The sequence below is a fragment of the Actinoplanes sp. KI2 genome, from assembly GCF_025630775.1.
Lineage (GTDB): Bacteria > Actinomycetota > Actinomycetes > Mycobacteriales > Micromonosporaceae > Actinoplanes.
In genome coordinates this window covers 55,249-167,165 of sequence record NZ_JAOSZE010000009.1, presented here as the reverse complement: position 1 = coordinate 167,165, position 111,917 = coordinate 55,249, and the positions used below count along the sequence as shown (strand labels likewise).

Here is a 111,917-nt window from a genome sequence, read left to right as displayed (position 1 = left end):
GCGCCACCTCGAGCGCGCCCTGCAGATCTGGCCCCGGGTGGCCGACGCGGCCGAGCGCACCGGCATGGACTGGTCGCAGGTCGGCGTGCTGGCGGCCGAGGCGGCCTGGAGCACCGGCGAGCTCGGCCGGGCGCTGTCCATCATGGACGAGGTGCGGGCCGTGACCGTCCCCGCGGCCGACCCGGTGGGCAACGCGCGGCTGGTCGAGCGGCGCGCGGTCGTGTTGCAGACCCTGGGCCGCAACGAGGAGGCCGCCGCGTCGCTGCAGGAGGCGCTCGCCCTGCTGCCGGCCCGGCCGGTGACCGGCACCCACGCCGAGGTGCTGGCCTCGCTGGCCGGCTCGCTGGTCCGCATCGGCGACGAGCGCCGCGCCGCCGAGGTCGCCCGCACCGCGGTGCACACCGCCGCCGCGGTCGGCGCCACGGCGCAGCAGGCCGACGCGTTGATCACGCTGGGCTCCGCCGCGAGCTACCTCGACGACCCGCCGGCCGGGTTGGCGGCGCTGCGCGAGGGCCTGGCCCTGGCCGAGCGCCACGAGCGATACGGCGTGGCGTTGCGGGGCTACATCAACCTCTCGGACGCCCTCGAGATGCTGGGCCGGCACGCCGAGGCCGTCGCGGCGGCGACCGCCGGGATCGAGCTGGCCGTCCGCGTCGGGCACGGCCGCTCGCACGGCGCCATGCTGGTCGGCAACCTGGCGGAACCGCTGATCCGGCTGGGCCGCTGGCGCGAGGCCCTCGACCTGATCACCGAGGCGCTGGCCGACGAGCCGAGCGGCGTCTTCGCCAGCACGCTGCTGCTGTTGCGGGGCGAACTGCACCTGTGGCAGGGCGACCTCGACGCGGCCGAGCGGGACGTCCGCGCGGCGCGGCACCAGCTCGGGGCCGGTACCGACGTGCAGTTCACCGCGCCGATGGTGTTCATCGAGGCGGCGCTGGCGCATGCCCGGGGTGACCTGGCCGATGCGGGCCGGCTCATCCGCGCCGAGCTGGACCGGCCCGACACCGGGTTCGGCGTCCGCTACGCGTGGCCGCTGCTCTGGCTCGGGATGCGCGTCGAGGCCGACCTCGCCGCCGCCGGGGCCGATCCCGCCGCCGGGGCCGATCCCGCCGCCGGGGCCGACCTCGGTGCCGCTGCAAGAGCCGCCTCGGCCGAGCTGCACCGGCTGGCCGCGACCACGCCCGCCGGCACCGCGCCGGCACTGGCCTACCGGGCCATGTTCGGCGCCGAGGAGGCCCGCACGGTGGTCGCGTGGGAGGCTGCGGTCTCGGCGACGCGCGCGGCCACCGAGGCGTACCCCCTGTGCTACTGCCTTTACCGGCTCGCCGAGGCGCGGGCCGGCACCGCGCCCGATGCGACGCTCAAGGCGACCGTCACCGAGGGCATCGCCCTGGCCGACGACCTCGCCGCCGCGACCGGCGACGAGATCCGCGTCGTGGCGCGCCGTGCCCGGCTGCGCCTCGAACCCACCGCCGCCGGTCCCGGCCGGTCGCCGCAGCCGGAGCCGGACCCCCGCTGCCGGCTCACCGACCGGGAACGGGAAGTCATCGCCCTGGTGGCCGAGGGCAACTCGAACGGCGAGATCGCCACAGCGCTGTACATCAGCCCCAAGACGGCCAGCGTCCACGTCTCCAACATCCTGGCCAAGCTGGGCGTCTCCACCCGCACCGAGGCGGCCACCGTCGCGCACCGGATCGGCATTCTGAGCTAGCTCAAGTGCGGTGCGCGGCGTCCGATTGGGCCGACATGCGAGATGCCGGGGCGATCGGGGTGCTGGCGCCGTTCGTCGGCGGCACCTACTACGGCAGCCTCACGGGCGGCGTCGGAGCGGCCGCCCAGTCGTACGGCCGGCGGCTCATCGCGATCCAGACGCTGGACGCGGCCGCCGATCTGGTGGTCAGCGGCGGTGACCCGGCGTTCGACGCGGCCGTCGCGTGGGACCACGTCAGCGGCTTCGTCGCGCTGGCCGACGCGGTCCGCCCCGAGTACCTGGCCCGGCTGGCCCGGGCCGGCAAGCCGGTGATCCTGGTCGGCAACACCGTCGACGGGCTCGGGTTGCCCACCGTGCTGCCGGACAACGGCGCCGGGATCCGGGACGTGGTCACCCATCTTGTCCGCGAGCACGGCTGCCGCCGGATCGCCTTCACCGGGAACCTCGCGGCCACCGACATCCGGGAGCGCTACGACGCGTACGTCGAGATCCTCGACGCCTACGGCCTGGAGCCCGGGGTGTTCCTGCCGGCGCTGAACAACGTCGAGAGCGGCGTCTCCTGGGACGCCGCGGATCTGCTGCGCCACGGACGGCCCGACGCGCTGATCACGGCGACCGACCGGAACGCGTTCGCCGCGCTGCGGGTGCTCACGGCCGCCGGGATGCGCTGCCCGGACGACATCCTGCTGACCGGCTTCGACAATCTCGACGAGGCCAGCCTGCTCCGCCCCGAACTGGCCACCGTCCGCCAGCCGCTGGAGGCGATGAGCCACCGCGCCGTCGACCTGCTGATCGATCGGCTGGCCGGGAAGGACGTGCCGCCGGGCCCGTACCTGCTGCCCACCCGGTTCGTGCCGCGCAGCTCGTGCGGGTGCACGAGCTTCGCCGAGCGGCTGCCGGACCTGGCCGAGCAGGACGGACTGCGGCGTCTCGGCCGGCGCCTGGCCGGGGTGCTGCCGGCCGCCGAGGCCGATGCCGCCGCGCGGGACGTCCGGGCCGCCGAGGACGCGGCCGCGGCGACCGCCGGCGCCCTGCTGGCCATGGCCGCCGGCGACTCCTCCCGGATCGCCCTCGCGGCGAACGAGCTGCAGAACCTGCTGGCCGCCAGCCCGACCCTGGAGACGCTGCGGGTGATCTCCCGGGCGGTCCAGGAGTACGCGGACGGCCTGCCCGCCGGCGAGGTGCCGGACACCACCCGGGTCGGTCACGGCGTCCAGGCCATCATGATGTCCCTCGGGCGGACGCACAGCCATGTCCAGCTCGCCGACAAGCTGCATCTGCGCTCGATGATCAGCATCAACTACACGCTCGGCATGGCCCTGCTGCACCGGCGCGACGTGGATCCCCGGGACCCCTCGTGGCTCGGGCTGACGCCCGCGACGGCCGGCTCGATCGCGCTTCGCCGGCCGGACGGCGAGCTGGTTCGCACGCCGGGCTGGCGCCGGCACCCCGGCCCGGCGATCCCGGCCGGACCGACCGCGATCGCGGCGTTCCCGCCGGTGGAGCTGCTCGACGCGGCCGAGCCCGGGGAGACGGTGTTCGTCGTCCGCGCCAAGGTCGGCGACAGTGACCGCGGCTGGCTGGCCCTGGTCGACATGGTGGAGAACCGGGTCGAGGACGGGCGGGAGATGGTCAACCAGTGCGCCGCGCTGCTGACCGTCGGCCTCGACCTGCGCGACCAGGAGGAGCAGCTGCTGCGCGAGGCGCAGTCGGACCGGCTCACCGGCCTGCCCAACCGGCCGTCCTTCGTCGCCGCACTGGAGAACCGGCTCGCCGGCGAGCGGCCGGCGGTCGTGCTCTTCCTCGATCTCGACGGGTTCAAGCACGTCAACGACTCGCTGGGCCACCACACCGGCGACCGCCTGCTCGTCGGCGTCGCCGACCGGCTGCGGGACTGCCTGCGTGCCGGGGACCTGGCCGCGCGGTTCGGCGGCGACGAGTTCCTGGTCCTCCTCGACGACGTCGCGCCCGGCCCGGAGCTGGACGAGCGGGTCGGCCGCATCCATGACGCGATCTGCGCGCCCTACGTTCTCGGCGAGCGGGTGGTCCGGGTCGGCGTGAGCATCGGCAGCGCCCCGTGCGTCGCCGGCGCCACCGCCCAGGACCTCCTGCAGGAGGCCGACCTCTCGATGTACGACGTCAAGGCCGCCCGGCGAGCTGCCGCCGCCTGACGCCCGCTGAGCGAACACTCTTCCCGCCTTCGGCGAACAACGGGTGTGATGCTTCTGCGGAGACGATTCAGACGGGTCCGGTGGTGACGGTGACGCAGCCGAGCGTGGCGGGTCTGCTCACCGACGCCCACCTCATCGAACAATCTCGGGGGACGCCCGAGCACTTCACGGCGATCTTCGATCGGCACTACAGGAACATCTACGCGTACGTGGCGCGGCGGCTCGGGCCGGATCTGGCCGAGGACGTGGCGTCCGAGACCTTCCTCACCGCCTTCGACCGCCGGCACGGCTACGACCTCGATCGTGGCGACGCGCGGCCGTGGTTGTTCGGGATCGCCTCGAACCTGGTGGCCCGGCACGTCCGGGCGGAGTCAAGGCGGTATCGGGCACTTGCGCGGGCGAGCGGCCAGGAATCGGGGGCGGCCGACGGTCACGCGGACGCGGTCGCCGGTCGGCTCGACGCGGCGGCTGTCCGGGGACGGCTCGCCGAGGCATTGCGGCTGCTGCCGGAGCCGGTGCGGGCCGTCCTGCTGCTGGTGGCCTGGGCCGGGCTCAGTCAGCAGGAAGCGGCGGAGGCCCTGGGCATTCCGGCCGGCACGGCCCGGTCCCGGTTGCACCGGGCACGACAGGAGATGCGGAAGGCGCTCGGCGCCGAGATCGAGATGGGGGAATGATGGACGAGATCAGCATCCTGCGGGAGACCTTCGACCCCGACGCGGCGCCGTCGCCGGCCGCGCAGCAGCGCGCCCGGGTGGCGTTGCAGCACCGCATCACCCCACCGCGACGGGCTCAGCGCAGGTGGTTCCCGATCGCGGTCGGTGTCGCCACCGCGACGGCCGTCGCGGCGGCCCTCGTGACGATCAAACCGAACGCGGCAGCGCCGCCGTCACCGGGGGCGGGGCCGGCCTCGCGGTTGGCGTCCGTGCCGTACCTCCGCCCGGTCAGTGCCGCCCAGATCCTGGAGAACGCGGCCTGGTCGGTCGAGCAGGAGAAGTGGGTCGACCCGAGACCGGACCAGTTCATGTACGTCGACACGCTGGAGATGCGCAATCCGCCGGCGTACGAGTCGAAGAAGCCGAACGGCGCCCTGGTGCCGGGCCAGGCGAAGTACCGCGACGTGCAGGTGTGGAACCGCATCGACGGACAGGTGCAGGCGTCGATGAAGAACGGCAAGCTCGCGGTGCACCGGCAGGGCGACGGCGGCGGCCAGTGGGGCTTCGTTCCGTGGTCGCAGATCGTCAAGCTGACCTCGCCGGAGAAGGTGGCCTACTACCTCGAGCATCCCGAGGGCGGTGTCATGGCGGATCCCGAGGCGCTGGCCGGTCAGTACGTGCTGCCGCCGAACGTCAAGGCGGCGATCTACCGCTATCTCGCCCAGCAGCCGGGCATGAAAGTCAACCCCGACGCGGTCAACCTCGACGGGCATCCGGCGATCGGCCTGGGCCGGGTCGAGGAGGGTTACCTGTCGCAGGAGCTGCTCTTCGACAAGCAGACGTACGCGTTGATCGGCGAACGCCTGATCGCGGTGACCGACCACGTCAACCGCGGCGACGACGGAACCTCGTACACGCACAAGGGCGACCTGTTCCGGCAGGTGATCTACCGCAAGATGATCATCGTGGATCGCCCGGGAGACCTTTCCTGAGCGGGTGACGCGGGTGCCCCGGCCGGTCTATGGTCCCTACCGTCGTCAGCAGCGAAAGGACGGGCGATGGCGGAGATCCCGGCCATCCGGACCGAGGCGCTGGTCAAGCGCTACGGTCGCGGAGGCACCACCGCGTTGAAGGGCCTGGACCTCGCCGTCGCCGCCGGCGAGGTCTTCGGCTTCCTCGGCCCCAACGGAGCCGGCAAGAGCACCACGATTCGCATCCTGCTGGATCTGATCCGCCCCACCTCGGGCACCGTGCGCGTGCTGGGCGTCGATCCGCGCTCCTCCGCCGACCTGCGCGCGAAGATCGGCTACCTGGCCGGCGACTTCGTGGCCGCAGGCCGGCAGACCGGCCGGGAGTTGCTGACGTATCTGGGCAGCCTGCGCGGCGGCGTGCCGGCCCAGCGCATCGACCAGCTGGCGGCCGCATGGGACCTCGACCTGAGCAAACGGATCGGCAGCCTGTCCAAGGGAAACCGGCAGAAGCTCGGCGTCCTGCAGGCCTTCATGCACCGGCCACCGCTGCTCATCCTCGACGAGCCGACCAGCGGGCTCGATCCCTTCCTGCAGCAGCAGTTCGTCGCGCTGGTTCAGGAGGCGGCCGGCGAGGGGCAGACCGTCTTCATGTCCTCGCACGTGCTGAGCGAGGTGCAGCAGACCTGCGACCGGGTCGGCATCATCCGGGCGGGCTCGCTGGTCGCCGTCGAGCACATCGACGACTTGCGCAAGCGGGCGCTACACAAGATCGAGGTGCACTTCGCCGACGACGTCCCGGCGCTCGACGTGGCCGGTGTGTCCGATGTGGTCATCGACGGGAAAGTGTTGCGCTGCAAGCTTTCCGGTGACGCCGACGCGCTGGTGAAGGCCTTGGCCCGGCACCACGTGGTCGATCTGATCAGCGAGGAGCCCGAGCTCGAGGAGCTCTTCTTCACCTACTACCGGGGGGAGGACGCGTGATGCGCGTCTTCGGGAAGGCGATGCGCGACAACCGTCGCGCGTGGATCGGCTGGACCGTGGCGCTGGCCGCGGTCGCCGCGATGTACGCGTCGTTCTACCCCAGCATCAACAACCCGGCGATGGCCGACGCCCTGAACTCGTTCCCGCAGTCCATCAAGCAGGCGTTCCACATGGAGGACTACACCAAGCCCGAGAACTACTTCGCGGTCAGCGTGTTCGGCCTGCTGGTGCCGATCCTGGTCGCGGTTTTCGCCATCTCCGCGGGGGTCAAGGCGATCGCCGGGGACGAGGAGGCGGGCACGCTGGATCTGGTCCAGGCCCAGCCGGTGAGCCGCGTCTCGCTGGCGTTGCAGCGGTTCCTGGCCATCACGGTGGCCCTGGCCGTGATCGCCGCCGTCATGTGCGCCGTGGTCATCGCGCTGCGTGGCCCGGGCCGGTTCACGGCGCTCGCACCCGGCCGCCTGTTCGCGATCTGCCTGCAGCTTGCCCTGTTCGGGCTGCTGTTCGCCGGGCTCGCCTACGGTGTCGGCGCGTGGACCGGGCGTCGGGCGTACGCGACCGCGGTGGGTGCCGTCGTCGCGGTGCTCGGCTATCTCGGCGACTCCTTCTTCACGCAGATCGACAGCCTGAAGTGGACCGAGAAGTTCTCCCCGTTCAATTGGTACCTGGGCGGCGAGCCGCTCAAGAACGGCGTGCAGTGGGGCCACGCCGGGCTGCTGCTCGGGTTCGCCGTCCTGTTCGTCGCCGCGGGCACGTGGCGCTTCAACCACCGCGACATCGGCGTTTGAACCGCGGGCGGTGACGACGCTCACAACCGCTGCGGCAGAAGGGGACCACTTGTCGATGGGCGTTGTGCGACGATGTGCGCCGCTGTTGACCATTCCTTCCCCCGGAGCGTCATGCGCCTCTCCCGCCGTACCCTCGCCGCAGTGGCCGTCACCGCGGTGGCCGCCGCCGGCACCGCCTTCGCGCTGTCGGCGGTGAACGCCGCGTCCGCCGACACCACCTCCGACGCCGCTCTGGTCGCCACGCTCGACCAGGTGTTCGCCGACTCGCGCCTGGCCGGCTCGACCACGGGCATGCAGGTACGCGACGGCGCCACCGGCGCGGTCATCTATTCGCACAACGCCGATCAGCGGGTCATTCCGGCGTCCAACGAGAAGCTGATGACCTCGGCGGCGGCGCTCGAGGTGCTCGGCACGGGCTACCGGTTCCACACCCTGGCCCGCTACTCCGGCAAGCGCAGCGGCTCGACCGTCACCGGCAACCTCTACCTGCGCGGGCAGGGCGACCCGACGATGACGTACGCCCAGTTCGACGCGCTGGCCACCGCGGTCGCCAAGGCGGGCGTCAAGAAGGTCACCGGCAGCCTGGTCGCCGACGACTCGTGGTTCGACCACACGCCGCTCGGCCTGGACTGGTCGTGGCAGGACGAGGCGTACTTCGACAACGCGCCGATCTCGGCGCTGACCGTGGCCGCCGACACCAACTACGACACCGGCGCCCTCGCCATCGTCGACAAGCCCGGCTCGGCGGCGGGCAAGGCCGGCGTGCTGTCGGTGTCGCCGGCCAACTCGGTCGTCACCATCGTCAACCACACCGTCACCGGCAAGCAGGGCTCGGCCGACACGGTCACCGCGACCCGGCCGCACGGCAGCAACACGATCACGGTGAGCGGCTCCACCCCGCTGAAGCCGACCGCCACCCACACCACCATGGTCGCGGTGCCGGATCCGACCAGGCTGGCGATCGGCGTCTTCCGCGACGCGCTCAAGCGACACGGTGTCACGATCACCGGCTCGACCACCACGGGGACGACGCCGAGCACGGCGACGACGCTCTCCGACCACGCCTCGATCACGCTCGGCCAGCTGCTGCCCTCGTTCCTCAAGCTTTCCAACAACGGGCACGCCGAACTGCTCACCAAGGCGATGGGCCGGGCCAAGACGCCCGGATCGGCGGGCAGCTGGTCCACCGGGCTCGCCGCGTCCACCGCCGCGCTCAAGCAGCTCGGCGTCGACACCACCAAGATCACTATGGGTGACGGCTCCGGGCTCAGCCGCCGCGACTGGCTGACCACGAACCAGATCGCCACGCTGCTCAACGCCGCCCAGCACCGTCCGTGGTTCGCCACCTGGTATGCGGCGCTGCCGATCGCCGGCGACCCCAACCCGATGGTCGGCGGGACGCTGCGCAGCCGGATGGTCGGCACCCCGGCGGCGGGGAACCTGCACGGCAAGACCGGCACCCTGACCGGCGTCAACGCGCTGTCCGGCTACGTCAAGGACAAAGCCGGCCGTACGCTGGTCTTCTCCTCGGTGTCCAACTCCGCGCCGGCCGGCGTCGCCGACATCCTGGACCGGGCCGCGGTGGCGCTGGCCAACTCGGGCGCCGCTCAGTCGGCCAACCTGATGAAGAAGGAGCTGGGCACCATCCAGGTCAAGCCGCACGTGGTCACCCGCGACGGCGAAGAGGTCGAGTGCTCCTGGGTGCCCAACGCCTGTTGACGGGGCCGGTCAGGCTTCGTTCATCGGCGGGCGGAATGCCATCGCCGGGTCCACGGCGCCACCGGCGAGCAGGGTCTCGCCGGTGGCGCGCAGGGCAAGCAGTGCGGCGCCCAGCGGCCCCGGTCCGAAGCTCACCCGGGCGACGCCGAGGGCCGCCAGCTCCGCCACGGACGGACCGCCCGGTGCGGCGAACGCGTTGACGGGAGCGGCCACCCGCGACACGAACTGCTCGAGAACGGCGACGTCCCGGATCCGGATCGGGAAGACGCAGTCGGCGCCCGCGTCCAGATACGCCCGGCCGCGGGCCACCGCGCGGTCGATCTGCTCCGGCGTCGCGACGGGCATGTCCACCCGGGCGTTCACGACTATCGGGACGCCCTCGGCCTCGGCGGCGTTCCGCGCGGCCTCGATCCGGGCGGCCGCCTCGGCGACCGGCCGATCCCGGTCCTCGAGGTTGCAGCCGGCGATCCCGGCGCCGATCGCCCGAGCGATGGTCTCGCCGACCTCGGCCGGGTTCGCGCCGTAGCCGGACTCCAGGTCGGCGGTGACCGGCAGGTCGACGCCCGCCGCGATCCGGCCGACGGCGGCAAGCATGTCGGCGCGCGTGAGCCGCTCGTGATCGGGAACGCCGAGCGAGGCCGCGACCGACCAGCTCGCGGTGGCGATCGCCCGGCATCCGGGCAGACCGGCCATCGTCCGGGCGCTCGCGACGTCCCACACGTTGACCAGGACGAGAATCTCCGGCTCGTGATGCAGCCGGCGGAGCAGCTGGGCCTTCCCACTGGGATCAATCATCACTTCCGACCCTAGACCGTCCGGTCGATGCCCTATTTGCCGCATAAAGGGTGACCAAACGGATGATGTGGTGGGTGAAAAGTCCGTCTTAACTATGCGCAGCGGTTCACCAGAGCCGCCGGGAAGCGATGATCTGCCGGACGACATGGTCGCCCTCGGTCCGGCAGGGAGCAAGAGGCGAAACCGACCCCGAAGGATTTCGGCCGGTTTCCGGCCGACGCCCTCGAGGAGCACGGACATGAAGCTCACCTACCGCAAGCCGGTATCGGCAATCGGCCTCGCCGTCGCCACCCCCTTCGCGAAATGGACCGCCCCGAGCCCCGGCTCCGGCGCGGCCGCGCAGTCGAGCTGACCGTGCCGCAGTCCGGCCAGAAGCCGGACGCGGGCAAGAGATCTCACGACCCTTGCCCCTGCGTGTCCTCGGTGACCGCATGACTTCATCCGGATCGAGCCGCAACGGCATCGAGGCGTACGGGACAGCAAGCCAGGCCCGACGCTCCGGATGGACGGACTTCCCCTCGATCGCCCGGCCGGCAACTCGCTGACCTGGCACTTCCCCGATTCGAGCCGGTCCGTTACGCACCACCTCACGCACCGAACGCCGGTCGCCCACCCGGGCGGCGGGCACCGCACGTCCTTTTTCTGCCGCCCCGGCGGCGACCCCTAGAGAAAGCAGAACATCATGCTTCGTCAGCGTCTGCAGGCCGCCCGCAAGAACGACGAGGGCTTCACCCTCATCGAGCTCCTGATCGTCGTCGTGGTCATCGGCCTGCTGGCCGGCATCACCATCTTCGGCGTCGACGCCTTCAAGAACGACGGCAAGCACGCGGTCTGCGTCTCGGACAAGAAGAACGTCGAGATCGCAATCCAGGCCTACTACGCCAAGAACAACTTCAAGTACCCGACCGCCATGAACCAGCTTTACCCGACCTACCTCAAGTCGCAGCCGTCCTCGACCGTCACCTTCACCGACGCCGACACCGCGCCCGTCGTGGCGGACTGCCCCGCCGCGTAAATCGCTGCCCGGCCGGGGCGGGACGAAGTTTGTCCGCCCCGGCCGTTCCTCTTGCCTGTTCGTCCACATTCGGAGGTTCTCGTGTACTTGTCCGGGATCGGTGGCCGCGCCGATGCGCTCCTCGACGTCCTCTGGCAGTCGCGCGGCAGCGACCTGCTGCTGACCGCCGGCATGCAGCCGCAGATCCGCGTCGACGGGCAACTGCGCCCGGTGACCGAGGCCCCGGTGCTGACCGGCGCGGACACCGAGGAGCTGCTCGCCGAGCTGCTCACCCAGGAGCAGGCCGCCGAGCGGACGGACAACCACGAGTACGACTTCTCCTTCACCTGGCGCGACAACGCCCGGATCCGCGGCAACGCGTTCCGGCAGCGCGGCGAGACCGCGATCGCGCTCCGGATGATCCCCGCCCAGATCCCGAGCATGGCCCAGCTTGGCTTGCCGCCGGTGCTCGGTACCTTCGCGCGCCAGCACCAGGGTCTCGTCCTGGTCACCGGCCCGACCGGCTCGGGCAAGTCGACCACCCTGGCCTCGGTGATCAACCAGATCAACTACGACCGGGCATGCCACATCGTCACGATCGAGGACCCGATCGAGTACCTGCACGAGCACCGCCGCTCGATGGTGAGCCAGCGCGAGGTCGGCACCGACACCAAGTCGTTCTCCGACGCGCTGCGGGCCGCCCTCCGCGAGGACCCCGACGTCCTGCTGGTCGGCGAGATGCGGGACCTGGAGTCGATCCAGTTCGCCCTCACCCTGGCCGAGACCGGCCACCTCGTCTTCGCCACCCTGCACACGAACGACACCAGCCAGGCGCTGGCCCGCATCATCGACGTCTTCCCGGCGCACCAGCAGGCCCAGATCCGGGTCCAGCTGGCCGCCGCCCTGACCGGCATCGTCTACCAGCGACTCGTCCCGCGCCTCAACGGTGGCATGGTCGCCGCGTACGAGGTGCTGGTCGCCGACACCGCGGTGCGCAACCTGATCAAGGAAGGCAAGCAGCACCAGCTGCGCAACGCGCTGGTCAGCGGCCAGCGCGAGGGCATGCAGACGCTGGAGCAGTCGCTCTCCACCCTGCTGCAGAACGGCATCATCAGCTACGAGGACGCGGTCGCCCGCAGCCTCTACCCGCGCGACATCGAGGCTCGTCCCCGCGTCCGGATCGGTGCCGGCTCATGAAGCTGCGCAACCGGGCCGAGCAGACGGCCGCCGAACCCCGCGACACCGTCGCGGTACTTCCCGCGCCGGTCCGGCCCGCCGACCTGGCGATCGAGAACGGCGGCAAGCGCCTCGGGGAGTTGCTGGTCCACGCGGGTCTGGCCAAGCGCGAGGACGTGCTGGCCGCACTGGACGCCGCGCAGCGCGGCACCGGCAAGCGCCTGGGCCAGCTGCTGGTCGAGAGCGGCGCGGTCAGCGATCGCAACGTCGCCCGCGCGATCGCTCACCAGCACGGCCTCCCCGTCATCGACCTGCGCCAGGTCACCCCGGAGGAGTCCGCCGTCGCGTTGCTGGACGAGGCCACCGCCCGGGAGTTGCTCGCCATCCCCGTTGCCCTGCGGGACGACGAGGTCACGGTCGCGGTCGCGTTGCCGTCCGAGGCGGTCGGCAAGGCGCTCGTCCGGGCGACCGGCAAGGTCGTCACGCTCCGGGTCGCGCCGCAGACCGAGATCGTGCGCGCGATCGGCAACGGCTACCGCGCGCTGAGCGGCGTCGGCGTACACATCAAGGCCTTCGAAGCCCGCGAGATCGGCCGCCGCGACGTCGCCCGCGCCGCCTCGCCGGCCGCGCACGAGGACGCGCCGGTGGTCCAGGTCGTCCAGATGATCCTCACGCAGGCGCTGCGCGACCGGGCCTCGGACGTGCACATCGAACCGCAGGGCGAGCGCCTCCGGGTGCGGTTCCGCATCGACGGCGCCCTGCACGACATGCTCGACCTGCCCGGCTCGATGGGTGCCGCGCTGGTCAGCCGCATCAAGATCCTCGGCGGCATGAACATCGTCGAGCGCCGCCGGCCGCAGGACGGCCAGATCAGCACGGAGGTCGAGGGCACCCCGGTCGACATCCGGGTGTCGACGACCGCGGTGGTGGGCGGCGAGAAGGTCGTGATGCGGCTGCTCGACAAGAGCCGCCCGCTCTACGAGCTCGCCAAGCTCGGCATGAGCCAGCAGATGACCGCCCGGTACTCGACGCTGCTGCGCGCCCCGTACGGGATGGTGATCTGCGCCGGCCCGACCGGCAGCGGCAAGACCACCACGCTGTACGGCTCGCTGAACGAGATCAACAGCCCCGAGCGCAACATCATGACGATCGAGGACCCGGTCGAGTACACGTTCCCGTCGATCAATCAGATCCAGATCAACGAGGCGGCCGGGCTCACCTTTGCCGACGGCCTGCGGTCGATCCTCCGGCAGGACCCGGACGTGATCCTGGTCGGTGAGATCCGCGACGTGGAGACCGCCCGGATCGCCGTCCAGTCCGCGCTGACCGGGCACTTCGTGCTCTCCTCGCTGCACGCCACCGACACCGTCTCGGCCCTGCACCGGCTGCTCGACATGGGCATCGAGCACTTCCTCGTGGCCTCCTCGGTCACCGCTGTGATCGCCCAGCGCCTCGTCCGCCGGATCTGCCGGCACTGCACCGAGCGGTACCAGCCCTCGCAGCAGGAGCTGGCGCTGCTCGCGGCGATCGGCGGCCGGCCTCCTCAGGGCGGCTTCATCCGCGGGGCGGGCTGCAATTTCTGCGCGCACACCGGCTATCTGGACCGGGTCGGCGTCTACGAGATGATGCCGGTCACCGAGGCCATCCGCGCCCACATCCTGGCCCGCGCGGGGCACGACGAGATCCGCGAGACCGCCCGTAAGGAAGGCCTGCGCACCCTCCAGGAGGAGGCGGCGCGGCTGGTGGCGGACGGTGTGACCACGCCCGCCGAGATCCTCCGCTCGATCTACGTACCGGGGAGCTGACCGATGAAATTCACCTATACCGCGGTGCGCCCGGACGGCCACGAGGTCACCGGCGTGCACAAGGCCGACTCCCGGGAAGCCGCCGAGCTGGCGCTCTACGAGCGGGACCTGCGCGGCGTCCGGCTGGCCGAGAAGAAGAGCGCGCTGCAGCTGGAGCTGACCTCGCCGCGCGTCAAGCGGGAGGAGGTCATGCACCTGTCCCGGCAGCTCGGCGCGTTCATCGCGGCCGGCCTGACCATCGTCGACGCGGTGCACACCCTCGGCGCCGAGGCGAGCAACTCGGCGATCCGCAAGATGATGGCCGGGGTCGAGGAGGGACTGCGCCGCGGCGAGACGCTCTCCGACTGCTTCGACCAGCATCCGAAGGTCTTCCCGGAGTTCTACCGTGGCATCCTGCGGTCGGCGGAGCTGACCGGGCAGCTCGACATCGTCCTGGCCCAGCTGGCGCGCTACCTCGAACGCGACCTGGAGGCTCGGCGCCGGATCACGTCGGCCATGATCTACCCGATCATGATCGCCGTCATGTCGGTGGTCACGGTCGTCATCCTGGCCGGCTTCGTGCTGCCGCGCTTCAAGACCTTCTTCGCCGACCTGGACGCCAAGCTCCCGCTGCCGACCCGGATGATGCTGGCCGCCACCGACTTCGTCACCCAGTGGTGGTGGGCGCTGCTCGCCGTTGCCGTGGGCCTGGCTCTGGCGATCTTCGTCGCGCTGCGGACCGACTCGGGGCGCCATGCCCTGGAGCGTGTTTTCCTCCGCGTCCCCGTGCTCGGAAGCACCATCCAGTTCACCCTGGTGGAACGGTTCTGCCGGATCTTCGCCTCGATGGTTGGCGCCGGCGTCCCGCTGCCGTCCGCCCTGTATGTCTCTACCTCCTCGCTGAACAACCTGGTCTTCGTCCGGGCGCTCACCCGGGTGAGCGAACGGGTTCTCCAGGGTGAGGGCCTGGCTGGCCCGCTCTCCGCCACCGGTCTGTTCCCCGGCACCGCGGCCCGGATGATCCGCGTCGGCGAGGAGACCGGCACCCTGGACGCGCAGCTCGAGGTGACCGCCAAGTACTACGAGGGCGAGCTGGATTACAAGATCAAGAAGCTCACGGCCCTCTTTGAGCCAGTGATGATCATCGTAATGGGCGGTATTGTGGGCTTTGTCGCGGTCGCGCTGGTCTCCGCGATGTACGGCATCTTCAATCAGGTCCACGTCTGATGCGGGCCGCCGGAGGCCGCTCGGACAGTGGCGAGACCTTGATCGAACTGGTCGTCGCGATCGCCATCATGTCGACCGCCGTGGTGGCCGTGCTGGGCTGCCTGGTCACCGGCATCATGGTCTCCGACATCCACCGCAAGCAGACCACCGCCGGCGTGACCCTGCGCAACTTCGCCGAGGCGATCAGCCGTACGGTCGATGCCGGGGGATACCCGGCCGGGTGTGCCGCTCTCACCCCGAGCTTCACCCCGCCGGCGGGCTATTCCGCGTCGATCGCGAAGGTCGGCTACTGGACGGGCTCGGCGTGGTCGAGCAGTTGCTCGACGGACAAGGGTCTGCGGCAGCTCGACCTCCAGGTCGCGAGCAGCGACTCGCGGGCGGTCGAGCGACTCGTCATCGTGGTGCGCAAGCCGTGCGGACTGGCGGATGCGCTATGCGGCTGACCTCCAGGGCCGCGCGGGACGACGCCGGCTTCACCCTCATCGAGCTGCTGCTCGTGGTCGTCATCACGGCGATCGTCGTGGTCCCGCTGGGCGATGCGTTGATCCTGTACTTCCGGAACACCGATGCCACCTCCGCCCGGATGACGCTGTCCCGGGAAGCCCAGATCAGCGCCGCCTATGTGGCCCGCGACGTGACCGCGGTCGGCCTGCGGGACCTCTCGGCGACCGGTCCCGGCGGGACCATTCCGTTCAAGGCCTCGATCCAGCTGAACGCGGCCTTCGACGCCGATGGCCAGGTCTGTGGCACCACCGCGACGCCGGCCGCGAAGGTGCGGCTGCTGGCCGACGACTGGGACACCTCGGTCAGCCCGGCCATCCGCAACACCCGGATCGTGGCGTACTACCTCGCGCCGGCCGGCGCGACGAGCGAGCTGCACCGGCTGTTCTGCACCAACGGCGCCACCACCGACATCGTGGTCGCGCACAACGTCGACCCGTCGACGTTCTCCGTGTCCTGCGCGGCCCCCACGACCTGCGACGGCACCTCGGTGCCGCAGACAGTGACCCTCGCGTTCTCGGTCACGGTGCCGGGCGCGGACCCCTACCCGATCACGCTGACCGGCCACCGGAGGCAACAGTGAAACGCCGACCCGACGACGAGGGCGCGGTGCTGATCCTCGTCCTGATCGTGATCTCGGTCGTCGCGGTGGTGCTGGGCGCGCTGCTGACCTACGCCGACACCAGCCTGCGCACCACGATCAACCTGCGCGACCAGGCCTCGGCCGGCGCGGACGCCGACGGTGCCGTGCAGGCCGCGATCAACAACCTCCGCAACGGCACGTCGACCGCGAGCGGGAACTGCTTCGGGTCGTCGAACACCCTGACGCTGCCGTCCTTCGAGGGCACCACCTCGGCGGCCGTGAAGTGCAGCTCCGACCCGTCGACGGCGGTGCGGATCCAGTGCCCGTCGCTGTCCAACTGCAACCGGCCCGGCAACGCGATCCTGACGCTCGGGACCGCGCCGGGCGAGGACGGCCTGAAGATCACGCAGCCGAACAGCGCCACCTCCACCTTCCGGGTGCACGGCGGCATCTACTCGAACTCGACGATCAACGTGACCAGCGGATCGGTGACGGCCAGCAGCGGTGTCTACGCCAAGGGCGCCTGCATCGGCACGATCCAGAGCACGCCGCCGCCGCAGTGCTCGTCGAGCGCGGCCAACCCGCTCGGCGACGACCCCGGATACGCACCGAAGATCACCACCGCCCCGGCACTCCAGCCGCTGCCGGCCTGCACCACCAAGAACTCGGTCGTGAAGTTCAGCCCCGGCTACTACGACGACGCGGCGAAGCTCTCCGACATGATGACCAACAGCAGCAAGTGCTCCGGAAGCCTGTGGTGGTTCCAGCCGGGCACGTACTACTTCGACTTCCACAACTCCGGCACGAACAACAATCCGCTGCTCGACTACGGCAGCAACGTCTGGACGATCAACGACGGCACGCTGGTGGCCGGTGTGCCGACCGGCACCCTGTCCGCCTCGACGGCAATCCCAGGCGCCTGCATCAACCCGATCGACAACCCCAATGCCAGTGGCGTGCAGTTCATCTTCGGCGGCGACAGCCAGATGGTGGTCAAGGCCGGTCAGGCGGAGATCTGCGGCGGTTGGAACACCGACAGCGGCGCCATCGACCCGACGAAGCCGCCGGTCGCCGTCTACGGCCTGACCTCCGGAACCGAGTCGACCACCACCAAGACGCTGGCCGTGACCAGCGTGCCGGCCGCCGACGACTACAAGACCGCCACGGTGGCCGACCTTGGTGCCATCGGCGGCACCGCGGCCGGCTACAAGAGCACGAACGGCCAGCTGAGCGGCAAGCTCACGGTCGGCGTCACGCCGACGACGGCCATTCCGGTGGGGTCCATTCTCAAGAGCGCGACCGTGCGCGTGGTCCACCACCACGAGGACACGGCCAACGCCGACAGCCTCAAGGTCACCCTCACCCCGACCGGCGGAACGGCCGCCGCGACCACCCTGATCCCGGGGGAGAAGGGCGGCAGCAGCTGGTACACCGACACGACGCCGGTGGCCCTCACCACGGCCGTCAACGGCCTGGCCGGCTTGATCTACGCCGGCACCTTCACCGGCGCCCAGATCGAGGTCACCAGCACCGTCGGCGACAAGAACGACACCGAGTCCATCGATGCCATCCAGCTGGATCTGTCCTATGTGACCCCGGCCCTGCGCGCCGAGACCGGCTGCGTGACCACCGGCCTGAACGCCGGTGGGTGCTCGGTCATCACCACCACGAACAGCCCCGGCAGCCAGTTCTACGTGCAGGGCACCACGTACACGCCCAAGGCCGCCCTCGACATCAGCCTGAACAACCTCTCCGAGCAGGTCTTCCGCTTCGGCGTGATCAGCCGTTCCCTGCAGATCAAGCAGACCGGCAGCTTCGCCTACATCGGCCCGGTCATCGAGGTCCCCGACGACGCCCCCGGCTTCGCCTACGCCGTCTACCTCACCGCGTACGTCTGCCCCGGCTCCGCCACCTGCTCCACGACCGGCAGCCCCAGCCTCCGGGCCAAGGTGGCGATCGTCGACGCGAACCCGTCCGCGCCGGTCGCCGGCAAACGCCAGATAGCCATCCTGAACTGGACCCCGACCGGCTAGCAGAATTTGTCGCTCGCTCTGTAACCGGAGCCGGTCGTCAGGCGTGTAACCCCTGAGCGGCCGGCCCACCGGGCGCAACGGGGGAGGGAGAGGGCACCGTGGTCGCAGTGCGCCATGATCGCGAGGTGGATGCCGGCCGGCCGCCCGACCTGGACTTCGACGGCTTCTACGCCGCTCACTTCCAGTCGCTGACGATCCAGCTGTACGCGTACACCGGTGATCTGCCCGGCGCTCAGGACCTGGTGCAGGAGGCGTTCTGCCGCGCCCTGGCCCGGTGGAAGCGGGTGGCCGCGCTGGACGATCCGCTGGGCTGGGTGCGCCGGGTCGCGTGGAATCTGGCGGTCAGTCAGTGGCGCCGCGCCCGTACGGCTGCCCTCTTCCTTCGTAAGCACCGGATGGAGGACGTTCCTGCCCCGGGCCCGGACCGGGTCGCGCTGGCCGGCGCGCTCGCGACCCTGCCCGCCCAGCATCGTCGGGTGGTCATCCTGCACTACCTCGCCGATCAGTCGGTGCGGGACATCGCGGACCAGGTCGGCGTGCCCGAGGGGACCGTCAAGGCGTGGCTGCACCGCGGCCGCGCGGCGCTGGCCGCTCGCCTCGCCGAGAAGGAGGACGACAGATGACCAACTTCGATCACGATCCGCTGACCGCCGCGTTCGACGAGTTCCGCAACCAGGCGGCTCCCCTGGTGAAGCCGGTCGGTGCCGACCGTACCCGGGAAGTCATGCGCACCCGCAACCGCAACCGCACCATCACGATCGCGGCGTTGGCCGCCCTGGTCGTCGCCATCCCGCTGATGGCCGACGCGGTGTTGACCGGCGATCCGCACGGCCCTCCGGCGAACTCGTCGGTCGCCCCGGACCCCTCCGCCTCCGGGGAGCCCTACTTCATCGGACCGGGCGAGAGCACCCACCCGTCGACGACGGCTCCGGCCGGCGGCATCACCGAGGCGGCGCTCTACTCCGCCACGCTCAACCTGCCCGCGTGGGCGGCCGAGATGGGCAATGTGAAATGCCCGACTGGCCCGGTTCGGCTCCGGAACGGCGACACTCAGTCCGACGGCGTCGCTCTGTGGATCGCCGGGGTCGCCTACGCCGACGTCGATCGGGATGGCCGGGCGGAAACGTTCGCTCGTGTCTTTTGCATGAACGGACCCAACGACGTCGGGTCGCAGGTCGTGGCCTTCACACCGGGGCCTGGCGGCGAGGTGCGCACGGTCGGCTCGGTCCTCCAGCAGGGCGGCGACGTGGATGCCCTCTGTGGGGTGCGCGCCGGCGCGAGCGGCACGGTCCAGGTCGAGATCGCCGATTTTCCGGTGCCCTGGCGGTGTGCCGATCCCAGTTCGGCCAACGAGCGGTACGTCACCCGGCAGTGGCTGACGTTCGGCTGGAACGGGTCGGCCTTCGTCCAGCAGGGTACGGCGGCACACACCACCAACGCGTACGCCACGGACCTCGAGCTGACCAGCAGCAACCTCGTTCTGAGCCGGCAGGGGAACGGCCACTACGCGGGTTCGATGACGTTGACGGTGCGCAACACCGGCACCTCGGCAATCCCGTACAAGACGGACACCCTCATCGCGGATGACATGCGGCTGGTCAATCTGCCGCACGGTTGTAGCGCAACCTTGCCCGGCGGCGGGATGACGGAGGTCGTCTGCACCGGCGCCAAGCTCGCCGGCGGGACGACTCGCCGGATCACGCTGCACGTCGACTCGCCGCGGCGCCACCAGAAGTTCTACTTCGACCCGGCCACCGACGTGATCCCGCTGGAGGGCTACAACGATCCGAACCAGGCCAACGACCGAGCGGCACTCACCATCGAGTTCCGGGACTGATCAGCGTACGCCCGCGGTCGTCGCCGGCTGCAGGCCGGCGCCGTCCTCGGGGCAGCCGGTGACCACCCGGTTGCGGCCCTGGCGCTTGGCGGCGTAGAGATGCCGGTCGGCGACGGCCAGCAGGGCCGGCTGGGTGGGTTCCGGCAGGAGCCCGGAGTGCGTGACGCCGATGCTGACCGTGACCGGCATGCCGGCGGTGAGGCCCGCCCAGTCATGGCACCCGACGGCCAACCGGATCCGATCCAGCGCGGCATGGGCGGCGCCGGCCGACACGCCGGGCAGGACCAGCAGGAACTCCTCGCCGCCCAGCCGCGCCACGAATCCCTCCGGCGCCAGTGCCAGCTGCTCGCGCTGCAGCACCGTCGCCACCACCGCGAGCACCCGGTCGCCGACCGCGTGCGACAGCTGATCGTTGATCGACTTGAAGTGGTCGATGTCGGCGACCGCGACCGCGACGTCGGTCTTGCCGGTGAGCAGGGCCGGCAGGTTCTCGTCGACGTAGCGGCGGTTGTGCAGGCCGGTGAGCGAGTCCCGCCGGGCCTGCTCGCGGAACCGCTCCGCCTCTTTCCGCGCCTCGGCGGTCTCGAACATCGCCTGCCGGGTCAGGGACTCGGCCTCCCGCTGGCGCGACCGTAGCCGCCGGTGCGCCGCGAAGAACGCCTTGTGCTCGGCGAACGCCTCGGCGAAGCGGTCCTGGGCGGCGTACAGCTCCGCCTGTTCCTGATGCGCACGAACCAGCACCTCGCTCAGGCCCCGCTCGACGCTCAGCGTGCGGCAGCGGTCCAGGCTGTCCTGAGCCTCGCCGTGCGCGCCGAGGCTGCGCTGCGCCCGGGCCAGGGTGAGGTTGCATTCCGCCAGCGTGTCGGCGTCGTCCTGCCCCTCCAGGCCGTGCTGCTGAATGGCGAGCTGGACCAGCCGTACGGCCTCGGCGGGCCGGCCGACGGCGATCTCGATGGAGCCGAGCGTGTCGAGATCCGGCGGCGTCAGATCGTACCCGTGGTCGCGGGCGTGCTCGATGAGCTGGCCGGCGACCTGCTGGGCCTCGGCGAAGTTGTCGGTGGCCAGCTCCCAGTAGGCCCAGTTGTTGAGCAGCCCCAGCAGCAACTCGGGCCGCCGCAGCTCCACCGCCAGGTCGGCGCTCTGCCGGTACCGCACCCGGGCGGCCTCGACCATCCCCGACATGCACAGGGCGTCGGCCAGCTTCACGCGGTGCCAGATTTGCATGTGCGCGGTGGCCGTGTCGTCGAGCAGCTCGACCGAGAGCATCGACTGCTCCAGGCACTGCGCCGCGTCGCCCAGGTTGCGATGCACGTTCGCCCAGATCAGGTGGGTACGGGCCAGCAGCTGGAGGTCCTGATGCTCGCTCGCCCAGTCGAACACGGTCCAGATCTGCCGGGTGGCGCCGGCCAGGTCACCCGAGCGCGACTGCATGTTGGCCTGGCACAGGCGCGCCCGCGCGGCCAGCAGCGGGTCCCCCAGAGCCATCGCCTGCTGCTCGTACTGCCGCGCGAGCGCGAGGCTCGCCATCGGCTTCCAGCGGATCCGGTCCTCCAGCTCCAGCAGCGAGGACGAAAGGTGCAGCGCACCGGCGCCTGAATCCATGTTCTTTCTCCTCCTCGCCGCGTGCACCAGATCGGCAGCGCCCGGCCCGGCTTGAGGAAACTGCCGCAGACCGGAGCGCTAGGCGCAGGCCACGCTGACGAAGCCGATCTCCTTGCGCTTCTTGGCCTCGTACATCGCCAGGTCCGCGCGGCCGAGAACGTCGTCGCTGGTGTCGCCCGCGCGGGCCCGGGCGATGCCCACGCTGACGCCGATGCGCACCTCCGCCTTGTCGGCGCGGAGTGCCCGCGAGACCAGGGTTTGAATCCGGTCGACCATCGCGTCGTCGGCTCCCCGGCCGCGGCACACGATCACGAACTCGTCGCCGCCGAAGCGGCTGACCAGGTCGGCGCCGCGCATGCCGCCGCGGAGATGGTCGGCCACGGCGACGAGCAGCGCGTCGCCGGCGGCGTGGCCGAGCCGGTCGTTGACCGGTTTGAAGCCGTCCAGGTCGCAGAAGAGCACGGTGAGCTCGTCCGGCCCGGCCGCCAGTTCGGCGTTGATCCGGGTGACGCAGGCGGCGCGGTTCGGCAGACCGGTCAGCGGGTCCGAGGTGGCCATCCGGTGCAGGGCCTGCTCAGCCTTGCGCCGTGCCGTCGACATCCGGCCGATCCGCACCATGACCAGCGGAATCATGCCGACGGACGAGATCGTGAGCACGCCGTCGGTGGGCAGTCCCAGCACAGCCCGGCCGCCGCCGAGGAGCGGGACGATCGCCAGCATGATGCCGAGAAAGACCAGGCGGGCGGTGCTCAGGTCGTCGACGGGGGTGCGGCCCAGCGTGGTCAGCTCGACCATCGAGGGGTGCAACGCGGCGCAGCCGACCGCGATGAAGGCCGCCATGTACGGCATGTTCGCCCAGTCGGCGCCCAGCGCGGCGGAGGCGTTCGACAGCAGCGCGAACGCGACGGACGCGCCGAGGAACTGGACGGACCGCACCCACCGGTCGGCGACGAGGGAGACCCGCATCAGCGCACCCAGCGTCGCGGCCACCAGGAAGACGTTGAGGAAGCGACTGAACTGCTGATCGGTCGGCACGCCGCGGGCGGTCATCGCGGGCAGCAGGACGATGCTCCAGAAAATTCCGGCCAGCCCGGCGGCGGCGATCACCGAGTCGATGATGCCGCCGATGTCCGCGCGGCCGCGTCGCAGCACCACGACCAGCGCGGCCGCCAGGATCAGCCCGCCGCCGCCGGTCATGCTCAGGCGCACGACGGCGTCGGCGTCGGCGACCGCCTGCCCGGCGACGGTGAGCTGCCAGGCCCACACCGCGTCGCCGATGTTGTAGACGACGGTCCCGGCCAGCAGCAGCCACCACGCCAGCCGAGTTCCGGGCCGGGCGCGTCGCAGACCCAGCAGCAGAGCGGGCAGCGGGCTGAGGGTGACCGCGAGCATCGGCCAGCCTTGTAGCTCCGCCGGCCACATCAGGTAGGTCACCATCAGGACGGCGGTCAAGCCGAGGTACAGGCGCAGCCGCGACACAACCGGCTAGTCGGTCGTATCCCATCGAAAATGAGGGCCGGTGTCGGCGATCACCGCTCAGACGGGCGCGGCCACCGCGCGGGGCAGGACGTATCGCTCGACCGCGTCGGCGAAGCCGTCCTGCTCGTTCGATCCGGTCACGTACGTCGCCTGCCGCTGCACCGCCTCGTCCGCGTTGCCCATCGCGACGCTGATCCCGCTGCGCCGGAACATCAGCGTGTCGCTGTCCTGGTCGCCGAAGGTCGCGATCTGCTCGCGCGGCACGCTGAACCGGTCGGAGAGGCGGTCGACGACGACTCCCTTGTTCGCGGTCGGGTGGGTCACGTCCAGGTAGTGCGGCTGGGAGCGGGCCGCCGAGACGTGCGTGCCGTACCGCTGCTGCACGGCCAGCTCGGCCCGCGCGACCAGGTCGTGGTCGTCGCCGACGCCTACGATCTTGACGACCCGATCGAGGTACGGGTCGTAGTCCGGCACGACGGTGGGCGGGAACCGGCAGGTGTCGGCCTCCCGTTCGGCGTGCGGGGCGGTGGGGTCGGTCAGGTACCACTCGGTGGCGGTGTAGATCCACACGTAGAGGCCGTGCCCCCGGCAGGTCTCGATCACGCCGGGCGCGACGTCGGCGGGGATGTCGCGTTCGTCGAAGACGGTCAGGTCGGGCAGCACGATCGCGCCGCCGTTGAAGGCGGCCATCGGCATGTGCACACCGAGCGGCTCGACCAGCATCCGCATGCCGCGCGGCGGGCGCCCGCTGGTGATGGCGAACAGCACGCCGCGCTCGTCGAGCCGGCGTACCGCGTCGATGGTCCGCGGGGTGAGGGTCTTCTGCCCGGTGACCAGGGTGCCGTCGACGTCGGTCAGCACCGCCGCGATCGGGGTGGTCTGCTCGCTCATCCCGTTCATGGTGCCCCGCTCGGTGCGGCGGCGTCGCCGAATCCGGCCGACATCGGGCCCGGGTGAAGGACGTGTGTCGGTCGACACCTATCCGTCATTCAGTCGTCATTTTGCGTTCCCATGCCGTAGCTTTGAGTGCTGCCCTGGGCGGCTCACCGCCGCATGCCTGGCCGACGACGACCATGAAGGTGGATATGGAGCTCGCCCGGTGACCGTGACCAATCTTGACCTGCGTCTGATCGACCTACCCGAGATCGCTGTCACGCCCGAGACTCCGGCCCTGTTCCACTCCCGTTCCGCCCCGCCGCGCCGCACCCTGATCGACATTCTCGACGCGACCGTGCACGCCCACCACGGCGCCCGCGCGATCGACGCCGGCGGCGCCACCCTGACCTACCGGGAGCTGGCCGGTGCGGTCGAGGCGGTGCGTTCCCGGCTCGCCGGGCACGGTATCGGGGCCGGCGACCGGGTCGGCATCCGGGTCTCGTCCGGCACGGCGGAGCTCTACCTCGCCATCCTCGGTGTGCTGGCGGCCGGGGCGGCCTACGTGCCGGTCGACGCGGACGATCCCGAGGAGCGCGCCGAGCTGGTCTTCGCCGAGGCGGGCGTCTGTGCCGTCGTCGGCGACGACCTGGCCGTGTCGCTGCGCCGTACGCCCGAGGGCCGCCCCGGACGGCCCGGGCCGGACGACGACGCCTGGATCATCTTCACCTCCGGTTCCACCGGCACCCCCAAGGGTGTGGCCGTCACGCACGCGGCCGCGGCCGCATTCGTGGACGCCGAGGCGCAACTGTTCCTGGCGGGCGGCGCCGAGATGATGCCCGGCGACGCCGAAACGATGCCCGGCGAGGCCGAGACCGGGGCGGGCGGGCCGATCGGTCCGCACGACCGCGTCCTGGCCGGGCTGTCGGTGGCCTTCGACGCGTCCTGCGAGGAGATGTGGCTCGCCTGGCGGCACGGCGCCTGCCTGGTGCCGGCCGCCCGCTCGCTCGTCCGCAGCGGCGTCGACCTGGGTCCGTGGCTGGCCGAGCAGCGCATCACGATCGTGTCCACGGTGCCGACGCTCGCCGCGCTGTGGCCGGCCGAGGCGCTCGACGAGGTACGACTGCTGATCTTCGGTGGCGAGGCGTGCCCGCCCGAGCTCGCGGCCCGGCTGGCCGTCGAGGGACGTGAGGTCTGGAACACGTACGGCCCGACCGAGGCGACCGTGGTCGCCTGCGCGGCACCGCTGACCGGTGAGGGGCCGGTGCGCATCGGGTTGCCGCTGGCCGGCTGGGAGCTCGCCGTGGTCGACTCGGACGGCGTTCCGGTCGCGATGGGGGAGACCGGCGAGCTGGTCATCGGCGGGGTCGGCCTGGCCCGCTACCTCGACGCCGCCAAGGACGCCGAGAAGTTCGCGCCGCTGCCCGCCCTCGGCTGGCCGCGCGCGTACCGCAGCGGGGACATCGTGCGCGCCGAACCCGAGGGCCTGCTCTTCCTCGGCCGCGGCGACGAGCAGGTGAAGCTCGGCGGCCGCCGGATCGAGCTGGGCGAGGTGGACGCGGCGCTGCAGGCGCTGCCCGGCGTCGCCGGCGCGGCCGCCGCGGTGAAGCGGACCACCGCGGGCAACCAGCTCCTGGTCGGCTACATCGTGCCGCTGGACGGGTTCGATGCCGCCGACGCGGCGCTGCTGCTGCGCGAGCAACTGCCGGCCGCGCTGGTTCCGCTGCTGGCCGAGGTGGCCGAGCTGCCGACCCGGACGTCCGGGAAGGTGGACCGGGCCGCGCTGCCCTGGCCGCTGGCCACCGCCGGCGCCTCGGAGGGGGAGCTGACCGCGACCCAGCAGTGGCTGGCCGGCGGCTGGGAGGAGATCCTGGGCGTACGCCCGGCGGCCCCGGACGCCGACTTCTTCTCCAGCGGCGGCAGCAGCCTGAACGCGGCGCAGCTGGTGGCCTGGATCCGGCGGGCGCATCCGCAGGTGTCGGTGGCCGACGTGTACCAGCAGCCCCGGCTGTCGCAGATGGCGGCGGTGATCGAGGCCCTCGACGCGACCACGATCGTCCGTCGCGAGGTCCGGCCCACGCCCCGGCGGGCCGGGCTGGTCCAGGGCCTGCTGATGCTGCCGATGCTCGCACTGGTCGGCCTGCGCTGGCTCACCGCCCTCGCCGCGCTGAGCAACGTCCTCGCCGCGCTCGCGCCGGTGCCGTGGGCGCCGCAGGTCTCCTGGTGGTGGGTGGCGGCCGGCTGGCTGCTGCTGTTCAGCCCGGCCGGGCGGATCGCGGTGGCGGCGGCCGGAGCGCGGCTGCTGCTGCGCGGCGTGGGCCCGGGGAGGTACCCCCGCGGCGGCGGCGTGCACCTGCGGCTGTGGGCGGCCGAGCGGCTCGCCGAGCTGACCGGCGCGACCGGCGTCGCCGGGGCGGGCTGGATGATCACGTACGCGAAGGCGCTCGGCGCGAAGATCGGCCGGGATGTCGACCTGCACTCCGCGCCGCCGGTCACCGGTCTGCTGAAGCTCGGCCGCGGCGCCGCGATCGAGCCGGAGGTCGACCTGTCCGGCTACTGGGTCGACGGCGACGTCGTCCGGGTCGGCAAGCTGCGGGTCGGCGCCGGGGCCCGGGTCGGCTCCCGCAGCACGCTCATGCCCGGCGCCCGGGTCGGCAAGGGCGCGCAGATCGACGCCGGCTCGACCGTGGCCGGCGCGGTGCCGGCCGGCAAGCGCTGGGCCGGCTCGCCCGCCGCGCCCACCGCGACCAAGGACGGGGCGGCGTGGCCCACCCAGCGCCCGCCGCGGCGGTCTCGGCTCTGGGTCGCCGTCTACAGCCTCACCGCCCAGCTGCTCGGCCTGCTCCCGGTCGTGGCCGCGGCGCCCGCGCTCGCGCTGATCGGCTGGGCGCTCGCCCAGCGGCCGACGCTGGCGGCCGCGCTGCTCGCGGTCCCGGCGGCGGCCGTCGCCTACTTCCTCGGCTACGCCCTGCTCGTCCTGGTGGCCGTCCGGGCGCTCAGCATCGGCGTGCGGGCCGGCTTCCACCCCGTCCGCGGGCGGGTGGCCTGGCAGGTGTGGACCACCGAACGCATCATGGGGATGGCCCGGATCGCGCTGTTCCCGATGTACGCCAGCCTGTTCACGCCGGTGTGGCTGCGGCTGCTCGGCGCCGAGGTGGGCCGCGGCGCCGAGGTGTCCACGGTCCTCGCCCTCCCGGCGATGACCACCGTCGAGGACGGGGCGTTCCTCGCCGACGACACGATGGTCGCCACCTACGAGCTCAGTCACGGCTGGCTGCGGGTCGCCCCGGCCCGGATTGGCAAGCAGGCGTTCCTCGGCAACTCCGGGATCGCGGCGCCCGGCCGCTCGGTGCCCAAGCGGGGCCTGATCGGCGTGCTCTCGTCGGCGCCGCGCAAGGCGAAGAAGGGCTCGTCGTGGCTCGGCGCCCCGCCGATGCCGCTGCGCCGCACCGTCGAGGCGGGCGACACGGCCCGCACCTACCACCCGCCGCTGCGGCTGAAGCTGGCCCGGGCCGCGATCGAGCTGTGCCGCATCGTCCCGGTGATCTGCGCCGCCGCCCTCGCGGTGCTGGTGCTGGCCGCGCTCGCGCTGATCTGGCAGGCGGCCGGCGGCTGGGCCGCGGCGCTGGCCGCCGGACCGGTGCTGTTCGCCGCGGCGATCGCCGGCGCGCTGACCGCCACCGCGGCGAAGTGGCTGCTGGTCGGCCGGTTCCGGGTTGCCGAGCACGCGCTGTGGACGTCGTTCGTCTGGCGCAACGAGCTCGCCGACACGTTCGTCGAGGTGCTCGCCGCGCCGTGGCTGTTCCGCTTCGCCAGCGGCACGCCGCTGCTGAACGCGTGGCTGCGGACGCTGGGCGCGAAGATCGGCCGTGGCGCGTGGCTGGAGACGTTCTGGCTCCCCGAGTACGATCTGGTGCGCCTCGGCGAGGGCGCCACGGTGAACCGGGGGTGTGTGGTGCAGACTCACCTGTTCCATGATCGGATCATGAGCATGGACGTGGTGACTCTGGGCGCGGGCGCGACGCTCGGCCCGCACGGCATCGTGCTGCCCGGCGCGAGCATCGGCGCGCGCACCAGCGTGGGGCCCGGTTCGCTGGTGACCCGCGGCGACGCCGTTCCCGAGGACAGCCGATGGCGGGGCAATCCGATCGCGACCTGGGCATGACCCCACCGGGCGCCGACCGCTCGACCGACTCGTACCTTCCCGAGCACGGCAACGGTGGGTACCGGGTGCTGCACTACGACCTCGACCTCGACTACCGGGTCGTCACGAACCGGCTCGCCGGGAAGGCGATCATCACGGCGCAGGCCGTCCAGTCGCTCTCCCGGTTCAGCCTGGATCTCGGCCGGCTCCGGGTCGACGAGGTCCGGGTCGACCGGCAGCGGGCGGACTTCACGCACCGGGCGGGCAAGCTCCGCATCAAACCGGACAAGCCGGTCGGTTACGGCGCCACCTTCAAGATCGAGATTAGGTACGCCGGGGCGCCGGTACCGATCGCCGGCCGGTGGGGCGACATCGGCTGGGACGAGCTCACCGACGGGGCGCTGGTCGCCAGCCAGCCGAACGGTGCGCCGTCCTGGTTCCCGTGCAACGACCGGCTCGAGAAGGCCGGCTTCCTGGTGCGGATCAGCGCCGCCACGCCGTACACGGTGGTGGCCACCGGCGACCTCGTGTCCCGGCGCCGCGGCGCGACCAGCACCACCTGGGTGTACGAGCGCAGCGAGCCCACCGCCCCGTACCTGATGAGCGTGCAGGTCGGGCGGTACGAGCTGATCGAGCTGGCCGCGGGCGGGGTGATCCAGCGAGCCGCGGTCCCGCCCCGGCTGCGCACCGTGTTCCGGCACGACTTCGGCCGGCAACCCGAGATCATGGCCGCGCTGGAGGCGATGTTCGGGCCGTACCCGTTCCGGGAGTACGTCGTGGTGGTCGCCGACGACGACCTCGACGACCCGATCGAGGCGCAGGGCATGGCCGTCTTCGGGCGCAACCACCTCGACGGGCAGCGCACCCACGAGCGGCTGGTCGCGCACGAGCTCGCCCACCAGTGGTTCGGCAACAGCCTCACGGTCGCGGACTGGCGGCACATCTGGCTCAACGAGGGCTTCGCCACGTACGCGGAATGGTTGTGGTCCGATGTGTCCGGCGGCCCGCTGGCCGGCGCCCACGCGAACCATTGGTACGGCTGGCTCGCGGCGCGCCCGGCCGCGGTCGCCATCGCCGATCCCGGCGTGGACCGGATGTTCGACCCGATGGTCTACAAGCGCGGCGCGCTGACCCTGCACGCCCTGCGGCTGCGGGTCGGCGAGAAGGCGTTCTTCGCGATGCTCCGGTCGTGGGCCGCCGAGCATCGGCACCGGACGGTGACGACCTCGCAGTTCCGCAACCACGCCGCGCGGTTCACGACCGAGTCGCTGGACGACCTGTTCACCGCCTGGCTCGACCGCCCGGAGCTGCCGCCGATGTCCTGAGGAGCGCGCCGTCAGCGGTCCACGGTGACGGCGGTGATGATCAGTCCTGGACCGATGGTGAAACGGCCGCTGATCCGGGTCAGCGGCGGGCCACCGTCGATCCGGGTCCCGTCGGCCCGCAGCAGCGCGTTGAAGGTGCCGGCGCCCGGCTCGATCGTCAGGTCGGCCTCCTCGAAGCCGAGCCACCGCCGGGTCAGCGGATACCAGGCCTTGTAGATCGACTCCTTGGCGCTGAACAGCAGCCGGTCCCAGCTGACCTCCGGCGCGCCGGCCGCCGCCTCGCGCAGCCGCTCCCCTTCCCGCGGCGAGGCCACCGTCGCCTCCACCCCGTCCGGCAGCGGCTCGTTCGGCTCGGCGTCGATGCCCAGCCCGGCCAGGTCGGCCGTGCGAGCGACGGCGGCGGCCCGGTAGCCGGCGCAGTGCGTGATGCTGCCGGTCACCCCGGCCGGCCAGATCGGCTCGCGGCCCGGACCGGGCCGGATCGGCGCGGGAGGGTGGCCGAGCTCGGCCAGCGCCAGGCGGGCGCAGCGGCGGCCAGTGACGAACTCCCGGCGGCGCGACGAGACGGCGCGAGCGACCAGATCCTCCTCGCCCGGGAAGACGGTCTCGTCCGGAGGGTCGGCGAACACCTCCCGGGCCACCACGCACGACGGCAGCAGCGAGGAGAGCAGCGTGGCTTCCGCGATCACGAAAAGGACCATACGCGGCGGATAAATCGGAGGCGTCGACGGTGACGCATCTCCTAGGCTCGTCGGTCGAACACGTAGGTCCGGCACGAACGGAGAACGATCATGCGAGCTTCCGGCGGTTACCCCGGCTCCCTGCCCGTCTCCACCGCTGGAAAGGTCCTCCGTGTCACGTCTGTTCACCCCCATCGATCCGTTCCCGGCCGGTAACCGCGGCACCCCCGACGCCGGTGTGCGGCGATTCCTGCGGCGCGAGCTGCGGCCGCTGCGCACGGTCATGGCCGCGGCCGTCGCGACGACGATCCTGTGCGCCGCGATCGAGGTGTGGCTCATCGGGTACGCCGGCCGCCTGGTCGACCTGCTCGCCGCCACCGGCCCGGCGACGCTCTGGTCCCGGCACCGCGCCGAGCTGCTCGCCGTCGCCGCCTTCGTCCTCCTGATCCGGCCGCTGATCACCCTGGCCGGCGAGGCGCTGGACGACATCGCATTCCGCGCGAACGCCCGCCCGCTCGTCCGGTGGCGACTCCACCGCTACGTGTCCCGGCAGTCCGTCGGCTGGTTCCGGGACGACCTCGCCGGTCGCATCGCCAGCTGGGTCCGCGACGGTGGGGACGCCGCCGCCACCGCCGCGTACTCGGTGATCCACACGCTGGTCTTCGTGCTCGCGTACGTCGCCGGGTCGATCTGGCTGATGTCCGCGATCGACGTGCGCCTGCTGCTTCCGCTGACCGGCTGGATTCTGGCGTACGCGCTGCTCATGGCCTGGGCGGTGCCGCGCTACCGGCGCGCCGCGGAGCGCCTGCAGGAGGCCGAGTCGGCGCTGACCGGCCTGCTCGTCGACTCGTACGCCAATGTGGACACGCTCGCGCTGCTCGGCGGCGCGGACGCCCGCACCGGGCACGACCGCCGGGTGTTCGCGGCGACCCGGCGCGCGCATCGCGAGCTGCAGCGGGTCGAGGTGTCCATCAACAGCGGCATGATGGCGCTCGGCAGCGCGCTGCTGGTCGGGCTGGTCGGCTACGGCATCGTGTTGTGGCAGTCCGACGCCGCACCGCTGGGCCTGGTCGCGGCCGCGCTGGCGCTCAGCTTCCGGATCACCGCGATGGCGGAGTGGCTGCTGGACGCCGTCTCGTCGCTGTTCGGTTCGGTCGGCGCGCTCCGCCGCGCCCTGCGCACCATCGCGCAGCCGCTGCTGGTCGCCGACAAACCAGATGCAAAACCTCTTTCCGAACGCGGCGGGGCCATCCGTTTTCACCGGATCAGCCACCACTACGGCGGCGGCACCGGCGGGCTCGACCGGCTGAGCCTCGACATCGGCGCCGGCGAGCGGATCGGCATCGTCGGCCGCTCCGGCGCCGGCAAGTCCACACTGGTCGGCCTGCTGCTGCGCTTCTACGACGCGGAGTCGGGCACCATCACCATCGACGGTGCCGACATCGCGGACGTCACCCAGGAGAGCCTGCGCGCCCGCATCTCGGTGGTCGCGCAGGAGGGCACCCTGTTGCACCGCTCGGTCCGGGAGAACATCGCCGGCCCGGACGACGGCGAGCCCGCGCGGACGGAGCCGACGCCGCACCGGAAAAACGCGCCGCACGGGGAGGGCATGCCGCACGGGGAGGGCGCGCCGCACCGGGAAGGCATGCCGCATCGGGAGGGCGCGGGTCAACGGGAGGGCGTGCCGCATCGGGAGGGCGCGCGGCTGGACGTGGCGCCGCACCTCCAGGACGCGCGGATCGCGGCGGCGCTGCGTCGGGCCTGCGCCGACGGTTTCGTGGCCGCGCTGCGCGACCCGGCCGGCCGGACGGGTCTGGAGGCCCACGTCGGCGAGCGCGGGGTGCGCCTGTCGGGCGGACAGCGGCAACGGATCACGCTCGCTCGCGCGTTCTACCGGGACGCGCCGATCCTGGTGCTGGACGAGGCGACCTCCGCCCTCGACTCCGAGGCCGAGGCGGCGATCCACGACACGCTCGACGAGGTGATGGCCGGCCGCACGGTGATCGCCATCGCGCACCGGCTCTCCACGATCGCCCGGATGGACCGGATCGTCGTCCTCGACGCCGGCCGGATCATCGAGCAGGGCACCCACGCGGAGCTGCTCGACCGCGGCGGCCTGTACGCGGACCTGTGGTCGAGGCAGTCCGGTGGCTTCCTCGCCCGTGACCCGGCCGGGTGACCCGGGGCCGGCCGAGGCAGTCCGGTGGCTTCCTCGCCCGTGACCCGGCCGGGTGACACCGGGCCGGCCGAGGCCGGCGCCGTGTGGTTTCAGGCCCGCGTCAGCGCCGTTCCAGCGGCGGCTGCCACGCTCGGCGAGCACTCCCGCCCGGCGTCCGGAATCGAGCGCACGGGCGCCGGCCGGGAGACGAGGCCCGCCCGGAACGCACAGGCGCGGGCCGGGAGGACGGGAGCCGGGTGTCTCAAGGTGAGACACCCGGCCCCGGCGGTGCGGGATGTCATGGCGGCATGGAAGCTGCCGAGACGATTGCCTGGTTCGGCGCGCTCGGGCTGGTGCTGGCCGCGCTCAACGTCGTCGCGCTCAAGGTGGTGCGGCCGGACGAGGTGCCCGGTTACGTGCTGGTGCGGATCCGCTGGTGGACGGCCCACAACCCGGCCTTCATGCTGGCCAGCGCGCTCCTCGGCGCGGCCGGCCTCGCCTGGCTCGTGCTGGTCTGAGTCATCGGTCGTGGCGGTTGGGGTCGAAGGAGACCCAGGTGCTGACGGTGACGGCGCGTTTCTCGTAGTGGCCGTTGACCTTGACCGTGCGGGTCCTGGTCACCGTGCGTTTGGTCTGCCAGGTCCAGACTTTGCTGGTTCTGCCGTGGGTGGTCCTGGCGACCTGGTTCTTGGTGTACCAGCGGCAGTCGAAGTAGGCCGTCCATCCCGGTCCGGGGTCGGCGTCGACGAGGTGGCAGAACTTTGCGTGGGTGGCCAGGTAGGGGTTGCCGGGCTTGGGGTTGGCGGTGCTGAAGCCGTAGACCGGAGCCATCGCCTGGAACCAGTTCCAGGACATCTTGGTGTAGCCGAAGTCGTTGGGGTGCAGGCCGTCGCGGATGTCGATGCCTTTGACGGTGCTTTGGTCGACCAGGTGGACGCGGGCGCCTTTGCCGGCCACGATGCCGGGCACCTTGGCGTTGAAAGCGTCGGTGCGCTTCTGCTGTGCGCCCGCGCCGGCGGACTTGGTGCCGGTAATTTTCGCCACGAAGATGTCGGCCGCCGGGGCAGCCGTGCTGATCTGGTCGATCAACGCGGACAGCCGGTCGGTCGCTCCCACCGAGCCGGCCGCGGTGCGCATGTCGTTGGTGCCGATCTGCAGCAGAACGGCGTCCGGCCGGGAGATGGCCAGCCAGTCGTTCACCTGACCGGCGATTTTGGCGATCGTCCAGCCGGAGTGGCCCTCGTGGTCGAGGTCCGCGGTCGCCGGGGCGCCGTCGCTCTGCGAGCCGACGAAATCGACGTTCAGCCCCGCGGCGGCGAGCCGGTTCTGCAGGTCGATCCGGTACGAGCTCATGGTCGCCGACCCGATGCCCATCGTGATGGAGTCGCCAACGGGCATGATCCGAAGCGGCGCCGTCGCCTCGCTCTGCGCTGGTGCGGGAGTGACGCCGGCGACGACGGCGGCGGCCATGGCAAATACGGCGCTGAGCGCGGGGAAGATCACGGCCTTGAGATCGGGCGAGATGAAGATCAGCTAAGGCGTGGCGGCCGAAGCTCCCGTTCAGGTTGTCGGACGGTTGCGGGTGTCATGTCCGAAATGCCTCGACGATCAGGTACGCGTTCAGCCCGATGATCAGGGCGGCCACCGCCGAGGCCGTGACCGTCGTCAGCCGGTGGTTCACGAAGACGCCCATGATGTCCCGCCGCCGGGTCACCATGATCAGCGGAACCAGGGCGAACGGGATCCCGAACGACAGCACCACCTGCGAGATCACCAGACTGTCGGTGGGTGGCAGGCCGAGGGCCAGCACGGTCAGCGCCGGCGCCATGGTCACCGCCCGGCGTACGAACAGCGGGATCCGCCGCCGGATGAAGCCCTGCATCACGACCTGCCCGGCGTAGGTGCCCACCGAGGACGACGACAGCCCGGAGGCCAGCAGCGCCACCGCGAAGGCCAGCGCCGCGCCCCCGCCGACGAGCCGGCCCAGGCCGTCGTGTGCCGACGTGATCGCGTCCTCGGCCGCGAAGCTCCCCGAGCGGTGGAACAGGGACGCGGCCACCAGCAGCATGGACAGGTTGATCAGACCGGCCGTGCCGAGCCCGATCAGCACGTCGATCCGCTGGAAGCGCAGCAGCTCCCGTCGCTCCCCGTCGTCCCGGCAGGCCACCCTCGACTTGGTCAGCGCGGAGTGCAGGTAGACCACGTGCGGCATCACGGTCGCCCCGATGATGCCGCAGACCAGCAGCAGGCTGTCGCCGCCGGCCAGCCGCGGCGCGAGGCCCGCCGCCGCGGCGGCCGGATCGGCGCCGACGACGATCAAGTCGTACAGGAAACCGAGCAGGACGATGCCCAGCAGGCCGGCGATCGCCAGTTCGAAGCGGCGATAGCCGCGCTGTTCGAGGGCCAGGATGCCGAACGCGACCGCCGCCGTGAGCAGGCCGGCCGGAAACAGCGGCACGTGGAACAGCAGGTAGAGGCCGACCGCCGCGCCCAGGAACTCGGCCAGGTCGGTCGCCATCGCGATGATCTCGGCTTGCAGCCAGAGGCCGCACGACACCGGGCGCGGCAGGTGCTGACGGCACAGTTCGGGCAGGTCGCGGCCGGTCGCCACGCCGGCCTTGGCGGACAGGTACTGGACCAGCATCGCGGTGAGGTTGGCGACGATGATGACCCAGACCAGCAGGTAGCCGAACTTCGCGCCGGCGGTGAAGTTGGTGGCGAAGTTGCCGGGGTCCACATAGGCGACGGCCGCGACGAAGGCCGGTCCGAGCAGCGCGACCGAGCCCCGCAGCCGCCCCCGGGCCCGGATCTCCTGAAAGACGGGCTCGGGGGCTACCGCGGTGCTCATCCGACGGACGGGCCGAGGCCGAGCGACTGCGGCGTGCTGGAGTCCGGCGACGGCTGCCGCAGGCCTTCGTCCAGCTCACCGATCTCGGTCATCAGCGCGGGGCTGCCGCCCCAGGGTGTCTGCTCCTCGGCGACCAGCGTGTTCGTGGTGAGCAGCAGGCCGGCGACCGACGCGCCGTTCTCCAGCGCCGAGCGGGCGACCCGCAGCGGGTCCACGATGCCCATCTCGATCATGTTGCCGTAGCGGCCCTGGAGCGCGTCGAATCCCTCGTCCGGGCGGAGCTGGCCGACCCGGGTGACGACCTCCTGGCCGGAGAAGCCGGCGTTGGTGGCGATCAGGAACGCCGGCTCGGGCAGCGCGCGCCGCACGATGTCGACACCGATGGCGTAGTCCTCGTCCTTGACCTCCAGGTGGTCGAGCGCGTCCGCGGCGTGCAGCAGGGCCGCGCCGCCGCCGGCCACGATCCCCTCGGCCATCGCGGCGCGGGTGGCCGAGAGCGCGTCCTCGACCCGGTGCTGCAGCTCCTTGAGCTCGGCCGGCGTCGGCGCGCCGACGTGGATCACCGCGACCTTCCCGGTCAGCGCGCCGATCCGTTCGGTGAGCACGTCCTCGTCCGCCCCGAACGTCGCGCGGGCCAGTTCCGCCCGCAGCTGGGTGACCCGGAACTCGATGTCGTCGGGGGAGCCCGCGCCGCCCACGATCGCGGTGCGCTCGGACTCGACCCGTACCTGGTCGGCCCGGCCGAGCTGGTCGAGGGTCATGGTCTCGAGGGTGAAGCCGGAGTGCCGACTGTAAACGGCGCCACCGGTGATCGCGGCGATGTCCTCGAGCTTGTGCAGCCGCCGGTCGCCGAAGCCGGGCGCGCGCACGGCCACGCACTGGAAGATCCCGTTGACGTGGTTGTGGGTGAGCATCGACAGGGCGGTGCCCTCGACGTTCTCGGCGATGATGATCAGCGGCCGGGGCGCTCGCATGATCTTGTCGAGCAGCGGCATGAGCTGCTGCACCTTGGTGATTTTCTCGCTGCACAGCAGGATGTACGGGTCGTCGACGATCGCCTCGAGCCGGCCCGGGTCGGTCACCATGTAGGGCGACAGGTAGCCGTTGTCGAACTCGAATCCCTCGACGAAGTCGACGCTCATCCCGTGCCGCTGCGACTCCTCGACGGTCACGATGCCGCCGTCGCCCACCGTGTGCAGCGCCTTCGCGATCACCGAGCCGATGTAGTCGTCGTCGTTGGCCGAGATCGCGGCGACCCGGGTCAGGTCCTCCTCGCTGGTCACCGGGCGGGCCACGGCGCGCAGCCGCTCGACCAGACGATCCACAGCAAGATCAACACCCCGCTTGACGCGTACGGGGTTGGCGCCCGACCCGATCGCGGACATGCCCTCGCGGATGATCGCCTGCGCCAGGACCGTCGCGGTCGTCGTGCCGTCGCCGACGATGTCGTTGGTCTTGATCGCCGCTTCCTTGACCAGCTGCGCGCCCATGTTCTCGAACTGGTTCTTGAGGTGGATCTCGCGCGCGATGGTGACGCCGTCGTTGGTGACCACGGGCGAGCCGGTGATCTTCTCGAGGATGACGTTGCGGCCTTTCGGGCCCAGCGTCGACTTGACCGCCTCGGCCAGCTTGTCGACTCCGGTCTGTAGCAGGGTGCGCGCGTCCGCGCCGAATCGAAGTTCCTTGGCCATTTTGCGGTCGTCTCCTTAGGAAAGGGCATCCTCGCCCTGGCCGTCGGTGGAGTAGCGATGCCGCAGCATGCCGCGGCAGATGCCGGTGTTCGCGTCGAGGCTCGTGCGGGTGAGCCGGGCCTTGCGCAGGTGCAGGGGCACCGCGTCGGCGCCGATCGGGGCGCCGGATTTCGGATCGATCAGCAGGTGCGCGTCGTCGCCGGCGGGGAGCCCGAGGTCGCGACGCCGGCGTCGGAGACGATCCAGTGCAGCCGATTCGGACAAATCACCCAGCCGGATGGAGGCAAGCTGTGCGGGTGAAAGATCCAGGGTTCGGCATACTTGGTCGGTGCCGGCCATGACCGCTTTGCGAAGAAAATCGGCCCGGAGGCTGTCCAGCTCGTCGACCGCCTCGCCCTCGAATGACCGGACAAATCCGGCGCGCGCCGCCACGCCGTCGTTGATCGCCTCGGACGCGAAATGATCGTCGAGGATCACCGTGGTGGAACGCACGTCGTCGAGCGCGGAGACCGAGTCATACGCGTCGGCGACCATCAGGTAGGCGAAATTCGGCGCGCAGAAGTAGGTCGGCAGCCGCAGGTGCACCTCGGCCGTGCCGTCCGCCCCCAGGGATGCGGACGCCACGAAGCCGAGCGTGGTGATCGGCTCGTCCAGCTCGGGGTCGCGCACCTGCGCCAGAGCGGCGAGGATGCGCGACCCCACGGTGGCGCTGGTCATGCCGGCGAGGCCGCCGGCGACTCGGAGCTGACGCCGACAGCGTCGTCCCGCGCCGCCGGGGTCCCCTCGCCCGCGCCGAGCTGGAACTCCTCGGGCACCTCAATGCCGTACAGCTTCGCGGCATTGAGCCCGAGGATCTTCTTCTTGGTTGCGGTGTTGACCCGGGGATAGTCGTCGAACTCCGCACCGGGGTAGTCCCAGTCGACGAATCCCTCGATCTGCCACTTCGGCTCCCAGATGCCGTAGTCGCTGCCGAAGGTCATCTTGTCCTCGCCGACCCAGAACAGCAGCTCGCCCATCACCTTGGCGAAGAAGCGCGGACGGGCGTGCATCAGGCCGCCGATGACCACGGAGAGCCCGGCGTACACATTGGGCTCCTGCGTCGCCATGAAGCAGAAGTCCTCGATCCGGGGCAGGCCGACGTGCTCGACGATGAAGTTGAGCGCCGGGAAGTCGGTCGCGGCGTGGTCCACGTCGGCGACGTCGAACGCGTCCTTGTCCAGCGGCCAGATCGTCGGGCCCTTGTGCACATGGATGTTCTTGATCCCGAGCTCCTGGCACTTCTCCAGGTAGCGGTACGCGGCCGGGTCCTTCAGCGTCCAGCCCCGCGAGCCGTTGTTCCACTCGGCGGTGTAGAGCTTCACGCCGATGCTGCCGAACCGGTCGACGTTCTCGGCGAGCTTCTTGAGCCCGTCGTCGCCGTCCCGCGGGTCCCACCGGGTGTTGGCGATGAACTTGCCGGGGTGCTTGGCGCCGAGCGCGGCGTTGCGCTCGGTGGTGTTGAAGCCCTCCTTGTACCACTCGGTCAGGTACGTCGGCTGGAAGATCGCCACGTCCACGTACCCGTCCTGGAAGACGTCCTTCATCAGGTCGTCCTCGGTGTAGGCCATGAACTTCTCGATCGGCCAGTGCGTCTCCTTCGGCGCGAGGCCCTGGTAGGCGTGGAAGCACTCGATCCAGCCCTTGGCGTACTGTTCCGCGCCCGGCACCCAGTTGGACGGCGCCGCGTTCCAGTAGTGCATGTGGCTGTCGACGATGAAGTACTTCTCGCCGTCCTTCTCATACACGGGCGCTACCTCCTGTCCGGCTGCAGGTCGAAGCCGATGAACTCGGCCGCGTCCTCCGGGTTGGCGAACATGATCGTGCGGTCGTCCTCGTGGATCATGCGGCCGTAGTGGGTGGACATGTTCTCCTCGAACTGGGCCGCGTCGAAGTACCCGGGCTCCTCGCCGAGCGCCTCGGCGACCTCGTCGTAGACGACGTCCATCCGGCCGGTCGCGTCCACCCGGATCATCGAGGGCAGGGGAGTGACCCGTACGTTCTCCTTGCCGCCCATCACCTCGGCCACCACCACGCCGACCTGGTTGTTCATCAGCGTGAAGCCGCACATGTTGGACGCGGTGTTGTTGGACTCAAAAGGACTCTCCGCAATTGTGAAAGCGGCCTTGAACTGCGTCATCGGTCCAGCTCCTTGGGGAGTTCCAGGCCCAGGTCCTCGACGATGCCGGCGAACCGGCTCTTGACCCGGTCGAGCGCGTCCTCGAAGCGGATCGGCTTGCTGTCCGGCTGCGACCACAGCGGCTGCAGCGCCCGGGCCGCGGGCATGGTCAGCCCGACCCAACTGGCCAGCCAGCCGTTCAGGATCCGGTTGTTGTGCTCGGCGAACTCGCGGTCGTTGGCCAGCAGGTCGAAGATCGCCATGGTGTAGCGCAGGTCCCGCTCGGAGAAGTCGAACTCCTCGGCACCGACGATCGTCGGGGTGACGAAGTCGCCGTTACGGGGCGCCGCCTGCATCACCAGCTGGCTGCGGAACAGCTCGCCGATCAGCGGCTGGAAGACGACGTTGGCCGCGAAGACGGCCTCGGCCCAGTCGTCGATCCCGGTGAGCCGCTCGGCCACCTCGCGCACGCCCTGCCAGGACGGGTCGGAGTTCCAGTTGTCCAGGTGCGCGGCGCCGAAGAAGCTCTCGATCTCCTCGTCCAGGGTGAGCTGGTAGAGCGCCAGGTCCTGGGCGGCCCGGATCAGGTGCATGCTGTTCACCGCGATCGCGGTGTTGTGCATGTTGGTCGGCCCGCGGCGGTTGGCGTTCGCGAAGAGATACAGGCCCAGGCCGTGGTCGACGTGCATCCACGCGCCGACGTGCTGCTGGACGAACCGGACCCAGTTCGGGTTCCACTGCTCGAACGCCTTGGCCTGCTTCGCCGCGTCGACGTTCGCGTTGACCTGCCGCACCACGTTGGCGTTGTAGCGGTAGAGCGACAGCTCCCACTCCTCGTTCGGGTCGCGGAACTCGTGCCAGCCATGGGCCGGCCACTCGTAGCCCTGGCCGCCCGATCCGGGCCCGCGCTGCGGCTCGGGACGGTCGCTGCCCCACGCCTTCAGGGCGGTCCACTCCAGCGGGTAGCCACCCTTGCCGTCGGCGAACCCGTAGAGCCAGCCCTGGGCGAGGTAGTGCCGCGGGTCCGGCTGGACCTCGACCGTCACGTCCTCGTAGTGGGTCTGCTTGCGCTTCTGCGGGACGTAGTAGTTGAACCGGCGCGCCGACGAGTCCGGGAACTGTTTCGCGCCGGCCTCGGCGTCGGTGAAGACGGGCTTGGGAACGCTGCGTTCCGTCGCGGTCGTCATCAGTCCTCCCCACCTGTGGTCGTGAATTTGTCGTAGTAGATGTGCTTCTCGGGGGCGCCGAGCGAGGCGAGCAGCGGCATGGCCGCCTCGACCATCGGCGGTGGCCCGCAGAGGTACGCGTGCGCGCCACGCAGGTCGGCCTCGTACCGTTTGAGCACGTCGGTGATGAACCCGACCTCGCCGTCCCAGTCCTCGCCGTCGACCGGCTCGGACAGGGCGGGCACGAACCGGAAGCCCGGGATCTTGTCTTTCAGCGCCTCGATCTCGGCGACAAAGCAAAGATCTTTTGCCGTACGGGCGCCGTAATAGAACACGGCTTTGCGCTCGATGCCGCGCTCGGCCATCGACCGCAGCAGCGCGAGGATGGGCGCCAGCCCGGCACCGCCCCCGACGAAGATCAGGTCGGAGTCCGGGGCGTCCCGCAGCGTGAACACTCCGAAGGGCCCGGTGAGGTCGAGACGCTGCCCGACTTTCAGGCTCTTGTCGAGAAATGAGGAGAAAAGGCCGTCCGGATAGACCTTGATGATGAACTCGAGCACTCTTGCGGAGGTGCTCGCCATCGAGAAGGACCGGCTCTCCTCCGTACCCGGGATCTTGATGTCCATGTACTGGCCGGGGAAGAAGGTGATCTCGGCCGGCTCGATCAGCTCCAGCACGAGGTGGCGAAGGTCGTGCGTGACCGTATCGATGGACACGACCTCCGCCACCGCGTTCACGATGGGCAGCCCCGAGCGGATCATCTCCTCGTCGAAGTTGAGCAGCTCGATCGTCACGTCCTCGTACACGTGCGCCCGGCACAGGAGAGTGAAGCCCTCCTCCCGCTCGTAGTCGGGCAGCGCGAACGTGGAGTAGCGGTCGAGCTCGATGTCGTCACCGTCGAGGACGAACGACTTGCAGGCCGCGCACTGACCCTCCTTGCACCCGTGCATGAGCATCAGCCCCTGCTCGGACGCGGAGCGCAGCACGGTCTGCTCCTCGTCGACCTCGATCTCGATGCCGACCGGCTCGAACCTCACCCGGTGCTTGTCGCCCATGTCGTCACTCGGAGCGGGCGAAACGGCCGGCGGGCCCGCCCCGCACGTACGCGGCGTGGAACGCCGCGCGCTCCTCGTCGGTCATCTGGTTGAGCAGCACGTTCGGGCTCTGCAGCGGGCCCATCCGGCGCAGGTGATCGAGCGTCCACATCTTCTTCGGGTCGTCCAGGTGCAGGTGCGGTTGCGCGACCATGGTCTTGCCGTCGTCCCGGACGAAGCCCATGTCGCTGACCACGTCGGCCCAGTTCCAGCCGTGGTAGAGGGTCTCCCACTCGCGGGCACCGATCAGCTGGCCCATGTTCGGGGTCTGCCGGCCCTGGTAGACCGGGCGGAACGCCTCGGCATCGGTCCACCGGCAGGTCTCGTGGCAGTACGTGCGCCACTGGCCGTCCACCTCGGCCATCACCATGTCCTCCCGGACCAGGCACGGGACCATGCAGGTCCAGCAGCGATGCGGGTACTGGTAGTCGACGTCCTCGGCGACGATCGGGTGGTGGCCGTTGGGCGTACTCAACCGGTTGTAGTTCTCCCACCACTTGCCATAGCGGTCGTACCAGCCCGGGTACTTGTACTCGAACCACTCGAAGTCCTTGTCGGTCATCGGGTCGATCCGCCAGTAGTTGGCCAGCCAGCCGGTCGCGAAGAACTGCGCCACCTCGTGCACGTAGCCCTTGTTCCAGATCTGGTTCCACGCCTCCTCGATGAGGTCGTGCGGGATGACCAGGCCGTACTTCTCCAGCGGCACCAGGTAGCTGCGGTAGTAGTCGTCGTAGATCCAGCGGCGCCACATCTCCGCGTACGACTCCCGGTCCTTGCGGCGGTCCTTGGTGCCGTACTCGATGAAGGTGCCGATCGCGGCGTCCACCACGCGGTGGTTGTTCCACCAGGCGTACCGCAGGTCGCGCTCGAGCAGCTGGTGGTTGCCCTCGTCGGCGAGCGCCATCAGCAGCGTCGCGTACCCGTTGCTGATGTGCCGCGACTCGTCCGACTGCACCGAGTGGAACACGGTCGGCAGCAGGTAGTCGCCGTTCGCGGCGGCCTCGGCCGGCATCGCGACGAACAGCGTGTTGGTGAACGCCGTCTCGGCCACGATGGTCAGGTAGATGCTGGCCGCGGTGATCGCGTCGCCGGTGATGAACCCCTCGGCGAACTGCCGGCCGATCGTCCCGCAGTAGTCGTTCTGGAAGTTGCGCAGGCTCGAGTTGAAGCCGGCCGGGTCGATGTAGTTGTTCATGTACAGGCGCTTGAGGTTCTGCTGGATCGTCGAGTGCCGTACCTCGTCGATCATCTGGATCGCCTGGCCGTTGTGCAGCTCCGGGTTCGGTACGTTGCGGAACAGCAGCGGCATCGCCCGGGCCGCCGAGATCTCCGGCAGCGGGATGATCGACAGGAACAGCTTCTGCCACTCCAGCCAGCGCTCCTGCACCTGGCGGAACATGTTGCCGCGGATCGCGCCGTCCGACGCGCCGTACACCCGGTGGTCCTTCTCCTCCTGCATCGGGAAGTACGACCGCAGCACCTGCTTGAGAGGGTCCTTCTTCTGTGCCTTGCGGAACGTGTAGTCCGTTCCGTACTGCGAGACGGGCTGGTGGTACATCGGTTCCCAGGACAGCTCCTGGATCTTCTGATGAGCCCTGGCCACGCTCTGCCGACTCATGAGTCACTCCTCATCTGTGGCTGCGTCCTTCAGCCGGATCACATCTCAGGTTCGGCTCACCTGACGTCTCACCTTGAGTCACCGTCGCCGTCGCTGTTGCCGAAGACCGCGGCGCGGATCTCGGCCAGGTGACGCTGGACGTTCTCGCCGACCTGGCGGTCGCCCTCCGCGGCCGGCTCGATGCCCAGGGCCCGCAGCAGCTCGGCCGCGGGCGCGCCGGGATCCACGCCGCCCAGCGTGGGGTGCAGTCCCTGCGCGGCGAGATGGTGAAAGACGACGTTGACCACGGTCCAGGGATTGAACGTCTCGGATGCCGGCTCCATGGCCGGAGTCCATCGCGGCATCCGTGAAACGGGGGTCTCAACATGAGACGAGAGCGGTCGGATGCTCGCGTAGCGTGTAACCAGCTTGAAACAAGGGGGCGCCGATGCCACCTGCTTCTTTGCCCGAACCCGAGAGCGCACGACTGGCCAAGACCCGCGAACAGTTCCTCACGGCCGAAGAGACGGAACCGCATCAGGTCCGCGACGCGATCCTCGCCTCGTGGTGGCGGTCCCGGCGCTGGAATGTGGCCGCCGACCGGATCGACCTGACCTACCAGCGCGATCCCGACCTGGACACGCCGCTCACCCGCAGCGCCCTGCCCGTGCTGCGCCATCTGCGGGAAGATCTCGACAACCAGCCGATCAGCATCATCCTGACCGACCCGGCCGGCCTCGTGCTGACCCGGCTCGACGCGGGCCGCGACCTCGACGCCCACCTCGACCGGGTCAACCTGGCGCCCGGCTTCAGCTACGCCGAGGAGTACGTCGGGACCAACGGGATCGGCACCGCGCTCGAGGGCGGCCGGCCCATGCACGTCTTCGGCCACGAGCACTACGCCGAGCACCTGGAGGATCTCGCCTGCGCCGGGGTGCCGATCCACCACCCGATCTCCGGCAAGACGGTCGGCGCGGTCGACCTGACCTGCTGGCGCAAGGACGCCGACCCGCTGTTGCTCGCCCTCGCCAAGACCACCGCCGGGCAGATCCAGCAGGCCCTGCTGGCCGACAGCGGCATCCGTGAACTGGAGCTCCTGCAGGAGTATCTGCGCACCTGCCGGCGTACGGCGGGAATTGTCTTCGCCCTGAACAACGACGTCGTGATGATGAACGACAATGCGCGGCACGCGCTCGATCCGGCCGAGCAGGCGGTGCTGCTGGCTCAGGCGGCCGAGACGCTGGCCTCCCGCAACCCGACGGCGTCACCCGAGGTGGAGCTGCCGAGCGGGCTGAAGGCGAGGATGTTCTGCCGCCCGGTCCGGGGCGAGGGCCGGCTCAGCGGCGGCGTCGTGCACGTGAAGCTGGCCGAGCGGCCCGCGGGCGTACGCCTGGACGCGGCACCCTCGCCGCGGATGTTCCTCCCCGGCCTCGTCGGCTCCGGCGGCCTCTGGCTCCGCGGCTGCCACCAGGTGAAATCGGTCTACGCCGCGGGCGACTGGCTGGCCCTGGAGGGCGAGGCCGGCGTCGGGAAGCTCGCCGTGATCCGAGCCATCCACCAGCACGACAAGCCCGGCGTCCACTTCGCCGTGGTCGACGCCGCCGCACCGGGCCGCCGCTGGCTGCGCGAGGTCCGCACCGAGCTCGCCACCGAGGGCGCGCTCGTCATCCAGCACGCCGACCGCCTGACCGGCACCACCCTGCGGTCGCTCGCCCGCCTGCTGGAGAAGGCCCGGGCCGACGGCCCGACCCCCTGGGTGGCGGTGACCCTGAGTCAGCGCCACGACGGCAGCGAGCTGGCGGATCTCCTGCGCTTCTTCCCGAGCACGGTGGAGCTGCCCCCGCTGCGCTACCACCTCGAGGACGTCCAGGCCCTGGTCCCGTTCTTCCTGACCAGGCTCGTCCCGGACGGCCGGCTGACCTGCTCCCGGGAGGCCATGCAGATGCTGAGCCGGTCGAGCTGGCCGGGCAACATCGAACAGCTGTGGCAGGTGCTGCGCAACATCGTCCAGCACCGCCGGAGCGGCGCCATCCAGCCGGGCGATCTGCCACCGGAGTGCCGCACGGTGAGCCGGCGCCTGCTGAGCCCGCTGGAGGCGATGGAGCGCGACGCGATCGTCCGCAGCCTGCTGGACTGGGACGGCAGCAAGGTCAAGGCCGCCGCCGCGCTGGGCATGTCCCGGGCCACCATCTATCGCAAGATCCACGAGTACGGGATCGTCGCGCCCACCAAATAGTCTCAGTCCCGGTGCTGCATCAGGCGTACGCCGGCCGGTGCCCCCGGCGGCCCACCCGGTGTGGCCCGGTAGTCCGGTACCCCCACGCACGTGAGGATCAGTGCGTCCAGCGGTGCCCCGACCAGTGCCGGGATCTCACTGTCGAGGAAGGTCATTCCGGTCGCGCTCGCACCCATCGCGTACGCAAGCAGGTGCAGTCGCCCCTCGACCAGTCCCGCGGCCAGCTGCGCAGCCCGGTACCGGCGGTCGTCCAGGCTCGCCACCTCGGCCGCGGTGATGACCACAAAGGCCGCGTCCCGGCTCAGCCCCTGATCCAGGCACACCCGGTAGAGCTCGGCGCGCCGGCTGCCCGCATGAACGGGGGTACGGAGATCGGGCCACCGGTACACGCCCGGTGCCACGCCGTCGACGTCGTGCACCGCCACGAACTGCGGCAGCTCGATGCCCCGCACGGCCACCCGCATGCCTGTGGTGAGCACGTTTTCCGGCACCCCGCGGGTCGGGTCCATCCGCCGTTGCGAGCCGCGGGTGAGCACCACCGCCTCGACCGGCGCGGCCCCCGCTTCCGGGACGTCGGCCGGGTCGCCCTCCGTCCACGGTGCGCCCAGCACCGTCATGTCACCGGCCCGTTGTGCCGCCGTCGCCAGCGGGAACTCCAGCGGATCCGGGTCGACCTCGCCGGCGACCGCGTGGCCGGTCGGCGTCAGCGCGGGCTGCCGCGAGCCGAGTCCGACCACGGCGACCGGCCATTCGTGTACGCCGTCCGCGCCGACCAACGCGGTGACCGCCCGGTCGGGGAACGTGGTGTAGAGCCGCGCCGGGATCCCCGCGGAGTGCGCCAGGGCCAGGGTCTGGGCCAGCATCGTGCCCGCGTCCCAGTAGACGTGCCGGTAGCCGCGCTCGCGATACCGCCAGCCGGTCCGCCACGGGACGCCGGTGACCACCATCGCCGCGTCGCCGCCGCTCGGCGTCGGCGCCACCCGCACCAGGGCGTGCGCGGCCGGGTCGTACCAGTGCACGCCGCCCGGAAGACCCGGAAGATCCGCCGGGATGAGCACGTAGACCTCGAGCGGGAAACGGCCGCCGGCCGAGCCGGCCGCGCGGAACAGGTGGGTGATCCCGTTGCTCCGCGGGGACGTACGCGTGACGCCGGCCGACAGGTACAGCAGCCGGGCGAGGTGCGGCAGGTTCAGGTCGCCGCCGGCCACCTTCGCGGTGCCGGCCAGCACATCGACGGTCGACGGCTCGGTGGACGGCAGGTCACGCGGCAGCTCGACGCGCGGCAGGTGCCCGGCGTACCGCTTGTGGAACAGCGGGAAGCGGTCGAAGTCGTTGGGTTTCAGATCGAGGACGAGACGCGGGTCGGAGATGACGTCGTCCCACTCCCGTCCGGCCTCGTAGGACGTCAGCCTGTGCAGAAGCTGGCTCGGAGTCTCCACCGAGCCGACTTTAGAGGCCCCAGCCCCAGCGCAGCTGCGCAACCCCCGAGGCGTTGTTCACCGCCAGCCCGGAGCCGCTCTGCCGGGTGATCGAGTAGCTGTCGCCGGAGCGCAGCCCCGGCCAGTAGACGATGCCCATCTGCCGGCTCCGGGTGAGGTCGGTGGTGGCGGCGAAGTACGCGGTGAAGACGTTGCCGTCCTGGTTCTGCGCGCCGGTGTAGGTGAGTCCGGTGGTCATCGGCGCGCCGGCCTCGTCGATGATCGTGCGCGACGAGTACGACCCGAGGCGGTTGGTGAGGTTGGCGGTCCACGCCGACCGGGTCGTGTCCGACGCCCAGAACCCGTAGAAGTGCAGCGACAGCAGGGTGCCGCTGAGCGCGCTCGACGCACCGACGCCGGTCACGTTGTCGTTGTAGCCGGTGCCGCTGATCAGGACCCGGCCGCGCGGCACGGCCGAGTGCCGGGAGAGCCAGCCCGAGCAGAGCGAGACCCACGAGCCGAGGCTGTAGCCGAACGGCTCGTTCATCGGTTCGAAGTACACGCTACCGTTGCCGCCGTAGTCGGACGTGATCCGGTCCCACATGGTGTTCCACGCCGCGGTGTCGTCGACCAGGCCGTCCTTGTGGGTGTCGGCCTCCCAGTAGCTGAGGATCACCTTCATGTTGTGCGCCAGCGCGGAGTCGACGGCGCCCTTGTAGGACGCCCACCAGGTGGAGTTGACGCTCTGCGGGTTGACCGGCAGGCGCAGGGTGTTGGCACCGAGCAGGCTCTGGAAGCCGGCCAGGATGCCGTCGGCCTTGCCACGGACGGTGCTGTAACTGTCGGCGGCGGTGAGGCCGGTCGGGATGACCCAGCCGTCGACGTAGTTGTCCCGGGCGTCGGCCCAGTTGACGCCGCGGAAGCTGGTGGCGGCGGCGGACGCCGCCGGCGCGACCGCGAGCACGGACACCGACACGGCCGCCGCCACGACCGCGCCCAGGATGCGCCGAGATCTCATCAGGGCCTCCCGCGATGTTTACGCAAACATTCGAGTTCTTGAATGATTGACGGCTCATCGCGCGGATGTCAAGGTCAGCCCAGGACGACCGCCTCGAAAGTCTTCTCGAAGGTCTTCTGGTCGTCGACGCTCTCGAAGGTCACGTAGTAGTGCAGCTTCGCGTAGCTCGACGCGGGCGGGAAGACCAGTTTGGAGTTCGCGACGTCGAGCAGCGCCTGCTTGTCGTCGCCGGACTTCTTGGCCGCGTCCTTCCTCATCTGGGCCTGGGCGGCCGGCACCGGGCAGACGTAGTTGATGTACTCGGCGAGCGACGCCGCGATGTCCGTACGGTAGAAGAAGTCGATCAGCTTGATCGCGTCGACCGGCGCCTTCGCGGTGACCGGGATCGTCATGTTGTCGGTCCAGATCGTCCCGCCCTCCTCCGGAATGACGAACTTGAAGTTCGTACCGTCGGAGAGGTTCTTCTGGAAGATGTCGCCGGACCAGGCCTGGGTGAGCCACACCTCGCCGTGGCTGAGCGCGTCGATGTAGTCCTGGTCGTAGTACTTGCGCACCAGCGGCTTCTGCTTCGCCAGCTCGTCGGCGGCCTTGTCCCAGTCGTCCGAGACCGACCCGCCGGGCTTGATGCCAGCCTTGAGCAGTCCGAAGTTGGCGATCTCCTGGGTGTCGGAGAACATCCCGATCTTGCCCTTGAAGGCCGGGTCCCACAGGTCGGCGATCTTGGTGATCGGCCGCTTCGTCTTGGTCTCGTCGTAGGCAATACCGGTCATCCCGGACGCCCACGGCACGCTGTAGGCGTTGCCCGGGTCGAACGCCTCCTTGGCGTAGGCCGGGCCGGCGTTCTTGGCGAAGTTCGGCAGCCGGGCGTGGTCGAGCGGGGCCAGGAAGCCGGAATCGCGGAACTGCGCGAACTGCACGCTGTTGGTGATCACCATGAGGTCGAAGTCGATGGACTCGCCCGCGGAGAGTTCCGGCTGCACTTTGGCGAACCAGGGGCCCATCTCCTGGATGACCTCCTTGTAGCTCACCGTGATACCGGTTTCCTTGGTGAATTTCTTGAGTTCCGGGTGGCTGGGATCCATGTACAGCGGCCAGTTGGCGAAGTCCAGGTGGCCGGTTTTGGCCTTTCCGGACCAGAATTTCTGAACCACGTCGGGGGCCGCACTTGCGCCGGGGGTCGCCCTGCCCTGCACGCCGCAGGCCGCGAGGGCTGCGCCGAGGGCGGAGAGACCGGAGATGCGCAGTGCGTCCCGCCGGCCGAGCCGGCGCTGGGTCAGGCCACGAAGGAGGGCGGCGTCGGGGGCAGACATCGAACTCCGATCGGATGAGGGGGTGGGGTGGCGAAAATGTCGAATTCGCCGGCGGAGTTGCCAAGTGTCGACACCGGCGAAGCCATGAATGCGGGAAGTGACTTGGTCGTCGCGAAACGCTATTTATTCCCGACCGCCGTGTCAACGCCGAGTACCGAATAGCCGCAAATGTTTCTCAGGGGTTACCGGTCGCGGGCGAATAAGAGAGGGGAGAAATGGGAAAGATTGTTGGTGATCGCCGCCGGCGGTCAGGTGACCAGCCGGCAGGTGTCGAAGGACAGGCAGCCGCAGCCTGCACAGGCCGTGAACTGCTCACGGTCGCGTTCCAGGCGGGCGATGCGTTCGTCCACGGCCCTGCCCCAGCACTGCGAAGCGCGTTGCCAGAATGCCCGGGTCGGGGCCGTGCCCTCGGGCAGGAACGCCAGGACCTCGCTGATCTGGGCGAGGGCCATGCCGACACGCTGCGAGGCCCGCACGAACGCCACCCGGCGCTGCGCATTGTCGTCGTAGCGGCGCTGGTTGCCCGCCGTGCGGTGGCTGCTGATCAGGCCTTGCCGCTCGTAGAAGCGCAGCGTCGAGGCGGCGACACCGCTTCGGCGTGACATTTCGCCGATCGTGAGCATCCGCATCGTGTCGGCCGTCACCGGGCCAGCGTAGCGCTTGACTTGAACCTTGGTTCACCACCAAGCATGGCCGTCATGACAGACGTCAAGCAGAGCCTGGTAATTGGGGCGACCGGCAACATCGGTCGGCACGTGGTCCGAATGCTGCGCGACCGGGGCGTGGCGGTGCGCGGGCTGGCCCGCGACGTGAGCGACCTGCCCGCGGGTGTGGACGGCATCGGCGCGGACATCCGGGACCTCGACGCCCTCCGCGCCGCTGTCCGGGACGTCGACGCGGTACTGCTGGTGTGGCCCTTCATGGCGGCCGACGGCATCGACGATGTCGCGGCGGTGATCGGCCGGCCCGGGCGGCGGGTCGTGTACGTCTCGGCGATGAGTGTGCGCGATGACGCCCCGCCCGAGCGCAACGGCGTGTGGGGCCAGGTCGAGGATGCGATCCGGCGCAGCGGCGCCGACTGGACGTTCTTGCGTGCCGGCGGTTTTGCGACCAACACGCTGCAATGGGCACCGGCGATCCGGTCCGGGCGACCGGTCCGGGTCCCGTACCTGCACGCGGCCCGGTCGCTGATCGACGAGCGGGACATCGCCGACGTCGCGGTCCTCGCCATGACATCGGCCGGCCACGCCGGGCGTGCCTACATCCTGACCGGACCGTCGGCGATCACGCAGGCCGAGCAGGTACGGCTCATCGGGGCATCGGCCGGTCTGCCGGTGTCGGCCGAGGAGGCTGGACACGACGAGGCCCGGGCGGAAATGCTGAGCTGGGCGGAGCCCGGCTTTGCCGACGCCGCCCTGGCGTACTGGGCCTCGCTGGTCGCCACGCCGGAGCCGGTGACGGACACGGTACGGCAGTTGACCGGATCGCCGGCCCGTCCCTTCGCGTCGTGGGCCCGCGACCACGCCGCCGACTTCCGGCCGTTGCCGGTCGGAGAGGTCGCCCGGCGCTACGTCGAGGCGTACCGCGCCGGGCGGATGGACCGCGCGCTGACGCTCATCGACCCGGGCCTGGTCCGGGTCGCGCCTGCCGAGACCGGCGGCGAGCGCACGGAGTTGCGCGGCCTGCCCGACATCATGGCCAACGCCGAGCGGTTGACCGCCGACCTGGAAATCCACGCCGTGACCGCCGACGGCCCGTTCGTCGGCGGCGACCGCTTCGCCGTCAGGTTCACCTTCGACCAGACCCACCGCCCGACCGGGCGGCGCACCGAGGCGACGAAACTGTCCCTGTACACCGTTGCCGGCGGCGCGATCGTCCGTGAGGAGGTCAGCTACTTCGATCCTCCGACCCAGCCGCACTGATCGGCCCGGCTCCGGCTCGAGCTTTGTCAGTCAGTCCGGCCGGAGGGCGGTGTCCAGGTCGCCGAGCACCAGGGCGATAGCGCCCACGTTGCTCCAGAACGGATCCCGATCGCGGACCAGCGCCTCCAACTGCCCCACCAGGTACAGAACGCGGTCGTCAACGGTCGGCATCGCGCGCAGCGCCTTGCCGACCGCGCGGCAGCGTTCGAGGTCGGCCGGGTCGGCCCGGATCATGCAGTCGGCACACTGGCCGAACATCTCCGACAGCACCCTGACCGAGGCGCGAACGTCAGCCAGGCCATCATCCACCACGGTTCGAGGCTAGCCAACGGCCGACGGCCGCCCGAGCAACGGTGCTAGGGAAGGTCCGCAATCACTATCATCCGGTTGTGTCGGATGTTCAGTGGCTCGCCGTCTTCGCCGAGCCCTGTCACGGTGGTGAACCCCGCGGCCGTACACCAGTCGCGCAGTTCGGGAAAGCCGAACAATCGCTTGAGGAAGGTCAGTCTGCGGGCTCGACCGTCGCGAACCACCGTGCGTTCGACCTCGAAACGCCCGGTCAGCGGGTCGAAGTGGTGGCGGTCGACAAGCATGTCACCGTTGTCCAGGGTCGCCGTGATCCGGGACGGGGTGTATGACGCCAGGAACCTCGGCAAGTTGTCCAAATCCATGGCCAACCGCCCGCCGGGCCGCAGGACGCGCGCCATCTCGGCCAGGACGGTGCGGTTGGTGGGGTCGTCGAAGTATCCGAAGGCCGTCGTCCAGTTGACCAGACGGTCGAACCGGCCGGTCCAGGCCGGAAGTTGTCGCATGTCGCCCAAGACGTACTCGACGTCAACGGACATCGCCGTGGCGTCGGTGCGGGCCCGGTCGAGGAACACCGCCGACGAGTCGAGGCCGGTAACCTCGCAACCGCGGGCGGCCAGGGCGTTGGCCAGCGTGCCGTGGCCACAGGCCAGATCGAGCACGCTCATCCCGGGTTGCAGATCCAGCAGCCGCCAGACGAGGTCGGTGATGGCCGACGTGGCGGCGTACGCCGTTCCCACCACGGGACCGTGCGTCGGTGCGCTGTCGCCCTCCGAGGAGGCGAAGAAATGCAGGTAGTCATCGTCGTACATCGCTGCCGCGTCGAACAGATCCGCCGTCACGACGCCCACCGTATTGACGGACGGGGGCGCTCAACAACAGCTTTAGCGGAGCCTCACGGCAATTAGCTCGGTAGCATCCCGCGATCGTCCCATCGGGGTACGACGGTTCCGGCGACGCCGGCCTGGCCGCCCGGGCCGCCACCCGGGTGGCCACCGACACGACGGCGCCGTCCGGCCTGTCCGCCGGCCAGTGCCCGCACCTGGTCGGCGACCAGATCGTCTAGGCCGGGAGGGCTGCCTCGATCGCGCTGACCACCGCGGCGTCCTCGGGCTCGGTGCGGGGGCCGAAGCGTACGACCGTGCCGTCCGGGCCGACCAGGAACTTCTCGAAGTTCCAGCGGATGTCGCCGGTGTAGCCCTCGGCGTCGGGCACGGACACCAGCTCGGCGTAGAGCGGGTGCCGGTTGTCGCCGTTGACCTCGATCTTCTCGGTGAGCGGGAAGGTGACGCCGTAGGTGGCCGAGCAGAACTCGGCGATCTCGTCGGCGGTGCCCGGCTCCTGGCCGCCGAACTGGTTGCACGGGACGCCGAGGACGGTGAAGCCGCGGTCGGCGTACCGCTCCTGCAGTCGCTCGAGGCCGTTGTACTGCGGCGTCAGACCGCACTTGGACGCCACGTTCACCACCAGGGTGGCGACGCCGGGACGAGGGCCGAGCTGGATCGAGGGGTCGGTCCCGCCGGGGACCGTCACGTCGAAAATCGTCATGAAGATCAGAATAGTGTTCGTGTCAGGCTGGGTGGATCCAGCGGGCCACCGAAGGAGTCCGGGAAAGTCTTCCCGGATCACCACCGGCGCCGGCCGACGTGTCCGTGACTCGACAGCCGGCGCCGGGTGGCGTCACCCGCGGTGTCGGTAGTAGTCGCGCCAGACGAGGCGGTACACGCCGAGTCGGCGGGGCAGCGCTCGCAGCCCGGGGATGAAGGGCACCAGCACCAGGCCGAGCGACAGCAGCATCATCAGGCCCCAGACCAAGGCGTCCGCGTTGTCGGAGGTGGAGAACGGCTTGATCTGGTACCAGAAGGTGTAGAGCCACAGCCAGGCCTGACCGGGATAACGACCGGTTTCGTTCATCATGCCCCACTGGTCGCCGCCGAGGTGTTCGGCCCGGGCCTGGTCCTCCAGATAGCTGCCGTCGGCGAGGAAGAGCAGCGGTTTGGTGTAATTGGTCTGGTACACCGCCTCCTGGGTGAGCAACTGGCCCTCGAGACCGCCGGAGCGGGCCAGGCCGGAGAGCTCGCCGATCAGCACGGGCACCGGCCCGTAGTCGCCCGCGGCGACCTTGGCGGGGTCGTTGTCGGGGGCCTTGTCCAGCGCGTCGGCGTACGCCTGCGTCCAGGCCTGCTGCTGCTTGACGTCCGCGCTGCGGTACTGCCCGAGCGCGGCGGTCAGCGCCGGGTTGCCGGTGACGGCGGACAGCGGGTTGAGTACGAAGTCGTTCGCGGTGTCCACCGGGTGCCGCACCCCGCCCCAGCGTTGCAGGGGCAGCGGCCCGAGCTTCTGCCCGGCGGTGGGGTCGTCGGTGTACGGGGCGCCGTAGGTCGCGGTGCCGCTGGTGCCGTCCAGTTCCGCGACCGCGGTGACGGCGAAGTCGCCCGGAGCGTTCCGGGCCCATTCGGCCAGCGAGATGCCTTTGCGGTCGGGGGAGCTGAACACCGCGGCGAGGACGATGGTGAGCAGAGCCATCACACCCAGCGCGGCCACGAACTCCTTGACCAGGTCGTACCGGCGGTAGGCGCCGGTCCAGGGCGCCGCATAGCGATCTTCTTCGGCCCGCCTGCTCGCGCGCGTCATGACCGCACCTCCTCCGCCGGGCTCGTCACTGTCGTCGGGGCCGCTGCCTCGCCGTCGGTTGGCGGTGGCGCCGCCTGCGCCTCGGGGAGCGCGCCGATCGGCGGGACCACCCCGCGCCGGCGGACCAGCAGGACGTGCAGCACCACGATCACGCCGACCACCAGCGGCAGCAGGACCACGTGGAACAGCAGCATCTGGCCGAAGTTGAGCACGTTGAACCACGCGCCGACGCCGACCGAGTTGAGGCCGTCCTTGGCCTGAGTCGAGATCCACTGCGCGTCGAAGTTGGACTGCACGAGGTATCCGGTGAACGCGGTCCCGATTGATCCCAGGAAAGCGATGGCGCCGGTGACCCAGGTCAAGGCCCGGTGACCGCGCCAGGCCGCCATGAAGAACTTGCCCCACAGGTGGATCACCATGACGAAGAAGAACAGCTCCACGCTCCACAGATGCAGGCTGTTGACGAAGTGGCCGGCGCTGGACGTGTGATACCACTGCGGTCCGGCGAGCGTCAGGAGCGTGCCGGTGGCCAGCACGATGAGCAGCGCGGCCAGCGTCAGTACGCCGAAGACGTAGATCCACGACGCGACGTAGGCCGGCTGGCGGTCCGGCAGCAGCTTTTCCGGCGGCAGTGCGGCTACTGCCCGGCTCCGGAGCCTGGCCGTCCACATGTCGGCGTCCGGGGCCGCACGGTCGGCGCTCATGACCCTCTCCGCCCGGGGAAGGGCACGAACAACGCCGCGATGAAGACGATGATCATCAGGGCGATCACGATCAGGTTGGCGGCCGAAACCTGGATCACGCCCCAATGGAGGTAGTAGCCAGGATGATTCATGACGAGCCTCCTCATTGACGACGTACCTTGGGGAGACAGTGACCCTCTGCGCACCGACGGTGAAGTGCCGTTGGTCCTGTCCCGATAGGGCGTCGGTCAGCGCCGCGGGGGCGAGTCGGCGGGCGCGTCGTCGGCGGCCGTCATGATCTGCGGAACGTGCAGCCGGACCGTCGTGCCTGGACCGCCGGGAGTGACGATCAGCGTGCCGCCGAGAATCTCGGCGCGCTCGCGCATGCCGGTCAGTCCATGGCCGGGCGTGAACCGGCCGGCCGCGCCGGCCCCTCGTCCTGGATGACGATGTCCAGGTCGGCGCCGTCGACGTGCAGCTCGACCTCGACCTTGTGCGCGCCGGGGTGCCGGGCGGCGTTGGTGAGCGCCTCCGGCACGATCCGGTAGATCATCGCCTCGGCGTCGGCCGGCAGCCGCGGCAGCAGCGGCACCTGTACGCGGATGTCCAACTCGCCCGCGTCGCCGGTGTGCCGGGCCAGGTCCTCCAGCGCGGCGGAGAGCCCCAGGCCGTCCAGGGCGAGCGGGCGCATCTGCGAGATCAGCTCCCAGGTCCGCTCTCGGTGCCGCTGGTGGGCGGCCTCGCGCAGGGTTAGGGCGGCCGTGGTGAACAGCAGGCAGACCGGGATGAGCAGCAGCACCCGCGGCGCGGACCGCTCGGTGACCTGCCACAGCCCGGAGACGGCCAGCAACGCGGACAGGCCGGCGCCGACCAGCACGGCGGGACCGGTCTCGCCTACGGCGCCGGAGCGACCGTCGTGCTGCATCCCACCGGCGTCGCCACCGGGCTCGTCGTGCCGACCTCCGCGCTCACCGCGCGCGGCCGGGGCTACACGGTGCAGGTCGACCGGAACGGGAAGCTGAGCACGGCCGCCGTCACGATCGGCGCCTCCGGCCCGACCTACACGCAGGTCACCGGCGGGCTGACCGTCGTCATCGCCGATCTCGCCGCCCCGCTACCCACCGCCACGGCCGGCGCGGGCGGCGGCGCGGGCGGTGGCAATGGCGGCGCGGGAGGCAGCGGCGGCGCTCGCACCGGCCCCTGACCAGTACAACCAGGGCGCCCGCAGTCGATCACCACCGGGGCCAGGCGGCGCGGGGACGCGCCGCCTGACCCGTTCGTATCACCTCAAGGTCAACGGCCGCCGACCGCCGCGTACGCGTCCACGATGCCGTACCCGTAGAAGCTGTTGAACTGCTTGCTGCCGGTGCAAGTGGCGTCGAACTCGGTGGATCGGCCCTCCTGCGCGTACGACTGCAGGCGCGGTTCGGGGCAGGCGTGCTCGGCCGCGGTGCGGTAGAGCTGGAGCTCGACCAGGGCCGGCAGCATGGTCTTGCCGCCGTTGCGGAAGTCGGGAAGCCCGTAGCGGCTCACGATCAGCGCACCCACGCCCGCCGCGTGCGGCGAGGCCATCGAGGTGCCCTGCAGGTACGTGTAGTAGCCGCAGACGCCCGCCTTGGTGCAGTCCTTGTAGACCGAGCCGGCGCCCTCCGCCGTCACGTTGCCGTCGGCGTCGACCAGGCCCTGCTCCTTGAGGACCTTGACCGGGTACGTGGACAGGATCTCGTTGCCGACGGTCTGGAAGGTCGGGGTGCCGAAGCCGTCGCGGTACCAGCCGCCGGGGGCCGACACCGAGATCTGCTCCGTGCCGTAGTTGGAGAAGTCCGACTTGCGGCCGGACGGGCCGAGCGACGAGACGCCGATCACGTGCGGGCCCTCGACCGGCAGATCCCAGCAGGTGCTGTTGTCGATCGGGCGGCTGTAGGGCGTGCCGCCGTAGTCGGGGCTCGAGGTGTCCGTACGCGGAGCACCAAGGTCTTCATGGTTGTTGCCCAGCGCGGCGAACATCGTCACGCCGCGGCGGTGCGCATACTCGAGGGCCCGGCGCATGGCCGTGATGATCGCTCGCTGGCTCGCCTGGTCGGTGGCGCTGTCCGCCGGGTTGGCGGTGCAGTTGTAGAGCCAGGGGTCCACGTAGAACGACATGTTGACGATGTCGATGCCGTGGTCGCCCGCGTACGTCAGCGCGTTGACCACCGGGTCGAGGAAGAAGTACCCCGAGTCCTGGCCGCCCTTGAGCTCGACGAGCGAGATGTTCGGCGCGATGCCGGACAGGCCGACGCCGTTGGCCGCGGCGCCGATGGTGCCGGCGGTGTGCGTGCCGTGCCCGTCGTCGTCGGTGCCGGTCGGGTCGAGGCAGCCGGTCACCTCGCATGGCCCGTCGATGGCGGGGATGTCCGGCGCGAAGTTGTGCGACAGCCGGGCGTTGTAGTTGGGCGCCAGGTCCGGGTTGGAGGCGTCCAGCCCGGTGTCGAGGATGCCGACCGTGACACCGTGGTCGCCGGCCTCGATCCGGCGGGCCCGATCCGCCTGGATCATCGACAGGCCCCACAGCTTGTCGTCGAGCGGGTCCATCCTGGCCGGCCCGTGCTGGCCCGTTCCGCCGGTCCGCTTGTTCAGGCCGGTCTCGACCCGCTCGACGGAGTTCGGCGCGTAGCCGATGGCCTTGCGCGCGCTCGCCCCGATCAGCTTGCCGGAGGCCGCGGCCCTGCTCTCGAACTTCGTGTCGGCCGAGGTGACCCGGTAGACCCCGACGGCGTCGTTGCGGCTGACGATCGTGCCGCCGGCGGCGGAGATGGCCGCCGCGGCGTCCGCCGCGGAGACCCCGTCGGCCGCGACGACGGTGTAGTCGACCGCGGCCGACGGGGCCGCGGTGGCGGCCGCCGGCACCGTGGTCAGGAAGGCCAGGCCGGTCGCGGTGACGACGGCCCCGGCGGTGAGGCGTCTTCGCATGGAATCGCTCCTCTGGAGGTTGTTTCGAAGGATCCCACCGTAAAAGATCCCCGAGCGCCAGGACTGCCGCTGTCAACTTCTGTCCTCGCGGACCGGGTCGCCGCGTTAAAATCGCGACCCTATGTCGAACACCAGAGTGCCGCCGCTGCCCCCGCAGGAACGCGACGACCGGCAGGCCGCGCTCATCGTCCAGGCCGGCGCGGAGCTCGGCATCTACGCCACCCTGGTGCGCAGCCCCGACGTCTTCGCCGACCTGCTGCCGTTCGGGCAGCGGCTGCTGCAACTGTTGCCGGCCGACCCGCGGGCCCGGGAACTGCTCATCATGCGGGTCGCCTGGCGCTGCCGGGCCCCGTACATCTGGACGCATCACGAGGTCATCGGCCGCGCCGCCGGCCTGACCGACGACGACCTGGCCGTGCTGGCGGCCGACCGTGCCGGCGAGGCCCGTGCCGGCGGCGACTGTGCCGGCGAGGACCGTGCCGGCGAGGACCGTGCCGGAGACGACTGCGCCGGCGAGGATCGGGACCCGTTCCGCGCGCTGCTGCTGCGGGCCGCCGACGAGCTGGTGACCGACCATCGCCTGAGCGATCCCACCTGGGCGGCCATGTCCGAGCGGTACCCGGCGGCGCAGCTCATCGAGATCTGTTTGCTGGTCGGTCAGTACTCGATGCTGGCCGGGACGCTGAACTCGCTGGGCGTCCAGCTGGAGGAGGGGTACCAGCCGCCGACGTGGGCGGAGTAGCCGCGCTACCTCCCACTCCAAGGTATAACGCACCGGGCGTCTTGCGGCAAGGCCCCTGTCATACTGCAGAATCGTCCACCGTAGTCCACGACCTGCGGATATGGGGCATCGGAATGACCGAGCGGCATGTGCTGGACCTGCACGAGGTGGGCGAGAAACAGGCCGCGATCGTCGGCGGCAAGGGCGCGAACCTCGGGGAGCTGTCGCGAGTCGACGGCGTCCGCGTGCCTCCCGGGTTCTGCCTGACCACCGCCGCCTTCCGGGATGTCCTGGCCGAGGTGCCGTCGATCGGCGACCACCTGGACCGGCTGGCCCGCCTCGATCCGGCCGACGGCGAGGCGATCCGGACGATCAGCGCGGAGGTCCGCCGGGCGATCGAGGGGGTCGCCATCCCCGCCGGCCTGGCGGCGGCGGTCACCGGGGCGGTCGACGAGCACGTCAGCTACGCCGTCCGGTCCAGCGCGACCGCCGAGGACATGCCGACCGCCTCGTTCGCCGGCCAGCAGGACACCTATCTGAACGTCGCCGGCCCGGCGGTCCTCGGGCACGTCGCCCGGTGCTGGGCGTCGCTGTTCACCGAGCGGGCCGTGATCTACCGGATGCGCAACGGCTTCGACCACCGGAAGGTCGACATGGCCGTGGTCGTCCAGCACATGGTCTCCGCGGACGCTTCCGGCGTCCTGTTCACGGCCGATCCGGTCTCCGGCAATCGGAAGGTCGCCACCGTGGACGCCGGCTTCGGACTCGGCGAGGCCCTGGTCTCCGGCCAGGTGAACCCCGACCTTTATCGAGTACGGGACGGCGAGATCGTCGGCCGGACGGTCGTCGCCGAACCGCCCGCGCTGACCGACGCCCAGGTCGTGCGGCTCGTGCGGCTCGGACGGCGGATCGAGGCGCACTTCGGCCGCCCGCAGGACATCGAATGGTGCCTGGCCGGCGACGAGTTCTCGATCGTGCAGAGCCGGCCGATCACCACCCTGTTCCCCGTCCCCGCGGCCGCCGACGACCAGAACCGCGTCTATCTCTCCGTCGGACACCAGCAGATGATGACCGACGCCATGAGGCCGCTCGGCCTGTCCCTGTGGCGGCTGACCGCGATGGCGACGTTTCACGAGGCCGGCGGGCGGCTGTTCGTCGACGCCACCCCGCAGCTGGCGTCGCCCGGCCGCGCCGCTTTCCTGGACCTGGTGGGCCGGGGCGATCCGCTGTTCCGGGACGCGCTGGAGACGGTCCTCGAGCGCGGCTTCATCCGGGAGGCCCCGGGCGCCGCCCCGCCGCCGGCACACCCGGCGAACCCCCCGATCGAGACCGATCCGGCCATCGTCACCGGGCTGATCGAGCGCAGCGAGGCGTCCCTGGCGGCCCTTCGGCGCGACATCGCGGGCAAGACCGGGCCGGCGCTGTTCGACTTCCTGGGGGAGGCCTTCGAGGAGCACAAACGGGTGCTCACCGATCCGCTGAGCCTGCAGGCGATCATGGCGGGCATGGGCGCCACCTGGTGGCTCAACGATCACCTACGGGACTGGCTGGGCGAGCCGAACGCGGCCGACACGCTCACCCTGTCCGCGCCGAACAACGTCACGTCCGAGATGGGGTTGGCGCTGCTCGACGTCGCGGACGCGATCCGGCCGTACCCCGACGTGGTCGCATTCCTGCGCGGCGTCGAGGACGACGGCTTCCTGGCCGAGCTGCCGGCCGGCCCGCGCGACGCGATCCAGGGCTACCTGGACCGCTACGGCATGCGCTGCGCCGGCGAGATCGACATCACCCGGCCACGCTGGAGCGAGCGCCCCACCACGCTCGTGCCGCTGATCCTCGACAACATCAGGCTCTTCCCGCCGGGCGCCGCCGCCCGGCGCTTCGAGCAGGGCCGGCGGCAGGCCGAGGACAAGCGGCGGGAGGTCCTGGAACGCTTGCGGGCCCTGCCCGACGGCGCGGAAAAGGCCGATCAGACGGTACGGATGATCGACCGTCTCCGCAGTTTCATCGGCTATCGCGAGTACCCGAAATACGGCATCATCAGCCGCTACTTCGTCTACAAGCAGGCCCTGCTGGCCGAGGCCGACCGCCTGGTGCGGGCCGGTGTGCTCGCCGACCGGGAAGACATCTACTACCTCACCTTCCCGGAGCTGCACGAGGTCGTCCGCACCGGGCAGTGCGACGATCGGCTCGTCCGGCGTCGCAGGGAGGAGTTCCGGGCGTACCAGGCGCTCACCCCGCCCCGGCTGCTCACGTCCGAGGGCGAGGCCATCCCGGGCGCCTACCGCCGGGGCGACGCGCCGGCCGGCGCCCTGATCGGCCTGCCGGTCTCGGCCGGCACGATCGAGGGCCGGGCCCGGGTCATCCTCGACATGGCCGACGCCGACCTCGAGGCCGGCGACATCCTGGTCACCGCCTGCACCGACCCCAGCTGGTCACCCCTGTTCGTGGCGGTCGCCGGCCTGGTCACCGAGGTGGGCGGCCTGATGACGCACGGCGCGGTGATCGCCCGTGAGTACGGCCTGCCGGCCGTGGTCGGTGTCGCCGGCGCGACCCGCCTGATCGCCGACGGGCAGCGGATCCGCGTGCACGGCAGCGAGGGCTACGTCGAGATCCTGCCCTGACGCGCCTGGCTAGCCGCCGGTGACGGTCAGGCTGAACGGCGCGGTGGTGCCGATCGGGTCGCTGCTGATGGTGATCGCGGTGACGGTGAGCGCCGAGGTCCCGGCCGGGGTGGACGACGACGTGCGCAGGAACATGATCGAGCTGCCGCAGAGGCACGGCTTGGCCGGCAAGAAGCCGGCGGTCACGCCGGGCGGCAGACCGGTCACGCTCAACGTGACCCGGGTGTTCTCCAACCTGGACGGCTCGGTGAACGTGATCAGCGTTGATCCCAGGCCGCCGGCCTGCACCGTCGCCGCGCTCTTGCTGAGGTTCATCGTGTACTCGGCCGGCGCCGCGACCGCGGCGACCGCCGGCGCGGCGAGAACCAGGGCCAGCGCCACCGGAGCGACGCCGCCGATTTTGTGGTACATCAGATGCCCTTCCCCTCGTGCGGCGGCCGCGCCTCACCCGCCCGCCGTCCCTACCGGCGACGATGGCAGCGGCGCCTGGAGCGGCACTGACGCGGCGCTGAAACGGGCGAAAATCAGCGCGGGGCGGCGAATCGCTCGACGTGGCCGACCCAGCTGTCGTGTCCCCGGGGGGCGACATCGTCGGTCCACGGGGTCCAGGTGACGGTGTCGCCGTCCCAGCGCAGCGACTTGAGGACCCGTCCGGCGGCCGTGGCGGTCGGCAGTGAGTCGCGGCGGTCGCTTTCCGCCTCGACCGCGCCGCGGGGGTCGGTGACGACCACCCACGACCAGCCGTCGCCGTCGCCGTCGATCTCGAATTCCGGGTACGCCTTGTGCTGCCGGTCGGGGCTGGTCTTGGCGGCGCCGCGCTGCCGGAAGCGGAGCTCGTCGCGCCGACAGGACTCGTAGGCCTCGGTCAGCGGGGCCCGGTCCCAGCCGAGCGCCTCGGCGAGGGAGATCAGGTTGGCCTGCAGCCAATCCAGGATCGCCGCCCGGCGCTCCGGGTCCGGAAGATCAAGGACCTTGCGATCGTACGGGACCTCGTGCACCTCGCCGAGACCGAGCGAGGCGTCGGCCGGCACCGCCGAGAAGACCGGCGCCTCGGTCATCTCCGTCGGGATGAACCGGACCCAGGACGTCTTGGCGACCAGCGGCGTTCCCCGGTCGAGGTGCACGCTGTACAGCTGGGTCACCACGGTGGCGCACTTCGCGAACCGGTCGGCGGGCGACAGCGGCCGGGAGAGAAGGCGGTTCGGGAACGACACCGGATTGGTGTCGACCGAGCGGATCCGAATCGTACGGGCCGGCACATCGAGATGATGCCATGAGATCCGGGTTCGGCCTCACCCGCGGCAGGTGATGCACCGCCGGGCCGAGCTGCCGTACGTTCCGGAGAATGGACGAACGGCGTGCGCTCGGCCGAGCGGCTCGCGACCGGGTGCCGCTGCCGAGCCTGGCCGACTGGGATCCGGCGCAGCGGGGCCACGACGCGCTCGGCACCGTCCTGGCGCAGAACGAGACCCGGGTGCCGGATCTCGTGCCGATCCGGATGTCGCGGATGTCGGCCTCGCCGTGGACCTACTACCGCGGCGCGGCGGCGGTGCTGGCGGCGGACCTCGCCGCCGCCCCGCACACCGGGATCGACGTGCAGTTGTGCGGCGACGCCCACGTGCTGAACTTCGGCCTGTGGGCGACCCCGGAGCGGCAGCTCTCCTTCGACCTGCGCGACTTCGACGAGACCCGGCGCGGCCCGTTCGAGTGGGACGTCAAGCGCTATCTGGCCAGCCTGGTGGTGCTCGCCCGGGACACCGGGCTCCCCGAGAAGGCCGGCGTGGCCGCGGTGCGCGCCGCCCTGCGCGCCTACCGCGACCGGATAGCGTTCTACTCGACCGCCGACGAGCTGACCATCTGGTACGACGTGATCACCGCCGACCGGCTGCTCGAGCTGTTCGGCCCCGAGGAGCAGGAACAGCAGTCGGCGCGGCTGGCCAGGCGCGCCCGCCGGCGGACCAGCGCGGGCGCGGCCCGGAAGCTGACCCGGGTGGTGGACGGGCAGCTGCGGATCGTCGACGACCCGCCCACCCGCGTGCGCCTGCCCGAGGCCGGCCTCGCCGCGGAAACCGTGCAGGCGTATCGCGACAGCCTGCCGTACGAGCGGCGCGGCCTGCTCGACCGGTTCACGCTCGTCGACGTGGTCCGCCAGGTCGTCGGCGTCGGCAGCGTCGGCATGCAGGTGTACCTGGTGCTGCTGCTGGGCCGCAACGGCACCGAACCGCTGTTCCTGCAGATCAAACAGGCCGGCCCGTCGGTGTACGAGCAGCATCTCGGCCCGAGTCCCTATCCGAGCCACGGCGAGCGGGTCATCCGCGGCAAGCGGCACATCCAGGCGGCCAGCGACATCTTCCTGGGCTGGACCAGCGTGCGAGGTCTCGACTTCTATGTACGCCAATTCCGGGACATGAAGGTCATACCGAGCGCCGAGCTGATCGCGCCCGTTCTCGTGCCGTTCGCCGAGCGATGCGCGCACGTCCTGGCCCGCTCGCACGCCCGCACCGGCGACGCGATGGCGATCGCCGGCTACCTCGGCAAGGGCAAACGGTTCGACGAGGCAATGGCACAGTTCGCCGTCGCGTACGCCGATCAGACCATCCGCGATCATCGAGAGCTCCTACACGCTGTAGGTTTGCCGTCGGCGGGACCGGGCACTGCTCCAGTGACCTGACGGACGCCGATCGAGAGGGACCCCGATGCCATGACGGTTGCGATAGGCCCGTCGTTCCTCGATCCCCAACAGCTGATCTCCACCTTCGGGCTGATCGGCATCCTGGCCATCGTGTTCGCCGAGTCCGGGCTGCTCATCGGGTTCTTCCTGCCCGGCGACTCGCTGCTGTTCACTGCCGGGCTGCTGGTGGCCGGCGGCACCTACCTGCACGTGCCGCTCTGGCTGATGTGTGCGCTGACGTCGGCCGCGGCGGTGGCCGGCGACCAGTTCGGCTACCTGTTCGGGCGACGGTTCGGTCCCGGGTTGTTCCGGCGGCCCGACTCGCGGCTGTTCAAACAGGAGAACCTGGCCCGCGGCGGTGCCTTCTTCGCCAAGTACGGCGCCCGCTCGATCGTGCTCGCGCGCTTCGTGCCGATCGTGCGGACCTTCACCCCGATCGCGGCCGGCGCGAGCCGCATGCACTACCGGACGTTCCTGATCTACAACGTTGTCGGCGGCGCGGTCTGGGCCACCGGCGTGACGATCCTCGGCTACTTCCTCGGCCAGGTCGCCTTCGTGAAGAACAACATCGAGTTCATCCTCGTCGGCATCGTCGTGCTGTCGGTGATTCCGATCGCCGTCGAGTTCCTGCGCGGCCGGCGCCGCGCCCACGCGGGCGACAGCCGGGGTGCCGGGCGCTGACCGCGGCCACGCCGGGGCGTCGCTGCCTGCGGCCACGCCGGGGCGTCGCTGACTACAGCCACGCTCGGGCGAGATCGACGAACTCCTTGGTGGCCGTCGCTGCGACGGCCACGCTGAACGCCGCCGGCAGCAGCGGGCCGGCCAGGTGGCGCAGCAGCGGGGCGGGGGCCGGCCGGGTCAGCGCCCGGACCCGCTGCACCGCCGCGCCGCCGTCGATGCCGAGCACCGGCCCCGCGCCGGGGCCGGAGGTCGCGAGGGCGGCCCGGGCCACCGCCCGCGCCGCCAGGCCACGGTCGCCGACCTCGGCGGCGGCGTCCTCGTCGGCCCAGCGCTCGGCCAGGAACTCGACCGCCGCGCGGACCGGGATCAGCAGCGGGTTCACCGCGGCGGCCGCTCCGGCGGCAGCGGTCAGCCGATGGTGCCGGTGGGCGAGATGCGCCCGCTCGTGCGCGAAGACCACCCGCCGCTCGTCCGGGCTCAGCGACCGCAGGATGCCCGAGGTGACCAGCAGGTGTCCGGGCCGCCGGCGGGAACCGGGAACGGCGACCGCGATCGGCGCCGACCAGTCGGCGACGACCAGATCGTGCTCGGGTTCGCCGATCGCCCGCAGCCGCCGGTTCGTGCCGATCCGCCGGTGCGCGTCGACGGCCAGGCGTGCGCCGCCGGCGGTCAGCAGCAGCCCGGCGAGCAGCGCCACCGGGCCGGGCACCGGCTCGGGCAGCGCCAGCGCGGGGTTCTCGTCCAGCGCGGCCAGCGGCGGCACGTCATCCAGCATGGTCAGCGCGAGCAGGGCCAGCGACCAGGTCGACGCGAGGGCGGCGACGACCGCCGCGGCGGTGAGCGCCCACGCCGCGGGGCCGGGCCGGCCGCGGGCGGCGACCCGCGGCGCGAGCAGGGCCAGCGGCAGCGCCAGCACCAGCGGCAGGTAGACGCTGACCGTCACGGCCGGCGCCGCTGCTCGGTGCCGGCCAGCAACTGGCGCAGCAGATCGGCGTCGGACTTCTCGAGGGACTCGGCGAACAGCTGGAGCACGGCGTGCCGATCGGCGCGATCGGCGAGCGCCTCCTTCATCAGGGAGGCGGCGGCCGCGGCGGCGTCCCGGGCCGGCCAGTAGACGTGCCCGCGGCCGGCCCGGTGCCGCTCGACCGACTTCTTGTCGTGCAGCCGGAACAGCACGGTCTGCACGGTGTTGTAGGCCAGGTCGCCGCCGACCTCCCGATGCACCTCGGCCGCCGTCATCGGGGCCTGCGCCGCCCACAGAACGCCCATGACCGCGGCCTCGAGGCTCCCCGGCGGCCGCCGGCTGTCCTTCGTCGTCACGTCCCGACCTCCGGGCCCAGAATATCGGCGCGGGCCTGAACCGGCACGATCCCGGCCACGGCGACAGGGCGGCGATGAACGCACCGACCGCGAGAAGCTGCCGGTTGCCGCCGGATGGTGCGGCCGCACGGCGGTAGGCCGACGGCTATCCGAACAGGTCGGTGGCGGTGACCGGGCGCAGGCCGCGGGCGCGGAGGCCGGCCAGCAGCGGGGCGATCGCGGCCACGGTTCCCTCGTGGCCGCAGTGCAGGCTGACGATCGAGCCGGGGCGGGCGGCGGCCAGGGTGGCGGAGACGATCGCGGCCGAGCCCGGGTCGGTGAAGTCGAGCGGGTCCACGTCGTACGACAGGCAGGTCGGATAGCCGGCCCGCCGGGCGGCCTCCTTGATCGTCGGGGTGGCGTACCTCGTCTGCGACGGGCGGAACCAGCGGCCGATCGAGCCGGTGACCGCGTGCACCTCTTGCGCGCAGTCGCGGATCTCGGCGTACGCAAGCGGGGGTTTCATGGTTTTGATGTTGGCGTGGTGCTGGGTGTGGTTGCCGAGGTCGTGGCCGTCGGCGAGCACCCGGCGGCCGAGGTCGTGGTTGGCGGCCAGCCAGGTGCCGACGGCCAGCACGGTGACCCGGGCGTGGCCGCGTCTCAGCTCGTCGAGCAGGGCGGTCACGATCCGTGGGTCGCCCTGGCCGTGGAAGGTCAGCGCGATCTGCGGGCGGTCGCGCGGCCCGTTCCGCACCTCGTCGGGCAGCGGGGGCGAGGCCGGGCCGGCCGGCCGAGCAGAGCCCGGCGTGCCAGCCGGAACCGCCGGCGAGGACGGCGTGCCCGAGGTCGGCGAACAACCGGCCACGGTGCCAAGGGTGAGGGCGGTGACCGCGCGCAGAGCATCGCGACGTTCCATGCGGTGGACGCTAGGCGGGCGGGCATGAGAAACGGCTGAATGCCACCCCAAAGAGGGAGTTCAGGCCTCGGTCAAGTGACCGGAGGGGAGGGCGAAGACGGCCGGTCGCCGCGGGCTGCGCAGCCCGGCCCAGCAGGCCGCCCCGACCGGCAACTGCGCCCAGCAGGACATCAACCGGTAGGTCAGGACCGCGGCGGTCGCGGCGGCGACGGGCGCCTGGCCGGTGGTGGTCATCGCCAGGATCAGACCGGCCTCGATCACGCCGATGCCGCCGGCCGTCGCCGGAATCTGCCGGGCGAGTTGCGCACCCAGATAGGCCGCGCCCACGACCGGAATCGGCACCGCCAAGCCCAGCGCGTACAGGCAGGCCAGCAGGCACAGCAGATCGCTGAGCCAATTGACCGCCGCGAGGGCCAGGACCAGCAGCCACCGCCGGGCCGGGACGAGCGCGGCGAGCGCGGCCGTCTCGCGGATCGTCCGCCGCAGGCGGCCCACCGGGACCGTGGCCGTGTCGTGGAGCGTCTGCGGCGGTCGGCCCGTCGGGGCCGTGGCCGTGTCGTGGAGCGTCTGCGGCGGTCGGCCCGTCGGGGCCGTGGCCGTGTCGTGGAGCGTCTGCGGCGGGCGGCCCGCGGCCGGCGAGCGGTCCGGGCGGCGGCGTGCCCGGCGGACCGCCGGCACCAGGGCGGCCACCGCCACCACGGCCGAGGTCGCCGCCACCGGGCCGGCCTCGACCAGGGCGTCCCCCGCGTACAGCGCGGCGAGACCCGCGACGGACGCGACACCGCACAGCACGGTGACCGCACCGGCGACCGGGCGGCTCGCCCCGCGGGCACGGAACTGCTGGTAGCCGTAGGCTGCCGCGACCGCCGAGCCGCCGGGCAGGCCGGTGGCCATCGCGGACCGGGCGAACATCACGGCGACCGACGTCCGGGCCCGGATGCCGACCCCGAAGGCGCCCAGCAGCCGGCGCCCCTGCTCGGCGAACGCCATCGTCGAGACGACCTGCAGGGCCACGGCGGCGGCCAGCCACCCCCGGTCGGCGTGCCGCAGCGCCGCCCACATCTCGCCGGCGCCGGGCAGGTGGCCGCGCAGCTCGACGTACGCCAGGCAGGCCGCCACCGCCAGCACCGGCAGCTTCCACCAGCCGCGATCGATCCGGATCATGATGGCCTCTGTCATCGGTGTCGTGGCGGACACGTCCACCTTCGACACCGCAGCTAAGGCATCGGTGCGGATTTCGTAAGAGTGGCATAAGAAGCCCGTTGCCGAGGCTCGTACCAGGACAGGCCTCTGATCCGGCGGCGGCGCCGGCGAGATCTCCACCAGCCGGCGGCCCGGCCGGTGGTATCGATGAGGGCATGGATCGATGATCGGACACGGGCGCGACGCCGTGGGGGCGTCCTGGACCCATTAGCCGTCCTGGCCGTCCCGTTCCAGCAGGCGGGTGGCGTCCGGCCAGGACATCCGGAACTTTGCGGGCGTCCCGTTCAGCAGCGCCGGATCGCCGCCCGGGGCGGCGGCGACGCCGGTCTCCACCTGGCTGCCACCGGCGGCCCGGTAGAACGCCTGGGCCCGGGTGTTCTGCTGGAGCACCCACAGGTACAGCGCGGGCGTGCCGGCCTCGGCGAGCACCGCCCGGGCGGCGTGCCTCATCAGCTCGGTGCCGATGCCGGCGCGGTGGTCGGGGTGGGCCACGTGCAGGTTGTCGACGAGGCTGCCCCAGCGCGGGTCGGCGTCGAAGACCACGTGCACGAAGCCGAGCAGGTCGCCGTCGCGCTCGGCGACGATCGTCCGGGTCCCGGCGGGGTCGGCCAGGCGCGACGACCAGGCCGCAAGGCGGTCGGTCAGCAGGTCGCCGTCGAGGTAGGCGTCGGCGTACGCGCCCCGGTAGTGACGCCGCCAGCTGTCGGCGTGCAGGGCGGCGATGCGGTCGGCGTCACCGAGACCGGCCGGACTGAAGACGATGGGCACGGCAGAGCTCCTCGCTCGCGGCTTGCCGGGCACGGTCATGCCCGGCCTGGTCGTCACCCGGAGCACCCCGCCCGCGAGGCGGAGGGTTGCCGGCCAGCAAGCCGGGGCTGTGCGCTGGCACTCATGACCTTCGCCGTGACCCTAACATCGAGACACGTGCCTGGCCCGAAGCTGGGACCGGATGTCGGCCGTCGACGCTCCCAGTCCCGCGATCGGCATGGAGAAACGCAGTTGATCACCCCTGCGTTTCCGGATCGGCCGGCGGCCATCGCGGTCGACTCGAAACACCCGCCATTCGTCAGCGGGATCGAGCACAACGTCGAGCACCGCGACCGGCCACATCCACCGGACCCGGGCACTCGTCACGGCACCATACGGCACCACGACCGCATCCCGCCGCTCAGCGGCCAGCTCGATCCCGTCGCTGCCGAAGCTCAACGCTGCCGGTCGACTACGGGTATACAGCAGGGAAAAGGTGGGGAAGAAAATTGTATAAATAGTTATATAAACGGCGAGGCCCGGAGCCGACCGTAGGGCTGACCCGCCGGCGATTGCCGAGTACAGCAGAGACAGGGTCAGCCACGGGACGGCCGTCGCAACGAAGCCGATCACCACCATCGCGGCCAGGTAGCGCCAGGGCGACCACCGATACACCACATCACCCGGCACGGGGGTGTCGCCGACAACCATGAGCTGATCATGGCAGCCGGCGCCCATCCCCGGTCAACCTGAGCGGCGACCCCTGGTCACAGCGTTCGTAGGGCCTCCGTGGGGGAGAGGCGGGCCGCGCGCAGTGCCGGGTACAACCCCGCACACCCGCCGATCAGCGCGGCCGCGAGCAGGCCCGCACCCAGCGCGTACGCGGGAACCAAGGTCTGCCAGCCGTGCGCGGCGGCCATCGCGTAGGTGACCGCGGTGCCCAGCAGCACGCCGGCCACGCCGCCGGCCGCGCCCAGCAGCAGCGACTCGACCAGGAACTGGGCGCCGACGTGACCGCGGGTGGCGCCCAGCGCGCGGCGCAGGCCGATCTCGCCGCGCCGCTCGAGCACCGAGATCACCAGCACGTTGGCGATGCCGATGCCGCCGACCAGCAGGGCCACGCCGCCCAGGCCGAGCAGCAGCACGGTGGTGCCGCCGGTGACGGCCAGCCGGGCGGTGAGCGCCTCGGACGGGCGGCTCACCGCGACCTCCTCCGGATGCTCCGGGTCGGCCGCGCGGGCCAGCATCGCGGCCACCTCGGTGGTGCGGTCGGTCTGCGCACGTACGAAAATCCGGGTGGGGTTGCCCTGGTAGCCGAAGTCCTGGGCGGCGATCGGGGCGCCGATGAAGGCGGCGGTGTCCAGCTCGGGCGCGAGGTCGACCGGGGCCATCACCCCGACCACGGTGTACCAGCGGTCGCCGAGGTAGACCCGGGGGCGGTCGGCGACGTCGCCGATGCCCAGGACCGTGGCGGCGTAGTGACCGAGCACCACCGCGGGATAGCGGGCCAGCGCCGCGTCCAGGAACCGGCCGTGCACCAGCGTGGCATCGAGGGTGGCGAGCAGTTCCGGGTCGGTCACCCGCACGGACAGGCCGCCGGTGCGGCCGCTGGGAATCCGGTCGCTGCGGTAGACCCGGGTGGGCAGCGTCGCCGTCGCGGCGGCGGAAACCACTCCTTGCGTACGCGCGACCGCCGGCCCGGCCGTCTCCGGCAACTCGGCCTCCGCGCCCCGCAGCGTCTTGCCGTTGGCCACGGTCAGCAGGTTGGTGCCCACCCGGTCGATCTGGGCGATGACGTCGGCCTGGCTGGACCGGGTCACGCCGAGCACCGCCACCATGGCCGCGATGCCGATCGCCACCCCGAGCACGGACAGCGTCGCGCGGCCCGGCCTCGACCGCAGCCCCACGGTGCTGACCGGGAGCAGGTCGGCCAGGCGAAGTCGTGATCTCATCGGTCGCCTCCGGTGTCCCCGACGATGACGCCGTCCTGGATCTCGACCCGGCGGCGCATGGCACCGGCGATCCGCTCGTCGTGCGTGATCACGACGATCGTGACGCCGTCCGCGTTGAGCTCGTGCAGCAGCGCGACCACGCCCTGCCCGGTGACCGAGTCCAGGTTGCCGGTGGGCTCGTCGGCCAGCACCACCGCGGGCCGGCCGACCAGGGCCCGGGCGATCGCGACCCGCTGCCGCTCGCCGCCGGACAGGTGCGCGGCGGGGAAGCCGGCCCGGTGCGGCAGGCCGACCCGGTCCAGGGCGGCCAGGGCGGCCCGGCGGCGTTCGGGGCCCGGCACGCCGCGATAGAGCAGGCCGGTCGCCACGTTCTCCGCGGCGGTGAGCCGGTCGAGCAGCATGAACTGCTGGAAGACCACGCCGAGCCGGTGCGCGCGGACGCCGGACAGCTGCCGGTCGCGCAGCCGCTCGACCGGGTGGCCGGTGATCCGCACCGAGCCGGCGGACGGCCGGTCCAGGCCGGCGGCCAGGTTGAGCAGCGTGGTCTTGCCGGAGCCGGACGGGCCGACCACGGCGACCAGCTCGCCCTGGCTCACCGCGAGGGTGACGCCGCGCAGGGACTCCACCGGCGGGGTGCCGGGATAGACCTTGTGTACGTCGATCAACTCCAGGACGGCGGTCATGTGGCCGGCACCTCCACGGACTGGCCCTCGGACAGGCCGCTGACGATCTCCACCTGGCCGGTGCTGTCGTCGAAGTGGCCCGGCTCGACCGGGACCGGGCCGCCGCCCGCCAGCCGCACCTGGTAGCCGCCGCCGGGCCGGGCGAGCAGCGCGGCGATCGGGGCGAGCAGCACGTTCGAGCGGCTGCCGGTGGTGACGTCCACCGTCACCGGCGCCTGGGCGAGGGTGAAGTCGCGGGGCACCCGGAGCGAGATGGTGACCGGGACGGTCGCCGCGTTCGGGTCGGCCGGCTGGTCGCCGTCATTCTGGGCGGTCGTCGCCACCGCACTGATCGCGGTGACCCGGCCCGGTATCGGATCGGCGTCCGGCAGCGCGACCTGGACCCGGTCGCCGACGCGCAGGCTGACGTCCTGCGAGGTGTCCATCCGGGCCACCACCGCGCGGTCGGTCGAGGTGCCGGTGAGCACCTGCGCGCCCGGCGCCACCGTGCCGCCGATGCGGGCCTGGGCGGCGGTGACCCGCAGCGGAGTGGGCAGGAAGACCATCTGCGCCCGGGTGAGGCGGCCGGTGCGCAGGCCGGCCGGTCGCCCCCAGGACGCCTCCCAGCGGCGGATGGCCGCGGCGGTGGCGGCGCTGAAGTGCCGGTCCACGGTGATCCGGTGGTGCGGGTCCAGACCCAGGGCGACCAGGTTGCGTTCGAGCTGGCGCACGTCGGGGCCGTCGGTCATCCCGTACCCGAAATCGCGGTAGACCGGCACCGCGCCCAGCAGCAGGCGGACCGGCACATCGGAGACGCGGTAGAGGATGCCGCCGCGGCCGACGACCGTGCCGGCCACCGGCGCCGCCGTGAGCACGCCGGGCTCGCCCTGGTAGCCGACCTGGTACTCGCCCGTGTACTGCAGGACGCCGCTGAGCTGGGCGATCTCGGTGAGCGTGCCGCGGGTGACCCGGGCGGTGCCGGTGGGGATCCCGGCGGACGGCCGGTCGGCGGCCTGGGGCCGGTTGCTCGTGGCGTAGCCGACCCCGGCGGCCAGCGGCACGGCCGCCGCGATCGCCAGCAGCACCGTGGTGCGGCGGCTCACTTCTTGCCCCCGCCGTTCTTGCCACCGCTGCCGCCGGTCATCTGGATCTTGCCGCTCCAGATGCTCTGGCACGCCTGGTCGACCTGGTCCTTCAGGTGCGCCGGGAGGCCGTTGGCCAGCGACGTGCCGGTGACGTCGAACGCGCCGGTGGCGTCCGGGTCGGGGAAGTCGGGGATGCCGTGCGCCCGGGCGCATTTCGCGTACGCGGCGAGTTTGCGCAGGTCATCGGCGCTGACCTGGTCCTTGGGGCGGAACGCGTTCGGCGGGTAGCTGTCCTCGATCGACTGGCACGCATCGATGATCGACTTGTGCGTGCGCAGGTCTTCCTTCCAGTTGTAGCCGGCCTGCGGCGGGAACTCGAGGTAGCCGTCCTGGCTGAGCTGGGCGTCCGGCATCCGGGTCAGGCCGTGGCTGCGCAGGCACTGGACCCACTGCTGGCCGAGGGCGAGCAGGTGCTGCCGGCTCGCGGAGGCGGACGCCGTCGGGCCGGCGCTCGCCTTCCCACCGCCGTCGCAGCCGGCCACGACCAGCAGAGTCAGGAGCACTACGACCGTCTTTTTCGTCATGCTCACACCGTCGCCACCGCCGAGGCGCCGCTCGTCCCACCACGGTCGGGACTTCGGGGGCGGCCGGTACCGGCGATGTAGTACCTGAGTCGGACGACGGCCCGCGCCGGGCTTCCTACCATGGGCGCATGTCCTGGTTCACGCGGCGCCCACTGCTGACCGACGCCGCCCTGGCCTCGGCCCTGCTGATCCTGACGCTCGGGCCCGGCCTGGTGACGGCGGCGCTGACCGTGCGAAAACCGGGTGAGCCGGTCGATCTGAACAATGCCGGCCCTCTGGCCGACGGCGGCTGGTGGCTGTTCGCCGGGCTCGTCCTGGCCGGCCTGACGATCCGGCGCTATCGGCCGGTGCTCGCGCTGGCCCTCACCGTGGCCGGGACGTGCGGGCACCTGGCCCTGCAGACGAAATACCAGCTGCTCGACTTCGCGCTGCCGCTGGTGCTCTACAGCGTGGCGGCGAGCGCGCGGAGCCGGCGCCGGGCCGTCGGCCTGCTGCTGCTGACCCTGGTCGCGACGTACTTCGCGATGCTCGCCGGCCGGGTCGGCATCGAGGACGATCAGCGTGCCGCGATGGCCGCCAAGCAGGCGCAGATCGAGGGGCGCGGCGGCCCGATCGACGAAAAGATCACGTCAGAGCCGGTGATCACCGGCGACGTCCTGATCGAGGCCGGCCAGTCGGCGCTGGAGATGTGGCTGCTGTCGGTCGCCGCCTTCGCGCTCGGCGACGGCGTCCGCAGCCGCCGTGCGCATCTGGCCGCCGTCGAGCAGCGCACCGCCGACCTGGCCCGGGAGGAGCGGCAGCGGGCCGCCCTCGCGGTCGCCGCCGAGCGCACCCGGATCACCCGCGAGCTGCACGACGTGGTCGCGCACGGCATGTCGGTGATGGTCGTGCAGGCCCAGGGCGCCGCGGCCGCGCTGGACCGCCACCCCGACCGGGCCGCCGACGCGCTGCAGCACGTGATCGAGACCGGCCGGTCGTCGCTGGCCGAGATGCGCCGGCTGCTGGCCGCCGGGCGGACCGACCCGGCGGGCGAGGCCCGGCTCAGCCCACTGCCGGGGATCGGGGACGTGCCGTTCCTGGTCGACCAGTTGCGCTCGGCCGGGATGACGATCGAGCTGGAGATCGCGGGCGTGCCCGACGCGGTGCCTCCCTCGGTCGACCTGTCGGCCTACCGGATCGTGCAGGAGGGCCTGACCAACGCGCTCAAGCATGCCGGGCCGGGCGCCGTCACGCGCGTCGCGCTCGACTTCCAGCCCGATGCCGTACGCCTGGAAGTCTCCGACGACGGCGTGGGCATGCCCGGCGGCGCGGGCGGGCGCCTCGACGGCCAACCCGTCACCGGTCTCGGCGGCGACGGTCAACCCGTCACCGGTCTCGGCGGCAACGGTCTCCGCGGCATCGCCGAACGGGTCGCCATGCTCGGCGGTGACCTGGAGACCGGCCCTGGCGCCGACGGGGCTGGGTTCCGGCTCTCCGCGACGCTGCCGCTGTCCGGTCCCCGGCCGTCGGCTGTCCTGCCCGCGACCGGCGGGGCTGTCCTGCCTGCGGCCGGCGGGGCTGTCCTGCCCGCGGCCGGCGCGGCTGTCCCGCCCGAGTCCGGTGCGGCCGTCCTGGTGACGCCGTGACGATACGGGTGGTGCTGGTCGACGACCAGACCCTCGTACGGACCGGATTCCGGCTGGTGCTCGACGAGACCAGCGACATCGAGGTGATCGGCGAGGCGGCCGACGGGGCCCAGGCCCTCGACGTCGTGGCCCGCACCCGGCCCGACGTGGTGCTGATGGACGTACGGATGCCGGGCCTGGACGGCATCGAGGCGACCCGCCGGATCCGCTCCGGCCCGCACCCCGCGAAGGTGATCATCCTGACCACCTTCGACCTCGACGAGTACGTGCTGGCCGGCCTGCGCGCCGGGGCCAGCGGCTTCCTGCTCAAGGACGCGCTCGCCGCCGACCTGGTCTCCGCCGTCCGGGTGGTGGTGGCCGGCGAGGCGGTCGCCGCGCCCAGCGTGACCCGCCGGCTGTTCGCCCACTACCTGGGCCGCGTCCCCGAGCCGCCGGCCGCCGACGAGCGGCTGGCGGGGCTGACCGGCCGGGAACGCGAGGTGCTGGCGCTGATCACCCGGGGCCTGTCAAACGCGGAGATCGCGGTCGCGCTGTCGCTGGCCGAGAGCACGGTGAAGACCCACCTCGGCCGGATCCTCACGAAACTGGACCTGCGCGACCGCGTCCAGGCTGTGATCCTGGGCTATGAGTGCGGCCTGGCCGGCTCGGGCCGCTGAAGCCCACCCTTGTAGTGCCGCCTGGCCGCACCGGGCCGCTGAAGCCCATCCTTTTAGTGCGGCCTGGCCGGCTCGGGCCGCTGAAGCCCATCCTGACGGAGGCCGTCATGTGGACAACGGATTTCGCCCACCGCACCGTCCTGGTCACCGGTGCCTCCGGCGGTATCGGCGGCGCGGTGGTCCGGCTGCTGACCGGCTGCGGCGCCGACGTGATCGCGTCGGGGTCGAGCCCGGAGCGGCTCGCGCCGATCGTCGCGGAGACCGGCGCCCGCCCGCTGGCGTTCGACCTCACCAGCGAGTCCGCGGTGCGCGATGCGCTGCACGAGATCCCCCTGTGGGGCGTGGTCAACTGCGCCGGCTTCGGCGGCGAGATCGCCCCGCCGAGCGACGCCGATCTCGCCGTGTTCGACCGGGCCATCGACGTCAACACCCGCGGCGCGCTGCTGGTCACCAAGTACGCGTCGCGTCGCATGATCGCCGGGGGACGGGGCGGCGCGATCGTCAACGTGTCGAGCCAGGCCGCGCTGGTCGGGCTCGCCGGGCACCTCTCGTACGCGGCGTCGAAGGCGGCCCTGGACAGCATCACCCGGGTGTCGGCGCTGGAGCTCGGGCCGCACGGCATCCGGGTCAACAGCGTCAATCCCACCGTGGTGATGACGCCGATGTCGGCGTCCTACTGGGGCCGGGAGGAGATCCGGCAGCCGTTCCTCGACCAGATGCCGCTGGGCCGCTACGCGACCGAGGAGGAGGTCGCCGGGCCGATCGTCTTCCTGCTCAGCGATGCCGCCGCGATGATCAGCGGCGTCTGCCTGCCGATCGACGGCGGATACACCATCCGGTGATCGGGCCGGGTGAAACATATCGATCATTATTGATGACGTAGGACATCGTTGTCATTTAGTGTCCGTTCATGGCACCCCTCCTCGAGGCGCGCGGCCTCTCACGCAGCTTCGGCCACGTCCGCGCACTGAACGACGCGTCCTTCGACGTCGACGCCGGTGAGGTGGTCGCCCTGATCGGTGACAACGGCGCCGGCAAGTCCACCATGGTCAAGGCGCTGACCGGCAACCTCGCACTGGACGCGGGTGAGCTGTGGTTCCAGGGCCAACGGGTCGCCATCACCACCCCGCACCAGGCATCCGCGATGGGCATGGAGGTCGTCTACCAGGATCTCGCCCTGGCCCCGCACCTCAACCCGGTGCAGAACATGTTCCTCGGCCGGGAGATCCCCCGCAGGGGGCTGCTCGGCGTCCTCGGTTTCATGGACGAGAAGCGGATGCGGGCCCGGGCCGAGGCCGGCTTCGCCGAGCTCGGCGGCACCGTCACCGCCTTCGCCTCGCCGGTCGGCTCGATGTCCGGCGGCCAGCAGCAGCAGATCGCGATCGTCCGGGCGATCAGCTGGGCCGACAAGATCGTGTTCCTGGACGAGCCGACCGCGGCGCTCGGCGTGGTGCAGACCAAGAACGTCCTGGACACCATCAAACGCGTACGCGACAAGGGCATCGCCGTGGTGTTCATCTCGCACTCGATGCCGCACGTGCTGGAGGTCGCCGACCGCATCCAGGTCCTGCGCCTGGGCACCCGGGTCGCCACCATGCCGGCCGCGGGCACGACCGTCGAGCAGCTGGTCGGCGCGATGACCGGCGCGCTCGACCCGCAGACGATCGACCGCAGGGACCCCGCGTCATGAGCGTGGTCACCCCCGGCGAACCGGCCGTGCTCGACGTACCGGCCCGGCGGTCCTTCCTCGGGCGCATCGCCGGCATGCAGTCGGTGTGGATCCTCGGCGTGCTGCTCGTCATCGTCGCCGCCTTCTCCGCGGCGGCCGGCACCAAGTTCCTGTCCACCAGCAACTTCTCGCTGATCTCACAGAACATCGCGGTCTGGGCCGTGCTCGGCGTCGGGATGACCTTCGTCATCATCACCGCCGGCATCGACCTGTCGATCGGCTCGGTCCTGGTCTTCTCCTCGGTCGTCGCCGCGAAGATCATGGAGGCGGCCGGTGGGGACGGCTGGTCCACCGCGGCCATCGGCATCGCCGGCGCGCTGATCTCCGGCATCGCCTGGGGCACGCTCAACGGCTTCCTCATCGCCAAGGCCAAGATCCCGCCGCTGATCGTCACGCTCGGCGCGCTGTCGGTCGCCCTCGGGCTGGCCCAGGTCATCACCGGTGGCATCGACATCCGCTCGGTCCCCGAGGCGTTGACCGACTTCAACACGTACATCAAGATCCTGGGGATTCCGGCGCTGCCGTTCGTCGCGCTCGTCGCGCTCGTCGCCGGCGGCATCGTGCTGCACAAGACCAGGTTCGGCCGGTACACGTACGCGATCGGCTCCAACGAGCTGGCCGCCCGCCGGGTGGGCATCGACGTCGACCGGCACCTGATCCTGGTCTACGCGCTCTCCGGTGCCTGCGCCGGGCTCGGCGCGGTCCTCGCGCTGGCCCAGTTCGGCACCACCACCATCGCCGGGCAGTCGCTGACCAACCTCAACGTCATCGCCGCCGTGGTCATCGGCGGCACCTCGATCTTCGGTGGCGAGGGCTCCATCTTCGGCACCGTCATCGGCCTGTTCATCCCCGCCGTCCTGCAGGCCGGCTTCGTGATCATCGGCGTCGAGGCCTTCTGGCAGGGCGTCGCCGTCGGCTCCGTCCTGGTGGCCGCGGTCTACGTCGACCAGTCGCGGCGCGCGGCGGCCCAGCGCGGCGGATCCCGTCGCGCACTCCTCTCCCTCTTCACGGCCAAGAAGTAAGGACTCCCCATGCGAAAGAACACCTTCCTTGCGTACGCCGGCAGCACCGCCCTGATCGCCGCCCTCGCCGCCTGCACCAGCTCGAAGCCGACCGGCAGCGCCGAGAACACGGCCGCCGGCAACCCGAGCGCGGCCGCCGCCTCCGCCGCCGTGGTGCCCGGCAAGGCGAAGAAGGACTACAACCTGCAGTTCATCCAGGGTGTCCAGGGCGACGAGTTCTACATCACCATGCAGTGCGGGATCCAGGCCGAGGCCGCCAAGCTCGGCGTCACCGTCAAGACCCAGGGCCCGCAGAAGTTCGACCCCACCCTGCAGAAGCCGATCCTCGACTCGGTGGTGGCGGCCAAGCCGGACGCCATCCTGATCGCCCCGACCGATGTCACCGCCATGCAGACCCCGTTGCAGGCCGCGGCGGCCGCCGGCATCAAGGTCATCCTGGTCGACACCACCACCAAGGACCCGTCCTACGCGGCCAGCGCCATCGCCTCCGACAACCTCGGCGGCGGCCGGGCCGCCTTCGAGGCCATCAAGAAGCTCAACCCGGACGGCGGCAAGGTCATGGTGATGTCCACCGACCCCGGCGTCTCCACCGTCGACCAGCGGATCCAGGGCTTCGAGCAGGCGGCCAAGGCCGACCCGAAGTTCCAGTACCTGCCGGTGCAGTACTCACACAACGACCCGGCCACGGCAGCCAACCTGATCAGCTCGGCCCTGCAGAGGGACCCCGACCTCAAGGGCGTCTTCGCCGCCAACCTGTTCGCCGCCGAGGGCACCGCCACCGGCGTCCGGCAGGCCGGCAAGGCCAACACCGTCAAGATCGTCGGCTTCGACGCCGGCCCCAACCAGATCAAGGCCCTGCAGGAGGGCACCGTCCAGGCGCTGATCGCCCAGCAGCCGGCCACCATCGGCCAGTACGGTGTGGACGAGGCCGTCGCGGCGCTCGACGGCGGCCAGGTCACCCCGAAGATCCAGACCGGCTTCACCACCATCACCAAGGACAACCTGAGCGGCGAGGGCAGCTCGGCCGCCTACAAGTCCAGCTGCTGAAACAGGGGGCTGCGCGGGTCGGTCAGCAGGGCCGGCGCGACTCGTTCCGCCCACCGGATCGTCTCGGTGTCGCCGGTGAGGTACGCCGACAGCACCTGGGCGGCCAGCAGGGTGCGCGGCGTCGGATACCAGAGCCGGGCCAGTTCGCCGGCCCGCCGCAGGTAGTTCAGGCCGCGGGTGCGCTCGAGCCAGCCGACCCGGACCGCGCCGCGGGCCAGGTGGACGCCCGGTCCCCAGTGGACGGCCAGCACGCTGGGCACGACCTCGTCCGCGCCGAGGAGGCCGGCTCGGCGCAACCGGTCCTCGTCGCGGGCGATCTGGCCGGCGGTGTGGTGCAGGCTCGCGACGGCCTCCTCGGGGAGGGCCGCGCGAGCCGCCCACTCGTCGATCGCGTGATGCCACAGTTCGGGGCCGCCGCGACGCCGGTGGCGGATCAGCTCCTCGGCCCGAGTCAGGTGCCCGCCGACCGTTTCGGCGGCCGGTCCGAGCAGGTCGTTGACGCAGCGGCCGATCGCGGTGGAGACGTCCTCCTCGCCGAGCACCGAGCGGCGGCAGGGCTCCGCGGCCGCGCTTCGAGCTGCTCGGCCCGTGGCGCGCCTGGCGCGGCGCCCACCGAGATCCCGCGCGGCGGCGTCAAGCAGCAGACCGTGCCGGCCGTGCTGCTGCTGGACCCGGGCCGCCCGGTGCCGGTCGACCGGATCGTCGCGGCCGCGTGGGGCGCCGAGCCCCCGCCCAGCGTGACACACCTCGTGCAGACGTACGTGAGCCGGCGGCGCCAGGCGCTGAGTCTGGGCGGCGACCTCGTCTTCACCGACGCCGGTGACCTGCTGCGGATCGCGCCGTCCCAAATGGACGTCACGGCCTTCGAGCAGCACCTGACCACGGACCCGGCCGCCGCCCTGGCGCTGTAGCACGGCGAACCGCTCGGCGGCCTGTCCGGCGAGGCCATCGGCGTCGCCCGGCACCACCTCACCGAGCAGGCACCTCGTCGCCCTCGAACAGCGGGCCCGTCTCGACCTGGACGCCGGCCGGCACACCGCGGCGATCGCCGTCCGGCGACCCCAACCCCGGCCCGGCTGTAGGGCCGGGGGTCACGCCGCCCCCCGGCTCCGGGGGTCGGCCCGCGCCTGCTCGCGCCGCGACTCACCAACGGCGGGGATACCATCAACCGGATTACGGCCGAACTGCTCGGCTGTGGCTTCACACTGTTCACCGACCGGGGCGTGCCGAGGCCGCCGGTCGACGGGTTGGCCGTGCGGCTCGGCCCCGGCGACCGGGTGGCGGTTGCCGACGGCGACGACTGCCCGCTGTGGGACGGCTCGCTGAGCCTCCCGCCCGGCTGGCACAAGGCGGCAACCACGTCCGGCCGCGTCGGCGTGGTCGTCGCGTCCGGGCCAGCCAGCTCCACAAGGTCCTCGCCTGCATCACCGACTACATCACCGTCGAATCCGGCCAGGCCTCTTGGAACCCCGACGACCTGCTAGCCGTAGCCAAGATGTCAGGTGAAGCATTCGAACCGTCGTCGGATTCGGCCCGTCCGCTTGTGGCGACAGTTGGCCAGTGCTGACCCGGACGCTCTGTGAGCGCCGGGGTAAGGATCAACCGGTAGATTTATAGCTCGTCGTCTGAACGGATGGCACCGTCCCGTTCGCGGAAGATCTCAGAAGAAGCCAGCGGCTGAGCCGCCTCTCGGCGCGTGGCACGTCCGCGGGAATCGCCTAAGACCAGGAAACGAAGATGCGGCCTACGAGTAGTACGCCCTCGGCAGGTCCAGTTGGATCGTGTAGGACTGCTCTGATCGCGGGATTGTCCGTTATCGGGTCGTAGGTCCGGAAAATCATCAGGCCCGACACGGGGCGGGGCGTCCACGGCCCGGGCGAGGGCCGGCAAATGCGCGAGGCGCATCACTCGGGCGCCGGTCATACGCCTGCCCAGGGTCGCCCCGGCAAGTGATCGCTGTCACCGAACGTAGGGCTCCCCCATGGATGATCTTGAGGTAGCCTCCCTATCCGCCGGCGGCCTCATGCCGGGTCGATCACGGGGAGTAACGCCAATGGATGTCTGGGTCCTCAAGTCCCAGCAATGGGTCAACGCCACCTACGCCGGTGTGAGCGGCTATGTCGCCGCCCCCGAGGACGGCGTCACCGGTTGGAAGACCATGTACGCGCTGACCCGGGCTCTGCAGCACGAGCTCGGGATCACCGCGCTGTCCGACAGCTTCGGCCCGACGACCCTGGCCCGGGTAGGTGCCCTGCCCGGCGGCGGGGTGAGCCAAGGAACCACCAACAAGAACCTGATCAACATCGTCAAGGCTGCATGCTGGTGCAAGGGCTACGCGGGCGGCGACTTCGACGGCACGGTCAGCCAGCAGCTCTACGACGCGCTCTACGCCATGCAGCGCAACATCGGCATCACCCCGGTCTCCGCGCCGTTGGTCACGCCGAAGCTGTTCAAGGCTCTGCTGACGATGGACGCGTACGTGGTGGTGTCCGGCGGCACCGCGGACATCAACCTGATTCAGCGGACCCTGAACGCGGCATACGGCGGCCGGCGCGACTTCTACTACATCCCCTGCGACGGGATTTTCTCCCGCGACGTACAGCGGGCGTTGTACCTGGCCATCCAGTTCGAGCTGGGGATGACCGACGACCAGGCGACCGGCAACTTCGGTCCGGCCACCCAGGCCGGGCTGAAGGCGCATCCGCTCTCGACCGGCAGCACCGGCGTCTGGGTGAAGATCTTCAGTGCCGCGATCACCTTCAATCGCGTACGAATGGACGCCGGCTCGGACACGTCGGTGTACTCCGGTTTCACTGACAGTTACAACGCCGACCTCGCCGCGGCGGTCCGCAAGTTCCAGCAATTCTCCGAGCTCTCGGTGAACGGCAACGCCGACTTCGACACCTGGTGCCAGGCGCTGGTCTCGACCGGCAACCCTGACCGACCGGCGAATGCGTGCGATGGCATCACCACGGTCACCGACGCGCGCGCCAAGGCGCTCTACGCGGCCGGCTACCGCTATGTGGGCCGCTACCTCGACGAACGCCCGTCGAGCAAGCCGCTGAACAAGCGGATCCAGCCCGGCGAGCTCGACACCATCTTCGCCAACGGACTGCGGGTATTTCCGCTGTCGCAGTACTACGGCGGCGAGGTCGCGTACTTCTCCTGGGACCAGGGCTTCAAGGACGCGCAGGACGCGCACGATGCAGCGGTCGGCTATGGGTTCGCCACCGGGACGGTCATCTATTTCGCCGTCGACTACGACGCCACCCAGGACCAGATCAATTCCAACGTCATTCCGTACTTCCGGGGTGTGGTCTCCGGTCTTGCCAGCAAGGGCAAGAAGTACCTCCACGGCGTGTACGCCTCCCGCAACGTCTGCGCCGAGGTGACTCGCCAGACGTCCGCCCGCTGGTCGTTCGTCTCCGGCATGTCGTACGGCTTCTCCGGCAACATGGGCTTCCCACTGCCCGAGAATTGGGCGTTCAACCAGGTGCAGACGCTCACGGTCGGCAGTGGCTCCGGAGCGATCCAGATCGACAAGGATATCCACCGGTCAAGCGGCGACAAGGCGGTCGGCTCGGTGAACCAGTCGAGCTCGCCACTCGACAAATACGTCGCATACATCGAGCGCCTTTACGCCCTGGCGCTGCAGTACAACAACAGCGACCCGTACAATCTTGCGAACCAGCTTGTCATGGAATACCTGCGGGCCAACGCCTACGACAGCCCGCCGTTCACTACTCTCATGGGGCCGATCGACCACGACTTCGTCGATTTCGTGGACAACGCCGGCGTGAATCGGATCAACGACCTCGCCGACCCTTTCTACGGCATCGACCTGCACGTGGCGCACTTCGGCGCCGCCTGCAACGGCTACTATGTCTTGTCCGAGTCGCAGGAGACCACCGCGAACGGCAGCGACATCGGCGGCTGGGGCGGCGACTGGATCACCTTCTACGGTGACTGGCGCAATGCTTCCGACAGCTACGCCTCCGGCAGCGCGTACTGCGCGGCGCGCCTCGCGCAGGTCGACGGTGCTGGCACGTTCAAGCTGCGCGACCTCATCGAGGACGTCGACGCTTACAACATCAACAAACTGGTTCGGGGCGGGGCGAACATCGGCAGCGCGGCGCGCTCCTACTACCTCGGTGGTGGCTACCTCACCCGGTTCCGCACGTTCGTGGACGAGCGGTTCGGCACCATCTCGAACGCCAAGGCGGCTGCGAAGGACATGCTGACCTCCGATGCATTGGCTAACGTCGTAGCGTTCCGGACTGGTCTGCTCGCGAACTACTCCGGTGTGGTAGTGCCGCCCGAGCTGCTGCCCGACAGCAGTATGGACGACTTCTGCCAGGGCTTCGCCGACATGCTGCAGGCCAAGATGGCGGTCGAGATGCAGCGCGGAGCGGCCCTACGGTCGGCAGGCAAAATCTGACCATGTCTTCCGTACGCACGCTTCTGCTCGGTGCCCTCGGCTCTTTCCTGTTGGCCGTGATTACCTGGGTCGTCGGCCTCGAGCGTGGAAAGCTGATGTCATTCCGGCCCGCCGACGAGTACTGCGGTGGACAGGTGAAAGCCCTCTCCTGGCACCTCATCCCGCTGACTCATCAATGTCAGCTCACCGACGGCACCAGCCGTGAGCTGGTGCCGGTGTGGGTCAACCCGCTCGTCTTCGTCAGTCTGGCCGCCACGCTAGTGCTGGTGGTGCTCGCAATGCGTGCCGCCAACCGCCCCTAATCCCCCCGAGGAGAAAACCCCCGATGACCGGCCTCTCCCGCCGCAACGTCCTTGTCCTGACCAGCGCCGCCGCCGGTGCCTCAATCGCGGCCGTGGCCGTGGGCTCGCCCGCACTCGCCGCCCGCACCGCACCAGCCGCCCCGTTTCGCTGGCGTGGCTCCCACACTCAGAACGGCTGGCCAGTGGTGGCCGGGGCCGCCGTGACCGCGGTCGGCGTCGAGGGCAGCGACGCCCGGTTGTCGCTGGTTCCCGGGGCGGTGACCACGCTGCTCACCCACGTCCTGCGACGCTTCCACTACGAGGTGGAGACGCTGGTCGGCGGCGACGTGTCCGGTCACGGTTCCCACGCTGCCGTCGCCGCACCCTTGGAGTCGAACTACCTCTCCGGTACTGCGTTCGCCGTGCGGCCGGCGGCCTATCCGGTCGGCTCGACCGGCAACTTCTTCGCCAGCCAGGTACTCGTGATCCGTGACATCCTGGCCGATTGCAACGGCGTGGTCCGCTGGGGCGGCGACGACCCGGTCGCACCGAAGGAGGGCCACTTCCAGATCGATGTCCCGCCCGGCGACCGCCGTCTGGCCGCGGCCGCCGCGCAGCTGGGCGCCCCCGGAACCCCGCCCGACGTCTGGACCCCCACGCGCCGGAACCGCGCGAAGACGCTGGAAACCCGTCAGCACCGCAGATAGGCGAGGCGCGGTCGAACAGATTCCCGGCAGATGTGATCTTCCCCGGGTTTGGTGTAACCGGGACAGCTGGTTCTCTGCAAACTGACAGGTTTCGTAGGGCGGCCATGATTCTGGGGCCGGATCCGGTGTGGACGGTGGAGTCGTCTTCGCGGCAGACGGTGCCCCTGAGCCAGTGAAGGACCTCGATTTTCCAATGCCGCGGACGGCAGGTGCGATGGTCGCGGGGCCCGCAGGCGGTGTTCATGCTGGTCACGCCGAGGATTGCGACGTTCGACACGGGGGTGCCGGTCATCGTGGTGACGGCGCGTTCGACGAGGAACACCTGCTCGACGTGGGGAACGGCAGGTCGGGCGGGGCCGGCATGACTTGAAGGGTGCGTGTTTCGAGCCGACCATGGCCTCGATCGGTCATCCGGTGCGTGATCGGGGTGTCTTCCCAGGGCAAGACGTCGGGCCGCGTACCCAGCTCGTGAGTGGCGGCGGCCAGCAGGTGCGGGGCGTTGCCGTCGGCATCAGATCCGCTTGCCGTCGACCGCGAGGATCACTCGCGGCGGCCCCGCCTGCTCGCTGTCGGCTGCGCGGATGGTTCGCCATCCGGCTGCGGCTTGACCGATGCCAGGTAACCAGCTGCGCTGCAGTGCGCGGATCAGCGAATACATGGTCAGCCAGCCGGTGCTGCCGCCCTCGGGGCACCGAACGTATCCGGAAACAGAGCCGTACAAGGAAATTTCGAACCCGCTGTCCGTTCTGGCGAAATTCCCGCAGCACGACACCTGGGATTGCGGCTATTCCATGGCGCTCATCACCGCAATAGTCAGCACCGTATTGACGACCGGATGTGCCACCGGGCTTGTGCTGCTCACGGTTTTCTTCAAGATCTTTGGCCTCGGGCCGGATCCGGACAACCGGCGAGACCGGTGATTCCAGGGCCGTGACCTGCGAAGATGCTTGTGACATTCGCCATCGGGCAACTCGCAAAACTTGATCGGCTCACCTCTCGCGGTCAAACTCAACTGGCCCGGCAGGCGACCGGGCCACGGGCCGTCAGGCCAGTGAAGTTCGGCATGTGCTGATGGAGTTCGAATTGCAGCCGGCAGGGCGTACTTCGGTGCTCTGATCGGCTATTAATCGCTCCGCTCGGGCGCGATGCGCCCCGTGAACCCTGCGCATGCCTCGCCAAATTCCGCAATCTTCGCGTCGCGCTCGTGCGCGCACGCGAACCCTTTTATGGCTGGAGGAACACCCGTATGGGTATCAAGCGAAAGCTGGCCGCGGCACTGGTCGGCGCGGCCGTAGTGGTGGCCGTCCCGACGGCGGCACAGGCTGAAGACCACGGCGACGGCAAGACGGCCTGCAACAGCGGTGAGATTTGCTTCCAGTTTTCCTGGGACGGCTTCTCCACCAGCACGTTCCAGCGGCATTTCTGGTACAGCGATTCGAACCACAACGACGACGTGTTCGGGAACGTCCCGAACGGGAACACCTCGCTGCTTCTCGCCGACAACGCCCACGGGTTCTGGAACCGGGACACTTCGTGCTCGGTGACGCTGTACGTCTCCACCAGCTACCGCAACGGCTACGCCACCATCGCCCGCGGCGGCAAGCAGTCCATCTCCAACTGGAACCAGTCCCACAAGCGCTGCGCCTGACATCCGTTCCGCGTGGGTGGCGCACCGATCGTGCCGTCACCCACGCGGGTGGACCACCGAGGAGGAAAGAAATGCGAAGGCGGCACGACGTGAAGACGAAGAAGTTGCGGGCGGTCGCCGTCGCGGCTCTCGCCCTGCTACCTCTCGCCGGCTGCGCGGACAATGCCGCCCAGGCGTCCTCCTCGGCGGTCGGCGACAAGAAGATCGAGCAGCCGTTCTCGATCTTCCTCGGCGACGCCATCGGCGTGGTGGACTACGCGCAGCTCAAGGTGCTCAACCAGTGCCTGGCCGACAAGGGCTATCCGCAGAACCTGCGCGTCATGGCGTCCGGGCCGAGGAATCCCTTTCCGCAGCTGATCGTCACCGAGGCGACGTTCGGCCCGGCGTCCGAGGACGATGCGAAACGGCGCGGGTTCGGGCAGGACGAGCCGGCAACTCCGCCGGCGGTCGTCAGCTCGGATCCCACCTACGACCGGGTCTCCGATCAATGCGCCGAAGACGCCTGGAAGAAGCTGTCGCCGAACGCCAAGGAGGTGTACTACAGCTACTTCGACCTCGGCAACGCTCTGGGCATGCCGTTCCTGCTGACCGTCAACCAGCGGATGGGCCAGGCCCGCTGGGACCAGTTGCTCTCCTGCCTCGCGGGCAAGGGCTACCAGACGACCAAGAAGGCCGATTTCTACCGCTACCCGGACCCGGGCCTGTTCGGTGTGCCGCTCGGTTCGGACACGCCGGATCCCGCGGCCTCCTGGGTTCCGAAACACGTGCCCGGCACGGTGGAGGTCGGCCCGGCCGTGCCCGCCCGCAGCTACACCCCGGCCCCTCGGGAGGCCGATTTCGCGCTCGCCTGGTACCGGTGCCGGCGCGACACCGGTATCGACAAGGAGCAGATGGCTACCGTCATGCAGGTGGAAGGCGAGCTCGTGAAGAAGAACGAGACGGCCCTGTCCGAGCTCAACCCGCAGGTCGAACAGGTCGCCAAGCAGGCCGCGGCGCTGATCGGTCAGTCATGACCGTCGCCGGCAGCCCGGTCCGGATCCGGCGGCGTTTCCTCGCGGTCATCGGTGCGTCCTTCGTGCTGGTGCTGCTGGTGGTCGGGGCCGGAGCGCTGCTCGGTCCGCGCCTGCGGTCACCCGCCCAGGCAGCCGCCGAGGCCGCCCCGCCGGCGCCGTCCGCGGTGACCGCGAAGGCGACCCGCCGGCAACTGAGCGAGCCGGTGGTCCTGCGCGGCCTGTTGCAGCCCGGCCGCAGCGTCAAGGTGCTCCCACCGGCCGCCGCTCTCGGGCCGAACAGCGTGGTCACCCGGGTCTCGGTCAAGAAAGGCGACCGCCTGACCGAGGGCCGCGTGGTCCTGGAGCGCGCCGGCGAGCCCATGTTCGTGCTCGACCTCGCCTTCCCCCTGTACCGGGACGTCACCGCGGGGATGACCGGCCCGGACGTGGCCGAGATCCAGCGTGCCCTGCGCCGGCTGGGCTATCGGCTGAGCGTCACCTCCGCGTTCGACGGCGCCACCCAGCAACAGGTCGCCCAGTTCTACCGGGATCGCGGCTACCCGGGTGGACCGGGCGGACCGGACGCCGCAGGCGCGAGTACGCCGGCGACCGCGAACCCCCCGGCCGACGCCAAGAACCGGTCGCAGGGCACCGTGCCGGCCGTAGCCGGCTGGATCCCGCAGGCCGCGGTCCTCACGGCCGACCGCGCCGGCCGGGCCATCACCGCCGTACACGTCCACGTGGGACAGGTGCTGACCGAGTCCGCGGCCGCCCTGCTGGAACTCGACGGCGAGGCGCCGGATGTGGTCGCCATCGCGGACCGCGACCAGGCGGCGCTGCTGCACACCGGGCAGAACGCCACGGTCGTCGACGATCTCACCGGCGAGAAGGCCACGGCGGCCATCAGCGCCGTCGGCAAGGAACCGGTCACCGGCGCGGACGGTCAGAACGGCTTCCAGGTGCGGGTCCGGTTCATCGGCAAGGCGATCGGCGGTGGGGTGGACCGATCCCTGCGACTGGACGTGGCAACCGGCTCCGGCAACGGCGTGGTGCTGGCCGTGCCGGTGACCGCCATCTACTCCCGCGCGGACGGGTCCACGTTCGTCACCGTCCTGTCCGCCACCGGCACCCGGGCCGACGTCACGGTCACCACCGGGCAGATCGCCGGTGGCTGGGTCGAGATCTCCGAATCCGTCGGCACGCCCCTCACCGAGGGGACGCAGGTCGTGGTCGGCGACCAGGCGAGCGGGTGAGGTCTCGATGTTGCGGATGCGGGATGTGACACGCACCTACGACGACGGCCGGCCGGTGTACGCGTTGCGCAGCACCGCATTGCACATCGCCGTCGGCGACTACGTCTCGATCACCGGACCGTCCGGGTCCGGCAAGTCGACCCTGCTCAACCTATTCGGCCTGCTCGATGTTCCGTCCACCGGCTCGTACGAGGTCGGCGGAGCCGAGACGGTCGGTTGCGGGCAGGCCATCCGCAGCGCCATCCGTGGCCAGGTCTTCGGATTCGTCTTCCAGGCCTTCCATCTGCTGCCCGGGCGTACCGCCCTGGAGAACGTGGAGATCGGTTCCCTGTACGGCCCGCACAGCCGGCGCAAGCGCCGGAAGCTGGCCACCGAGGCACTGGAACGCATGGGACTCGGCCACCGGATGCTCGCCGACCCGCGCCAACTATCGGGCGGGGAACGGCAGCGGGTGGCCATCGCCCGCGCCGTCACGGCGCAGCCCCAGGTGCTCTTCTGCGACGAACCGACCGGAAACCTCGACAGCGAGAACACCGCGGCCGTCATGACCCTGCTGCGCGAGCTCAACGCCGACGGCCTCACCCTGGTGGTGGTCACCCACGACCCGGTGGTGGCGGAAGAGGCCGGACGACGGCTGCGAGTGACCGACGGTGTGGTGAGCGAGGCGTGAAGCGCAACCGGACGGGTCACCTTCAGCTGCGGATCCCCCGGCTCAAGTGGAGCGACCTGATCGTCGAGGCATCGTTGTCGGTGGTGCGGAATCCGGGCCGGTCGCTGGCGACCGTCATCGGCACCGTGCTGGGGGCGGCGGCGTTCGTGGCCAGCCTCGGGCTGGGCACCACGTTGAATCACCAGGTGTCCTCGGCGTTCGACGTACGCAGGGCCACCGAAGTCCGGGTCGAGCCGGACAACGACCGGACACCGGACACCTGGCTCGACACGACCGCCCTGGCCCGGCTCAGCCGCCTCAACGGGGTGGTCGCCGCGGGCCGCCGGGTGACCCTCGGCGAACAGCCGATACGCCGCACGATCACTCTCGATCCGTCCGACACCTCGGTGGCCGTCATCGGCGCCGATCCCGCGGCCGTACGGGTCATGGCACCGACCTTGACGCTCGGGCGTGTCTACGACGACTTCCAGGAACGCAACGCCGTCCCCGTCGTCCTGCTGTCCGAACCGATCGCGAAGAAGCTCAACATCAGCCGCACCGACGTTGCGATCTTCGTGGACGGCCGGCCCTACACCGTGATGGGCATCTATCGCGATGTCGCCCGTCGCCCCGAGGCGATGGCCGCCATGGTGATGCCCTACTCGGTGGCCGCGAACCACGCGGACACCACCGCCAAGCGCGACGTTCTGATCGAGACGGCACCCGGGGCGGCCCAGCTCATCGGTTCCCAGGCCCCCCTCGCGCTACGACCGGAGGCCCCCACCGAGCTGCGCGCCATCGCCCCGCCCGACCCGCGGACCCTCCGCACCGACGTCGAGTCCAGCGTCACCGACTCCACCGTGATCATCAGCGTTGCCGCTCTCCTGATCGGAACCATCTCGATCGGCAACGCCGCCACGGCCGGCATCGCCGCGCGAACGCCGGAGATCGGGCTTCGCCGAGCTGTCGGCGGACGGCGGCGACACATCTTCCTGCAACTGGTCCTGGAGACAGCCGCGCTCGGCGGGTTCGGCGGAGCGGCCGGCGTGCTCCTCGGCATCCTGGCCACCTGCGTGGTCTCCCTGGCAAAGGGGTGGACCCCGGTCCTCAGCATCTCCTCAGCCGTGGGTGCCTGCGCGATCAGTACGATTGCCGGCCTGCTCGCCGGCTTGATCCCGGCCACCAGGGCCGCCCGGATCCCTCCGGTTCAGGCCCTCCAGCGATGACAGCCGACCACGACGGCCGGACAGCCGGGCTACCTGGCCGGCGCCGGCCAAGGCTCACGGGTAAGAGGGCGGCCCAGGCTGGCCCCCAGCCGGGGAAGGCTCTCAGCCGGGGAAGGAGATGGCGGCCGGTGTCCTGGCGCCGAACACGGTGGCGACCAGATCGCTGACGGTGTGCGCGCCCTGAGCCAGGGTGCCGGAGGCGGTCAGCCGATAGGTCACCGCGACGACGTACCGTTCGTGGTCGCCGGCGAAGCCGACGCTGTGCGTCACCCAGTGGGTCACGCCGTTGTCCGGCTTCTGTGCCCAGCCGTCCTTGTTGCCGGGATGCATCGACGATCCGGCGCCCCAGACACCCCAGTGCTGGAAGGACGCCACCCCGCGCAGGGTGGTGACCAGGTAGGCGCGGTCGGTGGCGTCCATCCGGTCCAGGACGTACGACATCAGGTTCGCCAGATCCTGCGTCGAGCAGTGCAGGTTGCGCCAGAAGACGGTGTAGCCGGGGACGACGCCGAGCGTGGACATCCCGTAGGTGGCGCGGAAGCGGGTCAGCATGCCGGCGCCGTCGAACTTGGTCCACAGCGCGGTGGTGGCGTCGTTGTCCGAGTCGACCAGCGACCGCCGCATGTTCTGCCGGTCGGCGGCCGTGAGGGTGACCTGGCCGGCGTGCGCGCGCTCGAGGATCGCCGACGAGAGGGCCAGCTTGATCGTCGACGCGGTCCAGTTGAGTTGAGTGGTGTTGCCGGCCCGCCAGACCGTGCCGGTCACCCGGTCCCGCACCACCAGCCCGATCGTGCCCGGTTTCGCGCCGATCAGCGCCCGCGCCGCCGCCATCCGCGACGCGATGCTCGTGCCGGCCACCGACCGAGCCGGCGTAGCGGAACGCGATGGCGCCGTAGCAGAGTGCGACGGCGTCGCTGACGGATACACCGGCTCGGGCACCGAGGCGGTCACCGACGGCGACGACGCGACCCAGGACGGCGCCGGGGTCCCGGCCGCTGAGGCGGCACCGCCGCACCCGGCCAGGGCAAACACGGAGAACATCGAGACGACACGGCTGGCACGCACGGCGGGAGCCTACCGCGGGTGATCAAGCTGGGTTCCGGCGTCGCCGAGGAAGACACCGGAGTTTTGCCGACCGTCACTATCGTGAGCTGGTGACCGATGATGCGATCGACGGCCTGGCGCTGGAAAAGATCGACCGGTGGCAGCGAGGTTTCGAGGAGCGTGCCGCTCAGGCGCGGGCGCTGAACGAACTTACGTCGGAACTGTCGGCCACCGCACGTGAGGGCCACGGCGCCGTCGAGGTCACCGTGGGATCAGACGGCCAGATCACCCGATTGTGGCTCGACGAGGAGATCCGGCGGCAGCCGGCCGAAACCACCGCACGGCAGATCATGGCGGCTGTTCGAGCTGCCAAGGAGTCGCTGGTCCGAGACTTCGCCCGGGCGACGGCAGAGACCGTCGGACTCGACAGCGCCACCGGTCAGGCCGTGATGAGGTCCGTGAATGCCCGCCTCGGCCGTCCCGACCCGGAAAGCGACGGCAGGGACCAGGCGCAATGAGCGGTGACCAGTTCCAGGTCAAATCGTCCGACCTCGTCTCGCACGCCGTTGAGGTGGACGCAATTGGTGACGGCCTGGGCGTCGCTCAGCAGGCCGGCGAGGCGGTGCATGTCGACACGGATGTCTACGGCGAGCTGTGCCAGTTCGTCCCGGCCATCCTGAACGGCCTGCAGTCGCATCTTATCGACGGCCTCGGTACTGCCGTGGCCGCGGCACACGACACGGCGGACGCGTTGCGCTCGACGGCGGCCGACTACGACGCGGCCGACGGCAACGCGGCCGACCGCCTGCGGAGCACCCGATGACCTCCGGGAACCCGTTGGTCGCCACGGCGCAATCGACCGTCGACCCGTGGGCCGGCGTGTGGATAGCTCAGGACATCGAGACCATCTGCCAAGGCGTCAAGGACGGTAGCTGGATCGAGGGCACCCTCGGCACGGTGTCAGCCGGCCTCGACGCGCTGGCCCTCATCTCCGACCCGATCGGCGCGCTCCTGCAGTACGGCGTCGCCTGGATCATCGAGCACGTCAAGCCGCTCCGTGAGGCGCTGGACTGGCTCGCGGGCGATCCCGCCCGGATCGCGGCGCATGCGCAGACCTGGCGCAACGTGGCCGGGGCGGTACATGACCGAGCGAACGACCTTGATCGCGCGGTGCGGTGGGACATGACCGAGTGGACGGGGTCGGCCGCTGACGCCTACCGCACCTGGACCGGTCAGCAGAAGGCCGCGGCCGACGCTCTGGGCAAGGCCGCCGAAACTCTCGCGGCCATCACGGAGGCCGCCGGGTTCCTCGTGGCCGGCGTACGCATGCTGGTGCGCGACGGCATCGCCACGCTGGTGTCCCGGCTGATCGTCTATGCGGCCGAGGAAGTCGGGTCGCTCGGCCTGGCGACGCCGCTCGTGGTCGAGCAGGTCTCGACGCTCTGCGCCTCCTGGGCCGCGAAGATCAGCAGTTGGCTGCGGGACCTGGTCAGCAGCCTCGGCCGCCTCCGCGGTATGGCCGGCAAGATTGCCGAACTGATCGAAAAGATCAAAAGCGTCCTGGGTAGGTTCGGCGCCAAGGGCGGTAAGGGTGGCAAGGAGCCCGTCCGCAAGCCGACCGGCCCGAGCCGGGCGGAGCTGCTCGAGGAACTCGCCGCCAACGGCGTCAAACACGATCCTGACAAGGTGATCCTGATCGGCAAGGACGGCGACGGGAAGATCATCTTCCTGGAGAGCGGCAACGCGAAGGCCGGCCTCCAGCACGTCATGGATCATGCGGACCAGTTCGCCGACATCGGCGTGCCTCGCGAGAAGGTTGGCCAGTTCGTCTTCGACGCGGCCACCACAGGAAAGGTCGTCGGGTACCAGGGTAAGGGTATGGGTCGGCCGATCTTCGAATTCGTGTTCGAGGGCCGGCCCTATAAGGTGGCCGTGACGGTCGGGAACAACGGCTTCATAGTGGGGGCGAATCCAGTTGGCCACTGATGTGATCCGGGTGATGCCCGACTACCAGTCGTACCCGACGTGGCAGCCAGGCGCCGACGAGTACAACGTCGACCCCGAGACGCTGCCGATCTCCAAGGAACTGGCCGACGAACTGAACGACTGGGGTGACGACTACGACGCCACCCTCGTGCTCGACGACCCGGCCTCGTCCGGCTTCCCCGACGCGGCCGCCGAGGAGGCGTTCGCCGACCGCGGCGCGCGGCTTGCCCGGCGCCTGGCGGCCGAGCTGACCGGCCGGTACCGGGTCGAGTACCACGACGTCCGCACGGGTCGGCGGGAAGAGATCACCGGCTGAGACCGCTGCTCGGACCAGGGCAGCGCGCGTCCGGGCGTGATCGCCGACTGCGAGTCGGCCGACCCGGACCGCGCCGCGGGACAGGTGGACACTCATTCGTAGCAGCCGGCTCGGTCGCTCGCCAGACCGATCTCGGCAACCTTGCCGTTCTTGAAGGCGAACCGGTAGTGAGCGCCGTCGTTCGGCTTCGGGTCGGCGAACGCCCTGCCGGTCTGCGGATTCGGGTTGCCCCCGAGATCCGCTTGTGCGAAGTGCAAGTCGGGAAAGACCTTCTTCGTGGCGCTCAGTGTGCTGCCGATCTTGATGCCCTGAGGCGTGTGCTGCTGGGCGATGCCCTCGATCGCCCGGATGCCATATCGGCCGTTGAACACGACCCCGGTGGCGCCGGGATGCCCACGCCAATCCGCGTACGAGCACCCGGCCGGGTCGGAGGCGATGGCCCCGGGCCGGAAGGTGATGAGCCCGGTCGCCTTCGCGCTGGTCAACGACATACCCACCCGCAGGTCTCCGACGTGCGTCGGATAGATGGTCAGATGCTCGAGGTCGGTGCTCGCCGTGGCCGACGGCTGCACGGGCTTGCTGCTGGCCGGTGGCGCACTCGACGGCACTCCGGTGGTCGGCGGCGTGCTGGCCGGCGTCGCGGCCGAGGCGGATGCCGGCGTTCCGACCGGCGCGGCAGCTCCGCTCAAGTGCTCCGGATCTTGGGCGCAGGCGGAGGCGAGACCGACAACGGCCACAGCACCCAGCAGGGTTGCCAAACGGCCCATCATGGGGGTGCCCTTTCCGAGATTGTTGACGCTCATATCCGGTGCGATGCGCCGCTCACGGCCGCAGTTCTGATTTGCGGATAACGAAGAGGTGACACCCTGGAGGGGTTCGCACCCTTCCGCCGGACGCTGGAGTTGGCGTGCGGCACCGGGCAATGGACCGTCGAGCTCGCCCGGCATGCCACGACGGTGACCGCTGTCGACGCCGCACCGGAGGCATTGGCGATCTGCCGGCAGCGTGCCGGGGCGGCTCACGTGCAGTTGGTCGAAGCTGACCTGTTCACGTGGCGGCCGCCCGAGCGCTACGACTTCGTCTTTTTCTCGGCCTGGTTGTCCCATGTTCCACCGCAGCGCTTCGCCGCTTTCTGGGCGCTTGTCGCCGACTGCCTGACGCCGGACGGCAGGGTATTCGTGATCGACGAACTGCCGGCGGTGGCCGCCGTGGAGCGTCCGGCCGCTGCGCAGCCCGTACCGGCCGTGCACCGCGAGGTCGCCGGCGGCCAGGTCTTTCGCGCGGTCAAGGTGCTCTATGCCCCCGACGAGTTGCAGGGCCGGCTCGACGCCCTGGGCTGGAAAGCGGACATCAGAACGGTGGGATGGCGATACTTTTCCACTTCACTGCGCCGACGTCGACGGTCGACCTGTTGATGCCGGCCCGACCGTCGTCGCAGCGGCGGGCGGCTGTCCGGTGGTCAGCTCTACCGGCCGGCCTGGAGGGCGGCGCCGAGGATGGCGCTGCCGGTCATGTCCAGGGCGGGCTCGTCGGTCTGCCAGGCTCGTACATCGTCGACGAAGCGGCTGCCGTGGCCGGTGAACGCGGCGAACGGGTCCTGGCCGGCCGCCGGGCACTTCACCATGTCGTCCAGGTAGTCGCCCAGGCCGTCGGCGAACAGCGACGGGTCGTTCGGGCCGTTCACCACGGCGCCGGTCAGCGGGCGGCCGGTCAGGTTGGCGATCTGGTGCTGCGGGCAGCGCGGGAAGGTCGAGCCCACCCCTACCATGAAGCTGCTGCCCCAGGCGTTCGCGCCGAGCAGCCAGTCCCTCTGCTGGGTCGCGAACCCCGCATAGGAGTCGTCGGCGACCGCGCGGTACAGCGCCTCGGTGGCGATCAGCCCGAACGTGTGCGAGTCGACGTCGAAGTCGGTGTAGACGCCGCCGGCGTGGAACACGTCCTTGGCCGCCCGGTCGGCGCCGGTGCGCACCTGCCGCCGCAGGTCGGCGATCAGCCGGTCCCGGCCGAGGGCCAGCCCGGCCGGGCCGCCGGTCTGCCGGATCGCGGTGATCAGGTCGGCGTGCGCGAGGGCGCTCACGTCGTACAGGTTGAAGGTGTCCCCGGTTTCCTCGGCGAGGTAGCCGTGCGCGTAGCCGGCGGCGTCGCGGACGTAGGCGCGCCCGCCGGGCAGGCCGAGCCGGCTCAGGGCGAGGGCGATCTCGGTGGCGCCGAGCTCCATGTCGTCGTGCCAGGTGTCCTCGGGGTAGAACTCATTGGGCAGCGCGGTGACCAGCGGCTTCGGCGGGCTCTTGACGTCGGCGCGGGCGTAGAGCGAGGTGGCGGCGCGCACTTCGGCGCGGGCCCGGGTGGGGTAGCGGATGGCGTCCTGCTGGGCGGCGAGGGCGAAGGCGGCGGCGACCCGGCCGGCCAGGTTGGGGCTGATCGGCTTGCCGGGCGCGGCGGCGTCGAAGACCGGGCGGTGCGCGGCGGCGTACCGGTCGGCGTGGTCGGCGTTCCGGTCGTCGGCGGCCGGCAGGCGCCACAGGTCGTGGTCGCCGGTGAAGGTGCCGGCCTGGTTGCCGGAGCCGATGCCGACCTGCAGCCGCAGGGTTCGGGTGCGCTGGTCCCACGCCTTGTCCAGCCACGCGATGCCCTGCCGGGCCTCGTCGTCCAGGGCGGCCGGGGCGGACGGGCCCATCGCGCGGGCGGCGGCCAGCAGCGTGATGGCGCCGTACGCCGTGGTGTGAGTCATCTTCAGGTAGTCGCCGGCGTCGTACCAGCCGCCGGCGACGTCGACCGGGCCGCCGATCCGCTTGAGGTCGGCGTCGGCGATGACGTCCTCCTCGGCGAAGTGCGGTGTCGCGTACACGGTGGCGGATTTGTCGTTGCGGTGCGCGGTGTCGCGCTGGGTGCGGAAGAACGTCACCCCGTCCCGGACCACCTCGCCGTAGAGATCGGTGGCCGATCGCACGGGGAAGCCGGGCGACACCAGGCCGCCGACCCGGATCCGGTACGTGCCGGGCCGGTCGAGGCGGCTGAGGTCGATCGGGTAGACCGCCGGGTAGGCGGCGTTCCAGGAGCCCCGGCTCTTCGCGGCCACGTCGCCGGAGAGCACCGGCCGGCCCTTCGCGTCGAGGACGGTGAACCGCAGGCCGGTGGCCGGCGCGGTGGCCATCAGGTACGCCTGCTTGCTCTCGCCGGGAACATATCCGGCCTGGTCGACGCGGATGACGCCGGACACCGCCGTGGGCGCGGCGAGGCCGGACACCGCCGGGGGCGCGGCGAAGCCGGTGAGGGCGACCAGGACCAGGCTCATGACCAGTTTGAACACGAGGTCACTCCGCAATAGGAAGACTGTTTAACAGATCCGTCGTGGACGGTATCACAAGGTCAGGAGATTCCTTCGCGTTTTGCGGCAAGGTAGGGGCAGGGGCGCCGACCGATGGCCCGCGCCCCTGCCCGCACGGCTCAGCTGTTCACGAACGCTGTTGCCGCGCTTGCGCCCTTGCTGTCGATGGCGCTGTTGGACTCGATGGGACTCGGCACCTTGCCCGGGAAGACGATGTAGGTCACGCCCGAGTCGACGCCGCCGGTGTCCGGGTCGGGGTCGATGCCGAGCGCCTTCGCCGTCGCGTACGAGGCCTCGCCGATGATGTTGTCCGGGCCCTCGTCGGCGAAGACGGCGTAGACCACCTTGTTGTTGTAGATGATCGCCGCGACGCTGCCCGGCTTGATGCCGCTGCTGGAGTAGTTGAATCGCGAGCTCGGCAACGGAATCACGAAATAGTGGGTCTTGTCGGCTTGGAACGGCCGGCCCGCGGACGTCTCGAACGAGGTCTGGTCCTGGTACCAGGGATCGGTGTTCTCGTTGCAGTTCGACGTGCGCACGCCGTCGCAGTCGATGTCCATGTCGGCCTTCCAGAAGAACGCCGAGCCCTTCTTGCAGATGTTGACGGTCGACGCCTCGCCGTCGTCGGTGGCGTACTTGCCGTGCGAGGCGACGGTGCAGGAGCTGACCTTCGCCAGCAGTTGGGCGGCGGTGGGGCCGGCCGCCCGGGCGGGGGAGGCGGTGAGGATCGCCGGCAGCAGGCCCAGCGCGGCGAATGCGGTCATGGTCTTACGTTTCACGTGCCCTCCAAGGACAAGTCAGTCCAAAATGGACGGACGAGGGAGATGTCCGCGGCGGATCTGTTAGTTAACTTGCCGAACAGTTCGGTGGAGCGACCGTATCGATGTCCGGCGAACTCCGCAAGAGATCGTGAAAGATCGATAAAACCCGATCCGGTACGGGACGGATCAGTCCCCGGTGCAGCGCCTCGCCGGGCGGTGGGTCACCCTCCGCGCGCGGCCGCCGGGTTGTCCCGCGTGGACCGTCCGGCGCCGTCCCGCCGCCGCCAAGGGCTCACCTCGCGCGGGCCACGGCGCCGTCCCGCCGCCGCCAAGGGCTCACCTCGCGCAGGTCACGACGCCGTGGACGCAGGCTCACGGCGCGGGCCGACCTTGGCAGAGTGCGCCCGGATCGCGACGCACATCGTGTCCGGCCGGGAAATGCCCCGCTCGCCGATCCTTTCCGGACGAACCCAGGAGCACGAACCAGGATCACAAGGGAGCCCGACATGGCGGAAATGAACGTGGCGCTCAAGGAGGCGGCACAGATCGACGGCGCGATCGGCGCCGCGGTCGTCGACCGGGCCAGCGGCATGGCGCTGGGAACCGTCGGCGGCGACAAGCACTTCGATCTCACCGTCGCCGCGGCCGCCAATACCGACGTGGTCAACACCAAGATGCGGGTGATGGAGATGCTGGGCATCCCGGGCGGGATCGAGGACATCCTGGTCACCCTGGAGACCCAGTACCACCTGATCCGGCCGGTGACCGCCCGTTCCGGCCAGGGCCTGTTCCTCTACCTGGCCCTGCGCAAGGACCGGGCCAACCTCGCGATGGCCCGTCATCAGCTGCGGGCGATCGAGCAGAACCTGGACATGTGACGGCCGCGGTCAGACGGTTGGGGACTACTGCCCCCGTGGTAGCCGCTACCACGGGGGCGGCAGTCAGCGGTATCCGGCGGCGGTGATGTTGGCCTGGACGGCGTTCTCGGTGGCGTCGCTCGGGTAGCCGGAGGTCATCACGCCCTCGTAGAAGGTGCCGGCCGCGCCGTTGCTGTTGTCGCCGCCGATGCCCAGGATGATCGCGCCTTCCTTCTTCATCGGGTTGTAGCCCGAGACGTTGGGCCGGGCGCCGTTGTAGAAGGTGGACAGTGACCCGGACTGGGCGTTGCCGCCGCGGATCGACCAGTGGTTCGGTTCGCCCTTGACGATGGCGGTGACGAACCGGTTGCTGATCGACGGGTCGTTGGCGTTGTAGCCGGCGTTGACGCCCGAATAGAGGCCGTTCTCCAGGTCCGCCATGATCCAGGGACCGTTCCCGGTGCCGTACCCCCAGACCTTGATGTTGCCGAAGTAGATGGCCTCCATGGTGCCGTTGCCGTTGTCGCGGCTGTTGCGTTCGGCGTTGCCGTAGTCGAAGCAGCAGCCGCCGTTGTAGTGGGTGCCGTCGAAGATGGCGTACATGCCTTCCGCGGCGTCGCCGGTGGCGATCCCGCTGGTGTTGTTGTTGCGGTAGCCGGTGCCGGGCGCGACGTAGACGCCGTACGCCTTCTGCCCGCCGACGGTGATCGGCGCGGCGGTGGCGTTGGCGAGGTTGTCGTAGCCGCCGGCGGCCGGCCCGTTGAAGCCGCCGGGCGGCGCCTGGGTGAGGTTGTTGTGCCGGCTGGTCTGGTCGTAGATGATCGTGATCAGGCAGGTGGTGCCGGAGCAGAACGAGTCCTGGGCGGCGGCGTTGGCCACGCCGCCGGCGGCCAGCACGCCGATGTCCCTCGTGGTGTTGTCCGAGGATCGGCGCACCTGATACAGCGCCCCGCTGTAGGACCCGAACAACGCCCGGGTCGTGCTGTGCGCGGCCACGCACGGCGTGCCGCCCGAGGCGTAGAGATCACACGGGCCGGTGGTGCTGGGCGGCGGCGTGGTGGGTGCGGTCGTCGGTACGGTCGTGGGCGAGCTGGTCGGCGGGGTGGTGGCTACCCCGCCGGTGCAGGTCACCCCGTTCAGCACGAACGACGAGGGCGCCGGGTTGCTGCCGGTGTAGGCGCCGTTGAACCCGAACTGCGCGGTGCCGCCGGTGGCGATGCTGCCGTTCCAGGCGGCGTTGGTGACGGTCACCTGGGCGCCGGACTGGGTGTAGGACCCGTTCCACAGCTGGGTGACGGTCTGCCCGGCGGTGAAGGCCCAGGTGAGCCGCCAGGAGGTGACCGGGTCGCCGAGATTCGTGACGGTCACGGCGGCGCCGAAGCCGCCGGGCCACTGACTGCTGACGGTGTAGTTGACGGCGCAGCCGGCGGTGGCCGCGGCGGCCAGGTGGGTTCCCGCCACCGTCGCGACGACGGCGGCGAGAGCGGTGGCGGCGGCCGCGAGAGCGCGCCGCCCGGGTCGGGCATTCTGCATGAGGACCTCGCACGGTGGAACCGGGGGGATGCGGCGAGCTCTGGGAGCGCTCCCATTGGGATCCGTCAATGCTCGCAGATCAGTTGCCGGTCCTCAAGGGATCAGGCGGCGCACACGACGGCGAGACACACGTCGTCGTCGGGGGCGGCGCCGCCGAGCATGTCCCGGACGATGGCCTCGGCCAGCGGCTGGGCGGCCGGCTCGGCGCCGAAGCGGCGGTACGCCTTCGCCGCGACCTCCAGCAGGTGCCGCCCGTCGGCCGACCCGGGGTCGTGGTGCCGGTCGGTCAGCCCGTCGGTGTACGCGCAGAACGCGGTGCCCGGCGCCAGCCGCAGGTCGCGCGGCGGGAAGACGGCGTCGCGGACCACGCCCAGGACCGGGCCGGCCGTGCGCACCAGGGTCGCCGCGATGCCGTCGCCGTCCGGCCCGATCACCACCGGCGCCGGGTGCCCGCCGTTGGCCGTCCGCAGCCGGCCGGTGGCCGGGTCGAACAGCGCCACCACCGCGCTGACGAACGTGTCGTCCCGGCTGGTGTCGGCCAGGAAACGGTTGAGCCGAGCGAGCACCTCGGCCGGATCGGGGTCGTCGTGGGCGTACGCCTGCAGCGCACCGAGCGCCCGGCCCATGATCGCGGCCGGGTGCCGGTCGTGGCCGGCCACCTTGCCGACCGACACCAGCAGCCGGCCGCCCTGCGCCGGTTGCGCGTCGTACCAGGCCGCGCCGACGTCCAGCCGCTCCGGGGCGGGCAGGTGGACCGCCGCCAGGTCGGCGCCGTCGACCGTGGGCAGCGCGCCCGGGAGCACCGCCCGGTGGAACGCGTCGATCGTCCGGCGGACCGCGTGCCAGTCGCCCTGCCTGCGCAGGGTGGACCGCACCTGCGCGCGGATCGGCGTGACGTCCTGGCACACGCCCCACAGCCGGGACGCCGTCGCGGGCCGGCCGGCGGCAGCCTCATCGCCCGCCCCGGCGCAGGGCCGGGTGGCGCGGGGAGCCACCCGGCGGCACGACACGATCACCTCGTGGACCGCGCCGTCGCCGTCCACCACCCGCAGCTCCGCCTCGGCCGGCGAGCCGACGTCGCGGGCGTCCCGGGCCATGGTCGCGAGCGCGCCGGCGTCGTCCGGGTGCAGGCGCCGGGACAGCTGCCGTACGGTCATCCGCGTCGATCGCAGCCGGAGCAGTTCCCGCAGCTCGGCCGAGACCACGATGGTGCCGGTCGCCGGGTCGAACTCCCAGGTGCCGGCCCGGGCCAGCCGCTGGGTCTCGGCCAGCTGCCCGGCCGGGAGCACGGACGGCTGCCTCGGGAAGATCAACGAGTCGATCGTCGCCACCGGACGAATGCTAGGTGCTGCCGGTCCCGCGCTTCGGACACGGTGTCCGCCGCCCGCCGCGGCCATCATCCACCGTCGATCGGCGGGCATACTTGGGGCCGACCCGTAGCGAGGTTCAGGAGCGTCCCATGCGTGCCAGCGACTCGGAGTTCCGCCTGCTCGTCGTCGTTCCGGACGCGGACCGGCGAGGTTCCCTCGCGGCCACGCTGAGCCTGGCCGGCTACACCGTCACCGCGGTCGCGACCGGCACCGCGGCGGTGCGCCTGCTGCGCGGGCGGGAGGTCGACCTGGTGGTGGTCGACACCGACATCCCCGATGTGCAGGAGCTCGCCCGGGTCCGCCCGGCCATCGCCGCCCGGCCGCCGGTGCTCTGCATCGCCTCCTGCGACCAGGTGCACACGATCGTGCCCGAGATCGGTGCCGGGGTGGAGGACTACGTCACCAAGCCGTGCCGCCCGGCCGAGCTGCTCGCCCGGGTGCGGGTGCTGCTGCGCGACCGCACCCCGGCCCGGGTGCAGGTGCTGCGCTACGGCGACCTGCGGCTCGACGAGGCGGCCTGCCGGGCCTGGCGCGGCGACCGGCAGCTGAGGGTGACGCCGGCCGAGTACCGGCTGCTGCGCCACCTGCTGCGGCACCCCGGCCAGGTGCTCTCCAAGGAACAGCTGGCCTGGCACGTGTGGACCGAGCCGCGCGGCGGGAACGCGATCGAGCGCCTGGTCTCCCGCCTGCGGCTCAAGGTCGACGAGGCCGGGCCGCCGCTGATCCAGACCCGGCGCGGGTTCGGTTACTGCCTGGGGGAGTCGGCCGCCGTACGCGCGTGATGTTGTCTGGGTTTTGTCAGCTTTTCGAGCATGTGCTGTCAGGCCACTTTGCTTGCATGGGGTCATGCCTGACACGCCCGACCGTGGGGTCATGCCAGAGACGCCCGACCATGGGGTCATGCCCGAGACGCCGCCCGACTACCCGCTGGAGCGCGAGGCGCGCTGCCCGTTCGCGCCCGCACCGGTGTTCCGCGAGATGACCCGCACCCAACCGGTCGCCAAGGTGCGCATCTGGGACGGCAGCACGCCCTGGTTCATCACCCGGCACGCCGATCAGCGGGCGCTGCTCAACGACCCACGGCTGAGCATCGACGAGAAGCGGCCCGGTTATCCGCACATGACCCGGGCCCGGGCCGACGGCGCGCCGCACCACCCGCGACTGATCACCAACACCGATCCGCCCGAGCACACCCGGCTGCGGCGTACGGTCAACGCGCCGTTCATGGTCAAACGGGTGGAGGCGCTGCGGCCGCGCATCCAGCAGGTGCTCGACTCGCTGATCGACGAGATGCTCGCCGGGCCCCGGCCGGCCGACCTGGTGCAGGCGATCGGGCTGCCGGTGCCGACCATGGTGATCACCGAGATCCTGGGCGCGCCGTACGAGGATCATGAGCTCTTCCAGACCACCAGCCACGTGCTGATCAGCCACGACACCAGGCCCGAGCAGGCCGCCGAGGCCGGCGCCAGGCTGGGCGGCTACCTCGGCGACCTGTTCGCGAAGAAGATGGCCGAGCCCGGCGACGACGTGATGTCCGAGATGGCCGGCCGGGTCAAGGCCGGCGAGATGGACCCGCGCGAGGCGGTCACCATGGCGAGCGCGATCCTGATCGCCGGCCACGAGACCAGCGCCAGCATGATCTCGCTGGGCACGCTCGCCCTGCTGGAGCACCCGGACCAGCTGGCCCTGCTGCGCGAGCACGCCGACGACCCCAAGTTCGTGGCGAACGCGGTCGAGGAGCTGCTGCGCTATCTGACCATCGTGCACAGCGGCATCCGGCGGATCGCCAACGAGGACATCGAACTGCACGGCACCGTGATCCGGGCGGACGACGGCGTCATCTTCGACCTCGCCTGCGCCGACTGGGACGAGGAGCACTTCCCCGACCCGCAGCGGCTCGACCTGACCCGGCCGGCCCGCTCGCACCACGCCTTCGGCTTCGGCGTCCACCAGTGCCTCGGGCAGTCGCTGGCCCGGGTCGAGCTGCAGGTCGTCTACGGCACGCTCTACCGGCGCATCCCGACGCTGGCGCTCGCGGTGCCGTTCGAGGAGGTTCCGTTCGCGATGGAGGGCGTCGCCTACGGGCTGCGGTCCCTCCCGGTCACCTGGTGAGGGGCGGTCCGGTGCGGATCGAGTTCGACGAGTCCCGGTGCGTGGCGGCCGGGCAGTGCGCGATGACCGCCCCGGCGGTCTTCGACCAGCGTGACGAGGACGGCGTGGCGGTCGTGCTGGACGCGACGCCCGGTCCCGAGCGTCACGACGAGGTGCGCGAGGCGGCCGCGGTCTGCCCGTCCGCGGCGATCCGGTTGATCGAGGTTGCACCGTGACCGGCCGCGAGGTGGTCGTGGTGACCGGGGCCGGCGGGATGGGGGTGGCCGTCGCCCGCCGGATCGGCTCCGGGCGCCGGGTGGTGCTGGCCGACGCGTACCCGCAAGTCCTTGATCTTGCGGTGGAGACGCTGCGCGCCGAGGGGTACGACGTGCGGGGGCGGATCACCGACGTCGCCGACCCGGTGGCGGTCACCGGCCTGGCGGAGGACGCCGCGGCCGAGGGGCGGATCGCGGCGGTCGTGCACACCGCGGGCGTCTCGGCGGCCACCGCGACCGTCGAGCAGATCATGGCGGTCGACCTGGCCGGCACCGCGCACGTCATCGACGCGTTCCACGCGGTGGCGACGCACGGCACGTCCTGCGTCTGCATCGCCAGCATGGCGGGGCACTACGCGACGCTCGATCCGGCGCGGGAGCGAGCGCTGGCCACCGCACCGAGCGAACAGTTGCTGTCGTTCGAGCCGCCGGACGACCGGACGGCCGCGTACATCCTGGCCAAACGCGCCAATCAGGTACGCGTGCAGGCGGCCGCGCCGGCCTGGAACCGGCTCGGCGCCCGGATCAACACGGTCAGTCCCGGGGTGATCGTCACCCCGATGTCCCGGGCCGAGGCGGCGTCGGCGACCGGCGCGCAGATGATGGGCATGCTCGACGCCTGCGGGATCGGCCGGGCCGGCACCGCCGCCGAGGTCGCCGAGGCGGTCGCCTTCCTGACCGGGCCGGCGTCGCTCTACGTCACCGGCACCGACCTGCTGATCGACGGCGGGCAGGCGGCCTGGCTGCGCTGGCACAGCCCGTATGTCAGCGGGCAGTGACCGTGATCTTGGCCGGTCCGCACGTGTAGGTCCCCGGCTGGTCGATGGCGAGGATCTGCGTCTCGCCCTTGTCCAGCCGGGCGTTGTCCCGGTTGCTGCCGGGGTCGGGGGAGCAGCGCACGGTCCGGGCGGCGCCGGACTTGTTGACCACGGTGAAGTTCTCGGTGGCGACGACCGAGAGCCGGGCCGGGCTGACCCCGTCGCCGGCGGTCAGCGTCAGCGTGGGCTTCGGCGTGCCGCATCCGCTCTCGCCGGCGACGGTCACCCGCAGCGTCGCGCCGGCGCTGCGCACGGTGAACACACCGGCCTTCGGGAACTGGACGAACTGGCGTTCCTTGGGGTCGAGCACGCTGGTGACGATCCCGGCATCCGGCGTGGTGGCCAGGGCGTGGACCTGGCCGGACCGGTTCGTCACGGCGAGGACGTCGCCGCGCCGGATGGTCAGGCGGGCCGGGCTGAACGCGTCCGCGCCGGTGATCGCCACCTTGGTGGCCCTGGTGCAGTCGACGGCGGACGCCGTCGTGGTCCGGGCCGGCGTGGTGGCGGCCTGCGGCGGTGCCGGCGCCGCCGGCGCGCAGGCCGTCAGGGTCAGCAACGTCGCCGCGGTCGCGCAGATTTTGCGATGCACACCATCAGGTACGGGGGGCGACGAGTCACAGATCAAACCGATTCGGCCGGGCCGTCCGGGGCCTGTTCGCCGGGTGTTGGTGATCACGCCAGGGGGAGTTCTCCATCGCCACAGATAGTGGCCTCGACATGCGTCACCGGTGGACACGAGGAGTACCGATGGGCCACACGCACGATCATGATCACTCGCATGCGGTGGGCGGCACGGCCGACCAGCCCGTGCTGGACATGAGCATTCCGGACAGCGAGCTCTCCCCGGCCGAGGTCTCCCGGCGTGGCTTCCTGCGCAGCGCCGGCCTGCTCGGCGCCGGCACCGCCGCGGCCGCGGCCGGCGCGTTCGCCGTGCCCGAGGTGGCCATGGCGCACGACCACGGCCCGCTCGGCCGCTCCTGGGCCGGCCACTCCCGGGTCAACGACCTGCTCTGGCTGGCCGGCGACCACCACATCCACACCCAGCACAGCTCGGACGGCCAGTACCGGGTGGTCGACCACGTGCGGCACGCCAACGCGTACGGCCTGGACTGGATGGTCATCACCGACCACGGCAGCGTCGCGCACGCCAAGATCGGTGTCGACAAGGTGAACCCGGACATCGTCGCCGCCCGTAAGGAGATCGACGACACCCTGGTCTTCCAGGGACTCGAGTGGAACATCCCGGCCGCCGAGCACGGCACCGTCTTCGTGCACCCGGGCCGCAACGAGGTCGCCGTCCTCAAGGAGTTCGAGAACACCTTCGACGGCGTGGTCAAGAACGCCACCGACCCGACCCCGGCCAACGAGGCGCTCGCGATCAGCGGCATCGACTTCCTCGCCGACGCGGTCACCAAGCGCCGGGTGCACGACGCGCTGTTCCTGGCCAACCACCCGGCCCGCAAGGGCATCGACTCGCCGCACGAGATCCGGGCCTGGCGCGACGCCAACCCGCGCATCGCGGTCGGCTTCGAGGGCGCGCCCGGCCACCAGGCCGGCGGCATCGCCGCCCCGGTCGGCCCCGGCTCGGGCCGCGGCGGCTACGACAACAGCCCGTCGGCCGCGTCGTTCCCGGCGTACCCGCTGGAGAGCTACCGCACCTGGGGCGGCTTCGACTGGATGACCGCCACGGTCGGCGGCCTGTGGGACAGCCTGCTCGCCGAGGGCAAGCCGTGGTGGATCACCGCGAACTCCGACTCGCACAAGGTCTACCTGGACAACTCCAAGGTCGGCGGCGGCGACTTCACCACCAACGGCCGCTACGACGATCCGGTCTACGCCGGCTCGTTCGCCGCCGGAAACTCGGACTTCTGGCCCGGCTTCTACAGCCGCACGCACGTCGGCTCGGCCGACTTCTCGTACGCGGCGGTGATGGCCGGCCTGCGCGCCGGTCGCGTCTGGGTCGACCACGGCGGCCTGATCAGCGGCCTCGACGTACGGGTCCGGGCCGGTGGCTCGTGGGTCACCCTCGGCGACACCCTGGTGGTCCGGCGCGGCACGCCGGTGCAGCTGGTCGTCGCGATCGACCTGGCCAACGGCCCGAACTGGGCGCAGTTCGTGCCGAAGCTGGCCCGCGTCGACGTCATCCGGGGCGCGGTCACCGGCCCGGTCAGCGACAAGGACGCCTTCTCCACGCCGGGCACCCGGGTGGCGAAGTCGTTCGACGTGAACCAGTCCACCGGCCGGGTCACCCTCAGCTACGACCTCGGCCGCGTCGACGGCCCGTTCTACCTGCGCCTGCGTGGCACCGACGGCAACCGTACGGCGCCGGGCTACCTGGGCGCGGCGGTCGACCCGGCCGGCCCGGCCATGGACGTTCTGGGCTCCGCCGACCCGTGGACCGACCTGTGGTTCTACACCAACCCGATCTGGGTCGTCCCGAACCGATGAGCGTCACCGTTCTGGGCTACGACCTGGGACATCGCGGCACCGTCGAGGCCGAGCACTGGCTGACCTCGCTGGTCGAGTCGCCGGTGCCCGGCCTGGTGGCGTGCACCCATCTCGTGCACGGCCCCGCTCCCCGGGTCGTGGTGACGATCGCCGGCGCTTCTCCGGCGGTTTCGCCCTCCGGCAGCGAGGCCGCGACGGCGGCCGTCGCGGATCACCTGGCCGGTCGCGCCGGTCGGGCGGTGCTGTTTCCGGGCGTACGGGAACTGACCGGCACCCTGCCGGTGGCGACGCTGCTGGCGGTGAGCGCGATCGACGAGGTGGTCGTGCTCGGCGGGCCGCCGCATGGGCCGGACACGCTGATCGACACCCGCGACTTCGTACGGCCGCAGTACCGCGACGGGCGGCTCGTGCTGATGGCCACGCCGGCGCCGGGCGGCCTGATCGCCCCGTTCGAGGTACCGAACCCGACCCCGTGCTGCGCCAATCATTGATTGACGTCTGAACGACGTCCCGGGTTGCACGGGCCGCCGAGAAGAGATTTGCGTCTCCTGTGCAACTCCCATGAACGTGCCACGTCGCCGCCGGGCCGGGCCGACGGCCGCCGGGCCTGGGTCAACCTCTCCCCACGTTGGTGATCACGAAGGGGGAGGTGTCGCATGCGAATGCCCGTGGTCGACTCCGATGCGATCGCGCGGGGTGTCCCGTGCCGACACTGACCGCTTACCCGGCGCCGGCGACGACGAGTCCGCCGATCGTCGCGCCCACCCGGAAGCCCTGGCACGCGGCCCTGCGGTCGGCCCTCGCGGTCTGGTCGGTCATCACCGTCGCGCACCTGGCCGTGAGCACCCTCGCCTGGCTGCCGCGGCGGGACGGCCAGGTCCCGGACCCGTGGATGATCTTCCTGGGCTGGAACCGGTGGGACGCCGGGCACTACGTCCGGATCGCCGAGAGCGGGTACCACATCGGCCCCGGCTATCCGGCGTTTTTCCCGCTCTACCCGCTGCTGGTGCACGCCGGCGACGCCGTGCTGCCCGGCACCGCGCTGGTCAGCGCCCTGGTCGTGGCGAACGCCGCCGCGTTCGGCGCGCTGGCGGTGCTGCACCGGCTGGCCGAGCACGAGTTCGGCCCGCGGGTGGCGCACCGCGCGATCTGGTACCTCGCCGCGTTCCCGACCGGGTTCTTCCTGTTCATCGGGTACAACGAGTCGCTGTTCCTGCTGCTGGCCGTGGGCGCCCTGTACGCCGGCCGGCGCGGGCACTGGTGGCTGGCGGGTGCGCTCGGCGCGCTGTCCTCGGCCACCCGCCTGTTCGGGGTCCTGCTGCTCGCCCCGCTCGCGGTCGAGTATCTGCGGCAGATCGACTGGCGGCCGCGCGGCATCCGGCGCGACGTGCTCGGGCTGGCGCTGGTGCCGCTGGGCGTGGCGGCGTACGCCGTCTTCTGCGCGGTTTCGCTGGGCAACCCGCTCGCGTTCAGCCGCGCCCAGGATCAGTGGGGCCGGCGCTACACGGTTCCCGGCGAGGCGTGGCTGATCGCCGTCCGCCAGGCGCACGGCCACGGGTTGCTGTCGCCGCCGACGCTGGGCGCGCTCCTGGACGCCGGCACGATCCTGCTCGCCGTCGTGCTGCTGATCCTGTGCGTGAAGGGCCGGTTCAGGTTCCGGCGCGACCAGGTCTACCTGGTCGTCCAGGCCGGGCTCACCCTCGTGATGCTGATGTCCACCGAGGTCGGCGGCCGGTCGATGCAGTCGGCGGCCCGCTACGCGATGGAGGCGATCGCCGTCTTCCTGGTGCTCGCCCGGATCGGCGCCAACCAGGTGGTCGACCGGGCCGTGCTGGTGATCGGCGTGGCGTTGCACGCGGTCTTCCTGGTCATCTTCATGGCCGGCACGTTCCTGGTCGCGTGAGCTTGGGCAAAGACCGGTGCGGGCCGCCGATCGGCGGCCCGCACCGGTTACCCTCCTTCGGCGGTTACCCGGCCATGGTCGGGATCCGGTCCTGCCACGGATCCGCTTCCTCCTCGCTGGCCAGGGCGGCGAGCTGGCGGCGCTCCTCGGCGGCGCTGCGAGCCGGCTGCACCACTGCGGCCGGTAGCTCGGCCGCCGACGTGCCCGGGTAGTCGTCGTTGTGCTTGCGCGCGAGGAAGACGCAGAGCAGCGCCGGCGCCACGATCAGCAGCACCGGCAGGATGCTGTTCGTCAGCAGCCAGGAGATCGCGGCCAGGACGAGGCCGAACGCGATCTCGCCGCGGGTGGAGCGCAATGCCTCCCGCATGGTCACCTTGCCGGCCGTCTTGGGCGTGACCAGGAAGACCGACTTCCCGAACGCCGAGGTGGCCGAGGACCGCAGGCTCACGAAGAACATCGAGCCGTACAGCACGATCGAGTTCAGCAGGTATGACGCGAGCGTGCGCTTCGGCAGCCGGTCGTAGTGGAAGATGATGTCATTGAGCAGCGGCGCGATCAGAAACGCCACAGTCGGTATCAACATCCACATCGGATAGGTGACCGTGTAACCCAGCGCGGGCAGCGCGACCACGTGAATGACGACGTACAGCGAGAACAACGCGGTCAGCGGCAAACTGTAGGTGAACAGGAAGATGTCGAGCTTCTCGAACCACGTCATACGCGAGTTGAAAATGGTCGCGGTGTACCTCTTGATGAACTCCATGTTTCCCTGAGTCCACTTCGAGTGCCGCTTCTTGAACGCGAAATAACTGACCGGAAACTCTTCCTCGCACCGGATGTCGGGCGCGAAGACGGTGTAGTAGCCGGCATCCCGGGCGGCGATCGAGAAGCACAGGTCCTCGGCGACCACGCTGGGGAACCCGCCCGCGGCCAGGTAGCACTCGCGGCTCACCATGGCACCGTGGCCGAGCAGCGACAGAAACCCGTGCCGGTCCTTCACCGACTGATAGGCGATCCAGTGCGAGTCCACCCCGATGGCGAAGGTACGCATGAAGTTGTTGCGGTTGCGGGTCGCCGAATGGTTCGCCTGGACGATGCCCGCGTTGCCGTAGTGGGCGAAGTAGTCGAGGCTCCGGTCGATGTACCCGCTCGGGATGATCTCGTCGCTGTCCAGGATCACGAAGTAGTCGTAATCGGCCGTACGCAGGTAGTTGTTGAGGTTGCCGGCCTTGAAACCGGCCCGGTCCGGCCGGCGGACCACCGGCACGCCGTAGCGTTCGCTGAACTCGTCCACCTCGGCCCGCGACTCGGGCTTGTTGGAGTCGTCGAGGATGACGACCTCGTAGTTCTCGTACTTCTGCGCCATGCTGCGCAGCAGGCTCTCGCCGGAGAAGTCGTCGCAGGTGCAGTAGACCAGGACGACCTTGGGCGCGGCTTCGGTGGCGGCCCGGGCGGGCACCTCGAGCGGACGCGGCCGCTGGACGAGGTGGAAGTAGAGCGTGTAGACGATGTCCTTGGTGCCGTTCAGCCAGAAATACGTGACGAACAGCGCGCTGGCGATGGTGAGCGCACCCAGGTACCAGTGGGTCCGGATGGCGGCCGACACGACGTGTGCCATGGCCGGCACCGCCGGAATCAGAACAGCGATCCATACCGACAGGATCAGCAGGTAGACGCGAGGCGATTTTGCCACGACTGCCCTCTCCGAGAAATAACGCGGATTTCCTACAATGGGGGTAGGGCTTGCCTACATCCGTGCTCCGTCCGAATTGATTTACCGCCATCGTTTCGCGGTCCACCGTATCGGCCGCCGGACAGCGGGGCAAACGCTGGTGGCATGGCCCCCGTCACGTCCGGCCACATTGATATTGCGCCCCCGTTACGGGGCTGCGGCAAAAGGATGCGACACGCGGGAAAGGGCGATCCACTTTGCATCAAATGAAGGCGCCCGGGTTATGTAGGCACCGAAAGATGTGAAGCATGTAACGGAGGATTTTCATGGTGACCCGGATTACTGGGCGGCTGCTGGTCACGCTGTCGGTCCTGCTGGCCGCCGGCGGGCTGGCCGGCGGCGACGTGCCGTCGGGCGTGCCGGGCTGCGGCGACCTGCCCGAGGGGGCCGGCGCCGGCGACGTGCTGACGCCGTATCCCGGGATGAGCGGGTCACGGTTCCTGCGCGGCGCGACGCTCGACCTGGCCGGAGCGGATCCGGCCACCCTGGACGCGCGGCTGCGGGCCATGCGGGACCGGTATCGCATCGACACCGTGAGCCTGTACCGGGTGGACGCGCCCGACCCCCTGTTCGCCGCGCTCGGCCGGCTCGGCATGACCGCCGTGCTCCGGCTCGAGGAGTACGACCCGGACAGCTTCGCCTTCACCGGCGCCGACGTGGACCGGCTGCTCGCCCGCTACGCCGGCCTGCTCGCCCGCGCCGCCGCGCCGGTCAACCGGGAGCGGGTGGCCTACCTGGCCGTCAACATGCCGCTGGACGACCCGCGCGTGCAGGCCCGGCTCGGCGGCGCCAACAGCCCGCTGTCGATCGAGCGGCAGGCCGCGTACGCCTCGGCGGTCGTGGCCGGCCTCCGCCGGTCGGCCCCCGGCCTGCCGATCTACCTGGGCGTCTTCTACGGCTGGGACGGCGGGTTCCGGCCGCCGTCGTACCTGCCGGCCGGCGCCGACGGCTACTTTCTGACCAGCTACAGCTACCCGGGACAGCGAGCGCCCGGCCGGCATGACGACGACGCGGCGCTCATCGACGCCGACCGGCGGCGCGCGGTGATGCGGCGGTTCCTCGACCAGTACGGCGACGCGCCGGTGGTGGTCGAGTACGGCGTGCAGACCGCCGACCGCCACGGCGACCGGTGGCCGGCCCAGACTGCGGGCCTGGTCGCGGACCGGGCGGCCAAGCAGCGGGCGCTGGTGGCCACCACCCGGTTCTACTGCGCCGGGTACCCCAGCGTGCGGGGCACCATGTACTTCGGCTTCAACATCGTCAAGACCGAGGGCGAGCCGCCGGCCGCCGTGGACTTCGCACTTTCCTGACACAGGCTTGTGAACAACTTGTTAAGCGCTTAGAGTTTCTGACATCGGTCAATCTAAGCGCTTAGATTCACGACCGGCTTACCTTCGTTCGGCCTCGATCAAGGGAGTCGATCCATGCAGAGGGTGATGTCGGCGCTTCTGGTGACCACTCTGTGCCTCCTCGGCGTCACGGTGGCCACGCCCGCCCAGGCGACGCCGAATGCCGCCAACTTGTTAACGCCCTATGACCCCGCCCACTACACCGACCTGTACACCGACTCCGGTGGCCCGATCACCGGGGCGACCTACATCTTCAACCCGACCGTCGACTGGCAGCGCCGGATGGCCTTCGACCTCGCGCAGATGCGCCAGGCCGGGGTGAACACCGTCGGCCTCTACAACCTCGTGCAGATGACCGACGCCGAGCGGGACACCCTCTTCGCCGAGCTCGAGCGCAACCGGATGAAGGCGGTGATCCGCATCGAGTGGTACGACCAGCAGACCTTCGCGTTCACCGCCGCCGACGCCGCCCG

At 70.9% G+C, this 111,917-nt stretch carries 108 protein-coding genes, 1 pseudogene and 1 riboswitch (2 of these 110 only partly in view); of the genes and pseudogenes, 59 read left to right on the top strand and 50 right to left on the bottom strand.

From position 1 onward, the window contains the following. The 7 genes from ODJ79_RS11775 to dacB all read left to right on the top strand — a co-directional run. A protein-coding gene (locus tag ODJ79_RS11775; RefSeq protein ID WP_263023416.1) for a helix-turn-helix transcriptional regulator crosses the window boundary here: on the top strand, positions 1-1,711 show its 3' portion. It extends 1,265 nt beyond the left edge of the window; only the last 1,711 of its 2,976 coding nucleotides appear in the window; the start codon falls outside the window, past its left edge; its stop codon occupies positions 1,709-1,711. A gap of 35 nt (positions 1,712-1,746) precedes the next feature. Next, positions 1,747-3,882, top strand: a complete 2,136-nt coding sequence (locus ODJ79_RS47000; protein ID WP_317620657.1) for a GGDEF domain-containing protein — start codon at positions 1,747-1,749, stop codon at positions 3,880-3,882. Between the two features lie 89 nt (positions 3,883-3,971). Further along, positions 3,972-4,556 (top strand): RNA polymerase sigma factor, encoded by a 585-nt coding sequence (locus ODJ79_RS11760; RefSeq protein WP_263023415.1) that lies wholly within the window; start codon positions 3,972-3,974, stop codon positions 4,554-4,556. After that, a complete protein-coding gene (locus ODJ79_RS11755) occupies positions 4,553-5,527 on the top strand; it encodes a CU044_5270 family protein (RefSeq protein ID WP_263023414.1) in 975 nt (324 codons plus the stop codon). Before ODJ79_RS11760 ends, ODJ79_RS11755 begins: the two co-directional genes overlap by 4 nt. Before the next feature lie 66 nt (positions 5,528-5,593). Then, a complete protein-coding gene (locus ODJ79_RS11750) occupies positions 5,594-6,487 on the top strand; it encodes an ABC transporter ATP-binding protein (RefSeq protein ID WP_263023413.1) in 894 nt (297 codons plus the stop codon). Beyond that, positions 6,487-7,275, top strand: a complete 789-nt coding sequence (locus ODJ79_RS11745; RefSeq protein WP_263023412.1) for an ABC transporter permease — start codon at positions 6,487-6,489, stop codon at positions 7,273-7,275. The genes ODJ79_RS11750 and ODJ79_RS11745 overlap by 1 nt, the downstream gene beginning before the upstream one ends. 141 nt (positions 7,276-7,416) lie before the next feature. Next, positions 7,417-8,994, top strand: coding sequence for a D-alanyl-D-alanine carboxypeptidase/D-alanyl-D-alanine-endopeptidase (gene dacB, locus ODJ79_RS11740; protein WP_263023411.1), 1,578 nt, complete (start codon positions 7,417-7,419; stop codon positions 8,992-8,994). A gap of 9 nt (positions 8,995-9,003) precedes the next feature. On the opposite strand, the gene ODJ79_RS11735 is transcribed toward dacB, so the two are convergent. Beyond that, a complete protein-coding gene (locus ODJ79_RS11735; RefSeq protein WP_263023410.1) occupies positions 9,004-9,789 on the bottom strand; it encodes an isocitrate lyase/phosphoenolpyruvate mutase family protein in 786 nt (261 codons plus the stop codon). Positions 9,790-10,471: 682 nt separating this feature from the next. Here ODJ79_RS11735 and ODJ79_RS11730 point away from each other — a divergent pair. From ODJ79_RS11730 to ODJ79_RS11690, 9 genes are all read left to right on the top strand, one after another. Continuing rightward, positions 10,472-10,804: a type II secretion system protein gene (locus ODJ79_RS11730; protein ID WP_263023409.1), complete on the top strand. Its 333-nt coding sequence runs from the start codon at positions 10,472-10,474 to the stop codon at positions 10,802-10,804. An 81-nt stretch (positions 10,805-10,885) separates the two neighbouring features. Further along, positions 10,886-11,980 (top strand): type IV pilus twitching motility protein PilT, encoded by a 1,095-nt coding sequence (locus tag ODJ79_RS11725; protein ID WP_263023408.1) that lies wholly within the window; start codon positions 10,886-10,888, stop codon positions 11,978-11,980. Further along, positions 11,977-13,764, top strand: coding sequence for a GspE/PulE family protein (locus tag ODJ79_RS11720; protein ID WP_263023407.1), 1,788 nt, complete (start codon positions 11,977-11,979; stop codon positions 13,762-13,764). The genes ODJ79_RS11725 and ODJ79_RS11720 overlap by 4 nt, the downstream gene beginning before the upstream one ends. A 3-nt stretch (positions 13,765-13,767) precedes the next feature. Next, positions 13,768-14,970, top strand: a complete 1,203-nt coding sequence (locus tag ODJ79_RS11715) for a type II secretion system F family protein (protein ID WP_263023406.1) — start codon at positions 13,768-13,770, stop codon at positions 14,968-14,970. After that, the gene (locus ODJ79_RS11710) at positions 14,970-15,413 is read left to right on the top strand and encodes a prepilin-type N-terminal cleavage/methylation domain-containing protein (RefSeq protein ID WP_263023405.1); all 444 of its coding nucleotides are present in this window, start codon (positions 14,970-14,972) and stop codon (positions 15,411-15,413) included. Before ODJ79_RS11715 ends, ODJ79_RS11710 begins: the two co-directional genes overlap by 1 nt. Further along, positions 15,404-16,054 carry a prepilin-type N-terminal cleavage/methylation domain-containing protein gene (locus ODJ79_RS11705; protein ID WP_263023404.1) on the top strand — a complete coding sequence of 217 codons (651 nt, stop codon included), beginning with the start codon at positions 15,404-15,406 and terminating at the stop codon, positions 16,052-16,054. The genes ODJ79_RS11710 and ODJ79_RS11705 overlap by 10 nt, the downstream gene beginning before the upstream one ends. Then, the gene (locus ODJ79_RS11700) at positions 16,051-18,087 is read left to right on the top strand and encodes a hypothetical protein (protein WP_263023403.1); all 2,037 of its coding nucleotides are present in this window, start codon (positions 16,051-16,053) and stop codon (positions 18,085-18,087) included. The genes ODJ79_RS11705 and ODJ79_RS11700 overlap by 4 nt, the downstream gene beginning before the upstream one ends. 107 nt (positions 18,088-18,194) lie before the next feature. Then, positions 18,195-18,710 (top strand): SigE family RNA polymerase sigma factor, encoded by a 516-nt coding sequence (locus ODJ79_RS11695; RefSeq protein WP_263023478.1) that lies wholly within the window; start codon positions 18,195-18,197, stop codon positions 18,708-18,710. Continuing rightward, positions 18,707-19,924 (top strand): hypothetical protein, encoded by a 1,218-nt coding sequence (locus tag ODJ79_RS11690; RefSeq protein ID WP_263023402.1) that lies wholly within the window; start codon positions 18,707-18,709, stop codon positions 19,922-19,924. The genes ODJ79_RS11695 and ODJ79_RS11690 overlap by 4 nt, the downstream gene beginning before the upstream one ends. Here ODJ79_RS11690 and ODJ79_RS11685 read toward each other — a convergent pair whose 3' ends face one another. From ODJ79_RS11685 to ODJ79_RS11675, 3 genes are all read right to left on the bottom strand, one after another. Next, a complete protein-coding gene (locus tag ODJ79_RS11685) occupies positions 19,925-21,526 on the bottom strand; it encodes a GGDEF domain-containing protein (protein WP_263023401.1) in 1,602 nt (533 codons plus the stop codon). It abuts the gene before it with no gap. A gap of 78 nt (positions 21,527-21,604) precedes the next feature. Then, the gene (locus tag ODJ79_RS11680; RefSeq protein ID WP_263023400.1) at positions 21,605-23,005 is read right to left on the bottom strand and encodes a GGDEF domain-containing protein; all 1,401 of its coding nucleotides are present in this window, start codon (positions 23,003-23,005) and stop codon (positions 21,605-21,607) included. A gap of 57 nt (positions 23,006-23,062) precedes the next feature. Continuing rightward, positions 23,063-23,896, bottom strand: coding sequence for a Cof-type HAD-IIB family hydrolase (locus ODJ79_RS11675; RefSeq protein ID WP_263023399.1), 834 nt, complete (start codon positions 23,894-23,896; stop codon positions 23,063-23,065). Between the two features lie 208 nt (positions 23,897-24,104). On the opposite strand from ODJ79_RS11675, the gene ODJ79_RS11670 reads away from it, so the two are divergent. Together ODJ79_RS11670 and ODJ79_RS11665 are read left to right on the top strand one after the other, a co-directional pair. Continuing rightward, positions 24,105-28,043, top strand: coding sequence for a Pls/PosA family non-ribosomal peptide synthetase (locus tag ODJ79_RS11670; RefSeq protein WP_263023398.1), 3,939 nt, complete (start codon positions 24,105-24,107; stop codon positions 28,041-28,043). Next, positions 28,010-29,347 carry a M1 family metallopeptidase gene (locus ODJ79_RS11665; protein ID WP_263023397.1) on the top strand — a complete coding sequence of 446 codons (1,338 nt, stop codon included), beginning with the start codon at positions 28,010-28,012 and terminating at the stop codon, positions 29,345-29,347. Before ODJ79_RS11670 ends, ODJ79_RS11665 begins: the two co-directional genes overlap by 34 nt. An 11-nt stretch (positions 29,348-29,358) precedes the next feature. On the opposite strand, the gene ODJ79_RS11660 is transcribed toward ODJ79_RS11665, so the two are convergent. After that, complete coding sequence (locus ODJ79_RS11660) at positions 29,359-30,018, bottom strand: 4'-phosphopantetheinyl transferase family protein (protein WP_411267302.1); 660 nt, start codon at positions 30,016-30,018, stop codon at positions 29,359-29,361. A 181-nt stretch (positions 30,019-30,199) separates the two neighbouring features. Between ODJ79_RS11660 and ODJ79_RS11655 the strand changes: the two genes are divergently transcribed. Further along, positions 30,200-32,206, top strand: a complete 2,007-nt coding sequence (locus ODJ79_RS11655; protein ID WP_411267298.1) for an ABC transporter ATP-binding protein — start codon at positions 30,200-30,202, stop codon at positions 32,204-32,206. A gap of 287 nt (positions 32,207-32,493) precedes the next feature. Then, entirely contained in the window at positions 32,494-32,703 is a 210-nt protein-coding gene (locus ODJ79_RS11650) for a hypothetical protein (RefSeq protein WP_263023395.1), read from the top strand. Between the two features lies 1 nt (position 32,704). On the opposite strand, the gene ODJ79_RS11645 is transcribed toward ODJ79_RS11650, so the two are convergent. The 10 genes from ODJ79_RS11645 to ODJ79_RS11600 form a co-directional block, all read right to left on the bottom strand. Beyond that, a complete protein-coding gene (locus ODJ79_RS11645; protein WP_263023394.1) occupies positions 32,705-33,655 on the bottom strand; it encodes an SGNH/GDSL hydrolase family protein in 951 nt (316 codons plus the stop codon). A gap of 115 nt (positions 33,656-33,770) precedes the next feature. Continuing rightward, positions 33,771-35,033, bottom strand: coding sequence for an Nramp family divalent metal transporter (locus tag ODJ79_RS11640; protein WP_263023393.1), 1,263 nt, complete (start codon positions 35,031-35,033; stop codon positions 33,771-33,773). Continuing rightward, complete coding sequence (groL, locus tag ODJ79_RS11635; RefSeq protein WP_263023392.1) at positions 35,030-36,724, bottom strand: chaperonin GroEL; 1,695 nt, start codon at positions 36,722-36,724, stop codon at positions 35,030-35,032. Before groL ends, ODJ79_RS11640 begins: the two co-directional genes overlap by 4 nt. 15 nt (positions 36,725-36,739) lie before the next feature. Then, a complete protein-coding gene (locus tag ODJ79_RS11630) occupies positions 36,740-37,441 on the bottom strand; it encodes an iron-sulfur cluster assembly protein (RefSeq protein WP_263023391.1) in 702 nt (233 codons plus the stop codon). Continuing rightward, positions 37,438-38,508, bottom strand: a complete 1,071-nt coding sequence (locus ODJ79_RS11625; RefSeq protein WP_263023390.1) for an amidohydrolase family protein — start codon at positions 38,506-38,508, stop codon at positions 37,438-37,440. Before ODJ79_RS11625 ends, ODJ79_RS11630 begins: the two co-directional genes overlap by 4 nt. Positions 38,509-38,513: 5 nt before the next feature. Beyond that, complete coding sequence (mimD, locus tag ODJ79_RS11620; RefSeq protein ID WP_263023389.1) at positions 38,514-38,900, bottom strand: propane 2-monooxygenase effector subunit MimD; 387 nt, start codon at positions 38,898-38,900, stop codon at positions 38,514-38,516. Beyond that, positions 38,897-40,066, bottom strand: a complete 1,170-nt coding sequence (locus ODJ79_RS11615) for a toluene hydroxylase (protein ID WP_263023388.1) — start codon at positions 40,064-40,066, stop codon at positions 38,897-38,899. Before ODJ79_RS11615 ends, mimD begins: the two co-directional genes overlap by 4 nt. Beyond that, a complete protein-coding gene (locus ODJ79_RS11610) occupies positions 40,066-41,100 on the bottom strand; it encodes a 2Fe-2S iron-sulfur cluster binding domain-containing protein (RefSeq protein WP_263023387.1) in 1,035 nt (344 codons plus the stop codon). Before ODJ79_RS11610 ends, ODJ79_RS11615 begins: the two co-directional genes overlap by 1 nt. Before the next feature lie 4 nt (positions 41,101-41,104). Then, the gene (locus tag ODJ79_RS11605) at positions 41,105-42,757 is read right to left on the bottom strand and encodes a methane monooxygenase (RefSeq protein ID WP_263023386.1); all 1,653 of its coding nucleotides are present in this window, start codon (positions 42,755-42,757) and stop codon (positions 41,105-41,107) included. A gap of 68 nt (positions 42,758-42,825) precedes the next feature. Beyond that, positions 42,826-43,080 (bottom strand): hypothetical protein, encoded by a 255-nt coding sequence (locus ODJ79_RS11600; RefSeq protein WP_263023385.1) that lies wholly within the window; start codon positions 43,078-43,080, stop codon positions 42,826-42,828. A gap of 104 nt (positions 43,081-43,184) precedes the next feature. On the opposite strand from ODJ79_RS11600, the gene ODJ79_RS11595 reads away from it, so the two are divergent. Beyond that, positions 43,185-44,972, top strand: coding sequence for a sigma-54-dependent Fis family transcriptional regulator (locus ODJ79_RS11595; RefSeq protein ID WP_263023384.1), 1,788 nt, complete (start codon positions 43,185-43,187; stop codon positions 44,970-44,972). 2 nt (positions 44,973-44,974) lie between these two features. Here the strand turns inward: ODJ79_RS11595 and ODJ79_RS11590 are convergent, their stop codons facing one another. The 4 genes from ODJ79_RS11590 to soxR all read right to left on the bottom strand — a co-directional run bounded on the left by ODJ79_RS11590 (position 44,975) and on the right by soxR (position 49,362). Next, positions 44,975-46,411: a hypothetical protein gene (locus ODJ79_RS11590; RefSeq protein WP_263023383.1), complete on the bottom strand. Its 1,437-nt coding sequence runs from the start codon at positions 46,409-46,411 to the stop codon at positions 44,975-44,977. Between the two features lie 10 nt (positions 46,412-46,421). Beyond that, a complete protein-coding gene (locus ODJ79_RS11585; protein ID WP_263023382.1) occupies positions 46,422-47,408 on the bottom strand; it encodes a glycoside hydrolase family 5 protein in 987 nt (328 codons plus the stop codon). A gap of 74 nt (positions 47,409-47,482) precedes the next feature. Next, complete coding sequence (locus ODJ79_RS11580; protein WP_263023381.1) at positions 47,483-48,718, bottom strand: spermidine/putrescine ABC transporter substrate-binding protein; 1,236 nt, start codon at positions 48,716-48,718, stop codon at positions 47,483-47,485. A 248-nt stretch (positions 48,719-48,966) separates the two neighbouring features. After that, entirely contained in the window at positions 48,967-49,362 is a 396-nt protein-coding gene (soxR, locus tag ODJ79_RS11575; protein WP_263023380.1) for a redox-sensitive transcriptional activator SoxR, read from the bottom strand. Positions 49,363-49,416: 54 nt separating this feature from the next. Between soxR and ODJ79_RS11570 the strand changes: the two are divergent. Both ODJ79_RS11570 and ODJ79_RS46995 read left to right on the top strand, forming a co-directional pair. Then, a pseudogene (locus ODJ79_RS11570) lies at positions 49,417-50,253 on the top strand (SDR family oxidoreductase); the annotation flags it as partial. A 6-nt stretch (positions 50,254-50,259) separates the two neighbouring features. After that, positions 50,260-50,640, top strand: a complete 381-nt coding sequence (locus ODJ79_RS46995; RefSeq protein WP_317620658.1) for a nuclear transport factor 2 family protein — start codon at positions 50,260-50,262, stop codon at positions 50,638-50,640. Between the two features lie 30 nt (positions 50,641-50,670). Here ODJ79_RS46995 and ODJ79_RS11565 read toward each other — a convergent pair whose 3' ends face one another. The 8 genes from ODJ79_RS11565 to ODJ79_RS11530 form a co-directional block, all read right to left on the bottom strand. Then, positions 50,671-50,952: a hypothetical protein gene (locus ODJ79_RS11565; RefSeq protein WP_263023378.1), complete on the bottom strand. Its 282-nt coding sequence runs from the start codon at positions 50,950-50,952 to the stop codon at positions 50,671-50,673. Positions 50,953-50,996: 44 nt separating this feature from the next. Next, a complete protein-coding gene (locus ODJ79_RS11560) occupies positions 50,997-51,788 on the bottom strand; it encodes a class I SAM-dependent methyltransferase (RefSeq protein WP_263023377.1) in 792 nt (263 codons plus the stop codon). Positions 51,789-52,008: 220 nt separating this feature from the next. After that, positions 52,009-52,494 (bottom strand): glutathione peroxidase, encoded by a 486-nt coding sequence (locus tag ODJ79_RS11555; RefSeq protein ID WP_263023376.1) that lies wholly within the window; start codon positions 52,492-52,494, stop codon positions 52,009-52,011. A gap of 132 nt (positions 52,495-52,626) precedes the next feature. Continuing rightward, positions 52,627-53,580 carry a hypothetical protein gene (locus ODJ79_RS11550; RefSeq protein WP_263023375.1) on the bottom strand — a complete coding sequence of 318 codons (954 nt, stop codon included), beginning with the start codon at positions 53,578-53,580 and terminating at the stop codon, positions 52,627-52,629. Beyond that, positions 53,577-54,284, bottom strand: a complete 708-nt coding sequence (locus ODJ79_RS11545; RefSeq protein ID WP_263023374.1) for a cytochrome b N-terminal domain-containing protein — start codon at positions 54,282-54,284, stop codon at positions 53,577-53,579. The genes ODJ79_RS11550 and ODJ79_RS11545 overlap by 4 nt, the downstream gene beginning before the upstream one ends. Further along, a complete protein-coding gene (locus tag ODJ79_RS11540) occupies positions 54,281-54,415 on the bottom strand; it encodes a hypothetical protein (protein ID WP_263023373.1) in 135 nt (44 codons plus the stop codon). Before ODJ79_RS11540 ends, ODJ79_RS11545 begins: the two co-directional genes overlap by 4 nt. A gap of 96 nt (positions 54,416-54,511) precedes the next feature. Next, positions 54,512-54,649, bottom strand: a complete 138-nt coding sequence (locus tag ODJ79_RS11535) for a hypothetical protein (protein WP_263023372.1) — start codon at positions 54,647-54,649, stop codon at positions 54,512-54,514. 5 nt (positions 54,650-54,654) lie between these two features. After that, the gene (locus ODJ79_RS11530) at positions 54,655-55,188 is read right to left on the bottom strand and encodes a sensor histidine kinase (protein WP_263023371.1); all 534 of its coding nucleotides are present in this window, start codon (positions 55,186-55,188) and stop codon (positions 54,655-54,657) included. Here ODJ79_RS11530 and ODJ79_RS11525 point away from each other — a divergent pair. Next, entirely contained in the window at positions 55,180-55,467 is a 288-nt protein-coding gene (locus ODJ79_RS11525; protein WP_263023370.1) for a hypothetical protein, read from the top strand. The genes ODJ79_RS11530 and ODJ79_RS11525 overlap by 9 nt on opposite strands. A gap of 89 nt (positions 55,468-55,556) precedes the next feature. On the opposite strand, the gene ODJ79_RS11520 is transcribed toward ODJ79_RS11525, so the two are convergent. Then, positions 55,557-57,215 carry a S8 family serine peptidase gene (locus ODJ79_RS11520; protein ID WP_263023369.1) on the bottom strand — a complete coding sequence of 553 codons (1,659 nt, stop codon included), beginning with the start codon at positions 57,213-57,215 and terminating at the stop codon, positions 55,557-55,559. A gap of 121 nt (positions 57,216-57,336) precedes the next feature. On the opposite strand from ODJ79_RS11520, the gene ODJ79_RS11515 reads away from it, so the two are divergent. After that, positions 57,337-57,957 (top strand): carboxymuconolactone decarboxylase family protein, encoded by a 621-nt coding sequence (locus tag ODJ79_RS11515; RefSeq protein ID WP_263023368.1) that lies wholly within the window; start codon positions 57,337-57,339, stop codon positions 57,955-57,957. Between the two features lie 113 nt (positions 57,958-58,070). Next, positions 58,071-60,560 carry a rifamycin-inactivating phosphotransferase gene (gene rph, locus ODJ79_RS11510; RefSeq protein WP_263023367.1) on the top strand — a complete coding sequence of 830 codons (2,490 nt, stop codon included), beginning with the start codon at positions 58,071-58,073 and terminating at the stop codon, positions 60,558-60,560. 9 nt (positions 60,561-60,569) lie between these two features. Here the strand turns inward: rph and ODJ79_RS11505 are convergent, their stop codons facing one another. Next, positions 60,570-60,971: a hypothetical protein gene (locus tag ODJ79_RS11505; protein ID WP_263023366.1), complete on the bottom strand. Its 402-nt coding sequence runs from the start codon at positions 60,969-60,971 to the stop codon at positions 60,570-60,572. 113 nt (positions 60,972-61,084) lie between these two features. Next, positions 61,085-61,819 (bottom strand): hypothetical protein, encoded by a 735-nt coding sequence (locus ODJ79_RS11500; RefSeq protein WP_263023365.1) that lies wholly within the window; start codon positions 61,817-61,819, stop codon positions 61,085-61,087. An 86-nt stretch (positions 61,820-61,905) separates the two neighbouring features. On the opposite strand from ODJ79_RS11500, the gene ODJ79_RS11495 reads away from it, so the two are divergent. After that, on the top strand, positions 61,906-63,231 hold the full coding sequence (locus ODJ79_RS11495; RefSeq protein ID WP_263023364.1) for a DUF2252 domain-containing protein: 1,326 nt from the start codon (positions 61,906-61,908) through the stop codon (positions 63,229-63,231). Positions 63,232-63,261: 30 nt separating this feature from the next. Then, on the top strand, positions 63,262-63,912 hold the full coding sequence (locus ODJ79_RS11490) for a DedA family protein (RefSeq protein ID WP_263023363.1): 651 nt from the start codon (positions 63,262-63,264) through the stop codon (positions 63,910-63,912). Positions 63,913-63,964: 52 nt separating this feature from the next. Here the strand turns inward: ODJ79_RS11490 and ODJ79_RS11485 are convergent, their stop codons facing one another. From ODJ79_RS11485 to ODJ79_RS11440, 10 genes are all read right to left on the bottom strand, one after another. After that, positions 63,965-64,855: a M56 family metallopeptidase gene (locus ODJ79_RS11485; protein ID WP_263023362.1), complete on the bottom strand. Its 891-nt coding sequence runs from the start codon at positions 64,853-64,855 to the stop codon at positions 63,965-63,967. Continuing rightward, entirely contained in the window at positions 64,852-65,232 is a 381-nt protein-coding gene (locus ODJ79_RS11480; RefSeq protein ID WP_263023361.1) for a BlaI/MecI/CopY family transcriptional regulator, read from the bottom strand. Before ODJ79_RS11480 ends, ODJ79_RS11485 begins: the two co-directional genes overlap by 4 nt. 145 nt (positions 65,233-65,377) lie before the next feature. After that, positions 65,378-66,127 (bottom strand): polysaccharide deacetylase family protein, encoded by a 750-nt coding sequence (locus tag ODJ79_RS11475; protein WP_263023360.1) that lies wholly within the window; start codon positions 66,125-66,127, stop codon positions 65,378-65,380. A 60-nt stretch (positions 66,128-66,187) separates the two neighbouring features. Beyond that, a complete protein-coding gene (locus ODJ79_RS11470; protein WP_263023359.1) occupies positions 66,188-67,291 on the bottom strand; it encodes a YbhN family protein in 1,104 nt (367 codons plus the stop codon). Between the two features lie 246 nt (positions 67,292-67,537). Beyond that, the gene (locus ODJ79_RS11465; protein ID WP_263023358.1) at positions 67,538-68,098 is read right to left on the bottom strand and encodes a GNAT family N-acetyltransferase; all 561 of its coding nucleotides are present in this window, start codon (positions 68,096-68,098) and stop codon (positions 67,538-67,540) included. 13 nt (positions 68,099-68,111) lie between these two features. Then, positions 68,112-68,227, bottom strand: a riboswitch (SAM riboswitch). A 12-nt stretch (positions 68,228-68,239) separates the two neighbouring features. After that, the gene (locus ODJ79_RS11460) at positions 68,240-68,788 is read right to left on the bottom strand and encodes a hypothetical protein (RefSeq protein WP_263023357.1); all 549 of its coding nucleotides are present in this window, start codon (positions 68,786-68,788) and stop codon (positions 68,240-68,242) included. A gap of 56 nt (positions 68,789-68,844) precedes the next feature. Then, positions 68,845-70,029: an ABC transporter permease gene (locus ODJ79_RS11455; RefSeq protein WP_263023356.1), complete on the bottom strand. Its 1,185-nt coding sequence runs from the start codon at positions 70,027-70,029 to the stop codon at positions 68,845-68,847. Further along, complete coding sequence (locus ODJ79_RS11450; RefSeq protein ID WP_263023355.1) at positions 70,026-70,712, bottom strand: ABC transporter ATP-binding protein; 687 nt, start codon at positions 70,710-70,712, stop codon at positions 70,026-70,028. The genes ODJ79_RS11455 and ODJ79_RS11450 overlap by 4 nt, the downstream gene beginning before the upstream one ends. Then, on the bottom strand, positions 70,709-71,794 hold the full coding sequence (locus tag ODJ79_RS11445) for a peptidoglycan-binding protein (RefSeq protein WP_263023354.1): 1,086 nt from the start codon (positions 71,792-71,794) through the stop codon (positions 70,709-70,711). The genes ODJ79_RS11450 and ODJ79_RS11445 overlap by 4 nt, the downstream gene beginning before the upstream one ends. Further along, positions 71,791-72,360 (bottom strand): hypothetical protein, encoded by a 570-nt coding sequence (locus ODJ79_RS11440; protein ID WP_263023353.1) that lies wholly within the window; start codon positions 72,358-72,360, stop codon positions 71,791-71,793. The genes ODJ79_RS11445 and ODJ79_RS11440 overlap by 4 nt, the downstream gene beginning before the upstream one ends. 128 nt (positions 72,361-72,488) lie before the next feature. Here ODJ79_RS11440 and ODJ79_RS11435 point away from each other — a divergent pair, with 128 nt between their 5' ends. From ODJ79_RS11435 to ODJ79_RS11410, 6 genes are all read left to right on the top strand, one after another. Further along, entirely contained in the window at positions 72,489-73,985 is a 1,497-nt protein-coding gene (locus ODJ79_RS11435) for a sensor histidine kinase (protein ID WP_263023352.1), read from the top strand. Continuing rightward, positions 73,982-74,641 (top strand): response regulator, encoded by a 660-nt coding sequence (locus ODJ79_RS11430; protein WP_263023351.1) that lies wholly within the window; start codon positions 73,982-73,984, stop codon positions 74,639-74,641. The genes ODJ79_RS11435 and ODJ79_RS11430 overlap by 4 nt, the downstream gene beginning before the upstream one ends. 107 nt (positions 74,642-74,748) lie before the next feature. Further along, positions 74,749-75,483, top strand: a complete 735-nt coding sequence (locus tag ODJ79_RS11425; protein WP_263023350.1) for an SDR family oxidoreductase — start codon at positions 74,749-74,751, stop codon at positions 75,481-75,483. A 68-nt stretch (positions 75,484-75,551) separates the two neighbouring features. Continuing rightward, a complete protein-coding gene (locus ODJ79_RS11420; protein WP_263023349.1) occupies positions 75,552-76,331 on the top strand; it encodes an ATP-binding cassette domain-containing protein in 780 nt (259 codons plus the stop codon). Beyond that, positions 76,328-77,392: an ABC transporter permease gene (locus tag ODJ79_RS11415; protein ID WP_263023348.1), complete on the top strand. Its 1,065-nt coding sequence runs from the start codon at positions 76,328-76,330 to the stop codon at positions 77,390-77,392. Before ODJ79_RS11420 ends, ODJ79_RS11415 begins: the two co-directional genes overlap by 4 nt. A gap of 9 nt (positions 77,393-77,401) precedes the next feature. Continuing rightward, a complete protein-coding gene (locus ODJ79_RS11410; protein WP_263023347.1) occupies positions 77,402-78,439 on the top strand; it encodes an ABC transporter substrate-binding protein in 1,038 nt (345 codons plus the stop codon). Here ODJ79_RS11410 and ODJ79_RS11405 read toward each other — a convergent pair. Beyond that, positions 78,421-78,981 carry a DUF1266 domain-containing protein gene (locus ODJ79_RS11405; RefSeq protein ID WP_263023346.1) on the bottom strand — a complete coding sequence of 187 codons (561 nt, stop codon included), beginning with the start codon at positions 78,979-78,981 and terminating at the stop codon, positions 78,421-78,423. The genes ODJ79_RS11410 and ODJ79_RS11405 overlap by 19 nt on opposite strands. A gap of 105 nt (positions 78,982-79,086) precedes the next feature. Here ODJ79_RS11405 and ODJ79_RS11400 point away from each other — a divergent pair, with 105 nt between their 5' ends. The 4 genes from ODJ79_RS11400 (at position 79,087) to ODJ79_RS11385 (ending at position 83,865) form a co-directional block, all read left to right on the top strand. Beyond that, positions 79,087-79,350, top strand: a complete 264-nt coding sequence (locus ODJ79_RS11400; RefSeq protein WP_263023345.1) for a helix-turn-helix domain-containing protein — start codon at positions 79,087-79,089, stop codon at positions 79,348-79,350. Between the two features lie 1,070 nt (positions 79,351-80,420). Continuing rightward, entirely contained in the window at positions 80,421-82,877 is a 2,457-nt protein-coding gene (locus ODJ79_RS11395) for a glycoside hydrolase domain-containing protein (protein WP_263023344.1), read from the top strand. A gap of 2 nt (positions 82,878-82,879) precedes the next feature. Further along, the gene (locus ODJ79_RS11390; RefSeq protein ID WP_263023343.1) at positions 82,880-83,179 is read left to right on the top strand and encodes a hypothetical protein; all 300 of its coding nucleotides are present in this window, start codon (positions 82,880-82,882) and stop codon (positions 83,177-83,179) included. A 23-nt stretch (positions 83,180-83,202) separates the two neighbouring features. Next, complete coding sequence (locus ODJ79_RS11385; RefSeq protein WP_263023342.1) at positions 83,203-83,865, top strand: hypothetical protein; 663 nt, start codon at positions 83,203-83,205, stop codon at positions 83,863-83,865. A 511-nt stretch (positions 83,866-84,376) separates the two neighbouring features. Here ODJ79_RS11385 and ODJ79_RS11380 read toward each other — a convergent pair. Further along, positions 84,377-84,523: a hypothetical protein gene (locus ODJ79_RS11380; protein ID WP_263023341.1), complete on the bottom strand. Its 147-nt coding sequence runs from the start codon at positions 84,521-84,523 to the stop codon at positions 84,377-84,379. Between ODJ79_RS11380 and ODJ79_RS11375 the strand changes: the two genes are divergently transcribed. The 6 genes from ODJ79_RS11375 (at position 84,522) to ODJ79_RS11350 (ending at position 89,633) form a co-directional block, all read left to right on the top strand. After that, positions 84,522-84,785, top strand: coding sequence for a hypothetical protein (locus ODJ79_RS11375; protein ID WP_263023340.1), 264 nt, complete (start codon positions 84,522-84,524; stop codon positions 84,783-84,785). The genes ODJ79_RS11380 and ODJ79_RS11375 overlap by 2 nt on opposite strands. Before the next feature lie 326 nt (positions 84,786-85,111). Next, positions 85,112-85,513, top strand: a complete 402-nt coding sequence (locus ODJ79_RS11370; protein WP_263023339.1) for a hypothetical protein — start codon at positions 85,112-85,114, stop codon at positions 85,511-85,513. 71 nt (positions 85,514-85,584) lie between these two features. Then, entirely contained in the window at positions 85,585-86,526 is a 942-nt protein-coding gene (locus ODJ79_RS11365) for a hypothetical protein (RefSeq protein WP_263023338.1), read from the top strand. Further along, a complete protein-coding gene (locus ODJ79_RS11360) occupies positions 86,523-87,758 on the top strand; it encodes a peptidoglycan-binding domain-containing protein (protein WP_263023337.1) in 1,236 nt (411 codons plus the stop codon). Before ODJ79_RS11365 ends, ODJ79_RS11360 begins: the two co-directional genes overlap by 4 nt. 16 nt (positions 87,759-87,774) lie before the next feature. After that, a complete protein-coding gene (locus tag ODJ79_RS11355; protein WP_317620656.1) occupies positions 87,775-88,428 on the top strand; it encodes an ABC transporter ATP-binding protein in 654 nt (217 codons plus the stop codon). After that, complete coding sequence (locus ODJ79_RS11350) at positions 88,425-89,633, top strand: ABC transporter permease (protein WP_263023335.1); 1,209 nt, start codon at positions 88,425-88,427, stop codon at positions 89,631-89,633. Before ODJ79_RS11355 ends, ODJ79_RS11350 begins: the two co-directional genes overlap by 4 nt. 102 nt (positions 89,634-89,735) lie before the next feature. Here the strand turns inward: ODJ79_RS11350 and ODJ79_RS11345 are convergent, their stop codons facing one another. Then, the gene (locus tag ODJ79_RS11345) at positions 89,736-90,491 is read right to left on the bottom strand and encodes a hypothetical protein (RefSeq protein ID WP_263023334.1); all 756 of its coding nucleotides are present in this window, start codon (positions 90,489-90,491) and stop codon (positions 89,736-89,738) included. Positions 90,492-90,787: 296 nt separating this feature from the next. On the opposite strand from ODJ79_RS11345, the gene ODJ79_RS11340 reads away from it, so the two are divergent. The 4 genes from ODJ79_RS11340 to ODJ79_RS11325 are packed head-to-tail and all read left to right on the top strand — an operon-like array spanning position 90,788 to position 92,979. Continuing rightward, positions 90,788-91,195: a YbaB/EbfC family nucleoid-associated protein gene (locus ODJ79_RS11340; RefSeq protein WP_263023333.1), complete on the top strand. Its 408-nt coding sequence runs from the start codon at positions 90,788-90,790 to the stop codon at positions 91,193-91,195. Beyond that, complete coding sequence (locus tag ODJ79_RS11335) at positions 91,192-91,500, top strand: type VII secretion target (RefSeq protein WP_263023332.1); 309 nt, start codon at positions 91,192-91,194, stop codon at positions 91,498-91,500. Before ODJ79_RS11340 ends, ODJ79_RS11335 begins: the two co-directional genes overlap by 4 nt. Continuing rightward, positions 91,497-92,663, top strand: coding sequence for a WXG100 family type VII secretion target (locus ODJ79_RS11330; protein WP_263023331.1), 1,167 nt, complete (start codon positions 91,497-91,499; stop codon positions 92,661-92,663). Before ODJ79_RS11335 ends, ODJ79_RS11330 begins: the two co-directional genes overlap by 4 nt. A gap of 13 nt (positions 92,664-92,676) precedes the next feature. Then, positions 92,677-92,979, top strand: coding sequence for a hypothetical protein (locus tag ODJ79_RS11325; RefSeq protein WP_263023330.1), 303 nt, complete (start codon positions 92,677-92,679; stop codon positions 92,977-92,979). 92 nt (positions 92,980-93,071) lie between these two features. Here the strand turns inward: ODJ79_RS11325 and ODJ79_RS11320 are convergent, their stop codons facing one another. Continuing rightward, positions 93,072-93,926, bottom strand: coding sequence for a hypothetical protein (locus tag ODJ79_RS11320; protein ID WP_263023329.1), 855 nt, complete (start codon positions 93,924-93,926; stop codon positions 93,072-93,074). On the opposite strand from ODJ79_RS11320, the gene ODJ79_RS11315 reads away from it, so the two are divergent. Continuing rightward, complete coding sequence (locus ODJ79_RS11315; RefSeq protein WP_263023328.1) at positions 93,882-94,394, top strand: class I SAM-dependent methyltransferase; 513 nt, start codon at positions 93,882-93,884, stop codon at positions 94,392-94,394. The genes ODJ79_RS11320 and ODJ79_RS11315 overlap by 45 nt on opposite strands. 50 nt (positions 94,395-94,444) lie before the next feature. Here the strand turns inward: ODJ79_RS11315 and ODJ79_RS11310 are convergent, their stop codons facing one another. Beyond that, a complete protein-coding gene (locus ODJ79_RS11310) occupies positions 94,445-96,289 on the bottom strand; it encodes a glycoside hydrolase family 9 protein (RefSeq protein WP_263023327.1) in 1,845 nt (614 codons plus the stop codon). Between the two features lie 137 nt (positions 96,290-96,426). After that, positions 96,427-97,086, bottom strand: a complete 660-nt coding sequence (locus tag ODJ79_RS11305; RefSeq protein WP_263023326.1) for a glycoside hydrolase family 75 protein — start codon at positions 97,084-97,086, stop codon at positions 96,427-96,429. A gap of 488 nt (positions 97,087-97,574) precedes the next feature. Between ODJ79_RS11305 and ODJ79_RS11300 the strand changes: the two genes are divergently transcribed. Further along, positions 97,575-97,946 (top strand): hypothetical protein, encoded by a 372-nt coding sequence (locus tag ODJ79_RS11300; RefSeq protein WP_263023325.1) that lies wholly within the window; start codon positions 97,575-97,577, stop codon positions 97,944-97,946. Positions 97,947-98,009: 63 nt separating this feature from the next. Here ODJ79_RS11300 and ODJ79_RS11295 read toward each other — a convergent pair whose 3' ends face one another. Both ODJ79_RS11295 and ODJ79_RS11290 read right to left on the bottom strand, forming a co-directional pair. Beyond that, entirely contained in the window at positions 98,010-99,458 is a 1,449-nt protein-coding gene (locus ODJ79_RS11295; protein ID WP_263023324.1) for an arabinofuranosidase catalytic domain-containing protein, read from the bottom strand. 101 nt (positions 99,459-99,559) lie between these two features. After that, positions 99,560-100,789 (bottom strand): PP2C family protein-serine/threonine phosphatase, encoded by a 1,230-nt coding sequence (locus ODJ79_RS11290; RefSeq protein ID WP_263023323.1) that lies wholly within the window; start codon positions 100,787-100,789, stop codon positions 99,560-99,562. 128 nt (positions 100,790-100,917) lie between these two features. On the opposite strand from ODJ79_RS11290, the gene ODJ79_RS11285 reads away from it, so the two are divergent. The 4 genes from ODJ79_RS11285 to ODJ79_RS11270 all read left to right on the top strand — a co-directional run bounded on the left by ODJ79_RS11285 (position 100,918) and on the right by ODJ79_RS11270 (position 103,973). Further along, on the top strand, positions 100,918-101,610 hold the full coding sequence (locus tag ODJ79_RS11285) for a response regulator transcription factor (protein ID WP_263023322.1): 693 nt from the start codon (positions 100,918-100,920) through the stop codon (positions 101,608-101,610). A 91-nt stretch (positions 101,611-101,701) separates the two neighbouring features. Continuing rightward, positions 101,702-102,940: a cytochrome P450 gene (locus ODJ79_RS11280; RefSeq protein ID WP_263023321.1), complete on the top strand. Its 1,239-nt coding sequence runs from the start codon at positions 101,702-101,704 to the stop codon at positions 102,938-102,940. Positions 102,941-102,951: 11 nt separating this feature from the next. After that, on the top strand, positions 102,952-103,155 hold the full coding sequence (locus ODJ79_RS11275; RefSeq protein WP_263023320.1) for a ferredoxin: 204 nt from the start codon (positions 102,952-102,954) through the stop codon (positions 103,153-103,155). Then, positions 103,152-103,973 (top strand): SDR family oxidoreductase, encoded by an 822-nt coding sequence (locus tag ODJ79_RS11270; protein ID WP_263023319.1) that lies wholly within the window; start codon positions 103,152-103,154, stop codon positions 103,971-103,973. The genes ODJ79_RS11275 and ODJ79_RS11270 overlap by 4 nt, the downstream gene beginning before the upstream one ends. Here ODJ79_RS11270 and ODJ79_RS11265 read toward each other — a convergent pair. After that, the gene (locus tag ODJ79_RS11265; protein WP_263023318.1) at positions 103,960-104,601 is read right to left on the bottom strand and encodes a hypothetical protein; all 642 of its coding nucleotides are present in this window, start codon (positions 104,599-104,601) and stop codon (positions 103,960-103,962) included. The genes ODJ79_RS11270 and ODJ79_RS11265 overlap by 14 nt on opposite strands. A gap of 158 nt (positions 104,602-104,759) precedes the next feature. Here ODJ79_RS11265 and ODJ79_RS11260 point away from each other — a divergent pair, with 158 nt between their 5' ends. From ODJ79_RS11260 to ODJ79_RS11250, 3 genes are all read left to right on the top strand, one after another. Then, complete coding sequence (locus ODJ79_RS11260) at positions 104,760-106,460, top strand: PHP domain-containing protein (protein ID WP_263023317.1); 1,701 nt, start codon at positions 104,760-104,762, stop codon at positions 106,458-106,460. After that, positions 106,457-106,951 carry a hypothetical protein gene (locus tag ODJ79_RS11255; RefSeq protein WP_263023316.1) on the top strand — a complete coding sequence of 165 codons (495 nt, stop codon included), beginning with the start codon at positions 106,457-106,459 and terminating at the stop codon, positions 106,949-106,951. Before ODJ79_RS11260 ends, ODJ79_RS11255 begins: the two co-directional genes overlap by 4 nt. Before the next feature lie 212 nt (positions 106,952-107,163). Continuing rightward, positions 107,164-108,363, top strand: a complete 1,200-nt coding sequence (locus ODJ79_RS11250; RefSeq protein WP_263023315.1) for a mannosyltransferase family protein — start codon at positions 107,164-107,166, stop codon at positions 108,361-108,363. Between the two features lie 64 nt (positions 108,364-108,427). Here ODJ79_RS11250 and ODJ79_RS11245 read toward each other — a convergent pair whose 3' ends face one another. Then, positions 108,428-109,981: a glycosyltransferase gene (locus ODJ79_RS11245; RefSeq protein WP_263023314.1), complete on the bottom strand. Its 1,554-nt coding sequence runs from the start codon at positions 109,979-109,981 to the stop codon at positions 108,428-108,430. A gap of 383 nt (positions 109,982-110,364) precedes the next feature. Here ODJ79_RS11245 and ODJ79_RS11240 point away from each other — a divergent pair, with 383 nt between their 5' ends. Continuing rightward, on the top strand, positions 110,365-111,405 hold the full coding sequence (locus ODJ79_RS11240) for a hypothetical protein (RefSeq protein ID WP_263023313.1): 1,041 nt from the start codon (positions 110,365-110,367) through the stop codon (positions 111,403-111,405). A 114-nt stretch (positions 111,406-111,519) separates the two neighbouring features. Further along, positions 111,520-111,917, top strand: partial view of a hypothetical protein gene (locus ODJ79_RS11235; RefSeq protein WP_263023312.1) — the 5' portion only. 1,768 nt of this gene lie beyond the right edge of the window; the window shows 398 of its 2,166 coding nt (coding positions 1-398); the start codon lies at positions 111,520-111,522; the stop codon falls past the right edge of the window.

What these genes read in the sequence shown, in the direction of transcription:
- ODJ79_RS11665 (WP_263023397.1), top strand. Translation starts at nt 28,010, where the DNA reads ATGGCGGGGCAATCCGATCGCGACCTGGGCATGACCCCACCGGGCGCC.
- ODJ79_RS11750 (WP_263023413.1), top strand. Translation starts at nt 5,594, where the DNA reads ATGGCGGAGATCCCGGCCATCCGGACCGAGGCGCTGGTCAAGCGCTAC.
- ODJ79_RS11420 (WP_263023349.1), top strand. Translation starts at nt 75,552, where the DNA reads ATGGCACCCCTCCTCGAGGCGCGCGGCCTCTCACGCAGCTTCGGCCAC.
- ODJ79_RS11440 (WP_263023353.1), bottom strand. Translation starts at nt 72,360, where the DNA reads ATGACGAAAAAGACGGTCGTAGTGCTCCTGACTCTGCTGGTCGTGGCC.
- ODJ79_RS11490 (WP_263023363.1), top strand. Translation starts at nt 63,262, where the DNA reads ATGACGGTTGCGATAGGCCCGTCGTTCCTCGATCCCCAACAGCTGATC.
- ODJ79_RS11515 (WP_263023368.1), top strand. Translation starts at nt 57,337, where the DNA reads ATGTCGAACACCAGAGTGCCGCCGCTGCCCCCGCAGGAACGCGACGAC.
- ODJ79_RS11630 (WP_263023391.1), bottom strand. Translation starts at nt 37,441, where the DNA reads ATGACCAGCGCCACCGTGGGGTCGCGCATCCTCGCCGCTCTGGCGCAG.
- ODJ79_RS11260 (WP_263023317.1), top strand. Translation starts at nt 104,760, where the DNA reads ATGGGCCACACGCACGATCATGATCACTCGCATGCGGTGGGCGGCACG.
- ODJ79_RS11580 (WP_263023381.1), bottom strand. Translation starts at nt 48,718, where the DNA reads ATGTCTGCCCCCGACGCCGCCCTCCTTCGTGGCCTGACCCAGCGCCGG.
- ODJ79_RS11370 (WP_263023339.1), top strand. Translation starts at nt 85,112, where the DNA reads ATGGGTATCAAGCGAAAGCTGGCCGCGGCACTGGTCGGCGCGGCCGTA.
- ODJ79_RS11285 (WP_263023322.1), top strand. Translation starts at nt 100,918, where the DNA reads ATGCGTGCCAGCGACTCGGAGTTCCGCCTGCTCGTCGTCGTTCCGGAC.
- ODJ79_RS11355 (WP_317620656.1), top strand. Translation starts at nt 87,775, where the DNA reads ATGCGGGATGTGACACGCACCTACGACGACGGCCGGCCGGTGTACGCG.
- ODJ79_RS11645 (WP_263023394.1), bottom strand. Translation starts at nt 33,655, where the DNA reads ATGGCCGCCGCCGTCGTCGCCGGCGTCACTCCCGCACCAGCGCAGAGC.
- ODJ79_RS11415 (WP_263023348.1), top strand. Translation starts at nt 76,328, where the DNA reads ATGAGCGTGGTCACCCCCGGCGAACCGGCCGTGCTCGACGTACCGGCC.
- ODJ79_RS11470 (WP_263023359.1), bottom strand. Translation starts at nt 67,291, where the DNA reads ATGATCCGGATCGATCGCGGCTGGTGGAAGCTGCCGGTGCTGGCGGTG.
- ODJ79_RS11390 (WP_263023343.1), top strand. Translation starts at nt 82,880, where the DNA reads ATGTCTTCCGTACGCACGCTTCTGCTCGGTGCCCTCGGCTCTTTCCTG.
- ODJ79_RS11245 (WP_263023314.1), bottom strand. Translation starts at nt 109,981, where the DNA reads ATGGCACACGTCGTGTCGGCCGCCATCCGGACCCACTGGTACCTGGGT.
- ODJ79_RS11280 (WP_263023321.1), top strand. Translation starts at nt 101,702, where the DNA reads ATGCCAGAGACGCCCGACCATGGGGTCATGCCCGAGACGCCGCCCGAC.
- ODJ79_RS11540 (WP_263023373.1), bottom strand. Translation starts at nt 54,415, where the DNA reads ATGAATCATCCTGGCTACTACCTCCATTGGGGCGTGATCCAGGTTTCG.
- ODJ79_RS11385 (WP_263023342.1), top strand. Translation starts at nt 83,203, where the DNA reads ATGACCGGCCTCTCCCGCCGCAACGTCCTTGTCCTGACCAGCGCCGCC.
- ODJ79_RS11505 (WP_263023366.1), bottom strand. Translation starts at nt 60,971, where the DNA reads ATGTACCACAAAATCGGCGGCGTCGCTCCGGTGGCGCTGGCCCTGGTT.
- ODJ79_RS11555 (WP_263023376.1), bottom strand. Translation starts at nt 52,494, where the DNA reads ATGACGATTTTCGACGTGACGGTCCCCGGCGGGACCGACCCCTCGATC.
- ODJ79_RS11300 (WP_263023325.1), top strand. Translation starts at nt 97,575, where the DNA reads ATGGCGGAAATGAACGTGGCGCTCAAGGAGGCGGCACAGATCGACGGC.
- ODJ79_RS11520 (WP_263023369.1), bottom strand. Translation starts at nt 57,215, where the DNA reads ATGCGAAGACGCCTCACCGCCGGGGCCGTCGTCACCGCGACCGGCCTG.
- ODJ79_RS47000 (WP_317620657.1), top strand. Translation starts at nt 1,747, where the DNA reads ATGCGAGATGCCGGGGCGATCGGGGTGCTGGCGCCGTTCGTCGGCGGC.
- ODJ79_RS11585 (WP_263023382.1), bottom strand. Translation starts at nt 47,408, where the DNA reads ATGAGATCTCGGCGCATCCTGGGCGCGGTCGTGGCGGCGGCCGTGTCG.
- ODJ79_RS11730 (WP_263023409.1), top strand. Translation starts at nt 10,472, where the DNA reads ATGCTTCGTCAGCGTCTGCAGGCCGCCCGCAAGAACGACGAGGGCTTC.
- ODJ79_RS11335 (WP_263023332.1), top strand. Translation starts at nt 91,192, where the DNA reads ATGAGCGGTGACCAGTTCCAGGTCAAATCGTCCGACCTCGTCTCGCAC.
- ODJ79_RS11690 (WP_263023402.1), top strand. Translation starts at nt 18,707, where the DNA reads ATGACCAACTTCGATCACGATCCGCTGACCGCCGCGTTCGACGAGTTC.
- ODJ79_RS11705 (WP_263023404.1), top strand. Translation starts at nt 15,404, where the DNA reads ATGCGGCTGACCTCCAGGGCCGCGCGGGACGACGCCGGCTTCACCCTC.
- ODJ79_RS11325 (WP_263023330.1), top strand. Translation starts at nt 92,677, where the DNA reads ATGCCCGACTACCAGTCGTACCCGACGTGGCAGCCAGGCGCCGACGAG.
- ODJ79_RS11755 (WP_263023414.1), top strand. Translation starts at nt 4,553, where the DNA reads ATGATGGACGAGATCAGCATCCTGCGGGAGACCTTCGACCCCGACGCG.
- ODJ79_RS11550 (WP_263023375.1), bottom strand. Translation starts at nt 53,580, where the DNA reads ATGACGCGCGCGAGCAGGCGGGCCGAAGAAGATCGCTATGCGGCGCCC.
- ODJ79_RS11720 (WP_263023407.1), top strand. Translation starts at nt 11,977, where the DNA reads ATGAAGCTGCGCAACCGGGCCGAGCAGACGGCCGCCGAACCCCGCGAC.
- ODJ79_RS11605 (WP_263023386.1), bottom strand. Translation starts at nt 42,757, where the DNA reads ATGAGTCGGCAGAGCGTGGCCAGGGCTCATCAGAAGATCCAGGAGCTG.
- ODJ79_RS11450 (WP_263023355.1), bottom strand. Translation starts at nt 70,712, where the DNA reads ATGACCGCCGTCCTGGAGTTGATCGACGTACACAAGGTCTATCCCGGC.
- ODJ79_RS11685 (WP_263023401.1), bottom strand. Translation starts at nt 21,526, where the DNA reads ATGGATTCAGGCGCCGGTGCGCTGCACCTTTCGTCCTCGCTGCTGGAG.
- ODJ79_RS11735 (WP_263023410.1), bottom strand. Translation starts at nt 9,789, where the DNA reads ATGATTGATCCCAGTGGGAAGGCCCAGCTGCTCCGCCGGCTGCATCAC.
- ODJ79_RS11610 (WP_263023387.1), bottom strand. Translation starts at nt 41,100, where the DNA reads ATGGGCGACAAGCACCGGGTGAGGTTCGAGCCGGTCGGCATCGAGATC.
- ODJ79_RS11545 (WP_263023374.1), bottom strand. Translation starts at nt 54,284, where the DNA reads ATGAGCGCCGACCGTGCGGCCCCGGACGCCGACATGTGGACGGCCAGG.
- ODJ79_RS11380 (WP_263023341.1), bottom strand. Translation starts at nt 84,523, where the DNA reads ATGTATTCGCTGATCCGCGCACTGCAGCGCAGCTGGTTACCTGGCATC.
- ODJ79_RS11710 (WP_263023405.1), top strand. Translation starts at nt 14,970, where the DNA reads ATGCGGGCCGCCGGAGGCCGCTCGGACAGTGGCGAGACCTTGATCGAA.
- ODJ79_RS11745 (WP_263023412.1), top strand. Translation starts at nt 6,487, where the DNA reads ATGCGCGTCTTCGGGAAGGCGATGCGCGACAACCGTCGCGCGTGGATC.
- ODJ79_RS11530 (WP_263023371.1), bottom strand. Translation starts at nt 55,188, where the DNA reads ATGCAGCACGACGGTCGCTCCGGCGCCGTAGGCGAGACCGGTCCCGCC.
- ODJ79_RS11495 (WP_263023364.1), top strand. Translation starts at nt 61,906, where the DNA reads ATGGACGAACGGCGTGCGCTCGGCCGAGCGGCTCGCGACCGGGTGCCG.
- ODJ79_RS11650 (WP_263023395.1), top strand. Translation starts at nt 32,494, where the DNA reads ATGGAAGCTGCCGAGACGATTGCCTGGTTCGGCGCGCTCGGGCTGGTG.
- ODJ79_RS11715 (WP_263023406.1), top strand. Translation starts at nt 13,768, where the DNA reads ATGAAATTCACCTATACCGCGGTGCGCCCGGACGGCCACGAGGTCACC.
- ODJ79_RS11295 (WP_263023324.1), bottom strand. Translation starts at nt 99,458, where the DNA reads ATGCAGAATGCCCGACCCGGGCGGCGCGCTCTCGCGGCCGCCGCCACC.
- ODJ79_RS11410 (WP_263023347.1), top strand. Translation starts at nt 77,402, where the DNA reads ATGCGAAAGAACACCTTCCTTGCGTACGCCGGCAGCACCGCCCTGATC.
- ODJ79_RS11595 (WP_263023384.1), top strand. Translation starts at nt 43,185, where the DNA reads ATGCCACCTGCTTCTTTGCCCGAACCCGAGAGCGCACGACTGGCCAAG.
- mimD (WP_263023389.1), bottom strand. Translation starts at nt 38,900, where the DNA reads ATGACGCAGTTCAAGGCCGCTTTCACAATTGCGGAGAGTCCTTTTGAG.
- ODJ79_RS11395 (WP_263023344.1), top strand. Translation starts at nt 80,421, where the DNA reads ATGGATGATCTTGAGGTAGCCTCCCTATCCGCCGGCGGCCTCATGCCG.
- ODJ79_RS11600 (WP_263023385.1), bottom strand. Translation starts at nt 43,080, where the DNA reads ATGGAGCCGGCATCCGAGACGTTCAATCCCTGGACCGTGGTCAACGTC.
- ODJ79_RS11455 (WP_263023356.1), bottom strand. Translation starts at nt 70,029, where the DNA reads ATGAGATCACGACTTCGCCTGGCCGACCTGCTCCCGGTCAGCACCGTG.
- ODJ79_RS11435 (WP_263023352.1), top strand. Translation starts at nt 72,489, where the DNA reads ATGTCCTGGTTCACGCGGCGCCCACTGCTGACCGACGCCGCCCTGGCC.
- ODJ79_RS11535 (WP_263023372.1), bottom strand. Translation starts at nt 54,649, where the DNA reads ATGCGCGAGCGCGCCGAGATTCTCGGCGGCACGCTGATCGTCACTCCC.
- ODJ79_RS11640 (WP_263023393.1), bottom strand. Translation starts at nt 35,033, where the DNA reads ATGAGCACCGCGGTAGCCCCCGAGCCCGTCTTTCAGGAGATCCGGGCC.
- ODJ79_RS11360 (WP_263023337.1), top strand. Translation starts at nt 86,523, where the DNA reads ATGACCGTCGCCGGCAGCCCGGTCCGGATCCGGCGGCGTTTCCTCGCG.
- rph (WP_263023367.1), top strand. Translation starts at nt 58,071, where the DNA reads ATGACCGAGCGGCATGTGCTGGACCTGCACGAGGTGGGCGAGAAACAG.
- ODJ79_RS11375 (WP_263023340.1), top strand. Translation starts at nt 84,522, where the DNA reads ATGGTCAGCCAGCCGGTGCTGCCGCCCTCGGGGCACCGAACGTATCCG.
- ODJ79_RS11365 (WP_263023338.1), top strand. Translation starts at nt 85,585, where the DNA reads ATGCGAAGGCGGCACGACGTGAAGACGAAGAAGTTGCGGGCGGTCGCC.
- ODJ79_RS11460 (WP_263023357.1), bottom strand. Translation starts at nt 68,788, where the DNA reads ATGGTTGTCGGCGACACCCCCGTGCCGGGTGATGTGGTGTATCGGTGG.
- ODJ79_RS11675 (WP_263023399.1), bottom strand. Translation starts at nt 23,896, where the DNA reads ATGAGCGAGCAGACCACCCCGATCGCGGCGGTGCTGACCGACGTCGAC.
- ODJ79_RS11320 (WP_263023329.1), bottom strand. Translation starts at nt 93,926, where the DNA reads ATGCCGGGCGAGCTCGACGGTCCATTGCCCGGTGCCGCACGCCAACTC.
- ODJ79_RS11330 (WP_263023331.1), top strand. Translation starts at nt 91,497, where the DNA reads ATGACCTCCGGGAACCCGTTGGTCGCCACGGCGCAATCGACCGTCGAC.
- ODJ79_RS11255 (WP_263023316.1), top strand. Translation starts at nt 106,457, where the DNA reads ATGAGCGTCACCGTTCTGGGCTACGACCTGGGACATCGCGGCACCGTC.
- groL (WP_263023392.1), bottom strand. Translation starts at nt 36,724, where the DNA reads ATGGCCAAGGAACTTCGATTCGGCGCGGACGCGCGCACCCTGCTACAG.
- ODJ79_RS11475 (WP_263023360.1), bottom strand. Translation starts at nt 66,127, where the DNA reads ATGGAACGTCGCGATGCTCTGCGCGCGGTCACCGCCCTCACCCTTGGC.
- ODJ79_RS11425 (WP_263023350.1), top strand. Translation starts at nt 74,749, where the DNA reads ATGTGGACAACGGATTTCGCCCACCGCACCGTCCTGGTCACCGGTGCC.
- ODJ79_RS11615 (WP_263023388.1), bottom strand. Translation starts at nt 40,066, where the DNA reads ATGACGACCGCGACGGAACGCAGCGTTCCCAAGCCCGTCTTCACCGAC.